Here is a 115,343-nt window from a genome sequence, read left to right on the forward strand (position 1 = left end):
GTGGAATCGGCTTCCCTCTCCGTTCGTTTCGAGCGAAGTCGAGAAACCGCCAAGCAGCCCTCCACCAATGTTTCTCGACTTCGCTCGAAACGAACGGGTCTAGCTAAAGTCATCCCGCTCTAGCCACCCGGGCGCATCGCGAGAATGTAGGGATCATGTCCGCTCACCTGAGCGCGGCGACGAAGGCCCGCGCGTTGATGCCGACCTGTTCGGCCGACATGCCGGGCTTGTAGAGCGCCGATCCCAGCCCGAAGCCGCCGGCGCCGGCCGCGATCCACGGCGCCATGGTGTCGGGGGCGATGCCGCCGACCGGAAGCACCCTCACCTCCTTCGGCAATACCGCGCGCATCGCCTTCAGGACCTGCGGGCTCGATCCCTCGGCGGGGAACAGCTTGAGCGCGGTGGCGCCGGCGTCGAGCGCGGCAAAGGCTTCGCTCGGCGTCGCGATGCCGGGCAGCGAGACCAGCCCTTTCGCCGCACTCGCGGCGATCACCTTGAGATTGGCGTTGGGCGAGATGATCATCGTGCCCCCAGCCGCCTCGACCGCGGCGACATCTTCCACCCGCAACACGGTGCCCGCGCCGATCACGGCGCGCCCGGCAAAGCGCCTGGCCAGTCGGGCGACGCTGTCGAGCGGATCGGGCGAGTTCAGCGGCACTTCGATCAGCGTGAAGCCCGCATCGACCAGCGCATCGCCGATGGCGTCGATCTCCTGCGGGGCGACACCGCGAAGGATCGCCACCAGCGGGCATTGGGCAAAAGCGGCGTCGAAGGTGTCGAGATGAGTCATGACGGGTTTCCGATGGCGATGATCCCGGCCGCGAAGGCCGTATGGCTGTCGACGAGCTGCGCCGCACGATCCAGGTGGCGGATCGCCGCGACATAAAGGCCGCCGAGCATTGGGTCGGCGAGGATATGGACCGTGTCGTGGTCCGACTGCGCCAGCCGTGCCGCCGCGTCGCCACCGATCAGCAAGCCGCTGGCGAAGGAGGCGGCGTCACGGTCGTCGCGCTGGCCGAGCAGCTTCGCGGCGCGGATGCCGAACAGCGACGCGGCAAGGTCGCGCTTGCGGCCTTCGTCGACGCCGGCGAGGAAAGCAGCGCCGGCGGTGACCTCGCCCCCCAGCTGCGCCGCCAGCAGGCCGTGCGTGCGCAACAGCGCGAACAGCTCGCCCGTCATCGCGGTGGTGAAGCCGGCGATCCGGCCATCCACCATCTCGACCCATTTGCAATGCGTGCCGGGCTGGACGAGCAGCGCGTCGCGCGGCACCAGCCCCGCCTCGACCGCGCCGAGCAGCTGGACTTCCTCGCCCCGCATAACATCGGCCGGGTCGCGCACTGATACGCCGGGGACGATCGCGGTGCGCGCATCGATGCGCAGCAGGCCCGCCGCGAGTTCGGCAATACCCGCCGGGGCCGGCACATAGGGCGCCGGCACCCATCCGATATTCGATCCGACCATTCCGGCGAGCAGCACCGGCAGGTCCCCGAAATCCGCGCGCAGCTCGGCGACGGCGCCGGGAAAGTCCTGCACTGAGGTCACGCCCCGGCCGTCGCGCTCGGTCCGCGTGACCTTGCCCTGCTCGATCAGGAAGACGCGGCGGTTGGTGGTCCCCCAATCGACCGCGATAAAGGCGCCGGCCCGTTCGATACTGGAGGGATTCACGGCTTCACTCCGGGCAGGCGGTCCCGCTCCGATCCCACCGCGGGTTCGGCCGACGCTCGACTTTCCTCTATCCTATTTGTCGGACTTGTCAGCAGCAGCCGTCCGCAGGCGAAGATCTGCCTCACCTGTAGTCCCTTTGCGACAGTCGTAACCATCGGCACATATTGCTGAAATCCGCGCTCCCTAGATCGCCAGCGACGAACCGGATGGTTCGCCACTGAAGCGCATAGAGGGACCTAATCATGAAAAAATTCTCAGCCTGCCTGCTCGCCACGACGCTGCTCCTGTGCGGAGCCCAGGCTCAGGCACAGGAAACCTCAGGCCCCGGCGCAGGCAGCGGCGACATCTATCTCAGCGTGTTCGTGGGCGACAATCTCGGCCGGGGACAGGTGTTCAGCGGCGCCACGGTCGGCGGCGCACCGCGCGACATCCGGACGCCGACCAAGGACGGTGTGATCGGCGGCGCGGCGATCGGCGTGATCGTTGCCGAAACCAGCTATGGCCGCTTCCGCGCCGAGGCCGAGCTTTCGGGCAGCAAGAACGACATCACCGATCTGGTGCTGAACGGGGTACCGCGCGATTTGGTGCGCGGCCGCAAGTCAGTGACGGCCGGCATGCTCAACGTCGCCTACGACACGCCACGCTTCTTCGATCGCCTGCGCTTCACGGCCGGCGTCGGCTTCGGCCTCGCGGCGATCGACTATGACGTCCAGTACAACGTCGCCGCCGCGGGCCCGGCCATCTCGATCTCGACCAACGAGTCCGGTCGTCTCGCCTATCAGGCGATCGGCGGCGCTTCCGTCCGCCTGACCGACCGTATCGAGCTGACCGGTGACGTGCGCTATTTCAAGGTCGGGTCGCATCAGGTGGAACGCTTCAACCTGACCACCGGCACGCTCGATTCCGTCCTGGGCACCACCTACCGCTCGACCCGCCTCACCGCCGGCGTGCGCTACATCTTCTAGCGGCGGGGGTTCCTGTCGGCCCTCGTTACGGGCCGACAGGCGCCCCCACCGACATCTCCCACCACCGAACACCGGCGCCGACATGCCGGTCCCTCCCGGGAGTCGACGATGCGTATGCGAGCCTTGTTGGCGACGATGGGTCTCCTTGGCGTGATCTGCGTTGCGATCCTGGCCCCCTCACTGGAACACCGGCACCTAGCCGGGCACGCCCGCCCCGCCCCCGATTGCGTCGATCCGCGGGCAGCGCCATGGGCACGCTGCGAAGTGCCGGTCCTGGAGTCGCGGGCCCCTTATCGCGGGACGTGCTTAGTCGCCTGGCGGAGACTGGTCGAGGCAAGCGTCTCGATCTCGGCTGGCCGCAATGCATGCAGGAGCTGATCGAACGTGCATTGCGCCGGCGCCTTGTCCGGACGCCAGCGCAGGAATCGCGTCCCGTGCCGGAAACGGTCGCCGGTCACCTGATCGTAGAGCACTTCGACGACGAGCTCTGGCTTTAGCGGGACCCATTCGGCCGACCGGGCATTGCTCCATCGGCTCGGGCCGCCCGGCGCCTTGCCGGTGAAACCGGATCCGCCCAGATACGGCGCGAGCTTCGCAGTGAGTTCGGCGCGTGCGGCCGCATCGAACCCCGAAATGAAGCCGACATGGTTGAGCTTGCCCACATCGTCATACAGCCCGAGCAGCAGCGATCCGATCGCGTCGCTGTCCGACGCGTGCCGAAAGCCCGCGACCACGCAATCGGCGGTACGCCGCTGCTTGACCTTGAGCATCGCCCGAACGCCTGGCTGATAGGGTTCGTCGCGCCGCTTGGCGATCACGCCGTCCAGCGCCCCGCCGCTATGGGCGAGCCAGTCCCGTGCGGCGCTCAACTCGAGGCTGATCGGCGACAGGCGCAGCGCAGCGCTCCCATGAAGCCCATGGAACCGCTCCAGCGCCGTGCGCCGCACCGCCAGTGATTCTCCGCCCAGATCTCGCCCGCCGATCCAGAGGCAATCGAACAGGATGATCTGCGCCGGCGTCTCCTGCGCCAGCCGCGCAATGCGGCTCGCGGCCGGATGAAGCCGCGCCTGCAGCGCATCGAACGACAGCACATCCCCCTGCGGCAACACGATCTCGCCATCGAGGATGAAGCTGGTGTCGGCGATCCCGGCGAGCAGCGCGACCAGCTCCGGGAAATACCGGTCGAGCGGCTTGCCGGATTTGGACTTGATCGTGACCCGATCGCCGTCCCGCAGCATCAGTCCGCGAAACCCGTCCCATTTGGGTTCGAACTGCCAGCCCGGCGCGTCGGGCAACGCGTCGACCAGCTTCGCCTCCATCGAGGCCAGCCCATCGAATATCGATGCGATCTCCGTCATGCCGTCTCGGGCACAGCCGTCTGAGCCAAATTGTTCGTCATCGCCATGGGCCTCCTGCGATCGGCTCACCGCTTGGATGCCGATCGCCACCGGACAGAACCGACGCAGCCATGAACCCGTTCCGGGGCCCCGCATTGGGCTGGCGGGAAATATCCACGCGCACATAACCCGTGTACGGCTCGGGGCGAATCTCCGAAAAACTGGAATTGTCAGATGGTGCTGCCGCTCTCCCGCCTTGGCTCCTTCTCGGCGACGCCTGATCTCATCGCCCCCGGTGGAGCGAGCGACACGCCTTCCGAACCAGCCCGCCAGAGCGATCCACTCACCGATCCGACCCATTGGCCGTCGGTCGCCAGCCATTATGTGATCATCGCCGCGAAAAGCACGGTCACGCTCGGCGTCACCCTTGCCGCTGAGGCGCTGATGCCCGGTCCGGACCAGCGCGGCGACGCACTGGTCGCGGCCGCCGAGCGCCAGCGCGATCGTTATGCCGCCATCTACGATCACTATGCCCAGCCCGGGCTGGCCGTCACGATCGAGACCTCGCTGCAGACCGGTCCGGCGCCGCACCCGCAGGGCGTCGAAGGCCTCCTAACTCTCGCGGGTGGCGGACACCTGGCCGGGGCAAGCGCCGCCCTGTTTACGGCGGTGGCCCCGGCATCGGCGGCGCTCGGCGCGATCGTCGCTGAATATGGCATCAGTCTCGAAGCGCTCGCCGCTGCCAACGCCGCAGTGCCGTTGTCGGCGATTTTCGGTGAAACGGTCGGGCTGACCGTCCCCGCTTATGTCGCAGCCACAAAAGGCGACAGCGCGGCAAGCATCGCCGGGGCGCCGCGTGCTGGCTCGCCAGCCCCTACGGCGGCAGAGATTCTGAACGCCCCCGAAAATGCCGCCCTGCCGCTACGACTCGGCGCAGTCCTCGCCTGCCCGCCACGCCCGGTGATCCTGCCCGAAGATGCGCTCACCCTGGCCACAGTGGCGACGGCCGCCGCGACGCATCCGGGCTGGCTTGCCGCCGACAGCAGCACGAATGCGATCCTGTCTGCCGGCTTCACCTTCACGATCGGCAATGCCACGGTCGTCGTTGGCGCGCGGCCGATGCCGCAAAGTTCCTATATCATCGAGACCTTTGCAGATGCAGTGCGCGGTTTCGCCGATCTCGGCGTTGCGATCACGGCCTATGAGCTCGGCCAGGTCAATGCCGACGCCCCCGGCCTGCTGATCGCCGGCGCCACCGCGCACAGCGCGCATTATGTCGTGACGGGAACGGCGACACTCGCCGACAATCCGGGCGGGGCAGCCAGCGCCGATCTGATCGCCGCCAACCTCGCCACGCCCGACCTCTTCGAGCCCGGCACGCTGCTCTGGCTCGGTGCGTTCGGCACCGGCATCGCGCCCGCGATTGTCCCGGCGACCGGAGAAACGCTCGCCGATTTCGCCAGGCGACACCTTTGCACCACCGCCGAGATCCTGGCCGCGAACGCCGCGCTCGAAGTGATCCCCGACACTGGTCTGGCCATCCCGGGCGCGGTCGCGCTGGCCGATTGGAACGCGGTTGCGGTGCCTTACACCTTGCGTGCCGACGACACCCTGTCAGGCGTGGCCGCCGGCTTCGATCTGTCTGACGCCCCGGACAAGACAACTGACCTCGCCGCGCGCAACGCCGATCTGCCCGGCACCGTGGCGCAGGACATCAGCTTCACCGTGAGCGTCGGCGGCACTCAGGTGCCGGTTCACACTGCCGGCCTGTTCAGCTTCGCGGCGGTGCTGTCCGCCGTTCGGCAAACCGCGCCTGACGCCGTCATGGCCGATGTCGCCGCCGCCTTCGACATGCCCGGCCGGCTCGCCCCGGGCGGCCTGCTCGTCGCACCGCCGGTCCTGTTCGCCGCCGCCACCGCACCGGCCGACATTCCGGCGCTATACGGCGTCCCGGCCGCCGCCTTTGCCGCGGCCAATGCCGGCATGACCGGCTTGCTGATCGCGGGAACGATGCTCGCCGCGCCCGAGCCCGGCGCGCCGGCCGTGACGGTGCTCGCCCGGGACTCGCTCAATGCCCTGGTCGGCCGCTTCAACGCGCTGTCCCGCGATGGCGGCGGCGAGCCCGTGACGATCGCGCACCTGATCGCCGCCAATGGCGACGTCCCGCTCTTCGCAGCCGGCGCCCGCGCGCTGCTTCCGCCGGCCGACATAATCCTGTCGCGCCCGATCGCCGCCAGCGGTCCATATCCGGGCCCGGCCTTCCCCCTCGCGGTCGAGCTCGTCGTAACGCGCGCTACCCCAACGGCCTGCGGCACGGTTCCCCCGCTCCTGCACGACGCGCTGACGCTCGACGCCTTCGGGCAGGCGCTGGTGACCGCGCTGCCCGATCTGCGCTTCGCCGTGGCGACCGCTGACGACCAGGCGAGCGAGCTCTGGGCCGTCGATTTCGGGGCCGCCGGCATCAAGTCGGTCGCTTTGTCCCCCGGCGCCAGCTTCGCCGCCAAGCCGATCCCACGCATGATCGGGCGGGCGCCGCTCTACCACGAACGGATCACGCGCGGAGTCCCGATCGCGCCGCTGGTCGACGGTCGCCTCGACCCCGGTCAGGCCGTCGGCCTTGCCTTTCACGCCGTCGATGTCGAGATTTGGGCGGTCCGCTTCCTCGGCGCCTTCGACCGGCTGCTGAGCCCGGCCATGGCGGCAGCAATCGACGCGGTGCCGGAACTGAAGCCGCAGGCCGAGGCCCTCACCCGCGCCGCAGCAGTTCTTCAGGCCGCCATCCCGGCTGATCTTGCCGCCATCTTCACGGTCCCCGACGCCGGGCAGACCGATCCCCGCGCCGTCACTGATCCCCGGCTCGCGGCCGGGCTCGCCGCGGCGCAGCGGACGATGGCCCAATCCGCCGACCTGTCGCCGGCCTCGGCCTGGGCGACCAGGGCAATCGTCCAGTTCGACGCCGCGGTCGACAGCGGCTGGACCCAAAATCCTCATCCCGACGAAACCGCGGCCTTGCTGGGCGACGCCGCTTTCACGCCATCACCGGCCGGGGAGCATGACCCCATGGCGGCTTGGCGGCTGGCGGCAGGTCCGCTTCCTCTGGCCGAAAAGGCGTCGTTCCTCACCCTGCTGCTCTCGGCGGACGATCCCGGCGAGCGGTCCCACCTCGCTTTCATCCCGGATTACGGGGTCTCCGGTCTTGAGCTTCAGCGCAGCGCCGGCGAGGCCGACCGACTGGCGATGATGCCCGTGCTGGCTGGCAGCACCCTCCCGTCCGCCCTCAGCGCGAAGGTCGCTGCGATCGACGTCCCGCTGCCGCTCACCACCGCCCCCGAAACACCCAACCTCGTCTCGCAGACCGCCCTGGCCGATCCGGCCAGCGCCGCGACGCTGGCGGGCGCCGCCCGCTGGCTGTTCGGCATCGTTTACGCGCACAGCCATGCCGCGCAGGACGAGGTCTTGGTCACAGCGGAATTCAATCTGGACTCGGCGGCACCGCGACGCACGGTCGGTGCAACGGCGAGCGGAGACCTGTTCACCGCCCTCGCCCAATATGTCCAGGTCGCCGACGAGCTCGACACGCTGCTTGCCGGCCTGGTCGCCCCGGGGCCAGCCCAGGACATCGGCAAGACGCAGGCCGCAGTCGCGACCTTTGCCGGGCTTGCGACCGATATCGCCAGCCTGTGGGGCGTTCGCAACGCCGGCGGCGGCGCCGGCCCGGGCGGCGACGACTGGCGTGCACGCTCGTCCTGTCCCCTCTCGGCCAGGATCAGTTACACGGCCGATGCGCCGCGTGACCTCGCCGCCTATACGCTCACCCGGCTCCCCGGTGCGACCGGCGGCGCGGTCGACTGGCCCGACGTCGCCGTAGAGGCCGCGGATGGGCAATGGAGCCCACTGCCCGGCGCAGCCCCGGACGGCCAGCGCCGCAGCTATTTCCCGCCAGACGGCGTTTCGGTGCCGGTCGCCGCCTCGCCCAACATCGCCCTGACTTGGCCCGTGCCCAACGTCAGCGCGCAGAACGCCCGCGCCACGCTCGCGGCGGTGCGCAACCGCGATCTGCTCGGCCCGGACGGCCCGGCCACGGCCGACGCGTTCGTCTTCCACACCGGCGTCGCCGCAGCCGCCGGAATCGTGGCCCCCGTAATCGTCCGTACCGATCCGCTGCTGCTGCAGGGTGAAACCGTCGCGGCAGCGCTCCAGACCGCGTTCGATACGCTGCTGCCGCCCGCTGGCCGGCCGGCGAACCTCAGCACGAGGATTTCCCTGTCCTACGCCTATGCCCTGGTGCCCGGACCCGATCCGCTGATGAGCGAGATGCCGGTAGCGCTGGTAAACGAGATGGTTCTCGACGGAAACACGGCCGGCACCATCGCGGCGACGCTGAACGACTGGCTGGCAAGCGCCGATCCCGATCGGACCCAAGCCGAATGGCGCCTGTCGCTTCGCTTTTCAGTGCCTGAGCCCGGGTCGGCCCTGCTGGAGATCGACCAGCTCATCTACCGGTTGTGAACCAAGGAGCGACGTTCGCCGTTCACCCCTGAGCAGTCGGGCGGATGACGATGCTGCCGACCTCCACTTCGGGCGGCTGCTCGATCGCGAAAAGGATGCCGCGCGCGATCGCCTCCGGCGCGATCCCGATCTCCCCAAGCTGCTCCTCGATCATCCGCTTCGTCGGCTGGTCGGTGATGCCGTCGCCGAAATTCGTCGTGATCATCCCGGGGGAGACCTCGGTCACGCGCAGGTTCGGCCCCGCCTCCTGCCGCAGCACCTCGGTCGCCGTGCGCACTGCATTCTTGGTGGCGGCATAGACCCCCATCGTCGGCACCATCTTGAGGCCAGCCGTCGAGATGACGTTGACCACATGCCCGCTGCCCTGTCGCGCGAACACCGGCAGGGCCGCGGCGATGCCGTACAGCGTGCCGCGCAAATTCACGTCGATCATCGCATCCCAGTCGTCGACCCGCAGCGCATCGAAGCGCGAGATCGGCCCGATCCCGGCATTGTTGACGATGACGTCGAGCCGCCCGCCCTGCTCGACCGCGAGCGCGACGAGCGCCTCGATATCGCTTCGGCGCCGGACGTCGGTCGCCCGGAACATGGCCTTGCCCCCACGGGCGATGATCTCGTCCGCCACCACCGCAAGCGCGCTTTCGGTGCGAGCACCGAGCACGACCAGCGCACCGCGCCCGGCCAGCAACTTCGCGGTCGCGCGGCCGATCCCGCTGCTCGCGCCCGTGATGGCGATCACCTTGCCTTCGATACCCATCGTCATCTCCTCTGCGATGGAAGTGGGCATCAATGGCGAGATGATCTATGCTCCTTCATCCATGGATTTGTCGCGATCGTCCAAAGCACCGCTCGACCCGCTGTCCGACATCCTCGCGGTGCTCGGCGCGCGGGTGACGCGGCGCACCCGTCTCGAGGCGGCGGGCCGGTGGGCCCTCGCCTTCCCCGCCATCGACCGTCTCAAGTTCGTGGCGCTTATGCGCGGCAGCCAGTGGATGTTGCTGCCGGGGCGGGCGCCGCAGCGCCTGGACGAAGGCGATGTGTGCCTGCTCGGGCCGACGGCCTACACTGTGGCCAGCCACCCCGAGGAAAGGCCGATCGACGGCCGGGCCTTTTATGCGGAGAACGCCGATGTCGCGCGCCTCGGCGGGGGCGACGATGTCATCGGGATCGGCGGGACGGTCACCTTCGCGGCCGACAGCGGCGATTTCCTGCTCGATATGCTGCCGGATTTCATGGTCGTTCCCCGGTCGTCGCCCGCATCCGGCGCGGTCGCGACGATCCTCGCGCTCATGAACGATGAGATCGGACGGGACAGGATCGGCAGCGCGATCGTGAGCGCCCGGCTCGCCGACGTCCTGCTGGTCGAGGCGATCCGCGCTTATACGGAGCAGGCCGGCCCGGCCGAAACGGGCTGGCTCGGCGCGCTCTCCGATCCCCGGCTCGGCCGGGCGCTACGGGCCATCCATCAGGATATCGCGCAGCCATGGACGGTCGCCCGGCTCGCTGCCGTGGCCGGCATGTCGCGCGCCGCCTTTTCCGCCGAATTCGCTCGCCGGGTCGGGCAACCACCCCTCGCCTATCTGCGGACATGGCGTCTCACGCGCGCCCGCGCGGCGCTGGCGCGCGGTGATTCAAGCGTCGCCGGCATCGCCCGCAGCATCGGTTACACGTCGCAGAGCGCCTTCGGCCACGCCTACCGACGCACCTTCGGAGCGCCACCGAAAGCCGATGCGCGATCGGTCGACCGGCAGCGGTCGGGCTGATGCGTTCCGGAAAGGTGCCGGCAACTTTTCCACGAGACCGCCGCGCCGCGTTCACTGATAGCGCAGCGTTTTCTCGAACCCCTCATTCGCTTTGGTCATCCTGGCCAGCTTCCTGAGCTGACCGCGAACATGCCGCTCGAACCGGATATCGTCATAGATCCCCGTCGCCGGATAGTCTTCCTGGCCGATCAGGTCCTTGAGCCGCCTGGCGAACACGGCCTGCTCGCCCGCGCAATCCGCGGCCTGAAGGGCCCGGCACACCCATTCCTCCGCGGCGGCCTTGTCATAATCGTCCTGCGCCTCATAGCCGCGCCTGTCCGCCGCCGCCTGATCCAGCTTCGCTGCGGCCAACCGGCGCTCCAGCCATTTACGCACCGCTTCCCCATCCCATGCCTTCGGATTGCTCATCACTCGCTCCCACCTCGCCACCCCTGTCCCATAGAGGCGATGAGGGCAGAAGCCATGCCCGGCGGAGAGCCGCGATATCAGCTCGATGCGGTCAGCGTCGCCGCTACATCGCCAATCAGAGACCTCAGCCAGCGATGGGCAGGATCGTGGCGGTAACGCACGTGCCAGGCCATCTCGACCGGAAAGGTCCCGAGGTCGATCGGGGCCGGCAATACCTTCAGCCGCGGATCATGGGTGAGCCGGCGGCAGATCAGGTTGGGCAGCGTCGCGATATGGTCCGTGACGGCGACCATCTCGGCAACCGCGAAGAAATTGGTGACGGACACCGCTACCTCGCGCCTGACGTGCTGCTGCGCCAGCGCCTGAAACAACCCGGCGCGCATGCGACCGGGTGGCACGACATTGACGTGCTTCAAGCGCTCGAACTGATCGCGACTGATAGTGTCGCCGATATCCGGGTGATCCGCCCGCACCACGCAGGCCAACCCTTCGTCCATCAGATGCTGCACGACCAGATTGTCGGGCGGATCGACGATGCGGCCCAGCACCAGGGCCGTGAGGCCGGAGATGACGCCGGTCTCCACCAGATCATTGCCATAGGGCGTAAGGCTGAGCTTGATGCCGGGTGCTACCTGCTGGAGCCGTGCGACGATCGCCGGCACCAGCACGAACTCGACATAACCGTTCGGCGCGATCGTCAACAGCCGCTCGGCTTTGGCCGGATCGAAGTCCTGCTGGCCAAGCACCGCATCGTCGAGCTTCGCCAGGGCTTCGGCGATCATCGGGGCAAGCTCCAGCGCGATCGGCGTCGGCTGGATGCCGTAGCGCTCGCGAACGAACAGCTGGTCCTGCAGCATGGTGCGCAGGCGCGCGAGCGCGTTGGACAGCGCCGGCTGAGTCATGCCGACCCGCTCTGCCGCGCGCGTGACGCTGCGCTCCTCCATCAGGGCGACGAAGATCGGCAACAGGTTCAGATCGTAGCGCATGACATATACTGTCTGAAGTATAACTGAAATCAAGGAAATAAAGTTCTCGAATAACTTCCCTGAGCCCATGTTGCATTCGTCCCCAGCGGACAGGCAAACGACGGAGGCTCGAATGACCAAGGCAAATGTGCTCGTGATCGGTTTCAACGCGACCCGGATCGACCTGCAGGGCGGCGGCTCCGCCAAAATCGGCCAGTATCTCAACGAAACCGTGGTGCCCGCGATGGCGCTGATCGACGCCGGCTACGCAGTCGTGCTCGCCACCCCCGACGGGACGAAGCCGCATATCGACGAGGCATCGGACAATGTTCGGCATTTCGACGGAGACGAAGGCGCCTATGCGCGCGCCCGGCGCTTCTACGCCGATCATCCTTCGATGAACCAGGTGCGCACCTTGCGCGCCGTGATCGACACCGGGCTGGATGCCTATGCCGGCCTGTTCGTGCCCGGCGGCCACGCGCCGGTCGTGGACCTGATGCAGGATGCCGAGACGGGCATCATCCTGCGCCACTTCCATGCGGCCGCGAAGCCGACCGCTCTGCTCTGCCATGGCCCGGTCGCCATCGTCGCAGCCCTGCCGGCTGCCCGCGAGTTCCGCGCCGCTCTGGTCTCGGGCGACGAGGCGAAGGCCGCGGACCTGGCACGGGGATGGGCCTATGCAGGCTATCGCATGACGGTTTTCTCGGCCAGCGAGGAGGCCGCGGCCGAGCAAAGCCTGCTCGGTGGCAAGCTCTACTTCGACATGCCCAGGGCATTGCGGCTGGCCGGCGGAGACGTGACGACCAACCCGGTCGACTTCGCCCCCAATCTGGTCGTCGATCGCGAGTTGATCACTGGTCAGAACCCCGGCTCGGACCACCTGCTCGCGGCGAGCCTGATCGAGGCGCTCGACCGCGACCACGCAATCCTGTGAGCACGCGCATGACCGGCGGTGCGCTTCGTCCGCGCCCCGCCGGCGCCATCAACCGAACAAGGAACAGCACCATGTCCAATCCCGTGAAAGTCCCCGTGAAAATCCCGGTGAAAATCATCGCCATCCTGGTCGCACGCCCGGGAAAAAGCGGAGAACTCCGCAGCCTGTTGGAAGACATGCTCGCCCCGAGCCGCGAGGAGCCGGGCAATCTGCGCTACGATCTCTGGCAGGACCAGGCCGATCCCGATCGGTTCGTCCTCGACGAGCTCTATGCGGACCAGGATGCGGTCGCCGCGCACCGCGCGACACCGCATTTCCAGACCTACGCTTCCGCCATCAACGATCTCGCGGACCGTACTGCCCTGGCGCTCGCTCCCGTGGCGGTCGCCTGAACCCAGCTACTATCTGGTCGCAACCGAGGACCATATGGTGCCGCCGACGGCCCAGCGCAGCATGGCAAGGCGCAGCGGCGCGACGATCGCGGAAATCCGGAGCAGCCACGCCGTGATGATGTCGCACCCCGACGAAGTCGCCCTGTTCATCGAAGCCGCCGACGGCTCGCGGTGCTAGATCGAGGCCGGGACGCGGGAACTCGGGCGCTTCGTGACGCCGCCTGTGGCAGTCTCGAAGTGGCCCGCCGTTCCTCCCGTCGCTAGCGCCCCACCCAGTAAGGAGCGTTGAAATGAAGGTCTTTATCATTGGCATTGCCGGCGGCGTCGGCCGCCGGGTGACGGAACGGCTTGCCGGAAGCGGCGACGAACCCCGCGCCCTTGTGCGGCCATGGGCCGCACCCGGTCCATTCCGCTCCCGACTCTTGTAATCCCGCCGGGGCCGAGGCACCCCCTGCGCCGATGCGCACCGGGACAGACTTGGAAACCAATTTGCTGGGGCCGGTCCTCGCCGATCGCGCCTGCGGCGATTGCGTGGCATGCTGCACCGTCCTCACCGTGGATACGCCCGATTTCAAAAAACCGGCGGGAACGCCCTGCACGCACCTCGGTCCGCATGGGTGCACTATCCACGCCGTGCGCCCGCATATCTGCCGGACCTGGTTCTGCGCCTGGCGAAGGGTATCGGCCATGCCCGACGGAGCCCGGCCCGACCGGTCAGGGGTGCTCGTATCGCTCAATTTCGAACAGGCGCCGCGCAACTGCTTCGAAGGCGTCTCGATCAACGTCCGTGTGCTCGCCGGCAGCGACGCGATAGACAATGGCATGGCCGCGACGATCCTCGACAGCCTGTGCGATCAGCTGATCCCCGTCTGGTTCAGCGACGGGTCGAAGAAGATGCTGATGCATCCCGATAACGACGTCGCCCAACTCGTCCTCTCGGGAGAAGCTGCCCCCGCGCATCTGCAGGACGAAGTGGCCGCATGGCGCGAGCATTACGGGGTTTTCGCGGCAGACGGCTAGTCTTCGGAGCGGGCGTGGAGGTCGCGCACGATCCGGAAGACCGCTTTTGGGACGGCGTTCGGAAAGTCGAGTGTCGCCGCCCCCCGGCCGATCATCGTCATCCCCACGGTCAACCGGCCGTCACGGCCCCGCCTTTTCCGGAGCAGCGATGGCCGCCCGCGCCATCTCCAGCGCCTTTGCGGCGCCAGCGGCGGACGGCGTCCCCGGGTCGAGCGACAGCGTCCGCTCCAGCAGCACGATAGCGCGGGCATCGTCGCGCTCGCGGCCATTCCCGGTCTGATACGCCCGGCCCAGCGAGAAGCAGCTCTCGGCCTCGCCAAGGCCACACGCCTTGTCGAACAGCTCCAGCGAGCGCTGGCGGTCCGGGGCCGTGCCCCGCCCGTCATCCACCATCAGGCCGAGATTCCCGCACGCGCTGCCATCCTGCGCGGCGCAGGATTGCTCGAACAAGGCAACGGCGCGCTTGTAGTCGCGCGAGACGCCCAGGCCGTCACGGTACAGCACGCCGAGATTGTAGCAGGCATGCTCATCGTCGCTGTCGCACGCCTGCCGGAACAGCCGCGCCGCCTGCCGCTGGTCGCGCCGCACGCCCCGGCCCAGCGAATAGGATGCCCCCAGATTGGCGCACCCCCCGCTCGCGCCCTTGTCGCACGCTTCCCTGAACAGCGCGGTGGCGCGGACCGGGTCCTCGGCAACGCCGCGCCCGTTCACATAGGCAAGCCCGAGATTGGAGCAGGCAGTCCCCTCCCCGCCATAACAGGCAAAGGCATAATAGGAGGCCGCGCGCTCGGGCGCTGCCGTCACGCCCTGCCCTTGGTCATAGGCATATCCGGCCATGGTGCACCCCCGCATGCTCCCGAAATGACAAGCCTGCGCGAAGATTCCGGCCGCCCGGGCCTCATCCTTCGGCACGCCATCGCCTTCGAGCAACCGGTACCCGAGCGCGGCGCAGGCCTCGGCGTCATCCGCTTCGCAGGGCGGGATGATCTCCGCCGCAACGCCTACAGGCTCGGCGAGCGCCTGGACCACGTCGCCGGGCGTGTCGGCCACGATTTCCTGCGCCACGGCTGGATTGCCGAAGGCGAGACAGCCCACCAGCGACAACCGCAGAACGATGGCCCACGCCGCGGCCTTGGCTGAAGCCGGCTTCTGGTGGTTAGAGAGTGTGGGGGCAAAAGACATCCAATAGCCCTAGGTCGCCCGTGGTGCGTTGCAAGGCCCGCCTCCCTTGAATTTGTCGACAGATGTATGCGGTGGCGGAAGGGGAACTCCGGCCCGATCGAGCACAACAGCGAGATACCTCGGACCTGGCGATGGATGGGATGGTAGTGGCCAGCGCTGTTCGGCGTCCTGGCCGGACGTGCGGAGCCGCGGGTAGCGTCGGCCCGCGTTACCCTGCTGCCGGGAGCGCGGACGGCGGAGCGTCGCGTCGGTCTTCCACGACCGGTGGCTTGATCTTGAACCAAAGCGCGTAAAGCGCGGGCAAGAACACCAGGGTCAGGATCGTGCCACCCAGCGTTCCGCCGATCAGCGTCACCGCCATCGAACCCCAGAACACCGAGCTGATCAGCGGCACGAACGCGAAGACCGCCGCAAGCGCGGTCAGGATTACGGGCCGCGAGCGCTGGACGGTTGCCTCGACCACGGCATGGTACGGGGCCATTCCCGCCTGTTCGTTGTCGCGGATCTGGCCGATCAGGATCAGCGTGTTGCGCATCAGGATCCCCGCGAGCGCGATCAGGCCGAGGATGGCGTTGAACCCGAATGGTTGGCCGCTGACCAACAGCGTCGGGACGACGCCGATCAGCCCCAGCGGCGCGGTCAGCAGCACGATCGCCATCGCCGAAAGGCTGCGCACCTGAAGGATGATCACGATCATCATCAGCACGATCATGATAGGGAATATCGGCGCGAGCGCCGAATTGGCTTTTTCGGCCTCCTCGATCGAACCCGCCATGGCGATATGATAACCGGCGGGCAGATCCCTGATGATCGGCTGGAGCTTCTTGAACATGGCGGTCGAGACGTCCGGCGGCTGCAGGCCGTCGGCGATGTCGCCACGGACGGTGATCGTCGGCAATCTGTCGCGGCGCTGGAGGATTGGGTCCTCCATCCGCACTTCGAGCTTGCCGATCTGGCTCACCGGCACGCGCTCTCCATTTGCTCCTGTCAGCATATAGTCGCCGATGCGCGCCGGATCGAGCCGATCGCTGCCGGCGGAACGCGCCACCACCTCGACAGTGCGGATATCCTCGCGCGCCTGGCTGACGGTCACGCCAGTCAGCAGAAACTGAAGCTGTTCGGCAACGTCGCTGGAGGTCAGGCCGAGTGCGCGCAACCGATCCTGTTCGAGGACAAAGTGCAGGGCCGGCGCGCGGTCGCCCCAGTCGGCGTTCACGGTCCGCATCATCGGATCGGCTTGCAGGATCTTCTCCGCGTTGGCGGCGATGCTACGCACCGTCGCGAGGTCGGGTCCGCTGACCCGGAAGGCGACTGGAAAAGGCGAGTAAGGACCAAAGACGAGCTGTGTCGCGCGGACCCGCGCCTGCGGCGCGAGGCCGTCGGCGGCAGCCTGGCGCAGTCGGGCCTTCAGGGTGTCGCGTGATGTCTCGTCAGCCGTGAGGACGATGATCTTCGCAAAAGAAGGATCGGGCAATTCAGGCGAGAGCGACATGAAAAAGCGCGGCGCTCCCTGGCCGACATAGGCAGTGACGATTTTCGCCTCGGGCTGCTTGCGCAGCCAGTTTTCGACCTCTTTCGCAGCGTCGCTGGTTCGCGCGATCGCCGTGCCTTTGGGCATCTGCACCTCGACCAGCACTTCGGGCCGGTCGGACGCCGGGAAGAACTGCTTCTTGACCAGCGCCATGCCGGCGCCTGCAATCAGAAACGCACCCAGAGTCGCCAGCGCGACCAGTTTCTTGCGCCGCACCGCCCAGCCGATGACGCTGCGGACCTTCTCATAGCGGGGCGTCCGGTAGATGGCGGCGTGCCCACCCTCGACCGGCTTGATGTCGGTGAGCATCTTCACCCCCATGTACGGCGTGAAGATTACTGCGACGAACCATGAGGCAATGAGGGCGAAACCGACGACCCAGAAGATGTTGCCGGCATATTCGCCCGCGGTCGATTGCGCGAAACCGACCGGCATCAGGCCGATCACAGTGACGAGCGTACCGGCCAGCATAGGCGATGCGGTATGGCTCCAGGCGTAGGCCGAGGCGCGGATGCGGTCGTAACCCTCCTCCATCTTCACCACCATCATCTCGATCGCGATGATCGCATCGTCGACCAGCAGGCCGAGCGCCAGGATCAGCGCGCCAAGCGTGATCCGGTCGAGCACGCGACCAGTGGCCCACATGATGACGAGCACGACGGCAAGCGTCAGCGGTACCGCCGCTGCGACGACGATGCCGACGCGCCAGCCGAGGCTCACAAGACTGACGATCATCACGATCGCCAGCGCCTCGAGGAAGGTGTGCATGAACTGGTTGACCGCCTCGGAGATGTTCACCGACTGATCGGTAACGGCGGTCAGGCTCATGCCGAGCGGCAGATCTTCGCTGATCTTCGCGATCTCTGCCTTTAGCGCCTTGCCAAGATCCAGGCCGTTCCACCCTTCACGCATGATGACGCCCAGCAACAGTGCAGGCTCGCCCTGACTGCGAATAAGAAAGGACGCCGGGTCTTCGTACCCGCGCGATACCTTGGCTATCTCGGACAAGCGCAGCGTGGCGCCGTTAGCGACGATCGGCAAATCGCGGATCTTCGACAGATCGTCGAACGCACCGTCAAGGCGCACAACCACCTGCTGCCCCTTGGTTTCAATCGCGCCCGCGGGCGTTATGAGGTTCTGCGCCGCCAGCGCAGCGAAGATGGTACGCGGAGATACGCCAAGGGTCGCGAGCCGATCTTGCTCGAACTCGACATAGATGCGCTCTGGGCGCTCGCCGACGATATTGATCTTGTTGACGCCGGGGACGTGGAGCAGGCGCTGCCGCAAGGACTCCGCCTCACGGGCAAGCAGCCGCTGCGGCTCGCCCCTGGCCTTCAGGGCATAGAGCGCGAAGGTGACGTCGCCATATTCGTCGTTGACGAAGGGGCCGACCGCCCCCCGCGGAAGATTGGGCGCTTCATCCGACATCTTCTTTCGTGCCTGGTAGAACTCACCCTGCACAGCGGCGGGCGGCGTCGTGTCGCGCAGAGTCAGCGTAGTGAACGCCAGGCCGGGGCGGGTAAATGTTTCGCTGCGGTCATACCAGCGCAGTTCCTGCAGGCGCTTTTCGAGTGGCTCTGCGACCTGGTCCTGCATCTCCTGTGCGGTCGCACCGGGCCAGGCGGTAACCACCGTCATGACCTTGATCGTGAAGCCCGGGTCTTCGGCACGCCCCAGCTTCAGGAACGCGACGGTGCCCGCCAAAATGATGGCGATTAGAAAGAACAGCGTGACGGAGCGTTCGCGGACGGCCAGCGCCGACAGGTTGAAGCGGCTCGGCTCCCTGATGTCGCCGCTCATCGCGAGGCGCCTGACGCGGCCGCGGCCACGCGGACCGCCTGGCCCTGGTGCACCATATGCGCGCCCATGGCGATAAAGCGTTCGCCGGACTTCAACCCGGCTGTCACGGTGGCGGTTTCCTCGCCAAGAGCGGACACGCGTACCGGACGCCAAGCGACGGTCGGTTGTGCGCCGCTGCTGACGACCCAGACCCCGGGGCCTCTTCCTGCGTCGTAGAGTGCGCCGAGCGGAACCTCGGTTGCAGTCGCATCGCCAGGCAATGCCAGCGTGACCGTGACCGTCGATCCGAGCGGCGCCCGGGCCACCGCTCCTGCAAGGACGTAGCGGGCCTCGAACGTACGCGAAGTCGGATTGGCCGAGTCCGAAAGTTGGCGCAGCGTCGCGTTGCCGGCCGCGCCATCATAAGTGCGTGCCTGCGCGAGCGAGCCCAGCGACGGACGCAGCGTCTCTGGCAATTGCACCAGCGCTTCGCGCGGTCCTGATCGCGCCACCCTTACGACGGTCTGTCCGGCCGCGACCACCTGTCCAGGCTCTGCGCGCGTCTCGACGACCGTGCCGTCGCCATCGGCAAGCAGTACGCCATAATTTGTTTCGTTGCGCGCCACGTTTGCCTGCGCCTGTGCCGCTGTAAGCTGGGCACGTGCCGAATCCGCCGCCGCCTTGGCTTGGTCGTAAGCAGAGGCGGATACGGCGCCGGCGCCGACGAGATCGCGGTAACGCTTCTCATCGGCTGCAGTCTGCTCGGCCCGCGCCCGCGCGGCCTCGACGGTTCCTTGAGAAGCGCGGGTCGCAAGCGCGAGATCGGTGAGGTCGATCCGCATCAGCGGCTGTCCGCGGCGAACCACCTGTCCGGCATCGACCAGACGTTCGATGACTTTCCCGCCGACCCGAAAGCCAAGATCGCTCTGCACCCGCGCCGCTACGATGCCGGTGAGCTCCCGTGTGGAAGCATTGGCCAGGGTCGGGGTCGTCACCCGCACCAGCGGCGGCATGGTCCTCGGATCGGAACCAGCGCGCTGACAGCCGGCCAACGCGACCGAAAGCAGGGCGGGCAGGAACAGGGCTATATGACAGTAGCGATGGGACACGTCTGATTCCTCCGAAGCAATGGGAATCGCGTAGTGTCTAGTGACCAATCTGGCAATAGGTCATAGCGGGCGCAGGATCACCCCTTAGGGAGCGAGGCTCCGCAAGACGAGGCTCATCACCTCGCTCTGCGCCTCGGGAAGCAGGTCCAGGTTCCGTTCCAGGTGCAGCGGATCGATGAAGGGTGTCATCGCATAGAAGATCGATCGGCAGATCTCGTCGATAGGCGTCTTCCGTTCGAACTCGCCGTTGTCGCGGCCCTCCCTGATGATCTCTTCGAGCATCGCCTTCAGCGCTTCGGAATAGGTCCGGGTAGATGCCCAGCGCTCCGCCGCCGACAAAGCGGCAATCTCGAAGATCTTTCGATCGTCGAAAAACAAGGCGACGCTCAACGCAGTGACGCTCTTGAACATGCGGCGCAGGCGATCGGTCGCACTACCGCCTTCGTCGATGGCGCCGCGCGCTTCGGCGAGAATGCGCTCGAGACGTCCGCTGCAGATCGCCTCGCCGATCGCCTGCTTCGATTCGAAAAAGCGATAGATATAGGCTTTGGAGAAGCCGATCTCACGCGCGAGGTCGGAAACGGTCGTCTTGCCATAGCCATAGCGGGCGAAACACTCGTTCGCGGCCTCGACGATCTGGTCGCGTACATTGTGGTCGGCCGGCCCGCGGGTCGGAGCCGATTGGGTTAGGGCCTTGGTCATGGACACTCCTTAGGCAATCAGGCCGGGATTGACAAATAGTGACCGATACGACCATTAGTCATAATCCAAACCCAATCTCTCGAAGGCCGAATATGCGATATGTCCGCACCGCAGTTTCGTTATTGGCCACGGCCGCCTTGTTGGGCGGCTGTGCCATCGGGCCTCGATATGTGGCACCCGCTTCGTCTGCGCCGCCGGCTTTCGTCGGCGGTCCCGCCGTCGATCTGAGACCGGCGGCACAGACGGCTGACCTGGTCAACTGGTGGCGCGGGTTTGACGATCCGTTGCTGACCAGCCTCGTCGAGCGCGCTCTCGCCCAGAATCTCGATCTGCAGCAGGCGGGCGCCCGGGTCGTCCAGGCACGCGCTGCGCTGAAGAACGCCAATGCCGCGCTCCTGCCGTCCGGGCAGATAAGCGGCCAGGCTGGCGAGATCTACCAGTCTCGGGAGACTCCGATCGGGCGGCTCGGCAGCGCGTTCCCGCAGTTCGAGCGTTCGACCGAAACCTATGAACTCGGTCTTGGCGCCAGTTGGGAACTGGACCTGTTCGGTGGCCGCGACGCCGCCCGCGATGCGGCGCGTGCGGACTGGCAGGCTTCGGCAGCGGGTGCGGTAGCCGCCCGCCTCGCGGTGGCGGCGCAGACCGCCGATACCTACATCGCGATCCGGACGTTGCAGGCGCGGCTCGACGTCGCGCGCGCGCAAACCGACACGCAGCAACGACTCGTCGATCTGATCGCCCTGCAGTATCGCAAGGGGATCGCCGCCGAACTTCAGCTACGGCAGGCGGAAGGCGCGCTGGCGCAGGTGCGGGCTTCAATCCCGGCGCTGCAGAACGATCTCGACATCGCGATGAACGCGCTCGACGTGCTGCTCGGCATGCAGCCCGGAGCGACGCGAGCCGAGTTGACCCTTTCCGCCTCGATACCGGTTCCCCCGACGATATCGACGGCGGGCGGGCCGGCGGCGCTGCTGCGACGCCGGCCCGACATCATCGCGGCCGAACGAACGCTTGCGGCATCGAATGCGCGGATCGGCGTCGCCGTTTCGGAATATTACCCCAAGATCTCGCTCAGCGGCCTGCTCGGCACCGCGACGACTTCAGCAGGTGGGCTTTTCACGGGGAATGCGACGCAGGCCAATGGCGTGTTCGGCTTGCGCTGGCGCCTGTTCGATTTCGGTCGGGTCGATGCCGAGATCAAGGCCGCCAAAGGCCGCAATGCCGAGGCGCTGGCTGCCTATCGCCTGACCGTTCTTCGTGCCTCACAGGATGTCGAAGATGCATTCTCGACATTGGTTCAGCAGGAGGCGCGCGCGGCCGTCCTGGCGCAAGGCGAAACGTCGCTGACGCGCGCGCGGTCCGCCTCATTTGCCGCTTACAAGGGCGGAGTCGCCAGTCTGATCGAAGTGCTCGATGCCGACCGCAGGCTGCTCGAAACGCGCGATGGAGCGATCCAGGCGCGCGCCGCCGCGACCCGCGGAGCGGTCGCCTCGTTCCGGGCGCTCGGCGGCGGTTGGAATCCAGCTCCCGCGACGCACTGAGCGGCTGGCACGCCGGTGACGCACTTCGGAGGACGGGCTTGGTGCGACACCTCCCAGGCACCGGCAGAACGCCACGTTCAGGGAAGCCGAGCATGAGTGACGATGCCTATCGCCGGCGACCCGCCCAAGCGCAATCGCAAGGTTCAACTCGACTGCGATCCGAAAATCTACAAGCAGCGCAACGTCATCGAGCGCATGGTAGCGATGTTCGCCCGTTACCTAATGGTGAGACGGTACGACTAATCCCATCGAGCCCTTCACGTCGCTGGTCACCTTGCGCACCAGATCGACGATGGAGGTGGCGGCGAAGCGCTGCAGGATGCGCGCGCGGTGGAACTCGACCGTGCGGGGGCTGATGCCGAGGCGCAGCGCAATTGCCTTGTTGCCCGCTCCTTCCTGCAGAGCCAGCATCACTTCGCGTTCGCGCGGAGTCAATTTGTCGGACCGGGCGATCAGCTGGCGCTCGGTCACGACGGCGAGTGCAAGCTGGGTGATCTGCTCGCGCGCCGTGATGAGCCATCCCGACGCCTGGTTCTGACCCCGAAAGGCTTCGACAGTCACGTGAACCTCGCCGCCGGCGATTTTACGGCCGGGCCCCAGCTCGCCGACGCCCCGCCAGCCGCCGCGCGACACGATCTCCGCCTGTGGCGGAACCTCGATGCCGAGCAGCCCGATCAGCGTCAGCCCGTGCAGTGCGCCCGTTCCATTGCCCGGGACCGGAGCGATCAGCCGCTCGATCGCCGGATTTCGGACATGCACGGCGAAGTCGGCATCGCACAGGGCTATGCCGACCGAGGACTGGCTGAATGCGGCATGGAGCAGGTCTGTCGAAAGGGCCTCAGTGGACGTGGCGGCGGTCCGTTGTGCGATGGCTGAAATAACACTCTCTCCGTTCGGGGGCCATTCTCGTTGGCCATTTCAGCCCGCAAATCATTCACTTGGCCTAGTAGTCCTACGCGTATCGCCCCCAGAAGGTTGCGCCTAAGCGCAAATTTACCCCCTCGGGGGCTCATTCCAGGAGACCGGTTTTAATGTTCGTTGCGCATGTGATGGCGTCCGCCACCCAGACTACCAAACGTCGCCTTGCCCTGCTGGGTAGTGTTTCCACCGCTGCGGCGATGTTCCTCGTTCCCAACGCGGCTGCAGCGCAGGCAACGACCTGCGCGCCCGCAGGCACCACCATCACGTGCGTCGTCGGCACCACCACCGTTCTGACCGCGACGACGACTGCCGGCAACGTCACGGTTCCGGGTGCCGGGCTCACGACCATCGACACGACCGGCCCCGCGACGACCACCTATACCGCGACCGGGCCGATCTCGACGACGGGCGTCACCGCGCTCAACATGACCTCGACCGGCGGCGCGCTCAGCTTCGCCCCGACCGGCACCACCGCTCCGGTGAACCTCACCACCACCGGCGGCATCGCTGCACATGGCGTGTTGCTCAACACTCCCGGCCAGGCTGCCACCGTCACGGTCGGCAACATCTCGACCACCGGCACCACGTCCTCCGGTGTCCTGTCGACGGCAGGCGGCGACCTGACGCTGCGGACCGGCAACATCGTCACCACCGGCGCGAACAGCACCGGGATCGACGCCGTCGCCCAGACCGGCAATGTCTCGATCAACGCGGGCAACATCACCACGACGGGTCTGGGCGCGCAGGGCGCGATCATCACCTCGACGGGCCCGGTCAACCTGATCGTCGGCACCGTTTCCACCACCGGCAACGGCCTGACCGTCAATGCCGGCACCAGCGCCGTCACGCTCGCCACCGGCGCCGTCACCGCGACTCAGGCCGGCGCGACCGGCACGGTCGTCAACACCACCGGCGCGGTGACCTTCACCGGCGGCAAGCAGACCGCCAATGGTGCCAACGCGCTGCGCATCACCGGCGGTGCCGGCGCGATCAACGCCACGGTCGCCGGCGCAGCGACCACGGGCACCGGCACGGCGGTCGCCATCACGGGCACCGGCCCGGTGACCTTCGTCAACAGCGGCGCGATCACCACGACGGGCGCCAATTCGGATGGCATCACCATCGTCACGCCCGGCACGATCGCCATCACTGGAGGCCAGGTCGCGACGACCGGGGCCAACAGCCGTGGAATCGTCGCCAATGGCGGCGGCGCCGTCACCGTTTCGGCGACGGGCGTCACCACCACCGGCGCAGCAGCGACGGGCATCGTCGCGAACAGCGCGACCGGTCCGGTCGGGGTGTCGCTCAGCGGCACCAACAGCTCGGCCAGCCTCGACGGCACGACCATCGCGGCGGCGACCACCGCCAATCTCGCGCTGAACTCAGGCTCGCTCTCGGGTGCCAACAATGGTGCTACGATCGTCTCGGGCACGGGCACCACCGTGACCAATGCCGGCACGATCAACGGCGGCAACTATGCGCTCGCGATCACGGGCGGCGCGGCGACGGTCAACAACAGCGGCACGATCAACGGCCGCGTCCTGCTGACCGCCAATGGCGATACGGTGAACAATAGCGGTACGTTCAACGCCAACAGCAGCAGCGACTTCGGCGCGGGTACCGACGTGTTCAACAACAGCGGCACGTTGCGCGTGCTGGGCCAGTCGACGACTGCCGGCACGGTCACGCTGACCGGCCTGGAGACGTTCAACAACAGCGGCCTGGTCGATCTGCGCAACGGCCATGTCGGCGACGTGCTGGCCCTGCCGGGCACCTATACGGGCAGCGGTGCTGCCCAGCTCGGCCTCGACGTCAATCTCGGCTCCTCGGTCTTCACCGGCGATCAGCTGCGGGTCGGCGGCGCGGCGACGGGCTCGACGGTCGTGTCGATCACGCCGCTCAACTCGACTCCCGCCGTGCTCAGCACCAGCGCCGGCACCATCGTGGCGCAGGCCGGCGCGGGTTCCTCGGCAACGGCCTTCACGCTTAACAGCGCGAATGTCGATCAGGGGCTGATCCAGTACGGCATCGTCTACAACCCGACGACCTTCGCCTACAGCCTGGTCGCCACCCCGGGTGCCGGCGTTTACCGCACCGCATTGTTCGCCCAGGGCGCCCGCAACCTGTGGCTGCAGTCGAGCGACAGCTGGTCGGGTCATATGCGCGAACTGCGCGACACCGTCGCGGCCAACGGCCCCGGCGATGCCGGTGGGCGTTTCTGGATGCAGGCGATCGGCCAAGTCGAAGAGCGCGGCGGCGACCGCACCTTCGCGTACAACGGCCTGAACACGCCAGTGTCGATGCGCTACAAGCAGGACTATTTCGGCGGCCAGATCGGCCTCGACATGGGTGCGCCTGCCGGCAATGGCGAGTTCGCCTTCGGCGTGACCGGCGGCTATATCAGTTCTGACCTGAACTTCGCGAACTCGGCGGACCGGATCAGTTTCGATGCGATCAACGGCGGCGTCTATGCCAGCTACAGCTCGGGGATGTTCTTCCTCAACGCGCTCGGCAAATACGACTATTACTGGAGCGACAATCTCAGCATCTCGGGTCGTTACAGGCAGAAGGCCAAGGGATCGGTCTATGGCGGCAAGGCCGAGGCGGGTTTCCGCATCGGCAACAGCCTGTGGATCGAGCCGGCGGCGAGCGTTTCCTACACCCACTCCGATTTCGATGATTTCAGTGTGGCCTCGGGCACCTTCGCCTTCAACGATCAGGACGGCGTTCGCGGCAAGGGCGGCGCGCGCGTGGGTTACACCACCGACATCGGCGGCTCGAAGGTGACCGTCTACGGCGGCGGCAACTATGTTCACGAGTTCAAGGGCCAGGATCAGGTTGCCTTCACCAGCGGCACCCAGACGGTGGTGTTCGGCGATCGCAAGCTGCGTGACTATGGCGAGGGCCTTGTGGGCCTCAACATCGGGTCGCAGCAGGGCGCGGTCAGCGGGTTCTTCGAGGGTCGCTATGCCGATGGCGGCGATTATCAGGGCTATGGCGGCCGCGCCGGCCTGCGCTTCCGCTTCTGATCTTCAGCAGAAGATAGTGCTTTGGATTGTGGGTCGTCTCGCGAGAGGCGGCCCACAAGCTTTTTCGGCGCTGCCAGCGTGGGCGCGCCTTCGAAAAACTCGCGTTACGGCGCATTCGACTGTTACAGCGGCCGCCCGTCACCCGAGGGTCCAAGATGTCCGATCGCTTCAGCGTCCTGTTGCAATATGCCTTGCCGAAACGGCGCCTGACCGTTCTGGCCGGCCGCATCGCCCGGGCGCGGGCGGGCACGATCACGACCCGGCTGATCCGCTGGTTCGTCGCGAGATACGGCGTCGACATGAGCGAAGCCGCGGACCCGGACATCACCAGCTACGCCAGCTTCAACGACTTTTTCACGCGCCCGCTAAAGGCCGGCGCGCGCCCGCTGGCGCCGGCCGATTTCGTCTGCCCGGTGGATGGCGCGATCAGCCAGCTCGGTGCGATCGACGATCATCATATCGTGCAGGCGAAGGGGCATCTTTTCACCACCACTGATCTGATAGGTGGAGACGCCACGCTGGCGGCAGAGTTTCGTCATGGCAGTTTCGCGAACCTCTATCTGTCGCCGCGGGATTATCACCGTCTCCATATGCCGTGCGCAGGCAGGCTGACCCGCATGATCTACATTCCCGGCAGCCTGTTCTCGGTAAACCCGGTCACCGCGCGCGGCGTGCCCAATCTGTTCGCGCGGAACGAGCGCGTCGTCTGCGTATTCGATAGCCCGGAGCACGGCCCGTTCGTGATGGTGCTGGTCGGCGCGACGATCGTCGGGAGCATGGCTACGGCATGGCACGGCGTCGTCAATTCACAGCGACCCGGCGCGTTGGCCGAATGGCGCTATGACGATCAGGCCATCGTTCTGGAACAGGGTGCGGAGATGGGCCGCTTTCTGCTTGGCTCGACGATCGTGATGCTCTTTCGGCGAGGAACGATCCTATTCGACGAAAGCTGGACTCCGGAGCGACCGGTGCGGCTCGGCGAACGCATGGGCGATAGCCCGGCCTGATCGCGCCGTGGCGAGCAGCATTTTGCGGACGACAATCGATGAGGCTGGAAATGACCGCGCGCCGCTGCCCAGTCAGCCGCATCTGACTGCCACGCGTGCTATTTCACCCCATCCGGAGCTGGATCGGCTTGCCCGGCCCCATGATTTTACGACATCGGTCCCGGCTCCGCGCGACTGTCTGGCGGCACCTGCGAGCGCTCGAACATGCCGTAGTCGCGGGCCACGTCGGCGACGCGCAGCCGATAGTCGGTGAACACGCCGGTCCGACCGCGCGCCTGGGAGGCGCGGTGGGCTGCCATGTTGCGCCAGCACGCGACGGCTTGTTCGTCCCGGAAGAACGAGAGCGAGAGCATCTTGTCCGGATCGCTCAGGCTCTGGAACCGCTCGACCGAGATGAAGCCATCGACAGCGCCAAGCTCCAGCTTGAGGGCAGCGGCGAGATCGAGATAGCGCTGCCTGCACCCCGGGGCGGGAACGACCTCGAAGATGACCGCGATCACGCTGCCACCAGCGGCGCATGCGGCGCCGATGCCAATCGCAGGAAGAGGCGATCCTCGCGCGTGATGAATCGCTCGCGCCTGGCGAAGTCGTAATTCTCGCGGCCGAGCGGGTCGTCGCGCAGGCGTGCGCGATAGGCCTCGTACGCTGCCAGGTCGGCGATCGAATAGACGCCATAGGCGGTGGTCGCCGAGCCTTCCTGTGGCGCGAAATATCCGATCAGGTCGGCGCCGCAGCGTGGGATAGCTTCCCCCCAGTTGCGGGCATAGTGCTCGAACGCGTCGACGCGGTAGGGGTCGATCTCGTATCGTATGAAGCATGTGATCATTGGCGTTTCTCCCGTCGCTCGCCGCGGTTTAGCTCGGGTGGCGGTCGGATGCTTCGGGCGCGATCGAAGCGTCCCGGCACGCCATGTGGTAGCGTGGGGCGATCATAAGGAGGGCTGCATGCTCACGACCAATGCCTTTGCCGGTATCGGCGCGCTCGTCGGCGACCCGGCGCGGGCGAGCATGCTCATCGCCCTGATGGATGGCAGAGCGCTGACCGCGACCGAACTCGCAGCCGTTGCGGGCGTGACGCCGCAAACCGCGAGCAGCCATCTCGCGCGGCTCGTTGCCGGGGATCTGCTCGCGGTGGAGCGGCAGGGCCGACACCGCTACCACCGCGTGGCGACGCCCGCGATCGCGCAGATGATCGAGGGCATGATGGCGGTCGCTGCGACCGGGTCCGCCGGTCGTCGCGCGGCGCCCCGGACCGGGCCGAAGGACCTGGCGATGCGGCACGCCCGGACGTGCTACGATCATCTGGCCGGGCGCGTGGCCGTGGGGATCGCCGACCGGATGGTCGCGCGCGGCGAGATCCGGTTCGGCATCGATGGCGGCGAACTGACCGCTCTCGGCGCGCGTCGGTTGAACGGCGTCGGGATCGACATTGCCCGGCTGGTTGGTCGCCGGGGCCGGCGGGCCTTTTGTCGGCCATGCCTCGACTGGAGCGAGCGCCGTCCGCACATCGCGGGCGCGGTCGGGAGAGCCTTGCTCGACCATTCGATCGACAAGCTATGGCTTCGCACCGTCGCCGGGTCGCGCGCGGTCATCGTCACCCCCCTCGGAAGACGGACGCTCACCAGTCTGTTCGAACTCGCGCCCGACATCTGGGAGGATGCGGCCTGACCGCCGCGACACCGCGCGACTGCGATACGCAGCTCAGCTGAACGAGCGTCCGGTTCCGGGGCTGGCGCCGCGCATCTGCTGGCAAATGCCGGCTGCGGGGTGGCGCGGACCATCTCCAACGCCACGACGCATCCCGGCAAGACCTTCTACGGCTGCAGCTACCGGTTTGAGATGCTCGACAGGACGGGGCGCCGCTTTGAGCGCGCGGGAGCGGTGAAACAGGCTGCGGCCGTCGTGGAGGCTGCACCGAGCGCTGCTTCCGATCGATAACGCCAGGGGTTTCTCGCCAGCGCCCGCCGGTCAGCCGGGCCCGCCGTCCAGATCACCGACGCATTGCAGGTCGGGGTCCGTTTTCGCCATGCGTTTCAATTCCCCGGTCCGCGAGACGATGCCCGGAAAGATCGCGTCCGGGGTGGCCGTGTACGTCCGGAGAAGCCGCAAGGCCCAGGCATAATGCCGTGCTCCGACGTCGCAGCTGTTGCCGCCGCCATCACCCTCTCCCCACACTTTGCGCCACCCAGCCTGGCCGTCGCGCTTCAGGATGGCCTGGAAGGTACCGACCGGCCCTTCGGCGCGAACATAGGCAATCGCCCCTGGTCCTGCCGAAAGAACGCGAAACGCGCGGAACGTGAAACGCGATTGCGGGCTATCGTCGCCCGCGTGAAGGGTCTTGACGATCGCCGCGCGCTCGGCGCTGCCGGGAGCAGGCGTATGGACGGCCGGCTGCGCGGTTACTGCGGCTGGCGCCAGGGCAAGCAGCGTCGCGACGACTGGTGAATAGCAACGTGTCATATCAACCAATGCGATAGATTGACCGAGCTAGCGGCTCAAGGCAAACACGCCTCAAGGCAGATCGACAAAGGTCCCGCCGCGCAGTAAATGGCCGCGTCGGCCAGAGGATTGCGGGGTCGATGCCGCATCTGGATACGTCGCAGGGATTGACCCGCGATCCTCGAACGAGAAGCCGTAGTAGCGCTCGAGCCGCCCGTCGGTCGCACTGTCGTTCGGATAAGGCGCCACGGCATGAACGAGGCGAAAGCCTGGCGTATCATCGGCCAGGATCGCAAGCACCAGTCGCCTCAGGTCGTTGGCGGTCACCCCCTGCCCCGGATGAGCCGTGCCGATTTCTTCGACGACGTGCCCAATGCGCACTACCGTGACGGTCATTCCATATTTCTCGGCGGCATATCGGCACGCCGCTTCACCGAACGCCTTCGTCACCGCGTAGCGCGTGTCCGGCGCGAGCTCGCAATTCTCGTCGATCGCCCGATCGCGCGGGTACATGCCAAGGACGTGCATCGTGCTTGCGAAGATGAAATGACGCACGCGAGCATTATGCGCCGCGTCCAGCAGACGAGTCAGGCCAACGACGTTGGCTGAAACCAGATCGTCCCAGCCTGCCTCGTTCGCGACAGCACCCAAATGCAATATGATGTCCATGCCCTTGCAGGCACGTCGCACGGCAAAACGGCTTTGGAGATTGCCGCGTTTGAATGTTTCGCCGGATCTTAACGGGGAAATGCGATGACGGTCGCTCAGCCGAAGGGCGTAGCCTCGATCCAGCAGCGGCTGGCGAAGCATCGAGCCCAGGCGGCCACCTGCGCCTGTCAGCAACACGGCAGGCTCAATCGTGACCGAGCTTCCGCTCATCTCACTGCCATCGCGATCGACCCGCATGCGTGTCGCTGCGGAGAGCCTGCCCCACCTTACCATTTCCGGACCAACGGTAGCGATCGCTTTGCCTTGCGTAGCCGCCGTCCCAATCGTGACCAGCGGTCTCCTGGTTCGAAAAGGGGAAAGTCTGCAAAGTTGGCGCGATCTTCAAGGTAACGCTGCCGCCAATCTTCGCTTAGTTGATCGCGTTGAATCGACAAGATCGCACGCTGCTCGTTCAATCTTTCAGTGACGCCGACGAATGCGGCTATTGCCGATAAAGCTCCATCAGGCCTCAGGCAGAAGTCCTCGTAGATCAGCCAGAGTACATTGGTACCGGCTTGAGCAAGCATCTGCCGCAGCGTCGCCTCCTGCAACAGAATATCATATAATGCCTGGTCGATCTTGCTTGCGTCATAAAATGGAGCGGCACGGGGTGGTGTGGTTGCATCCCATTGATCGGTTTGCCGGGCGCGGGCGAGCGAAATTGCTTGCCCCAGTTTGTCGTTGCGGCTGACAAACACGATATTGCTCGAGACGACGTGTCGCCACACATCGCTGTCGACAAGCTGTTCGTGGAACGTCTTGAGCGCCCAGACGCGGTTCGACGTAAGCGAGGTCAGGCAGATGCTCTCCCACAGATTTCCGGGTGCCGCTGCCATCTCGCCGGTCACCAGATGAAGCCGATCGGGATTGAGATATTCCCGCGGCCGACCCAGCACGCCCGTGCCTGCCAGCAAGCTGCACAGGTGGGACGTCCCGGAGCGCGGTGTACCCAGCACGACATAGCCGCGCCGTTCGGTCACTCGGGCAGCCCGCGCTTGCGGCGAAGCGCGTTGCGCGCCAGTTTCAGGGGAATGCGTTCGGCGGTTGTGCGGCCGAACGTCGTGTTATCCGCGTCACGCCGGACGTGGAGCGTCACTTCGGCAATATGGTCGACCACGATACCGCGGGTGGCTGCACGCGCGAACCAATCGGTATCTTCGGCCAGCCGCAGTTGAGAATCGAAAACGCCATTGCGATCGAAAGCGCGGCGCCGAAACAATGCGGCTCCGATAGAATAGCGAAATGTCTCGGCCGGGCTGCCGACGAAGAGAAACGGGCCGTCGGGCTCGGATCGGCAGAGCAGTTGTGACTGACCTATCGCCACGTCGCTGTCCGGATGGTCGTTCAGCCACGCAAGCGACATCGCCAGCGCGCCCGCTGGCCACAAATCATCGACATCAAGGAACGCGATCAGGTCGCCCGTGGCAGCGCGAATGCCGGTATTGCGTGCATCCGCCGCGCCGCCGTTCCGCTTGGGCAACAATCTTACGGGGACCGGTAAAGTGGCAACAACTGCGTCGACATCCCCGATTACGCCGTCGTCGACGACGATGATTTCGAGCTTGGGGTAGTCCTGCGCCAATATGCTGGCGACGGCCTCCGGAAGGTAGTGAAGGCCGTTGAAGACCGGTACGATCACGCTGATCAACGGTTGCGGATGGGAAGGAAGCAGGGCGGTGGCACTGGGCGGATCGGCGATCAGTGCTGCGACGGCCATGGGCACCTCGGACACCGCGCTGCCCAGGACAAGCGTAACGCATGGCAGGCGGCTGAGCACGTCTTCGATAAGGTCGACGGTGCGCTTGCCCGCATGCGGGAGCTGCGTCATCGTCGTATAGATGGCTGAGCCCAGCACCGCGGCTGGCATGGCTGGCTCGACCGACGTTGCAGCGCCAGCGCCGAAGCGCAGCGTAACGACAACGCGCAGCAATACCGTCGATGCCAGCTCCTCGGGACTTTCATCGCCGACGCGAAGTACCATCTTCTCGGCGCCTGGCGTCAACGCGCCGCGAAGCTCTGGAAAGTGGGCGGCAACCTCCGGAAACAGCTTCGCCGTGCGGTAGAGAGCGTGCGCGGCCGGTTGGGGACCGCCGGTCAACACCACATAGTCGTCGCCGCAATAGCGCATGCCTGCCCCCACGCAGGCGAGCGCGGTCGTCGACTTCCCCACCCCACCGCGCCCGACGATGAGCACGCCGCCGTCATCGGTGCCGACCGCCGCACCGTGAACCAGCTGCGCGCCGCGCGCCGTCAGCCACCAGGACAGTGGCGTACGGAGCGGCGCTGCTTTCGTCCAATAGGGCAGCGCGGCGGAATCGCGCACCCAGAACACGCCAACACCGCGCGCCATGTCGAGCAGAGCCAGCGAATATTCGCCGAAATGAAATGCGCTCCTCCAACGTTCGCTGCCAAAGGTCCACAGGTCGCCGCGGTCGCTGAAACAATGCTGCGGCACCGGCGGCGGTGCCATGTCGACGCCACTGGTGGCGCTGTCCCACAAGAACAGCGTCAGGTCGGGTTCCAGCCCGTCGTCGCAGGCAACGACACATGCGAAGGCCGGCGTCAGCAATCGATCGAGAGCGGCGCCGGCATAGTGCAGCCGAATGCGCTGCCCGACGACCATCAGGTCGCGTCGGATCGTTTCGCCACTGGCCATCGCCCGTTCGGTCCGGGCCAGAACGTCGGCGAAGAACGCCGCCTGGTCCGCCTCCGATCGTGGCGAAAGGTCGGCGGGCATTGCTACCGTATCGGCGATGGCCTTGCTCATCGGATGGTGGCCAGGCGCGTGGCAAAGACATTGACCGTTGCCGCCGGCAGGGCGGACGCGCGCCCGTCCGCAACTATGCGCAGCAGCATTGCCAGATGGAGCCGGTCGACCACGCGCCGCGGCCGCGCGGCAGGGCGCTGATGAAGGCGGTACTCGATGCGTTCGAACAGGCCCACGCGCTGTCGCAGCAGGTCTGTCAGCACGGACGCCGGCACGGAGAGCGCGAATTCCTCGGCGACGAATTCCAGCGCCAGGGCCAGCCTGTAGGCGACGCGTTCGCGGCGCGCGAAAGCGATCAGACGCGACCAGTCTATCTCCTCGCCCCTGCTCTGCAGGATCATCGCCGTGTCGGAGATCCAGCGCACGGACCCGTCCGAATCCTGGCCGATGCCATGCAGGACTGCGTGAAGCAGCAGATGCGCTGCGGAGGGCTGCAACAGCTCGACGCCCAACATGGCGAGCGGCTGCGCTTCACGCCAGGTTTGCGCGATCGCCGCCGCCGAGCCCAGCTCCTGCACCGGCCGCCAATGCAGGTCGATTTCATGGCCGGAAGCGTCCGCGAACGTCATCGCATGCTGGGTGGCGAGCTTGGTGGCCAACGTCGTGCCCGCCCGCCGCTCGCGCACCTCACGCCAGCCGACGGCGTTCAGCACCGCGCCCGCCTCCGCGACCCGGTCCGTCGGTACGAGGATGTCGATGTCTGCCATCGGCCTCAGCGCCGGACTGGCGTAGAACCCGGTGGCGAGGGCGAGACCTTTGCTCGCCATGACCGGAACCTCTGCCTGGCGTAACGCGCGCAGCGGTTCGGCCACGGCGGCAAACAATAGCTGGATCGATGCCCAGAAATGCCGATGGACCCCGTCCAGCCGGGCGAGCAGCGGATGCTCGGTCCCTGTCCGACGCATATTGGCGGCGGCCAGCGGCAGAAGACGAAAGCTGTTCACCTCGACATTCGCTGCGAGATCGACGCCTTCCGCCCACTGCGCGAACGCCGCGCCGGCGGCAGGACCATCGTCGAGTGCGGCATGAAGCAGGAGCAGCTGCTGCGGATCCGGGCGCAGCGTCACGCGGTCGCGCTCCGGCGACGGCGGGCAGTCTCCCGCAGGACCTGGAGCCGGTCCGCCACACGTCCGCCCTCAGCCAGCATCATGTTGCCGCCGTGCACGATGCGCCACAGGACGACGTGGTCGACCTCGGCCATTGCCACGTTCAGATCGACGGCGCGCGCGACCCAGCCGATCGTTTCCGCGCTTCGCCGGGCCGGATCGAAACCACCGACGCGGTCGAACGCGGTCCGCCGCACAAGCATGGATCCGGCCAGGCGACCCGGTGCCTGCAGGCCGGTCGCCGCCAGCCGGCCCTCCTGTTCGACGACGATGGCAACCCGGCCAAAAACCAGCTCGACCTCGGGATTCAGCGAAGCCAGCCGGCTTGCCAGACTGTTCTCGGGCCACCGATCGTCGGCGTCCAGAAACGCGATGACCGATCCCTTTGCCAGCCCGACCCCGACGTTCCGCGCCACGGATACACCGGCATTTGCCTGACGATGAAGCCGGATCGGCAGCTGCGTTTTACGGGCCAGGCTTGTGACGATCTCCGCGCTGGCATCGCTCGATCCATCATCGACGATAATGATTTCGCGCGGTTGGGACGTTTGGGTCAGCACGGATTCGATCGCTGCCCCAATATGCCGGGCGGCATTGAAACATGGAATGACGACACTGACGTCCGCGGCCAACACTCCTCAGCGTCCGGCGGCGATCGGCCAGCCGGCCTCGTCGACATCATGGATCGGGTCGAGCAGCAGCATGTCGGCAAGATCGGTGTGAACCCGCAATTCCGGGGCGGAATAGACGCCTGTCGGCACTGGCGCATTCCCTCCGGTCGTGCTGCCGCCCTCCACCACCAGATCGTGTCGCCTGAGCTCTGCCAGGAAAGCTTCTACCGCGTCCGTCGCGACATCCGGCGCCAGATTGTAGGCGTCCGCCAGCGCGGTGGACAATCCCGCCGCTGTGCTGCCGCTTTCGATGATTTCCCACAAATAGCCGCCACTGCCGTCAGTGTCGAAAAAAGTGCCGGTACCATGATGCATCATGATCGCCTCGCCGTCCCGAGTCTCGCTGGCGACGATCGGGCGGTTCACAACTATCGCGACAGGCTCGTCAATCACGCAATCATTCCCCTGCTGCTGGCGATTGCTCTGGCAAAATTCGGTTGGATGGGCAAACGTCTTCTCGTTACTGGCAAATTGGCTCAATTATGAACGGGACGGCCATGGAAGAGATGGACGTTTCGGTGGTGATGGCGGTTCGCAACGGTGCTGATCACCTTGCCGTGGCGCTGCACAGTATTGCCGGGGCAGGTCGCCGGCCTCGCGAAATATTGGTGCTGGATGGCGCATCGACTGATGGAAGCGACAGGATCGCCCGCGCCAACCCCCTTGTCCGGCTGGTGCGACAGCAGGGAATGGGCATAGCAGCCGCCTATAACCAGGCGATTGCCGCTTCCCGGGGCTCGATCATCGCGTTTTTGTCGTGCGACGATGTGTGGACGCCGGGGGGGCTCGACCAGCGCCTGGCTGTCCTGGCGTCGCAACCGGCCACCCAGATCGTGTTCGGCCATTTGCGCCACGAGCTGGCCGGCACGCCTGCGCCGAATTTCCGCCTCGATCTGATCGGGCGCGTCGTGCCTGGCCCGGTCATGGAAACGATGGTCGCGCGACGGACGGTGTTCGGGGAGGTCGGGCCGTTCGATGAACGGCTGTCGACCGCGGAGGATGTCGATTGGATCGCCCGCGCGCGCGATATGGGGATACGGATGGTGACCGTGCCTCAGCTGGTGCTGGTCAAGCGGGTGCATGCCGGCAACAGTTCGCTGATGGATCCGATGGGGAACCGCGCTCTGTTGCAGGCACTTCGCCACACCGCCCGGCGCCGTCGATACACCGCCGGATGATCGGGCCGGGTCCGCCTGCCGCCTCGCTGGTTCGCACGGTCCGCCCGTTGGCGGCGCTGGCCTGGCAGGGGCATCGCCGGCTGCTGCTCACGGCGGTAGCGCTGACGGTCACGCTCGCCATGGCCGAGCTGGCATTCCTGTACGCCCTGATGGTGCTGCTCCATCATATGACCTCGGCCGCCGGCACCGACGCCTGGCCTGCCTTGCTCTCCATTGCGTGTTTGGCGGCGGCGCTTTCTGCCCTTCGCATGGCGGCGCTCCGCGGCCAGGAATCGCTCGGCCTGTTGGTGGCGAACGACATTGCGGGTGCGATCTTCGGTGCGGCAATGCAGCGATCGCTTGGCGACCATCGCCGGCGACGCGCCGAGGAGATCGGCGTCGCGCTGGAAGAGGCGCGGATGATCGGCAACACGGCCGTGGTGCCGCTGCTGAACGCAGGTGGAGCGCTCGTGGTGATCGGCGCGATGGCCGCTGCGATCATGGCGATCGACTGGAGGATCTTTGCGGTGCTCGGGCCGATCATGCTGATCACCTACTGGGCAATGGTTGCGCGCAATCGGGAAGCTCTGCACCGGGTCGGGGCGGCACTGGCGTCGGCACGCCGGCACCGGGGACGGATCGTGGAGGAGGCGCAGGCGGATTATCGCCACTTGCTTCTAACCGGCACCGAAACGGTCGCGCGTCAGGCTTTCGCCGACAGCGCACGCACCGTCGCGCAGTTGCAGCTGCGTCACCGCCTGCTCGGCGCCGTCCCGCGTGCCGTTCTCGAACCGTTGCTGACGGTGGCTGGGCTCGCCACCATCGTGCTGCTGCTGCGCAGGCCGGGCGGAATCGATCAGGCGATACCGGCATTGGCGGCGCTGGCTGCGGCGCTGCTGCGGATATTGCAGGCCACCAACCTTCTGACCGCGTCGCTTGCCCTGTTGCAGGGCAGTATCCCGGTCCTTGCGCGATTGCTGCGGCTCGCGACGACAGCGATCCGGCACGACGATGCAGTGCCGGTCCCCGTGACGTTCGCCCAGGACATCCGGCTGCTTGAAGTCAGGGTGAGCTACGATCGCGGCCACAGGGCCCTGGACGACGTCGTCCTGACGATCGGGAAGGGAGAGAAGGTGGCGATCGTCGGCCCGAGCGGATCGGGCAAGAGTACGCTGCTCGACGTACTGCTGGGATTGATCCCGCCCGATGCTGGCGATCTGCTGATCGACGGGGTCTCGATTGCCGGTGACGCCGGGCGGGTCGCCGGGTGGCGGCAGCAGATAGCCGCGGTGGCACAGGACCTCTACGTACCCGACCTCAGCATCGCCCGGCTCATCGGCGGTGAGGGGCCAAGGGACGACGCACGGTTGCGGACGTGTCTTGCCGATGTCGACTTGGCCCTGTGGGTCGAGCAACTGCCCGAAGGTGTCGACACGCGGCTCGGGTCGGCGGGCATGCTGGTGTCCGGCGGCCAGCGCCAGCGGCTCGGGATTGCGCGCGCGCTATACCGCGACGCCGCTCTGATCGTGCTCGACGAAGCGACCGCGCACCTGGATCTCGCGACGGAGGCGGCGTTGCTGAAACGTCTGCTCGACCTGTGTCGCACACGCACGGTGATATTCGTGACTCACCGCGAACAGAGTCTGGTCGGCTTCGACCGCCTTATACGCCTTGAGAAAGGTCGGATCGGGCAGGATATCAGTCTGGTCGACAGCCCGCTACGACAGGGGCCTTTACAATGAAGGAGCGTCACCGGGGTCACTGTCACGGGATGGCGCCCGTTTCCCATCGGGGCCGTCGTCACGCCATCTGCCGGGGTGGCGCTACCGCCCCCGCGCCTCCGCCAGCACGCTCGTATCCACCAGCCCCGCAATCTCAGCCTTCGATCGCGGCGCCCGCTTGTCGCGCGCGGCAAGCCACGCTTCCTCGCGGACCATCGTATCGACCAGGTCGGCCGGGATCGCGCAGGGGAAGCGGTGATGCTTCCACGATGCGGCGATCAGCGCCGTCGGGTGGCGCGTCCGCGCCGAGAGCGCATCCTGCACCCATGAAGGCGCCTCGACCGATTCCCGGCAGCCCGCGATCACGCCCTTCACCAGCGCCACGATCTGCCGGCGCTTGCCCGGATCGGCGAGCGTCGATGTCCGGGCGCTGAGGCTGTAGAGCTCGCGGTAGCCGTCCGGCTTCGCCAGTTCGATCGCATCGTCGCCAAGCGCGGCCCGCGCGCGTTCGGCATCCGGCTCCCACATCGCCAGCGCGTCCACGCTCCCGTCGATCAGCGCCTGGGCGCTGCCGGCGGCGTTCAGCGATACGATCGTCACCTCGCTCTCGGCGATGCCCGCCTCGGCCAGCCGCTCGCGCAGGTAGAAAGCGGCCGACGTGTTGCCATAGGTCGCGATGCGCTTGCCCTTCAGGTCGGCGATCGCGGCGATGCCCGAGGAGCGGCGGCCCACGATCTCGTACAGCCCCTCCGTCACCGTCATGATGATGCGCACGTCGGGATGCGCGACGGACATGCGCAGCACCTGCGTCTCGGCATTGGCCGCCAGATCGGCAAGGCCCGCAAAGGTCGGCGGCGGGGCCGCCGGGTCGCGGCGCGTCGACGCCAGCAGCACCGGATCGGCCACGTTCCACAAATTCGGCACGCCGCCATTATGCACGGTCGCGGCCCCCTGCCCGCCGTCGCGCACCGCGATCAGGATCGGGGCGATCTCCAGCACGGTCTCGCTGCCATAGATGCGCAGCGGTTCGTCGGCGGCGAACGCGCCGGTCGCCAGCAGCAGGGCGGCCAGGGCTGGAAGCGCGGGAAGGAAATGCCGTTTCATCGATTGGCTCCTGTCAGAATTTCACGTCGAGCGCGACGCCGACCGAACGAAACGCCTCGTACGGGACGACCTGCACCAGGCCCGGATTGCTGGTGACGAGGCGGGTGATGAAGAACTGGTCGAACAAGTTGCGCGCGATGACGCTGAGCTTCCAGCGATTGTCCGGCGCGCGCACGCCGAGCGTCAGATCGACCGTATGATAGCCCGGCACCACCGTGAGCGGATTGCGCCCGACCGCCAGCTGGAGATCGCTTTGCGAGAAATAATGCGCCTGGACGAAACCGTTGATGGAGGACGTGACTGGCCGGTCATAGCCGGCGAACAGGTTGAGCTGCCATTTGGGCGATCCGACGGTGCGGAAGCCGTTGACCGATTGCAGCCGCGCCGTCGATCCGGCGACGAGCGGCGCGCACACGCCCGGCGTCGTCGTGGGCGTGTTGGTGGTCGGCTGCCCGACATAGCAGGGCGCATTGGTGAAATCGCTGTAATAGGCGTCGGTATAGGAGGCGTTGCCGTCGAAGGTCAGCCCGGTGAGCGCGCCGCGCGGGTGAATGCCGAACTCCGCCTCCAGGCCCTTGGTGGTGACCTGCCCGGCATTGATGACGGTGTAGTTCAGCCCGCCCGCCGTGCCCGGCAGCGCGGCAGTGATCTGGAAATCGTCGAACGTCGTGTAATAGGCGCTGAGGTTCAGCGTGATCAGCCGGTCGAACAGCCGCGAGCGCACCCCGGCCTCATAGGAATGCGCGATTTCCGGATCGACCTTGCCCTGGTTGATCGCGAAGATCGCCGGCGTCAGGTCGTTGGCGAAATTGAACCCCGGTCCCTTATAGGCGCGGCTCGCCGTCGCATAGGTCATCACCTCGTCCGCCACCTGGAACTGCGCGCCCGCGCGCCAGGAGAAATCGGTATAGGTCACGCGGGTCTTCAGGTTGAGCGGCGTATAGCCGTTCAGGGTCAGCGATCCCGGGATATAGAGCGACAGATCACCTTCCGTGGGCGAGCCGTCCATCGGCAGCGTGCGCACCAGCGTGCCCGTGCTGATCTCGCGGGAAAGGCGCGCGCCGGCGATCAGCTTGAGCTTGCCGATCCTGTAGCTGGTATCGGCAAAGGCGGCGTAATTTTTGGTGTTCATGTTCGACACCAGCCGCCGCCCGGCCGAATAATTGACCGCGGCGGTCAGCGTCGGGTTGCGCAGATAGGTCTGCTCGATCGTGCTGTCGATCACGTCCAGGTCGTAATAGAACAGCCCGGCGGTGTACTGGAACGGGCCCGATCCGGCATTGGCCAGCCGCACTTCGCTGGTCAGCTGGTGATATCCGGACTGGTATCGCTGATAGGTCTGGTAGCTGTTGGCGACGCTGTTGCTATAGTCGAACTCGGCCAGCTGCTTGGATGTGACGGTGCGATAGCCGGTCAGCGCGGTCAGCGTCGCGCCGCCCAGGTCCCAGTTCGCCTCGGCGGTGTAGAAGCGCGGGCGGACATAGCCGCCAAGCTCGGCCTCGGACGACACGGTCAGGTTGCGCGGGCCCGGGATGACGCCCTCGGCCGTGTTGAGCGACTCGATCGTCCGGCCGCCGGGGATCGCGATCCGGTCGCTCGAGAGATAGCTGCGCGTGGTGTAGAGCAGCCCGTCGTTGCTGTTGTCGCTGATCTCCGCGCCGAGGTCGAAGCGCAGGTCCGGCGTCGCCTGCCACGCCAGCTTGATGCGGCCGCCGCGGTTATGGAAATCGCCGATATTGCGGTCGGGCCGCTGGTTGGGCGCGTAGAGATAGCCGTCGCGGCTGAAATCCCAGGCGCTGACGCGGACCGCCAGCGTGTCGGTGATGAGCGGAACGTTGAGCGTGCCCTGGACGCGGAATTCCTTGGTCTCGCCGTAGAAGCCGCGGGCGCTGCCCGACAGCGCGTCGAGCTCTGGCTTGTTGGTGACGACGCTGATCAGCCCGGCCGTCGCGCTCTTGCCGAAGGTCGTGCCCTGCGGCCCGCGCAGCACTTCGACGCGCGCCACGTCGACGGCGTCGACCACGGCGCCGGCCAGCCGTCCGAGCGGCACCCCGTCGATCGCCACGCCGACCGACTGTTCCAGCGTATCGGCATTGGCATAGGTGCCGATGCCGCGCACCACGAACTGCACGACATGCGGGTTGGGCGCCGGCACGAACACGATGCTCGGCGCCACCGCCGACAGGTTGGACAGGCTCGTCAGGTTGAGCGACTGCAGCCGGGATTCGGAAACGGCGGTGACGGCGATCGGCACCAGCTGCAGATTCTGCGCCCGCTTGCTGGCGGTGACGATGATGTCCCCGGCCGTCTCGGCGGCCTCGTCCTGCACTTCCTGCGCCTGCGCCTGCGCCACACCGCTACCGGACGCGATCGCGCACAATCCCAATAACCATCTGTTTTTCATGGACTTTTTCCCAAGAATTTCCGGACAGATCAGCGGCTGATTCAGTGTTCCCGTGTACGGAAACTCAGTAGCGGAAGCGGATTCCGCCCCGATAAGCGCGCCCGACCAGGTCGTAATAAATGCCGTCGAACGAGGGGAATGGCGGGTCCTTGTCGAGCAGGTTGTCGACCGTCGCGAACAGCTCCACCTTGCGCTTGCTGTCCTGGTTCTCGATCAGCGTCCAATGCCCGGCCAGGTTGAAATAGGTGCGGCTGGGGATCGAATTGATGTTCAGGCTGGTCGCCGTGCCCGGCACCGCCGCATTGTTGATCTTGCCGCCATTGATGTACCGCGCCTGCAGGCTGAAGCCGAAATCATCGGTGTCGTAGGTCAGCGTGGTGTTCACCAGCAGATCGGCGACGCCGGTCGTGGTCCCGGTGACCGGCGTCGGGTTCTGGCCCGACCGGTCGATCGATCCGCTGCTGTCGCTCAGCGTGAAATCCCACACATAGGTCCCGAGCATCCGCAGCCCGACATTGCCCGGCAGCGAGCTGATGTCCGACAGCGGCAGGCGGTAGGACAGTTCGAAATCCATCCCGCTGGTCTTGAAGCGGTTGAGGTTGAGGAACGGCGTGTCGATCTGGACGATGTTCCCGGTCGGCGTCGGCCGCGAGATCAGGCCACACAGATCGGTGCGCCCGGCGAAGCAGGAGTCGAGCACGATCTGCGCGCCGGAGGTGCTGATCACGCCGCCGATATCGATCGAATAATAATCGACCGAAGCCTGCAGCCGCGGCGCCCAGCCAGGCTGGAACACCACGCCTGCCGTCAGCGTGTCGGCCGTTTCCACGTCCAGGCTGGTGTTGCCGGTCGAATAGGTCCGCACGGTGTAGGCCGTGTTGAGGAAGGGATCGATCACCCGCGCATTGGATGAGGTCGCCGGGGTGAACAATTCGGTCAGATTGGGCGCGCGCACGTCACGCGACCGGGTCGCCCGGAAGCGCAGTTCCCGGTTGACTTCCCACGTCGCGCCGACCTTCCACGTCGTGACGCGGCCGCTGGTGCTGTAGTCGGCAAGGCGCACCGCGGCGCTCAGGTCGACCGCCTTCAGCAGCGGCACGTCGCGGACGAGCGGGATCAGCGTTTCGAGATAGGCTTCCTTGACGTTGAAATTGCCGTCCACATTGGCCGTGTTCGCGCTCGAAAACGCCCGCGCCTGCTCGAGCGGGCTCGATCGGTTGCGCAACGCCTCGCGCCGATATTCGACACCGGTCGCGACGGAGACCGGCCCGGCCCAGATATCGAACGGGCTGGTCTGGACGTTGAAGGCGAACGCCGCCTGCGACGTCTTCTGCCGCTGCTCCGACAGGCCGGTGACGTAGGCCCTGGCGGCGGCGCTCGCCGCCTGGGTGCCGAAGATGTCATAGGGCGCGCAGCCGGCCGCGGCCGCGCGCACATCGGCGTTGGGGCTGATCAGGTCGCGGCAGATCGGCACCGCGACCCCGCCCTGCATCACCGTCGTCACATCGATCGCGCGGCGCCAGTTCGCCTCGACGCGCTGGCCGACCACCCCGCGCTGAAAGATGTTGTGGCCATATTGGGCATAGGTGTCCCATTTGAAATCACCGATCTTGCCCTCCGCACCAGTCACGCCGCGGACCGTTTCATTGTCCTTCGTCGTGATCTGCTGGAAATTCTCGGTGCCGAAGCGGCCTACCTGGAACGAGGCGATCGGCACCGGCAGCGCGTTCAGCGCCGCGCGGGTCGCGGCCGGAATGAACGGGTTGTCGGTCCGCATCACGATCGGGGCAAAGGCGCTGGTGCTGGGCGCCTGGGTGCCGAAGTTGCGCGTGCCGACGCTCGGCACCTTCCAGTGGATCTTGGCGTAATTGCCCTCGGCGAAGAGCGTGGTGTCGCCGATATCGTAGCTGACCCGCCCCAGCGCCACAAAGCGGTTGATCGGTTGGCGGATATTGACGCCGGTCCAGGAGCTGATGCCGTAGCCGTCCCCGCCGATCTGGTCGTCGCCATACACCTCGCCGAAGCCGAACTGGTACGGCGTGCCGTCCGCTGCATAAGCGGTGCCGCGCAGCGGGCCGGTGGCGATCAGGCCTCCCGGAGTCTGTGAAGAATAATGGACGTTCTTGGTCCAGATCGTGGCCGGCTTGCCGTTGGTGGCAAAGCCGGGGTTCTGCACGAACCACCATTCCTCACGGCCCCAGTCGCGCGTGTAATTGTCGCCGATGCCGTCGTCGGTGGTATATTCCACGCCGAGCATAGCGTGCCCGTTGCCGCCCGCGAAGCTGCTGCCGCCGGCCAGCGAGAGCTTGGTGTTGAAGCCGTCGCCAACTTCAGAAATACCGGCCTGCACCTCGCCGATCACCCCTTGCAGCTTCTTCTTCAGGATGACGTTGACGACACCCGCGACGGCGTCAGAACCCCAGGCCGCCGATGCGCCGCCGGTCACGATCTCGCTGCGATCGACCAACATCGTCGGCACCATGTTGAGATCGACCGTGCCGACCGACGATGTCGGCACGAACCGCCGGCCATCGACCAGCACCAGGGTGCGATTGGCCCCGAGGCCGCGCAGATCGGCATAATAGCCGCTGTTGGTGAAGGTCCGCGCCGCGGTCGGATTCTGGCTCGGCCGGAAGGACGGCGTTTCCTGCAGGACTGAACCGATGCTGGAGGCGGCGCGGCGCTCGATGTCGTCGCTGTTGATGACCGACAGCGGGGTCGGCGCCGAATAGCCGCTGCGCACGATACGCGATCCGGTGACCAGAATGTCCGCCTGCGGCTGCTCCACCTGATCCACGGGCTCGGGTGACGGTGCCGGCACTGGCGGCGTGACCTGGCCGGTCGGCGCGAGTGTCTCCGCCTCCCCCGGGACGTAGCCAAGCGTGATCGTCGATGGGCTGCGCGCCAGGACGCGAAGTCCCGTCCCGCGCAACATCGTCTCGAGCGCGCTCATCACCTCGAGCACGCCCTTGACCCGGCGCGTGCGGACGGCGCGGATCTTGCCGCCTGGCGCGACGATCTGGACATTGGCCTGGCGGGCGAATTCGAGCACGGCCTTGTTCGCCGGCAACGGCTGGATGTCGAAGACGCGCTGCTGCGCCGCTGCATCCACGGACCAGATGAGTGCCCCAACCGCGGCGGCACAGGCCAGTCTCTTGGCGATCTCGGTCACAATCAATCCTCCCTCGTTCACCGGTCATGCGGCGCGGGGCCTGCGGTGTTGATGGTAGGATGCGCGAGCCGCGGCCAATCAGCCGCCGCGCGGCGCCGAGGGTCGAAAAAAGATGCGATCTAACGGTGCAGCAGGACGCCGTCCGGCCGGGTTTCGACCTGCAGGCCAAGGCTCAGCGCCGCCCCGCGCGCGAACTCGCGCGGATTGTTGGCGGCATAGCGCCCCGTCACGGTTTCAGCCGCGACCTTGTCGTCAGCGAAATAGATATGCTGGTCGCTATAGCGCGCGAATTCGTCCGCAGCCTCGCGCAGCGTGACGTCGTCGAACGAGAGCATGCCCTCCTGCCAGGCAAGCTGCCGGGTCACTTCCTGCGGCGCGACCGCATGCATGGTGATCGCGCCGTCGGCAGGGATCGATGCATTCTCGTTGGCATCGACCCGCAGCAGCGGTGCCGCGGCGCCGGCCCGGCGGCTGACGGCGACAGAGCCGCGCCGGACGAGGATCTCGACCGGGCGCCGCGCGATGCAGCTGACGGTGAAGCTGGTACGGTCCGTCATCAGCCGCGCATTGCCGGCATCCACGACGAACGGCCGCGCCGAATCCCCGGCCACGTCGAACAATACCTCACCCCGCGTGACGGTGACGGCGCGGCGCACGGCCCCAAACAGGACCGAGATTTCGGAATCGGTATTGAGGGTCGCCGAAGATCCATCTTCCAGCGGGATCAGCCGCACCTCGCCGCGTTCGGTACGGAAAGTCTTCGCGGCCGCCTGCGTGCTGATCCCCAGCGCGGTCGCCACAGCCACAGCCACCCCGCCGGCGCCCGCCGCGACTACCTTGCGCCGGGTCCACATCAGCTTGGTCCCGTCATCCTCGAATTCCGGCGCCAGAAAATCCTCGGGCCGGTAGGACGGGCCTAAAGCGCGTGCCCGCGCGGCATGATCGAGCACGACCTGAGCGCGGGCAAAGGCACCGAGATGGCGGATGTCCGCTTCCAGCCACGCATCGAGACGGCGCTGCTGATCCGGGCCGAACGACGGATCCTCGGCGCGGATCGCCCACTCGGCTGCGGCTGCATCAATGTCGGCGGCCTTCTCGCGCATGGGCATCGTCGTTCTTTATATTCCGGACACTATGGGTACCAGATGCATCAGCCGGCAGGATTCCGCCTCGCCCCAACCGAATCGACAGCAACGCCAGGCTCTTCGCCAGGTTCTTCTGCACCGCATTTACCGACATGCCGAGCCGTTCGCCAATATCGCGGTGTCCCAGCCCCTCGATCGTCCTGAGCCTGAACGCCGTCCGGCTGGGCTCGGGCAGTTCGGCGATCGCGATCGCCAGCTGCCGCAACTGATCGCGGTCGGACGCCTGGGTCTCCGGACTCACCTCGTCAGCGGCGATACCCAGATCCTCGATCCGCTCGACCGCCTGGATCGATACGGCGCGCGATCGCCGAATGTGCATCAGGAGGATCGAGCGGGCGACCTGGAACAGATAGGCCCTTGGCTCGCGAATGCCCGAAACGTCCGGCAGCACAGCCAGCTTCGCGTAGCATTCCTGCACGACATCGTCGGCATCCAGCCCATCCGGCAAACGCCAGTGCGCAAGCCTGGAACGCAGCGCGGGCTCATGCACCAGCACGTTCCGCGCCAGCCACCGCGCGCGCCCTTCCGGCAAAGTGCGCATTCCCTCTCCTCCCAGGTCAGTGCCGGCTTGGATCGCCGACTTCCTGCGGCCGTAGCATAGCTTGCCGGGAGCAAGATAGATACCGGTACCAAAATATCCCTGAGCTTCAGTGGTTCTGGTGCGCGTTGCTAAAAGGGGAGAAATACTATCCCTCGGCCCCCTTCACCGCCGCTTCGAACGTGCGTCGCTTAGGCGGAATTTCGGTCAGATCGCTAATAATATCCGCCGGATCGAGGAGGTTAACGCTTCACCCATGCTACACAAAGATCGCTATTTCGAGATACCGGTATCACTAATTGTCGCGTATGTCGGCCAGCTTTTTGCGCCTTAGGTCGAGCAACGCCGCGGCGTCGCGCTGCCTCAGGAATTTTCCTCCCGGCCCCGCGCGGAACCTGCCTTTTCAAGTTCCAGGCGGGATTGGGCAAAGGCGTCGCCCGGGATGATTGCCCCTTCCATTGACGCCGTCTCGTCGAGCCGCGCCAACAGCGCATCCGCGGTTTCTCCATCGGTGCCGCCAATATGGATTCCCCGCGTCAGCGATACCTGTGCCTGCTCGAAACTGCCTCCGCCCGCGCACAGGATCGTTCGTGTCGGAGCGTCTTCCGCGACGAGCGCCAGGATCGCCGGACTTGCGAATTCCGGCGTGAGTACCGCGAGGATCTCGTCGGACAATATTCCCTCCAGCATGCGCGTGCCGGCCGTTGGCGCGAGGCAATTGACCCGGATGTTCGATCGCGCGCCCTCGATCGCCAGTGTCTGCATCAGGCCGACCATGGCCATCTTGGCGGCGCCATAGTTCGATTGGCCGAAGTTCCCGAACAGCCCGGACGAGGAGGTCGTGAAGACGATGCGCCCATAATCCCGCTGGCGCGTGTGATCCCACACCGCCTTGGTACAGATCACCGCGCCCATCAGGTGCACGTCAGGGCACGAATCTCCGCTGCGACGGCCTCGGCGGCTTCGGATGATCGTCCGACCCCGGCAACATTCCCGCCCAGATCGTTGACCACGACGCGCGCACCGCGGCTCGCCAGCAGCAGCGCATGGCAACGGCCGAGGCCGCCCCCTGCCCCCGTGACGACCGCCACCCTTCAATTCAGATCGATCCGCTGCGTCATCTGGTCCACCTTCAACGCATTTGTTGGCCGGCTCGTGATCGCGGACCACAAAAGATACGCGCTGCTCAGGCCCCGGCGTTCTTCGCGTGGCGTTGCTCCAGATCCGCGATGATCTGCGCATGCCTTTTCCGGGTCAGATGGTATCCAAACAGGAACAGCGGTGCGAGCGCGGCGAAGGCCGCGGGAAGCGGCCCCGCGATCAGCCCCAGCTTCGCCAGCACCTCGCCGGGGATGACCACCGCCGGTCCCTTTGAGGCGAGATCCGTCGGGAAGCGGATCGCGTCGAGCGCCACGCCGGCAATCAGGCCGCCCAAAGCAGCCGAAGCCTTGTAGGCAAGCGTCAGCCCGGAAAAGAACAGGCCCTCCCGCCGCACGCCGAACAGCCACTCATGTTCGTCGGCCGTGTCCGCGAGCATCGACTGGAAGCCGACGCCGCCCACCATGATCGCGGTGCCGACAAGTAGGCCGTTCACGAACAGCATCACCGCCGCGGTCGCAGGTGCCAGCGGGGCCGGGCCGTAGAGTTGCAACAGCGGCGGCCACATCTGCAGCAGCGCGATCGCCAGGAAGGCGCCGATCGAGAGCGTCCGCTTCTCGATATGGCGCAAGGCGATGGCGCTGATCGGCGCGCCGAGCAGCGGCCCGAAGGTCGCGCTCAGCACGACCCACTGGATCGCGAACGAATCGAGCTTCCAGAAATAGCGGGCGGCGTGCAGCGCGAGCGAGGTCCATGTCGTATAGGCGAGAAAATAGATCAGCACCGTTCCGAACAGGAGCAGGAACGAGCGGTTCCGCGCCAGCTCCACCAACTCGCGGCTAAAACCGGCAAGGAAAGAGCTATCGTCAGGCCGGGCGCCGTGCAGCCGCGGCAGCGCTCGCCGCACCGCGCCGATCGCGATCAGGCCGGTCACCATCATCACCGCCGCGCAGGACCAGGCGAAGGGCACATAATTGGCGCGCTCCAGCAGCCCCGACGCGCCGGACATGAAGACGCCCAGCCCCAGCACAACGCCGCACAGGATGCCGGCGCTCTGGAAGGAAAGGCGATACGACACGATGCTGGCGCGCTCGCGATAATCGTCGGTCACCTCGGCGCCGACCGCGGTGAACGGCAGCACGAAGAAGGAGAGCGAAAGCCGCAAGGCGATGAGGCAGACGGTGACATAGAGGAATTGTGCGCCGCCGCTCAGCGCGGGCATCGAAAACAGCATGCCGAAGGCTGCAGCGAACGGCACGAGACCGCCGACCATGAAAGGGAGCCGGCGCCCGAAGCGCGACCGTATCCGGTCGCTGGCCAGCCCGATTGCGGGATCCGCAAAGGCATCGACCAGCAACGCGATCATCTTCGCCGTTCCCGCCATCGTCCCGGACATGCCGCAAACGGCAGTGAGGTAGAACAGCAGGAAGAAGCCGAATCCAGCCGTGACGATACCGTCGGCCATCGAACCCGCGCCATAGGCCGCCTTGAAGCGCCGCGTCAGCGGCACGCTCCGGGCCGCCTGTGCAGCCTCTTCGTCAACAAGGCTGGCAGATTGTCCGGCCACGGCGCCCTCCTGGGAAATTCCCTTGTGCATCTATCGTCCAGGCCCGGCCGGTACAGGCGCGGGCCAGGGCGTCGTCCCCAACGCGTCATAGATGCCACGCTGATATACTGGCAAAGCGCGGCGGCCGGCTGCGCCGCGGCCCGTGGCGATGGTCGATCCCGAATGGGCCGAAACCGGCACCTGATGCTGGATCAGGTAGATCATGATCAGGTCGTTGGCCGGGTCTGCCTGCCACCAGGTGCCGAATATGCCCGGCCAGGTTATCGAGCCCGGGGCGCCGCACGCATAAGGATTGTCGATCAGGTCCTCGGCGATCGAGAGTCCCAGCCCAAATCCGGATTTCTGCCAAAGCGGCATGCCGGCAAAGGGTATCTGGCGCTGTGCATCGGTCAGCCGGTTCGTCCCCATCAGGCGCACGGTCTCGGGGCGCAACAGACGGACCCCATTAAGGGCGCCTTCGCCAAGGAGCATCTGCGCGAACCGGTGATAGTCGGATGCCGATGAAATCAGCCCGCCGCCGCCCGGCGTATAACCCGGCGGTTCGTCGTACATCTCCGGTTCGATCTTCGCGAGCCTGCCCGCCTCCTCATTAAATCCATACAGGCTGGCAAGGCGACTCCGCTTTTCGAAGGGGAGCCAGAAGTCGGTATCCCGCATGCCGAGCGGGGTGAATATCCGCTCCTGCAGGACCTGGCGAAACGGCTTGCCCGCAACCCGACCGATCAGGAAGCCAAGCACGTCGCTCGAATGGCCGTAGTGGAAACGCTCGCCGGGCTGATACGCCAGTGGCAGCGTCCCGAGCGCGGCCAGCCACTGGTCGGGCGTCAGCCGGTTCATCCCCGGATTGCCGAGCGCCGTCTCATAGGCCTGCTGGAGCGGACCTTCCGAGAAAGGCGCATAGGCGATGCCGGAGCGATGGGTGAGCAGATCCTCGACGGTGATCGCGCGCCGGGCGGGCACCATATCGTCGATCGGCCCGGCGGCATCGCGCAGCACCCGGCGGTCGGCGAGTTCCGGAACCCAGCGGGAGACCGGATCGTCGAGCGCGATCCTGCCCTCTTCCACCAGCATCAGGGCCGCGACCGATGTGATCGGCTTGGTCATCGAAGCGATGCGGAATAGCGTGTCGGGCCGCATCGGGATGCCGGTTTCGATATCGCTCCAGCCGATCGCGTCGGACTGGACGATCTCGCCGCCCTGCGAGGTGAGCGTCACGATCCCGGCGAGTTCGCCGCAATCGACGAACGCCTGCAGGGCGGGTCCGATGCCGGCGAGCTTCGCTGGATCGAAACCTTGGGGACGGCGCACAGCATCACTGGTCATGAAATGGGGCGCTCCGGCCGCACAGAGGTCAACATCGGGTGGCGTGGGAGAGGACCGACCGATGGTCGCCCTCCCCTCCGGCAAACATGGTTCGGACAGGATCAGAAGGCCTTTCGCAGGTTGAGTGCGACGAAGCGTCCGATCGGGTTGTAGGTGCCGCCGATGCCGTCCGTCGCCGGGAAGAAGGGCGGCTTCTTGTCGAACAGATCATTGACCTGCAGCGCCAGCGACGTCCCCTTGGCAAAGCCGACATCGGGGAGCGTCACCCCCAGGCGCAGATCCACCGTGGTATAGGGATCGGCCGTGAAGCTGCTCGTGCCGGTGGGCGTGGCGTAGAGGTTGGTGATGCCATCGCGGTAATTGATGAACGCGGCGGTATTCACCGGCCCTGCCGTCACGCCCAGCGAGGCGCGGAAAGTAGCGCGCGGCACGCCAAGCTTCAAACTGTTCGATACGGCCGCTGTCGGCGAAAGCTGCGTGTCGAACTTCAGGATATAATTGCCGGTCACGCCAACATAGAGAGCGCCGAAGCCCGTCGGCCGCCGATAGCCGATATCGAAGTCGATGCCGTTGGTCTTGCGCACGCCGAAATTGCCGCGACGCAGATCGAGCGCATTGCCGATGGCCGGCAGGGGCGTCGGCAGATTGACTGGGACTGCGATGCCCAACAGGCCGGCGAGCTGCGCTGTGGACGGATCGCGATAGACGACCGAGGCGAAGGTGGGATCAGTGAAGACCAGGCTCGTCGGCGGCGTTCCGATCACGTCAGTGAAGTTGATGTCGTAAAAGGTCGCGCTGGCATGGAAGCCCGGGAGGAACCGCGGCTGCAGGTCGATGCCGAACGAATAGGTGCGGGCCTTTTCGGGCTGGAGCGACTTGTTGCCGCCGAGCAGATAGACGGTGTTGACCTGTGCCGCACCCCGGCTCGGATCGCGCGCCGCGACGGCGGCGGTGGCGGCATCGAGATAATAGGCGCCGACGGTGGCACCGACATCGCGCAGGCCCGGCGCCCGGAACGAGCGCCCATAGGTGCCCCGCAGGGTGAGTCCCTCGAGCGGATCCCAGTTGACCCCGACCTTCGGATTGCTGGTCGATCCGAAATCGCTGTAGTGATCGTATCGACCGGACAGCGATACCGACAGGCGATGCAGCAGCGGCGCCTCGTTGCCCGCCCCGAAGATCGGCAGGAATATCTCGCCATAGACCGACTTGATGTCCCGACCGAGATTCTCGGGCACCGGCGTCGCGCCGACAAAGCCGCGCTGCTGGAACGTCTCGCGCCGATATTCCGCGCCGGCCGCGATCTTGAGTTGGCCACCGGGCAGATCGGCGAGCGGCCCGTCGATCTTGATCGCGCCCAGCTTGGTGCGCTGCTGGATGGTAACGCTGGTCGAATAATTGGTGATGGCATTGGCGACCGTCGGAGAGGTGCCCTGGCCGAACGGGTCGAGCGCCGTGGCCGGCGTGGTGCCTGCCGCCGCGACGGCGATCGCAACCGGGTTGATCATGGGCTGGAACGCGTCATGCCTCGCCCAGTCATACGTACCATATGCGCTCAGGTTGAAATCGCCGAGCTTCACATCGACGCCGGCGGACGAATTGCCCGTCTTTACCCGATAGGTCTGGTCGAAATGGTCCGACCCGACGATATTGTCGGGGCGGTAGAAGATCGTCTCGAAAAGGGCGCCCGTCCCGGGTGGTGCGCGGAAGAAGGGATTGGCGGCGGTGAGCACGACCGTCTGCGGCGGGATCGCCGCCTGCACGGTGTCCTTGCGGTCCGAATAGAGAATGTCGCCCCAGAGCGTGACGCTGTCGCCAATCTGCTGCCGGGCGGTCAGGAATGCGCTGTGCAGGCGAGTTTTCGGGAACAGATCGACCGGCCCGCCATTGTCGCAATAATTGACCGTGTTCGGGGCCAGCGCGGGTGCCGCAAAGACGGTCGCGCCGACCAGCACATTGGGCGACGGACAACTCGTCCCCCGCGTGTCGACTCCACCGAAGGGCCGGAAATCCGTGACGCGATAGCGGCGATCGGCGCCGGTGATGTTGCCGTTCTCGGCATATTGATATGCGGCCAGGATCGATCCGCTTCCCCAGTCCTTTCCGACGAGGCCGCTCGCGCTGAAGGAGTGGAAATCGTCCGACATGCCGTAGCGGACATTGGCCTCGACGCCCGAAGCGCGCTTGCGGGTAATGAAGTTCACGACGCCTGCGATCGCGTCAGAACCATAGACTGACGATGCGCCGTCTCCGACGATCTCAACGCGTTCGATCGCCAGATCGGGGATGAGCGGGAAATCGGGGTTGGTTTCGTTCGCCCCGCCGGCAACCAGACGGTGGCCGTTCATCAGCACCAGCGTCGTTGCGGCAGGCAGGCTGCGAAGGCCGGGCGCGAAGGAGCCGGCGCCGCCATTGGCGGCCCTTGGCGCCGTGTTGAAGCTGTTCAGCTGCGGCACGCTGGCGAGAAGATCGGGCGTGGTGGTGGCGCCGATGGTCTTGATGTCCTCACGCGTCACGCTGATCAGGTTCGATCCGGTCGGCGGCACGCCGCGGATGCTCGATCCGGTCACGATGATGTCGGGGGTCTGTTCGGATGCGTCAGCCGCCGCGTCCTCACCCTGCTGCCCCGCAATCGACGTCTGGGCCCAGGCCGGCGCCCCGGCGAAAAGCGCGGTGGCCGCCAACGCCGTGCCGGACAGCGCGATCCGCTTGCTGATATTCCAGGTCCTCGCCATGAAATCCTCCCTCTCTATTATCATTTCGAATTCTATTTTTGGCTTGAATACAGTGACTTCACGACATCGCCGTACAGCGGCCATTTGTTCGCCGGGAAATAATTGGTCATCACCGTGACCCGCAGCCCCTTCGCCGGATCGAGAAAGGCAATGGTGCCCGCCGCCCCGAACCAGCCATAGGTTCCGGCGCTCACCCCGTGCGGCACGTCGGCGAGATAGACCCACCCGCCGGCACCGAAGCCCTCGGCAAGCGCAGTGTCGGGCGTGCCGTTCGCGACGACGTGCACGCCCTCGGGCAGCAGGTTCGACAGAGCCAGCCTGACCGTCTCCGGCCGCAGCAGATGCACCTTGCCGAGACTGCCATGGCCGGCGAGCATCCGAAGCAGCCGATCATAATCCCGCGCTGACGAAACGAGGCCGGAGCCGCCATAAGGAAGCCTTGGCGGATGCAGCCAGTCCGTCGTCGCGCCTGCATCGATCGGCACCCGGCGCTCCCCAGCCCACGCATAGGCGGTCGACAGGCGCGCGGTTTCGGATTGCGGCACCGTCCAGTAGGTCGAGGTCATGCCGAGCGGCTTCAGAACGCGCGCCTGCACGAAGCGATCGAAAGGCTCGCCCGACGCCACTTCGATCACGCGCCCGAGCACATCCACGCCGACCGAATAATTCCATCTGGTCCCGGGCTCGGCGAGCAACGGCACGCTGGCGACCCGGTCCGCGAACTCGGCCAGGGTTGCCGGCTGCACCTTGCTCGCCACCGCGTCGGCACGCCCGCCGAGCAGGCCGAGCCGCTCATATTCCTTGCGCACCGGCCCGCTCACCAGGAACTGATAGGCAAGGCCGCCCGAATGGGTGAGCAAGTGCCGCACCGTGACGGGCCGGCCCGCCGGATGGCTCGCGAGCGACGTTTCCGGCGCATCCAGCACGCGCACCGACTTGAACGCCGGGATGAAATCGCTGACCGGCTGATCGAGCCCGATCTTGCCCTGCTCGACGAGCATCATCGCGGCGATCGCCGTGATCGGCTTGGTCATCGAATAGATGCGCCACAGGCTATCCGGGCCTGTATCGGGCGCCCCGGTATCGTCGGAGATCTTGCCGGCATGAATAAAAACCGGCGGCGCATCGCCCCAACCTATCGCCACCACGATGCCCGGTGCCTTGCCTGATGCGACATAGGAATCGAGCAGCGACTGCACTGCCTGCGGCGATGCTTCCCCCGCAACGGCCGCGGCGGGCGAAGGCGATGCACTACGGGCCTCCAGCGCGGCGCCGGGCAGCGCCGCGAGCAGGATCGCACCCGTCGCTATCAGCCTGCGTGACATGGTCGGCCTTATCCCCTCGCGATCGCACAGGCTTCCATTCGGCATCGCGCTGATGCCGGCGTGCAGCCCGTGATCCTTGTCTCGTTGGGCAACGCTAGACGGCCGTGTCTCCGACTGTCAAGTTCATTGATTTAGTGCTAAATGAAATTTGTGCGGAACGCCGCCGTCGCTTGACCCGATGAGGCCGCCGCCCCATCGTTCCCGGTGAATGAACCGGTGGATGGCGTCCTCCCCGGACACGTCCGATCAGGAAGGCCGGAGATTATGGCAGCAGCGCAAAAACCAGAAGGCCGCCGCACGCGCGCGGAGCAGCGGGCGGGCACCCTGAAGCTGATCCTCGACACGAGCGAGGACCTGTTCGCGCAGCTCGGCTATTTCGGCGTGACCATCAAGGATGTCGCCGACAAGATGGGCATCCATCCCGCGCTGATCCATTATTATTTCGACGGCAAGAAAGCGCTGTTCGATGCCGTCTTCGAGCGCCGCGTGGACTATGCGGTCGTCACGCGGACGGCCGGGCTGGACGCATATGAAGCCGAGGTCGGCGATCATCCGACCGTCGAGGGTGCGTTGCGGGCCTATTATGATGGGGCGTTCGACGTCTACATCAACGGGGATGAGGGCTGGCGCAACTTCGGCCGGATCTTCTCCCAGGTGAACAACGCGCCCGGCTATGGCGCGGAAAAGATGGACACCTATTTCGATCCCCTGGTGCTTCGCCTCATCGGCCTGCTGCAAAAGGCCCTGCCCGATGCCGAACCCCAGGATCTGTTCTGGAGTTTCCAGTTCACCTCCGGCGCCTATTCGCTGATCCTGTCGCGGACTGGCCGCATCGATCGCCTGTCGGACAATCTATGCGCCTCGGACGATTTCGAGGCAGTTCGCGATCGGTTCGTCACCTTCATGGCCGGCGGGCTGGACGCGGTTTACAGGAGCAGGAAGCCGGCTGCGGCCTGAGCCACGCCGTCCTGTCCTTCACGACAGGACGGCCGGCCTCACGGCGCCGTTCAACCGCGCGTCGCGCAGCGCGGCCCGGCGGACCTTTCCGGCTTCGTCACGCAATGGATCACTGGTGAACTCGATGCTCTTGGGCAGCTTGAACCGCGTGAGCCGCTCGGCCAGGAAGGTCAGGATCTCGGCCTGGTCCAGCACCGCGCCGTCGATCGGCTGGACGATGGCGTGGACCCGCGCGCCCCATTCTTCGTCCGGCAGCCCGATCACGGCACTGGTCCGCACATCGGGATGCGCATCGATCGCTGCCTCGACCTCGGCCGGATAGATGTTCGCGCCGCCGGAGATGATCAGGTCGTTGCGACGGTCGGAAAGATAGAGATAGCCTTCCGCATCCAGCGACCCCAGATCGCCGGTCGCTTCCCAATCGCCCAGGCGCTTCGAGGTGCTGCCGAGATAATGATAGGTCGATCCGGGACCTTTCTCCGGGCGACAATAGATTTCGCCGACCTGGCCGGTCGGGGATGGCCGCCCCGCCTCGTCCAGGATCGCGATCTCATATCCCGCGCGAGCGCGACCGACCGAACCGCGGTGCGCCACCCAGTCGGTGCCCGAAATCATCGTCGACCCCGTGCCCTCGGTCATGCCGTAATATTCCCAGACCCGCTCGCTCCCGAGCCAGCCGATCCATGCCTCCTTGAGCCACGCTGGGCACGGAGCGGCCATATGGAGCATCATGCGCAGGCTGGGCAGCGTGAAGCGTGACAGGATCTCGGGTCCCAGATGCCAGATGCGGTGCATCATCGTCGGAACCATCGTCACCCAGTTAACTTCGTGAGCCTCGATCAACTCGAGCGCGCGAAGCGCATCGAACTTGCCCATCTCGACGATCGTGGCGCCAACGAACAGGCCCATGTGAACGCAGTGGAACGGCGCATTGTGATGGAGCGGCCCCGGGTTGAGGATGACGTCGCCCGGATGCTGACCGAGAAAGCCCTCTTCGGGATTCCACCGCGCCGGCATGGCATCCACGATGACCTTGGGCCGCCCGGTCGAGCCGCCGCTCGTCATCGCCTTCCAATGTGGGGAAACCGCTTCCGGTAGCGGATCGGCCGAATAGGCGTCGAGCGCGGACCGATCTCCCGGAAGCGTGGGGATGCCAGGGCGGTGCGGCGAGCCAACGAATAACCTGGGCCTGACGATATCCAGGATCGCCTCCATTTCCGGACGCGCGAGCTTTGCGGAGACGATGTTCGGAATGGCGCCCAGCTTCCAGAGGGCGAAACTGGTCTCGTAGAATTCCAGGCCGTTCGGCAGCGCGACCGTCACGAAATCGCCGTGCCCGACGCCGTGCGCCGCCATCATCCGCGCGCGCCGGTTGGCGCGCGCGTCCAGCTCGTCGAAACCGACGGCGACGTCACCCATGATCAAGGCGGTTCGGGAAGGGGATCGGCGGGCATGGTGCGCCAGGATCGAGCCCAGCGCGATACCGTCATGTGACACTGTGGAAACGCCTTTCGGTAAGTCCTCTCCCGAACCCGGCGCTCATTATTGATGGCCCGGGCCGAGCTGAAGCCCGGATGATGGCGTTTCATTAATTTAGCACTAAATGAACCACAAGCTAAATATGCATGGCCTGCCGTCGTCACCGATCAGCGGATCGGTGACGACGTGATTGATACAGGGCGTGTCAGTTCCGCAGGCTGTCCGGCACCACACCGCCATTTTCGGCAAGCTTTGCCATCACGGCCTTGTGCAGCGCGATGTTCTGCTCGGCGCTGCCATCTGCGCCGGCGTGGACGCCCAGTTCCTGGCCCAGTTCCTTGCGGGCCGACAGGCTGGAATCGAGATCGAGCAGTTTCAGGAGATCGACGATCGACGTCTGGTAATTGCCCCCGCCGCCCTTGAGCGAAGCCATTTCGGACAACACCGCGCCGACATCGACACTGGCGGGAGCCGCTGCTGGGGCCGCCGCGGGCGCTGCCGGAGCCGCAGGCGTGGGTGCGGCAGAAGCCGGAGCAGCCTGCGGGGCGGGCTTGCTGCCATGGTGGAAAATCTTGTCCATGATGCTGCCGAAGATACCCATGTCACTCTCCCATGATCGTTGTCGGCCGGAAAACCGGGCTGGACCATGAACCGCGGAGCGGTCGAAAAGGTCCATGCAGGCGGGGCTCGGCACCTCTTGAGACCAACGAAGGTGATGTCGGCCGGAACGTTGCCACGCCCCGGCGGTTGTTCGGCCGACGCGACAAGCGTGACACAGGAGGAGGATATCATGCGCTACGGAACCCTGATCATTGCCTCGACGGCAGCGCTGGCTCTCGCCGGCTGCGGCAAGAAGACGGAAACGACCAGCATCGACAATACGACCATCGTCAGCAGCGATGCCACCAATGCCGCTGTGCCGGCCGCCCTGCCCGCCGCCAGCGCCGGACAGACCTTCGCGAACGCGGCGGCCAGCAGCGACGCGTTCGAGATCGCGACGTCGCAACTTGCCCAGGCCACCTCGACGTCCGCGGCGATCAAGGCGTTCGCCGCCAAGATGATAGAGGCGCACACCGGCTCGACCGCCAAGCTAAAGACGGCTGCGGCGACCGCGACCCCGGCCCTCACGCCCGATCCTACCCTCACCGCCGAGCAGCAGGCCACGCTTGACGCACTCAAGACGAAGACTGGGGCGGATTTCGACCAGGCCTACAAGACGGCGCAGGTCGACGGTCATCAGGCGACGCTCGATGCGCTAAAGGCCTATTCGGCTAGTGGCGACGTTCCGCAACTGAAGGCCTTTGCCGCCGAGTTGGTCCCGACCGTCACCGCCCATCTCAACATGGCGAAGGGCCTCAAGGCCTGACACTCGCGACTATTGGCGCTGTTCGCCGGGTACCCGAGCATAATTTTGCCCGGGTGCCCGGTTGCGCAGACCTATTCCCACAGACTTGGCGTGGCCTCGGGGAACTCGATTTTACCGTACTTGAATCTTTTTCGGCCGTCCCTCGTCGAGAACGGCACTGGAAGAGACGGTCGACACACCACCACCGTTTGCCCGGTCTAGGATCGCGTCGCGCAGGCTTGCATATAGAATATCGTTGCCGTGACCACTCAAATGATCGCCATCGAAGACTTGAGGGCGCCCTCGGTGATCGAGCGCACGACAGGGATCTGACGGGCACAGGACCGGGAAAGGATCCCAAACCGATAGCGCAGGTATTTCGGCCGCGAGATCGACCATCGCGGATCGAACCGGCAGCCGCAGCCGCTCCAGTTCCGGCTTCGCAATCGCGAAACCGGCGCTGCAATCGGGGTTGGTTCGGTTGAACCAGTCGGCGCATCGAAACGCCGGAACGCGAAAGATCGGCTTGGGCGCTTCGAAAATGAATCGCACACCGGTCCGCGACAAATTCGACAGCTTACCGCGAACGTCCGCGCGAACTTCCGGCCACACGGCATCACCTGGCCGTCCCCCGGGGAAATCGACCGCACCGAACTGGCCGACGAAGCGGGTGAGCCTCAGCCCCGGCATGAAGACGACATCGCCGGGACGAAGACGACTCTGCAGATCGTCGAGCACGGCAGCGTGAAACAACGTACACCGCTCACCGCTCACCGGGCCGCGACTATTGGGCGTCAGGAAGGGGCAGGCATTGAGGGAGTACGCGCGAACTGGTGCCCCAAGCTCCCCGGCCAGCTGACGATAGGCGGGAGCGTACGCCACATTGTGTGAATCGCCGAACGCATAGATGGCGAATCCCGCTCGGCGCGTACCGCAGACATCGGGCGTCCACGACCGCACCGTACCGCCCCCGATCCCGGTTTCCTGTTCTTTCAGAGTGCAATGGCTCGCCATCGCGTCGAGCGGCCGGTCATGCTCGGCGTACCAGAGCGCATGATCGCGCGTGACGCTCAGGGAGATGCGGTCATGGGCCGCGAAAAGCAGCAGCCCGACGGCGGAAGCCGCCAGGATGCTGCACACCGCGCTCCCGACGACGCGCCCGCGCGGCATTGCCGTCACCCGGCGATGTCGCCGGAACGGCTGCTCGATGAATCGATAAGAGGCCATTGCCGCCACTACCGCGATTGTGAGCGCGGCAAGCTGCTCCAGCAGCCCCGAAAGGCCGATCGTCCAGCGGAAAAACACAAAAACCGGCCAGTGCCAGAGATACAGCGAATAGGAGAGCCGGCCGATCCACACCGGCCCGCCGCGACTGAGCCATCGTGCGGGACGCGACATAGGCAGGGCGCAGACCGTTACGATGACACCCGCCGCACCGAGCACAGGCAGCAGGGCAAGCGGAAAGGGAAATCCGCGGGTCACCGGAAGGGCGAGGCCCGCCGCCATCAGAAGCATGCTTGCGAAGAGGAGAACCGCCTGGCCGGATTGGCCGAACGCCGCCACGCGCGGGCGCCATGCCGCGAGCGTCAGCGACAGCAACATCCCGACGCCCAGTTCCCAGAAGCGCGAAACGATAAGATAGAATGCGAGCTTCGGGCTGAACGCCGAAAGCATGGCAGCAAGGACGAGCGACACCGCTGTAAGCACCGCGACCGGAAGCAGTGCGCCCGGAAGGCGCCAGCTTGGCTGCGGCGTTCGCAATTGCAGGAACAGCAGGAATGGAAAGAGGAAATAGAACTGCTCCTCCACACCCAACGACCAGCTATGCGTGAAGAAATTGAATGACGCCTGCGTCGCAAAATACGTATCGCTGTCGAGCGCCAGGACGACATTGCTCAACCCGAAAAAGGCTGCCTCGGCGGTCAGCAGCGCGCTGTGATTGAGCCAGGTGGACGGGACAAACAACTGCATGGCGAAAATCGTCACGAGCAACATGACGATAAGCGCCGGCATGATCCGCAATAAGCGCCGCGCGTAAAAATACAGCAGCAGCTGCCCCAGGCTGTCAGCGTGCCGGTTCTTCAGGGATTCAGTTACGACGAACCCGGAAATTACGAAGAAGATATCCACCCCGGTAAACCCGCCGGGCAGTACACCGGGCCAAAGATGATAGAAGATCACTGAAACCACCGCGATCGCACGCAACCCGTCGATCGCGGCGACATAGCCAAGCTCGCTTCCCGATTGTCCTGCTTTCACCCGCGCTATCCCCCCGGCACGGGCGCTTAACATTGGGGGTGTTTCCGAACAATCGTGTTGAATCGTCGCTCCCCGGCGCCGCTTGCCAGCAACCGGAGGCTCTGCCTATTAGCGCGCGGCAGGAGTGCGCTGCACGCGACGAGGCGCACGCCGCTGCCGAGTTGACCAGATTCGCATGGAGGTTCGATGCACCGACACTGGCTTCCCAAGGGAGGCGATCTCGTCGCGGACATCCGCCAGGCACTTGCGCTCGAGCCAGGCCACCCGCAGCTTCGGGCGCTCCGGACACTTGGCAACCAGAATCACGACTTCGCAGGCATAACCCGCCTCGGCCGCACCATCGAAAAGGTCATCGCCTCCCTTGAAGGGCCCGTTCCGGACGGCTTCCAGCCGGTTCGGCTGGCGTTGCTCAGCACGTCCACCACCAGTCATCTCGCACCGGCGATTCGTGCGGCGGGCCTGGGGCGAAATTTGGCCATAAATCTGTACGAGCCGGCCTTCGGACAGGTGTTTCAGGAAATCGCCCGGCCGGATTCGCAGCTGCATGCCTTCGCCCCGACCACGATATTGTTCGCCAATGATCCCTATTCCCTGTTCGGCACGGATGCCGGGCCGGTCGACGACCCCAAGAAGGCAGCCGCTGACGTGGCCAATGCGATCGCGCTGTTGCGGGAGCAGTGGCAACGCGCCCGGGGCGCCTTCGACTCCCATATTATCCAGCAACTGCCGTTCAATCCGTTCGAGCGCCTGCTGGGTGAGAATGAACCTCGCCTCCCCGGCGCGCCGGCGTCGCTGATCGCGTCGTTCCAGCAGCAGGTGCGTCTGGCCGCCGCCGAGGACGGGGTGGATCTGATCGACCTGCCGCACTGGACTCAGCGCCACGGCCTGGCCGCCTGGCACTCCCCCGCCCTCTGGCATCGCAGCAAGCAGGAAATTCATCCTGCGATCACGCCTCTGTTCGGCGACATCGTCGCACGGGTGATCGCGGCGAGGCTTGGCCGCTCGGCCAAGTGCCTCGTGCTGGACCTCGACAACACCTTGTGGGGCGGCGTGATCGGCGATGACGGCCTGGAAGGCATCGCCATTGGCCAAGGGTCTGCCGCCGGCGAGGGTCATCTCTCGCTCCAACGCTATGCGAAGCTGCTGGCGCGGCGCGGTATCATTCTCGCGGTCTGCTCGAAGAACGATCATGCCGTCGCGCTGACGCCCTTCGAACAGCATCCGGACATGCTGCTGCGGGCTGACGATTTCTCCAGCTTCGTCGCGAACTGGGCTGACAAGGCGACCAACCTGCGCCGCATCGCCGATGAGCTCAACATCGGCCTGGATGCGCTGGTCTTCGTCGACGACAACCCGTTCGAGCGGGAACTCGTGCGTCGCGATCTGCCGCAGGTGCACGTGCCTGAGCTTTCCGAGGAGCCCGCCGAATTTGCCCAGGCCATCGCAGACAGCGGCTGGTTCGAAAGTGCGTCGCTGACCGGCGAAGACCTCGCCAAGACCGAACAATATCGCTCCAACCGCCAGCGCCAGTCGCTGCTGGCCGAGGAGACCGATCTCGACAGCTATCTGGCCGCGCTCGACATGCAGCTCGATCCCGGCCCGTTCACCGCGGCTGAACTCCCCCGCATCGTCCAGCTCATCAACAAGACCAACCAATTCAATCTAAGGACCCAGCGCTATCTCGAGCCGGCCGTTGCGAGGCTCATCGACGACCCGGCAGCGATAACCCGGCGTTTCAGGCTATCGGACCGTTTCGGCGACAATGGCCTGATTGCAGTCGTCATCGGGCTGCTCGACGACGCCCGCGAGACGCTGACGATCGATACCTGGCTGATGAGTTGCCGCGTCCTCGGCCGGCGCGTCGAACACGCCACTCTCAATGTGCTGGTCGAGGCCGCCAACCAGGCCGGCGCTTCCCGGATCGTGGGGGAATATATCCCAAGCGAACGGAACGGAATGGTAAAACAGCTCTATGCCGATCTCGGTTTCTCGCTTATCGGCGAATCCGGGGGTACGTCACGCTGGTCGCTCGACCTGGCCGACTACAATCCGTTGGAAACTAACATAGGGTTGAAGCGTGACTGACCATGAAATCCTGGAGCGCTTGACTGCGATATTCCGCGACATCCTCGATGATGACGACATCGAACTGACGCCCGAAACGACTGCCGCTGATATCAAGGATTGGGATTCCGCCAATCATATCAATATCGTTGTTTCGGTCGAGATGCGCTTCGGGATAAAGATCAGCAATGCTCAGGTCGAGCAACTGAAGAATGTCGGGGACTTCGTCGCATTGATCGCACAGAAGCTCGACGCAAAAAGCTGATCATGACGAGAGCTCGCCCGGCGTGGCTTCGCTTCCTGGGCCGAGGTCTGGGTGCTCGCGGCTTCACGATGGTGCTGCTCGCGGTTGCGCTCCTGCTCCTTGCGACGCCGTATCCGAGAAGCCTGGACGTTCGTCAGCTACGCAAGGTCCATTCGACCGATGCGAGCATCGCGGTGACCGGGCCGTCCACGATCGACGCCTATTCGAAATGCGACAATGACCGCCGCACCGTGGCGGAGATGCTGGCGACCGCAACCGGCGACAAAGTCGTCAATCTCTCGAGTGGCGGACAGGGGCTAAGCGACGGAATCAATCTGGCCGGCCTCAGCGGGCGGGCGCCGTCAGTAACGGACGTAGTCCTGCCGATCAGCTTCGTCAGTGCTGACGAGTCGCTGGTTCCGCCATACCGCAAGCTCCTGATGTATCGGGCCCTGGCGCCCTCGTTCAACGGCGCGGCGGCGGCCAACATCGGTGAACTGTGGCAGGGCCTCAGCAATCAGCTGCCGCGGCATTTTCAGGGGTTTCGCTTCGAAAACCGGGAATATGGCGATTATCAGACACTTACAGCCACCGAACTAGGTCGCGAACGCAGTCTGGAAACATGCCCTGAAGGTATCAGCCACAACATGGCGTTCACGCGCGCCTATTACTGGCAAAATTACGTCGCAACCGGGCATAACAGCGCGCTGGTACCGCTGGTCGCGCGCCTGGACGCCGACCTGAAGGCGCGCGGGAAGCGCCTGCACGTCGTGCTGCTGCCGGCAAATGTCGATTTGATCGGGCGCTTCGATGCCGGCTGGCGGGCGCGCGTCGAAGCCGGGGAACGGCGCCTGGCTGCCGACCTATCGGCGCAGCGCATAAACACGATCGACCTTTCGGCAAAATTCCGGCAGGCGGAATTCATTCAGCAATGGTGTGCCTGCCCTCACCTCAACGCAGCGGGCCGACAGCGTCTCGCGGCCTTCATCGCTGACCAAGTTCGCGCAGCGCGGCGACCCTAAATGGTCTTCAGCTCCTTCATCTTCATTTTCGGCTTCCTGCCCACGACATTGCTCGGCTTCTGGCTGCTGTCGCGCCTTGGCCATCACTGGGCGAAGCTGTGGCTCTGCCTCGCCTCGATTATCTTCTATGGGTGGTGGGAGCTGCGCTGGATTCCAGTGCTATTGATCTCGATTGGGTTCAACTATCTGGTCGGACAGGCGATTATCGCGCGTGCTCAACAGGAGAGGAGCAGCGGGGTGCTCCTGGCCCTCGGCGTCACCGTCAACCTCGCGGCCATCGTCTATTATAAATATCTGCTCGCGGTGCTGCTCTTCTTCGATGCCGGGGGGCTGATTCCGGCGTCCGACGCGCTGCCGATCGGCATATCGTTTTTTACCTTCACCCAGATCGCCTTCCTGGTCGATTCGAGCCAGGGCCTCAGGGGGAAATACACGCCAACCAACTATTTTCTGTTCGTCACCTTCTTCCCGCACCTGATCGCCGGCCCGATCGTGCATCACCGCGAACTGATGCCGCAGTTCGAAGAGGACAGAAACTACCATTTCCAGCCCTATGAGATGGCGATCGGGCTGACGATCTTTACGATCGGCCTGGCCAAGAAAACCATCATTGCAGATAATGTGTCGGGGATCGCCGAACGCATGTTCGATGGCTCGACCGGCTTCACCACGGCCTGGGTCGGTGCGCTGGCTTATTCGATGCAGCTTTATTTCGACTTCTCGGGATATTCCGACATGGCGATCGGGCTCGCCCGCATGTTCGGCATCAAGTTCCCGGTGAATTTCAATTCGCCCTACAAGGCAGTCAGCATCATCGATTTCTGGCAGCGTTGGCATATCACGCTCACGCGCTTCCTGACGACCTATGTCTATAATCCGGTAGCACTCGCGCTGGTCCGGCGCCGTGCCCGGCGGGGACTCAGCACGTCCAAGCGGGCGTCGCAGTCAGTCCTTGGCTTTCTCGAGCTGATCGCACTGCCGACCTGGATTACGATGATACTCGCCGGCATCTGGCATGGCGCGGGCCTGCAGTTCATTGTCTATGGGGCGCTGCACGGGATCTACATCACCGCGAACCACGCGTGGCGGACATTCGGACCCAAGAATTTGGCAGACGCCACCGGGCTCACCCGGATCGTACGCACATTCCTGTACGGCTTGTTGGTCTATCTCTGCGTTCTGGTCGCGCAGATCGTGTTTCGCGCGAGTTCCCTCGATCGCTCCGCGACCATCCTGTCCGAAATGATCGGGTTCAGCACGACGGGCATCACCCCGCCGGTATATTCGATCGACTTGCTGCTGGTCGCCGCCAGCATGGCCGTCGCGTGGCTCGCGCCCAATACCCAGCAGCTGATGGCCAATTTCGACCCCGCCATCGATCCGCATCCTCAGCCCAAAAAGCCGAGCATCCGTATCCGCTTCACGTTGGGCTGGGCCGTGGCCATGGGCTGTGTCCTGTTCCTGGGATTGTTCAACATCCAGAACGGCCAGCCCTTCATCTACTTCCAGTTCTAGCGGCACCTGAATCGCGAACGAATGCCCACAGATGCGGTCTACCGTTCGGCGGCGGCCGCCAATCCGTCGACGTAGAAAGCTGTAGCGGCAGAAGTTCTACAGGGGCTTGCGCCAGAAGACGCATTTAGAGTCCACTGCCGTCATCGGTGCATCGATGTTGTTCGCCGCGCGGTACTCGTCGACTGCCTGACGGCAATCGGTCCACAGATCCTCGCCATAATCGTCGATGATGACAAAGCCGCCTGGCGACAGTTTCGGATAGAGCGCGGTCAACCCGTCCATCGTGGATTCGTAATAATCGCCATCGAGCCGCATCACGGCGAGCTTCTCGATCGGCGCGGTCGGGAGCGTGTCCTTGAACCAGCCGACCAGAAACCGGACATTGTCCCCCATGGCGCCATAGCGTTCGAAATTGCCGACCACCTCCTCATAGCTGGCGGCCAATTTGGCATAATGCCCCTGCATCATCTTGCTGTGATGGAACTCGGATTCCTTTTGCCGGCTGGGATCTGGATCTGGCAGGCCTTCGAAGGAATCGGCAAGCCAGACCGTGCGATCCTGGGCACCCAACGCATCGAGGCACGCGCGCATGTAGATGCAGCCGCCCCCGCGCCAGACCCCGGTTTCGATTACGTCGCCCGGAATTCCTTCTTCTACCGCAGTGAAGATGCAGTCACGGATGTTATGGAGGCGAACCAGCGGCAGCATCGTCACCGCTTCGCCCCGGATATAATGGAGCACGAACTTCACTACGAAGGAGCTTACATCCGGGCTGTCATGATCCGGTTCCGCCTGCTCCAGTGCCCCAGTCAATGATTTCGCAAGTTGGTCGAGGTCGGCTTTGTCGATTTGCACTGCTTATGGCCCCGGCTGGTTCGAAGATACTCGAGATAGTTAGGCGGCATGCGTAAGCCCGGTCCAGCGAAATTCCGCGAGCGCGGCCATACGCGCGGGGTGGAACCCGGCTTGGGCTTACTGCCTTCTCGCCACCACGGCCTGGATCGGATCATCGGCCACCGCTCGGCATCCGTGGAAGCGCGCATAGTGCTCCACTACCAATAGCGCGCGCTCGCTATCTCCGCGCCCTGCGCCAGCGCCGTGAGCTTCGCCCAGACCACGTCCGGGTCGAGCCCGCCGCTGCCGACATGGATGCTGAACCCGCAATCGACGCCGCCGATCACGCGCTCTCGCCCGACCAGATCGGCATATTTGCCGATGCGCTGTGCGATCAGTTCGGGATGCTCGATATAAGTCGATTGCGGTTCGATCAGCCCCGGGCACAGGATCTTGCCCTCCGGGACACCGACCTGCTCGAACAGCGTGAATTCATGGGCGTGGCGCGGATTGGCGGCTTCGAACAGGATCGTCGCCGGCTTGGCATCCCACACCAGGTCGATGATGTCGGCCAGGGGCACGTCGCGATGATGCGGGCCGGGATAATTGCCCCAGCACAGATGCATGCGCAGCTGCTCCGCCGGGATATTCGACAGCGCATGATTGAGCGCGGCGATATGCATGCCGACCGCCCGGCGGAACGCCGGCAGGTCCAGATCGGTATATTGCACGTGCCGCCCCATGGCGAGATCGGGGCAATCGACCTGGAGTGTGATCCCGGCCGCGGCGATCGTCTCATATTCGTGGCGCAGCGCTTCGGCGATGGCGAAGAGATAGCTTTCGTGATCGGGATAATGATCGTTGGGAAAGAACAGCGCCGTGACGCCCGGCGAAGCCGCGCTCATGAAAGTGGCGCGGCCACCCGCCTTGGCGACGAGACGTTCCGCGTCGATGCGCGGCGCATCCATGTCCTTGACGTTGATCGGGCCGTTGCAGGCAAGCGCGCGGCGCCGGGCGCGGCCGGTGTCGCCGAACACCTTCGCCTTGGTGCCGGGATAATCGTCGAGGTCCTGGAAAGCGTAGGACGCCCCCTCCCCGCCAAAGCCGGTCAGCCGATCCTGGATATAGGTGGCGTAGCTCGGCTTCGACATCTCGCCATCGCCGATCACGTCTATCCCCGCTGCGGCCTGGCGCGCGACCATCTCCGCCACCGCGGCGTCGACCGCGTCCTCGAGCGCGGCCGCGTCAACGGGAACTCCCTCGCCGCGCGCGAACATCATCCGCTTCAGCCCTTCGGGCCTTGGCAGGCTGCCGGTATGAGTCGTCAGAAACCGGTCAGCCATCATGCCACCCCGACAGCGAGATCGGCGCGGACCAGCTTCGCGCCATCGACCATCGCCTTCATCTTGCCATAGGCGACCGCGCGCGGGAGATATTTCAGCCCGCAATCGGGCGCGATGATCAGCCGTTCGGCGGGCACATGCGGCAGCGCGCGGCGGATCCGCTCGGCGACGAGTTCGGGTGTCTCGATCTCGTAGGTCGACAGGTCGAGCACGCCCAGGATGATCGTCTTGCCAGGCAGCTTCTCCAGCACCGAGCAATCGAGGCTCGACTGCGCCGTCTCGATCGAAATCTCGCCGATATGGGTATGCGCCAGTTCGGGGAGGAAGTTATAGCCTTCGGGCCGTTCGTGGATCAGCGCGGCGTAGCCGAAGCAGATATGCAGCGCGGTGCGCCCATAGACGCCGGCGAGCGCCCGCTCCAGCGCCGCGACGCCATATTGGCGCGCCTTGTCCGGCCGGGCCTGCATATAGGGTTCGTCGATCTGGACGATATCGGCGCCGGCGGAAAACAGGTCCTTGATCTCGGCATTCACCGCGGCGGCGTAATCCAGCGCCATCTCGGCTTCGTCCTCGTAGAAATCATTCTGTGCCTGCTGCGCCATGGTGAAGGGACCCGGCACGGTGATCTTGATCAGCCGGTCGGTGTTCGCCCGCAGGAATTCCACGTCGCGCACCTCGACGGCATGACGTCGGCGGATCGGGCCGGTCACACGCGGCACCGGATTGGGCTCGCCAGAACGATCGAGCGCCATGCCCGGATTATCAAGATCGACGCCGTCGAGCGCGGTGGCGAAACGGTTCGAATAGCTTTCGCGTCGCATCTCCCCGTCCGTGATGATGTCGAGCCCCGCCCGCTCCTGATCGCGAATCGCCAGCAAGGTGGCGTCGTCCCACGCCTGTTCGAGCCAGTCGGGCGCCACGCGCCACAATTCCTTCGCCCTGACGCGTGGCGGGAAGCGCCCGGCGAGCTTGACCCGGTCGATCAGCCAGTCCGGCTGGGGATAGGAACCCACGAGTGAAGTCGGCAGCAGCATCGTCATCCTCCCTTGGCGTCAGGCCGGCGTCAGCGCGGATTGGAGGAACCCGATCAGCGCCTGATTGTAGAAGTCGGGCCGGCAGAGATTGCACAAATGCCCGGCCTCGGTGATGTCCAGGCGGGTCGCCTGGACCATGCGGGCAAGGCGGTCGGCGACCTTGTGCCGCCACACCGGCTCGTCGCTGCCGGTGATGGCGAGGATCGGCATGGTCAAGCGCGTGAGATCCGCGGTGGTCACGTCGAGCGGTAAGCCGGGCGCGAGCAGATCGCGCGCCGCATAGTCGCCGATGATCGCGTCGAGCGCGCGACTGGCCTGAGCGCCATTCACATCCAGCAGCGGGTGGGCGCGCCAGAGCCGCCGCATCGCCGCAAATTCACCTGCGGCAGCAAGGCGAGTCATCTCGGCGCCCGGTGCCGCCTCGTCCTCTCCGTCCCCGGAATCCACGTCGGACAGCGGCGCCCCCTGCACCGCAATCGCGCTGACTCGCTCGGGATGACGGCCGGCAAAGGCGAGCGCGACGCGCGCGCCCTGCGACATGCCGACCAGCGCGAAACGCTCCGCCCCAAAGGCATCGGCGACAGCCGCGAGGTCGTCCGGCTCGCGCAGCAGATCCGGCGGCGCCGTGGAGCGGCCGAAACCACGCCGATCCCAGGCGATCACGCGAAACCGCGCGGCCAGCGCCTCGACCTGGGGCCGCCATACGCGGCGGTCGAGCGTCCACCCATGGACGAGCAGCACCGGCGGCCCGTCGCCGAGCGCTTCGGCCTGAAGCGTGCCGCCATGGACCGGCACTTCGGCGACGATACCGCCGAAGCGTTCAGGAAGATCGCGTGTCACCTGGCCCTCCGCCGCCGGCGGAGGATCAGGCCGCTTCCTCGTGCGGGCGGAAATTGTTGTTGGTGCTGTGGTCGCCCGCCAGCCAGCGCTTGAGCTCGGCATGCGCCTTGGCCCGGTTGGCCGCATCCTGCGCGGCCGCAGCCGGTTCGTCGCAGGTGAACTCGACGATCATGCCATTGGGATCGGTGATGTAGACGGACCGGCAATAACCATGTTCGAGAATATAGGTCGTCGGCTCCTCATAGCCCGCCCCCACGATCCGAGCTTCAAGCTCGGCCTGAGTCTGCTTGTCGACGTTCAGCGCGATGTGATGAAACGGCGAAGATGGCATTTGCGGCCCGAATTCGGCCTGGTCCGCCGGATCGGCGAACTGGAAGAAAGCGAGCGCGCTGCCATCCGCAAGGCCGAAGAAGCAGTGCGCATAGGTCCGCTCTTTTCCGAACAGCACATCCTTCTCGCACCAGGTCGCGAGCAGCGGCAGGCCGATCACATCCTCGTAAAAGGCGCGGGTCTGTTCGAGATCCTTGGTGACATAGGCAGTGTGATGCAGCCGTTCCGGCAGTCTGGCAGTCATGCTATCCCGTCCTTTCCTGGCATGGTGCGGCTCTTGCCGACGTGCCGTTAACTCTGTCCAAATATATCAAAACGCCGCCCGCGGCACAATTCGTCTGTCGAAACTATCTTCGTTATTCGAAGCGCTATTTGTTCACTGCGCCAGCTTGGCCGCGATCTGCGCGACATGCCGCCCCTGGAAACGCGAGCCCTCCAGTTCGTTCGCGCTCGGCAGGCGCGATCCGTCGGGGCCGGCGATCGTCGAAATGCCATAGGGCGTGCCCCCCACTGATCTCGGCCATCTGGGCGTTTCCCGACCAGCTATAGGGCAGTCCCACGATCACCATCCCATGGTGCATCAGCGTCACCTGGCTCGAAAGGATCGTCGATTCCTGCCCGCCATGCTGGCTCGCGGTGGAGGTGAAGACGCTGCCCACCTTCCCCACCAGGGCGCCCTTCATCCACAGCCCGCCGGTCTGATCGAGAAAGTTGCGCATCTGCGCCGCCATGTTGCCGAAGCGGGTAGGCGTGCCGATGATCACCGCATCGTAATCGCCCAGCTCACTGGGATCGGCGAACGGCGCGTCCTGCTCGACCTTGATGCCCGACGCGCGGCACACATCCTCGGGCACCAGTTCGGGCACGCGCTTCACCACGGCTTCGGCGCCCGCCACTTCGGCCACCCCTTCGGCAATGGCGCGCGCCAGCGCCTCGATATGGCCGTAGCTCGAATAATAGAGCACCAGGACGCGGGTCATGCTTCTTCCCTCTAGAATTTGTAGCCGGCCTCGAGCCCGTAGATTCGCGGCCGCGCCTTGAACACGAAGCCGCCGGGCGAGAATTCGGCGTTGTATTTCTTGTTGAGCAGGTTCGTTGCGAACGCGGTCAGCGTCCAGCTGCCGGAGTCGAGGCCGGCGCGCACATCGACCAGCCCGACGGGGCGGCGCACGGTCGAATTCTGGACGTCGAACCAGGTCTTTCCGATCAGGCGATAGTCGATGCGCACGAGCGGCGAGATCCCGCTCGATCCGATTTCCTTCTTGTACTGCGCGCCCAGGTTGAGCGTGTAGCGCGAGATCAGCGGCGCCTCGTTGCCGATGATCGTCGGATCGGGGAATTTCTTGATGTCGCTATAGGTCACACCCAGCGCGGCGTTGAGATCGAGCCCGGGCAGCGGGTGCGCGGTGGCCTCCAGCTCGAAGCCCTGAAGGCGTACCTTGGGCACATTGCCCAGATTCTGCGTCGAGTTCGCTGCCAGGAACACGAAGAAATAACCGTTCTTGGAAGTCGTGGTGTAGGCGCTGGCGTTGAACGTCACGCGCCGATCGAGCAGTTGCGCCTTCAGCCCGACCTCGAACGTGTCGGCGGTTTCCGCCTCGAAGATATCGTTGACGCCGACGATGCCGTTGGCGAGCGCGACCCCGCCCACGCCGGTCTGGTTGAAACCGCCCGAGCGGAAACCGCGCGAATAACCGCCATAAATAGTGAGGTCGCGCGTCGGCTCCCAGGTGAGCGTCGCCTTGGGCTGCCAGGCGTCGAAGCTGCGCTTGCGCAATTCGCCCGTAGTGCCGTTGGGCTGGCCCGGCCCGTTCATGAAGCCCGCGGGCGTCAGCGTCGTGTTCTTGCGCGTATCCTTGTCGTAGCGGAGCGATGCGTCGACGCGGAACTGCTCGGAGAATTTGTAGGTGGCATTGGCGAACCCGGACCACGCGAAATTCTTCTGCGAATCCGACAGGAAACTGAACTGCGCATTGTCCGGCCGCGTGCTGGGCGTGCGATAGACGGGAAACACGCCCGCGCCCGTATCTATCATGTTGCCGGTGGAGATGAAGCGCTTGGTGCCGATCGCATAGGCGCCGACCATCCACTCGAACGGCTGGCCGCTCGGCGAGGCGAAGCGCAGTTCCTGGCTCCAGGATTTGGTGTTGAGATACTGGCTCTGGTTCAGATCGAAGCCGAAAATGCCGAAGAACAGCGATTCCGGGATCGGCAGGAAATTGAACGCGTCGCCGGTCAGCACCTCGGTCAGCGCATCATAGGAAGTGGTCGAGGTGAGCGTACCCGCGCCCGTATCGTAATCGATCTTGAGCGCACCGTTATACATGTCGCGATCGTTCTGGCCGGCATTGTTGACCCGCACCGGCAGATGCGTGTCGTTCACGTCGGAGACGATGTTGAAATAGAGCGCCTGAGTGCGCAGGAACGCCGCTGAACCGCGCAGATCGATCTTCAGGCCCGGTGCGGGGTCGAACAACAGGCTCCCGCGGATCGCGAAGTCGCGATACGGATCGGCGTCCTCCTTGAGATACGGGTTATAGATATAGCCGTCGGTGTCGACATAGGACGCCGCCACGCGGAACTTGATGCCCTCGGCCAGCGGCCCGCTGATACCGCCGCGGACTGAATAGCCGAAGCCATTGTCGATCCCGACCTTCACCTTGCCCTGGAACTCATCGGTCGGCTGCTTGGTGGTGATGATGATCGCGCCGCCGATCGCGTTGCGCCCGTACAGACCGCCCTGCGGCCCCTTGAGCACCTCGATCTGGTCGATGTCGAACAGTTCCTGGTTGAACTGCGCCGGGTTAACCTGCTGCACGCCATCGACCACGACGGCGACCGACGGCTCGGAATTGCGCGCCTGGGTGATGCCGCGAATGATGACGAAGGCGTTGCCGGCGTTCTGCGTCTCGACCAGGTTCACGTTCGAGGTCAGCGCCATGAAATCGGCCGGCTTCTCGATGCCGGCATTCTCGATCGACTGGCTGGTGAAGGCAGTGATCGCCGCCGGCGTATCCTGCAGCGCTTCGTCGCGGCGCAGGCCCCGGACGATGATGTCACCGCCCTGCGGCGCTTCCTCGGGAACGGTCTGGGGCTCGGCCGGAGCGGTGGTGGTGTCCTGCGCCAAGGCGGGCGCCGACAGGGCGACGGCCAGGGCGGTGGCGCCCAGCAAGGCAGCAAAGCGACGCGACTGCGGTGCACATTTCATGACCATCCCCTCCCGAATCTGGTCTGTCCGCGAGCGACTGCTTTGCCTCGTATGAGCACAGCCTTTCCCGCGCTGATCGGACTATAATCTTCGTTTATCGAAGTCAAGTTCGATATCCGGAGAAAAGCGCGCAAATCCCCGATGCGCGAGAGCCTTCAGACCGGGAGGGAGATCAGGCGCGCCGAAGCGAGTGCGCGAGCACCGGCCAGCGGCGCAGCGCCGCCTCGATCTCGCGCGCGGCGTCCTGCAGCAACGGCAGGCGGGTGCGGACCAGTTCGTCCTGCGAGATGCGCGTCGTCGAGGTCGAGCAGTTGATCGCCGCGATCGCCGTGCGGTCCTGCGCGAACACCGGCACCGCGATCGAGACGATGCCATAATCGAGCTCGTCCAGAGCCGAATCATACCCGCGCTCACGAATCAGCGCGATCCGCTCGCGCATCGCTTCGGCCGAGATGACCGTCCGCTCAGTGAAGCGGGCGAAGGGCGCATGCGAGAGCATGTCGTCGATCTGCTCGTCGGTCTCGAATGCCAGCATCACCTTGCCGAGCGACGTCGCGTGCAGCGGGAACCGCGTGCCGACATTGGCGCCGAGCCGAATGTGCCGGTTCGTCGAAACATGCGCGACATAGAGGATATGCTGGTCCGATCGCACCGCAAGCGACGAGCTGTCGCCGGTCTCGTCGCGCAGGATCTGGAGCTGGGGCAGCGCCACCTGCTCGATATTCATCGACGAGAGATAGGCCGATCCGAACACCAGCACTTCGGGCCGCAGCAGGAACCGCCGGCCATGCTGCGCAACATAGCCGAGCTTGACCAGCGTATTGAGGCAGCGGCGAGCGACCGCCGGGCTGAGGCCAGTCGCGACCGCGACCTCGCTCAGCGGCATTTCGGGATGATCCTGATCGAACGCCCGCAGGACGGAAAGGCCCCGCTCGAGCGTCGACAGATATTCGGGGTCCTTGGGTTCCTTGGCGGCCATCGGCGATGGGCTATCGCGCGCAGGCGTATCGCGCAACCAAAGGCTATTCAGCCGCGTCGAGCGTGCGTGCCGCGTCGGTATCTCTGCCCAGTATCTCGGCGTTGTGCTGGCCGAGGGTCGGTGGCGCCATCACGCTCTCGTCATGTACCCCGTCATAGCTGACCGGCGAGCGGATCGTGCGGAAGCGGCCATGCGGCCCGTCCGTCTCGACCATCAGCCCGAGATGCCTCGCTTGCTCGGTCTCCAGCACTTCCTGCGAATCGAGCACCGGCGAATGCGGCACCTCGAGCGAGGCGAGCCTCGCCGCCCAGTGATCGCGCGGTGCACCGCGGAAAATCGGCGCGAGGAATCCGATGAGATTTTCGTAATTGCCAATCCGCGCGTCGCGGCTGGCGAATTCCGGCCGGTCGAGCATCTCGGGATGCCCCACCGCCGCGGCGAGATTCTCCCAGAATTTCGGTGGCGAGGACATGTGCAGCGCGATCCAGCGATCATCGGCGCACTGGAAGACATAGGATTGCGATACGTGCGGCCGGCTATACGGCCCCATCACTTCGCCGGCGGAGAGCAAGTGCGTGAAATCGTCCAGGTTGAAATGCGCCATCGATTCGAACATCGACGTCTCGACCAGGCGCCCCTGCCCCGTCCGCTCGCGCTCGTAGAGCGCGCCGAGCACGCCATAGGCGGCGTAGAAGCCGGTCAGCGCATCGGCGATCGCCGGCCCGACGACCCGGGGGTGTTCTGGGTTGACCAGCAGGCGCAGGAAACCGCTCGCTGCCTGCGCCACCGTATCGAACGCAGGCCGGTCGCGCTCGGGGCCGTCGGCGCCGAAGCCGGAAATCGAGCAATAGATCAGCCGCGGATTGAGGGCGCGCAGCCGCTCGGCATCAACCCCCAGCCGCTTGGCGACGCCCGGCCGGAAATTCTGGATGAAGACATCGGCCGTCGCGACCAGCGCATCGAGCGCCGCCAGGTCGGCCGGCTGTTTGGGGTCGAGCGTGATGCTGCGCTTGTTGCGATTATAGGTCTGGAAATGCGGGCTATACAGGCCGCCCTTGAAGGCGCGAAACGGATCGCCGGCGCCCGGCTGCTCGACCTTGATCACATTGGCGCCAAGATCGGCGAGCAGCATCCCTGCCGCCGGCCCCGTGATGAAGGTTCCCATTTCCAGGACGGTGACGTCCTTCAGCGGATTGGGCATTTCGTCTCCCCCGGCCCCGATCTATGGGCGACTTGCGACAGCCCCGACGGGGACCGATACGATGCGCGGCGGCAGCCAGGCCGTCGGACGTCTTGACAGTCCCATATTGTTTTCGAATAACGAAGGCAACTTCGAAATGCGAAGTATTAGCCGTTCATGAGGCGCCGCGATTCCGGATCGCCCGCAGGAGAGATACAAAAATGCGCATTGGCAAACAGGATGCCCCATTCAGCGCGATCTGCACGTCCGACGCGGAAAGCATCACTGTCCGCGGCCATGATCTCTGCCGGGACCTGATCGGCCGGATCGACTTCACCAGCTATTTCTGGCTGCTCGTCACCGGCGCCCAGCCAAGCGAGCGCCAGCGGGTCATAGCCGACGCCGTGCTGGTCGCGATCGCCGAACATGGGCTGGTGCCGAGCGTCATCGCCGCCCGCATGACCTATGCCGCCGCGCCGGAAGCGTTCCAGGGCGCGGTTGCCGCCGGCCTGCTCGGCTGCGGCACCGTCGTGCTCGGCAGCGCCGAGGTGTGCGGTCGGTTTCTTGCCCAATGCGTTGCCGACGACCAGGCCGGCTCGGCCGCCGACGCCGGGCTGCGCGGCGTGCAGGCGCTGCGGGCCGAGCGCAAGGCGATCCCCGGCTTTGGCCATCCCCAGCATTCCGGCGGCGATCCGCGCGCGCTCCGGCTTATCGAGATCGCCCGCGAGCAAGGCATGGCCGGCAAGCATATCGAGATGCTCTACGCGATTCGTGACATACTGCCCGAGGCGATCGGGCGTCCGCTGCCGATCAACGTCAACGGCGCGATCCCGGCCGTGATGCTCGACGCGGGCTTCCCGCTGGCGGCACTCAAGGGCATCTCCCTGCTGGCGCGCACCGCCGGGCTGGTCGGACATCTCCAGGAGGAGTCGGAGCGGCCGATCGGGTTCATCCTCTCCGGTGAAGCCGCCAAGGCGATCTCCTATGATGGGGTCATATCGGGCGACTGAGGCTGGTAGCCGCGTGCCACGGCGCGTTCGATGTTGACGTCCTCCAGCCAAAGTGCAGTAGCGCCAGCATATGGGCCAGACGCAGCATATTCAGACGCCGACGGTTTCCGTCCTGATCCCGGTCTATAATCGCGCGACCCTGATCGGCGATGCCATCACCAGCATTCTCGGCCAGAGCTTCCGCGATTTCGAACTGGTCGTCGTCGACGACGGCTCCACCGACGATTCAATGAAGCGGGTCGAGGCGTTCGGCGATCCCCGGATCCGCATCGTCCGCCACGAACGGAACCGCGGCATCCCGCACGCGCGCAACACTGGTCTGGAGGCAGCGCGCGGCCGCTTCATCGCCTGGCTGGACAGCGACGATATCGCCCGCCCGCTCCGGCTCGAGCGCCAGCTCGCCTTTCTGGAATCTCATCCCTCGGTGGCGATGCTGGGCTGTGCCGCCGGCAAGATCCGCAAGGACGGGCGGCGCAAATCCGGCGTCCGCATTCCCCCGAGCCAGCCCACCGATATCGCGGCCTGGCTGCTGTTTCGCTCCGCCTTTCAGCAATCCTCGGTGATGGGCCGCGCCGAAGTGCTGAAACGCTTTCCCTATCGCCCCGAATTCGACGTGTGCGAAGACCTCGACGTCTTCCTCCGGCTCGCCGAAGATCATCAGCTGGCGAACCTGCCCGAGATACTAATCGATCGCCGCCTCCATCCGGACCAGACGGTGCGACAACGGCAGGCGCGCATCCGCGAAGTCAAGGCGGTTATCTATGCCGATCCGCTCGCACGGCTCGGCATGTCGGCCGACGCGGAGGATCTGCGCCGCCATACGATGCTGGGCAAGACCAGCCTCGAAGGGGCCAATCCGCCGCCGGATTTCCTCGCCTGGGCGCAGGACTGGCTGTCCACGATGCGCGCCCGCAATCTCGAGAGCCGCTATGTGGAGCCGGAAAGCCTGGCCTTCGCGACGAGCTGGTTCTGGCTGCTCGCCTGCCGGTCCGCCATTCCGGCGTCCGGGCGCGGGGCCGCGGTTCGGGCCTGGCTCGGATCGCCCCTCTCCCGGAACGTGCTCGGTCGCAACGCCCGCGCCTGGTTCCGGCAATCCGCCTCGGTGCTGTTCGGGGTCAGATGACCCCTTCGGCGACCAGCCGCTGCACCAGTTCCAGGTCGGCCGGCTTGTCGACATCGACTGCGGCAAGCCCGAACGGACTGGCCACCACCCTCGCCCGAACGCCGGCAACGGCGCCAAGCCGGGCGAGCGCATCGGCCAGCGTCAGGCGCCCAAGCGCATAGCGCAGCAACATGCCGGGGCCGAGCCGCCGCACGATGCGCCAGGGCCGCTTGCGATCGGCTTCCACCTCTTCCCACAGCGCGATCGCCGCGGCCGCTCGCGGCGTTGCGAGCCAGAACAGGTTGCAGCCCGACCACGCCCCATCGGCGAAGCGCAGATAGGTGCGCTGGGTGTCCGGCACCGCCGCCTCGATCGTGTCGCGCCGCGCGAGCAGCGCGCTGACATCGGCATCGGCAGGCGTGTCGGTCAGGAAGCGCGTGATCCATTCGGGCTGGAGCAGCGCATGATCGGCGGTGGTGACGAGCAACGGCGTGCCGAGCCGTTCCAGCGCCGCACGCGCGCTCCGGCTGGGCCCCGCCTCGGCCGGCAGCGTCTCGGCGCCAAGCGCTAACGCCTGCGCCACCACATCGGGATGCGATGCCGAGACGACGATCCGCGCCGCCCCCGCCGCCCGGACGGCGTTGATCACGCGCGCCAGCATCGTTTCGCCAGCGATCACGATCAGCGCCTTGGCGTCGACACCGGCAACCTCCGCCACCGGATCACGGCCTCCGCGCGATCCGGCCAGGATCAATGCGTTGAAACTCATCGCGCCCGCCAGACCTGCCAGAGCAAGGCGGGCGTGGCGAGAAGCGGATGCTGCTCGCGCCAGGGCGTGAGCTTGATCTGAGTGCCGGTATGCCGCTGGATCTTCCACGCGGCATAGCGCGCGGCGCCCTGGAGAAGGAAAGCCGCCTTTATCAGCCGCGCGACATTGAGCGCACGTCCCCATCGCTGGCGGACCAGCCAGGCCTGAGTAAGCTGACGACAGGTCCGTTCCGAAACCACCGGCCGCAATTCCGATCCATTCTCGCGATACGCGATCCCGCCGGCGTCCCAGGCGAGCCGCAGCAGCCTGTCATAACGGCCAGGATCGAAGTCGAGGATCTGTTCCTCGCGCCCGGGCTTCTCGACGCGAAGCTCGGTTTCATAGGTTTGCCGGAACAGCGCCTTCCAGTAGCTACGGGGCGACCCGGCCATCGGTCCGAGCACCGCCGCAAAGCGCGCCGCCGTCACGGCCGCGGAGGCGACGGCATTGACCACGGTTTGCGCCGCCGCGCCCTTGCTCCACACCAAAGCGCTGGGCTGGACGAAGCGAGTCCAGATCGTCGTATCGATGAACTCGCCCGCCGCCGCGCGACGAAATGTGTCGAGCGGCATCGTCGCCACCTTGGCGCGTACCCGAAGGTCGCCGAACGCAACTTCCTCGAAACTGATGTCCGGCCATAAAAGCCGCGATGCGAGCCCACGCAGCCCGCGATGCACTGGCCGGTCGGTCAGCACATAGAAATCGAGCAGCCCGTCGAGGTCGCCGGTACGCAGCACGGATCCGTAGAAGAGCACAGCCACGCCGCCGAGCCGCTCACCGATGACGCGCACGGCCGTCGCGATTTCCGGCCGCACGCTGGTGCCGAGTTCGTCCGCGGCGAAGGCACGGAGCGCCAGGCTCACGGCACGACAAAGCGGATCGGTTCCCCCCGCCGAACGGTCAACTCGCCGCCGGCGTAGAGCTCACCGTCCAGGATGAAGCCGCGCTTGAGCGAGAGGTCGAGGCTGTCGAATGCGCCGCGATGATACCCAGCCTCATCCAGCCAGGGAGCCTCTGATCCCGACAGCAACTGCGGCACGGCGCGAAGGATTTTCGTTGGCGGTGCGTCAATGGCCAATATCTTCAGCCCTTCCTTCAAGGCACCGAACGGCTTGAGGTCGAGCGGCAGCCGCTCCAGCGTCGAGCCGAAGAGCATGTAGAAGCGCCGCGTCGTCTCGCCCCGCCCGCAGACGCTGACATGGACTTCCTCGCCGGCGCGCCAGACATTGTCGCGCGGGCCGAACAGCGTCTGCGCAACACCCCAGCCAAGCGAGAGGCCAACGGCGAGCCCGTTGAACGCGCCAGCCTTGTGCGTGCGCTGCGCAAGGCCGGTCGCCAGCACGAAGGCGCCGGCCCCGAACAGGAAACCGCGCAGATCGGGAATGGTCGATCCGGGCCGCAATATTTCGATCGGTGCGCGTTCCCTGATCGTGCCGTTGCGTGCGGCTTCGAGGGCGTCGTGCATGGTCCAGTCGGCGGGAATGCCGAGGTCGAGCGCCAGCGCGTTCGTCTTGCCCGAAGGCACCACGGCCACGCGCGGAAGGCCGTTCGGGAAGATGCTGCTCGCGCAGGTAATCACGTCGCGCACGGTGCCGTCACCGCCATCGACGATCAGCAGGTCGACGCCCGCTTCGGCAAAATCGAGCAATGCCATCGAAAGATCGGGCAGCGTGCGCGGCGCGCGATAGAGGATATCCCAGGCCTTGCCCTTGGCGGCGCCCCATCCCAACGCACCGGTCCGGTTGCGATGGCTGTGCACGTTGCTGATGATTCCGACGCGACGCGGCTGCTCTTTGATCCGCGGCAGCGCGCGCAGCTGGATCGCGCGCCGCGTGTTGGCCGCGATCCCCACATCGCTGCGTGCGACAAGGCCGTGCTTGACCGGCCCGATCGGCCCGGTGGGGAGGGTCGAAGCTTTGTTCACGAGCGCACTTCCGTCTGTCAATCGGACGGAGTTAGGGATATTTTGGAAAGTTTCAATTCAATGATGATTTAGTTTAAGTTTTTTTACTGGTAGCCCTAGCGGTTATAACGGGTTTTAACCGTTATCGCGGCGCCTCCGGCCGGCACCGGGAATCGGACGGCGGCGAATGCCGGCAGCCCAAGCGTCGTCGGCGCGTCGTTGGAGAAGCCGAAGCCCTCCTTTACCGCAAGCAGCGTCCGATTGAAATTGTGATCGCCATTTTCGTCATGGTAGGTGGCGACGGCATAATGGCCGGGTCTCACCCAGAAACAGGCCCGAGTCACCGGTGCCGACGCAGGCGCGCGCACCCGCAGCAGCTTGCCGCCGCTCGCGAGGAAGCGGCTGCGGTCGTCGGGATAAAGGGTGAAAGCCACCTCTCCCGCGCCATTGCGAACATTGGTCGCGCTGACCTCGAGCTTGACGTTGCCCGCGCCCGGCGCCCCGGCGCATTCGGCCGCCCATGCCGGCGCGGCAGCGACAGCCGAAGACAAAGTGGCGAGGGCAAGGAGATGAAATTTGAACGACACGAACCGATTCCCGAGCAGTGAAGCCATTCCCCTAACGAACGACGCATGTACCGGAGATTGATCGCCACCACCGGCAAGACTCCAGGCACATGGCGTCAGCGCGGCTCCGGCTGTGGCTCGGGCGCCCGGCGCGATGTGTCGCCGTTCACCGTCCGCGCCAGCAGCAGGGCCAACAACAGCGCCATCACGACCGAATAGACCAGCACCGCGCTGGCAATGCCCACCGCCCCGAGTTCCGGCGCGAGCATGAGGGTAACGGCAACCAGCGCTGTGGTGGCGGCAAGGCGGATCAGGAACGCCCGGCCCGTGCGACCCGCCGCCATCAGCACCGGCTCGAAGCCAACGGTGATCAGATCCACACACCCGGCCGCCGACAGCCAAAGCAGGATCGGATAGGCCCCGACGTACGCAGGGCCCCCGACCAGCCCCAGCACTGGCCGTCCGATCAGCAGCACCAGCCCGAACACCAGCGCCGCGATGATGCTCGCCACGCCCACCGACCGGGCCAGCATGCGTCCGACCCGCCGCAGCCCGCCTGCGTCGATCGACCGGACGATTTCGGGGAAGGCCGCGCGCGTCAGCATTTGCGAGAGTTTGGTCATCGACTGGGCGAGCTGCGCGCCGAGGCGGAACTCGCCCGCCGCGGTGGTGCCGGCGAAAGCGCCGACCAGCAGCAGCGGAATCTGCTTGCCCGACAGGCTGAGCGTCGAATTCGCATTGGTGGTGATGGCGAAGCGGATGATCCCCGGATTGTCGGCGAACACCGCTTTGAGCCCCCGGCCAACGCTGCCGAACGGGCGAAACCGTCCGGTCCGCGCCACCATCAGCCAATAAGCGGCGGCCGTCAGCAGCTCGGCCGCCATCCATGCGACCAGGAAGCCCTGGAGCGTGGGGTGGAGCAGCGCGATCAACCCTGCCCCGACGAGCCGCACGATCGGCGTGGTGCTCTCGGCAATGGCGGCGAGCGAGAAGCGGTCGTGGAGCCGCAGGATACCAAGCGGAGTCGACCGGAGCGACAGCAGCTGGACGATGGTGAAGGCCAGGGTGGCGCGCCACAGCGTCGGCCCGATCCCGAGCATGTCGCCCCACATGAAGAGGATCACTGCCGACAAGGCCGCGCCGACCACCGCGCTTGCCGCATCGAGCGCCGCGCTGGCATGGAAAAGCCGCGCGAGCCGATCATTGTCGCCTGCCGCCAGATGCGCCGTGCCGTAGCGCACGATGATCTGCCAGGTCTGGAATCCGACCAGCACCGCCAGCACCTGCGAGGCGCCGGTGATGATCGCGAACCGACCGAAATTGGTGACGCCCAATGTGCGCGTGACGATCGCAAGATAGACGAGCGAGAGCAGCGCGGTCACGCCGCGGCTGGCGAGCATCCAGCCGAGATTGCGCGCGACGTTCGCCAGCCCCTTGCGGGGCCCGCGTGCCTCGGCCTCGCTCACGCGAGCCAGCTCGTGATGCTTTCACCGCGCGCCCGGGCGACCATCGCCTGTACCAGGCGAACCGCGTGGACGATCAGCGACACTCCCGTCCATATCGCCACGCCGATGATCCCCCAGTCTGGCAGCCCGACGAGCAGCAGGAAAAACAGGATCACCATATTGGGATTGCGCCGCGCCGTGACCAGCCTGAAACGGCTGTCGAAGCGTTGCCAGACATGGATATGCATACCGAAGCGCACGATGAACGCGCCCTCGATCAGGCGCTGCACGACATAGCCGAACAGCATCGTCCCGATCACCGCCCAGAACACACTCGCTTCGAGCGGCCGGCCATAGGCAGTGCACCCTTCGGCCCAGGCCCACCACCAGATCGGCGGATGGACCAGGTCGATGCCATGATCCCACGCATCGCCCAGCTTGGAAGACGTGATGGTGCACCGCGCGAGCTTGCCGTCGACGGTGTCGAACACCATGAACACGAGGCCGGTCGCGAGCCCCGTCCAGAACCAGCCATACCAGAAGGCGATGGTCGCGATGATGCACAGCACGGTCCCGGCCGCCGTAACCTGATTGGGTGTGATGCGCGCGCGCGCGGCGATGCGCGTCAGCACGAACGCCCATTCGGGCCAGAGATATTTGGTCAGCAGGTCAGTGACGCCCTTGTACGCGCCGACATAGCTTGCGCGCTCGATCGCCGGCACGGACGCTGGCACCAGCCGTTCGACGAAGGGCTGCTCGCGCTTGCGCAACGCTTCGTTGAAGATGCCCTGCTCGGATTCGGCGCGGATCTCCTCCAGGTCGCCGCCTGCCAGCGGCGTCCCCTCGGCCATCGCCAGCATCACCCGTTCCCGCTGATCCACGCTGGTCACGTGGGCCAGCGCCGGCACGCCATCGCGCGTGACCATGGTGCCCGGCCGGCTCATGAGATGGCCGATCCAGGCGGGGTCGAACGCAAAGGCGAGATTGGCGAGGATCGCCGGCCCGTCCGTCGCCGAGCCCGTCGCCAGGCCGCGCGCGACGGCGATCCGCCGCACGCGCTCGGCATTGGTCATGCCCCACAGCAATGTCGGATTGGCCCCGACCGACACCATCGCCGGCGTGGCATAATCTGAGTTCATTTCCACCATGATAGCTGTCCGCGTGGCGAAAGTGAGGCGTAGCCCATTCTATCCGCGCAAGGCACGAAGAACTTCACCTGCCGCCCGGGCAGGCGCATCGCCACTGGTGTCACCGAGCGAGTCCGCCACCAGCTCCGCCTGCACGGCGGCATAGCGGCCATGCCGCGCGGGCGCCTGATCGAGCGCCGGAAGCAGCGCGTCGAGCGTAGGGACCACGTCGCCGCACGCCCACATCGCGTAGGACGGGTCTCCCTCCCAGCTGACTCCATGCGCATCGAGGAACAGGCAGGGCCGCGGCGTCGTCAGGAATTCGAGCAGCTGGCTGGACGTATCGCCGAGATAGATATCCGCAGCCGCCGGGTAGCTGCCGTCGACCGCAGCGAAGCTCTCATAGTCGCACAGCACGTCGCCGCGCCCTGCCAGTTCGGCGCACAGCGCCTGAACCTCGGGCGCGCCCTCCACCAGTCGCTGGTGCGGCGCGAAGATCAGGTTCCAGCGCCCGTCGGCGAGCACGCGTCGCACCACCTCGGGCCCCCAACGCCACCAGGACGAACGATGCGCCTGCCAGTGCGGGTTGTAGAGGATCACCGGCCGCGGCTCGGCGAACACGGGCGCCGTGCCCGTGCGCTGGCGAAAGCCGCTTTTGACATAGCCGGTAGCGACGATGCGATCGGGCGCCATGCCGCGGTCGAGATAGGTCCGGCGTTCGCGCTCGCTGGGCACGAGCGTGCGCCATGCCGCGCGGCGCCGGCGATCGTCGCGCGCGCTCATCGACCCAACGCCGTGCGACGTCTTCACGAAGCGCGCGCGCAGCGGCAGCAGCGTCGGCAGCCAGAGGCTGGTCTGCTCGGCGCAGACCACCACGGGCACACGCACCAGCCGGGGCGCGAGCCGCAGCAGCATCGGCAGCTTGGGCGGCAACGCCGGATTGACGCCGTCGCGGGCGCTGACATGCCGGAATCCCGGTGCCCGTCGGACCCGGACCTGTGCCGGCAACGCCGCAGCCCAGCCGCCCAGCATCGTTTCGTGCAGCGACGTGCTGACCCACAGGTCGATCGCCACATTCGGGTCAAGCTCGGCGAGCGCTTCGACGATCGGGTAGAGATGCGGGATCAGCAGCGTCTCCCCAAGAAACAGGAAGGCGACGCGTTCCTGCTTCACGCTTGTCCCTGCCGATGCGTCTCGTTCCAGGCGTCGATATCCTCGGGCCGGTCGATCTCGCGCCAGTGGCCCGCGTCGCGCTCGATCGCGGCGACCCCGACGGTTTCGGCCAGTCGCGCCACCACCGCGTGATGATAGGAATTCGCCCCGCCTTCGCGCGCAATGACCTCCTCCAGCGCATGGCGATAGGCGTCGCCGGCGCCGTTGCTGACCACCACGCCCAGCGAGCGATGCGTCGTGCGCGCCGTTGGGAGGTCCTTGGCCACGGCCACCACCTGCCCCGCGGCCACCTCGACGCGCATGTCGTCGAGCTCCGGCCCGGTGTCCGGCTCGACCAGCAATCCCACGCCCCTGGGCGATCGGGCCAGGGCGCCGGCGAGCATTCCGGCCTCGAACACGGTATCGCCGTTAAGCAGGCAGAACGGGTCGAGCAGGTGCCCACGCGCCACCCAGATGCTGCCGATGCTGTTGGCGACTGCCCAGAAGGGATTGAACACCAGGTCGACCGACACCGGCAATGGCCGCATGGCGACGAATTCCTCGATCTGTCGATGGCGATAGCCGACGACGATCGTCGCCTCGCTCACCCCCGCCGCCGCCAGCGCATCGAGCTGATGCAGCAGGATCTCGCGTCCCTGCACCGGGACCAGGCATTTCGGGATTTCGAGAGTCAGGGGCAACAATCGCGAACCATAGCCCGCGCTCAGGATGACGGCTTTCATGCCGCTGCCTTAACGGCCCCCCATCGGCATTGAAAGAATCGGCATTGAAAGAAAGCGCAGGCGCAAATCGGGCGCGCCGCGTAACAGGTCGGTCGAACAGGGAATCGTCAGCGCATGCCAGCGAAGAACATCCATTATGACGGCCCGGTCTCCGACCATTATGACGGGGTCCGCTTTTTCAATCCCGGCGAACCCAGCTCGGACCGTAGCTTCCGGGACATTCTCCGCTGGCGCCGCGAGGCGCCCCGAACGGTCTGGCCCCGGCAGATCCCGATAACGCCGGCGGTGCCGGCCCCCGTCGTGCACGAGCTGCGGGTTACCATGGTGGGTCACGCGACGACGCTGATCCAGGTGGCCGGGCTCAACATCCTCACCGATCCGGTCTGGTCCGATCGCGCCAGCCCCCTCTCCTTCGCCGGGCCAAAGCGCGTGACCGCGCCCGGGATCGCACTGGCCGATCTGCCGCGGATCGACGCCGTGCTCCTGTCCCACAACCATTATGATCATCTCGATATCGCCACATTGCGCCGGCTGCACGCCGATCATGCGCCCCAGATCGTGACCCCGCTCGGCAATGATTCGATCGTCGGCCGGCACATCCCGGCCGCGCGGATCGATACCGGCGATTGGGGCGACACGATCGCCATCCGCCCGGATGCCGAGGTAACGATCGTTCCCGCCAATCACTGGTCCTCGCGCGGCGTGCGCGATCGGCGCATGGCCTTGTGGGGCGGATTCATGCTCCGGGCCGGCGGCAAGCTGATCTATTTCGCCGGCGATACGGGATATGGCACCGGGGACATCTTCCGGGCGATGCGCGCACGGTTCGGTCGACCCGATCTCGCCCTGCTGCCGATCGGCGCCTATGATCCGCGCTGGTTCATGTCCGCCCAGCACACCGATCCCGAAGAGGCGATCCAGATCATGCTCGACCTGGAAGCGAGCAGCGCGATCGCGCTCCACTGGGGAACCTTCAAGCTGACCGACGAGCCGCACGGCGAACCCGCCCAGGATCTGGCGGCAGGACTGGCCAGGCGCGGACTTGGAGCCGAGTCCTTCCGGGCATTGCTACCCGGAGAAGTGGCCGACTACGGCTGACGATCCGACGACATAGAGGCATGCCGGGCAACAGCGCGCCCTTATTTAGAAAGCCGCGTCGAAGCCGATCCGCAGGCTGCGCGGCTGGAGCGGGGTGATCTGGTTGCGGTCCCGGATCAGGAACGGCGATCCGAGCGCGAAGCGATTGCCCCGCGCGTCGAGCAGGTTGGTCAGCGACAGAGTCACGGCGCGTTGCGCGCTGCCGACCCTGAACTCCAGGCCGGTATCGAGATAATCGCCCTGAAGCTGCCCCAGGATCGGGCCGATGCCGAGCGTCGATTTGCCGACATAACGCCCAAAGCCGTTCACCTCGAAATCGAGCTTGGCCGACAGCGGCGTGACATAGGCGAAGCCGAACCTGCCGGTCGCGTCCGCCACATTGGGCAGCCGCTCGAAATCCCCCGCATCGAGGTCGGTGGGAAAACTGGCGAGAGTCCGCGCCGTGACCTTCGTATCGTTGAGATAGAGCGACGCATCGAACGAGAGGCCGTGAACCGGTTGCCAGCGCCCGGACACGCCGACCGAGAGGACCCGGCCGTCGCCGACATTGGCGGTGGTGGGAAAGCCGAACCCGTCGATCAGATCGGCCTGAATGTCCTTCCAGCGCGACAGGGAGGCATTCAGCGAGAGGCTGAAGGCACCATCGCCATAGCGCGCGCCCGCTTCGCTCGTCGCGACCCGATCGCCCTTGAAGCGCTGGACGAAATCGCGGCGAACGGCGATCCCGCCAGGGCGAAAGCCCTGCTGATAGCGCGCGAACAAGGTCAGCCGGTCGGTCGCGCGCCAGGCCAGCGCGGCGGAGGGCAGCAGCCGCGTTTCCGATCTGGCATTGTTGGCGCCTGGATCCACCCGGAAAGCTACGGTGCGGAGCACGTCCTCCGAATCGCCCGAGAGCCGGGAGTGCGTGAGCCGCCCGCCAAAGGTCAGCGTCAGCCGGTCGACCGGCTCGAACGAGGCCTCGCCGTACAGCGTCTGCTCGTCCACCTGGTTGCGCACCCCGGTCAGCGGGATGTCATACGGCCCGATGTCCATCAGGCGATTGGCCCGCGCGACATTGTGCAGCACGCTGAGGCCGATCACCCAGCCCGTTCCGTCGGGCCCGCGCCGGGCCAGCCGCGTCTCGGCGGTGATCATCGATATCCGGTCGGTCTGGACATAGGCCGCAGCGGCCGCATCGGCCATCGGCTTCACCGTCAGGTCGGCCACATCGCCCAGTTCGGCCCCTTCGAACTGCTCGAAGACATATTGATGGGCATAGCCGAGCGACGAGGTCAGCTCGAGCGCACCCAATTGCTTGCGCACGACGAGGTCGCCGAGCCAGTAATCGTTCTGATAAGGCTGGGCGATGTTGCTGGCGCGGGTCAGGCCGTCCCCGCCGCGTTCGGCATATTGGCTGTCGGCACCATCGATGCGCTGGCCGACCCCGCTGAGATCGATCGTCCAGTCGTTTCCCGGCGCGAAGCGCAGGGCGGCGCGGCCGCCGATGGTGTGGACGTCGTTGACGTTCTTCAGGCCACGACCGGTATCGTCGATATAGCCGCCGTCGATCGATCCGAAGGCAAGCGCGCGGAACGCCAGCCGGTCGTCGACGATCGGCACGTTGAAGATGACCCCGCCATCTACCCCCGGCTGGCCATGCTGCACGGCCTGCGCGCCGCTCCAGATCGTCCCGCCGGTGGTCGTCAGGTCGGGCGAGCGCGGCACGACGCGGACGACCCCGCCCAGCGATCCGGCGCCGTAGAGCGTGCCCTGCGGCCCTTCGAGCACTTCGATGCTGCGGATATCGTAGAGCCGCAGGCTGGGATCGGGCGCGCTGTAGGTGATCCGGCTATTGCCCCAATATTGGCCGACCGTCGCCTGGGTCGGCCCGACAAAGCTCGAATCGGCGATGCCGCGGATGAAGAGCTTGTTGCGGCCCGGGCCCAGATGAGTAGAGACGACGCTGGCCACGCGCGCGCCGATCGCGTCGGTGCCGCGCGCACCATCGGCCTTCGACACCGCGTCGCCGTCGATGATCTGGACGCCGCCGGGATAGACGTTGAGCGGCACGCCGCGCTTGCTGCCGGTCACGACGATGTCCGGCGTGATGGTCTCGTCCGGTGGCGTGGCGGGCTGGCGCGGCGCCGGCCGCACGACGCTGCGCTCGGACACCGGCACATATTCGATCAGATAGGTGCCCGGCGCGACTCGCCGGGCCACGAGCCGGGTCCCCAGGAACATCCGCTCGAGCGCCTGCGCCGCGGTGAATTTTCCGCGCACGGCCTTTACCTGCTGGGTCGCCAGGCGGGAATCGCGAAAGCCGATGCTCGCGCCGCTCTGGCGGCTGAGCAGCCGGATCGACCGGTCGAGGCGGCCGGCGGGAACGTCAACGTCCGCCGCCTGCTCCTGGGCGTGCGCAGGCGCGCCGATCAGCAGGGCTGCGGCGACTAATGATAGGGAGAGAGCGGTGTTAGCGCCGCCGGACATTGGCTGGGGTCATCGTCCAGCTGTCGCCCTGCTCGGCAAACGTCACCCCGAGCAGCGGTCCAGCGCGCGCGAGCACCTCGCGCGGCGGCCCACGCAGGACCAATGTGCCGGTGAAGCGCATGCGTGCTGCCCCGTTTGCGACCCGAATCGAGCGTCCGGTATTGCGGGAGAGATCGCGCGCGACCTGATCGAGCGTCGCATCGTCATATTGCAGCTGGCCCGATTGCCAGCTGCCGATTCCTTCCGGGCTGGCCTTGCGCAGCGCCGGCGCGGCATCGCGGTCGGCCCGGGACAAGGCATCGCCCTGGTTGAGCCGGATGCGCTGCTTGCCGGCCTCATAATCCACCGCACCCTCGGCGACGGCCACATCGATGGCGCCGTCCTGGTGGATGACGTTGAAGACGGTGCCGATGTCGACGAGCCGGGTGCCGTCGGCGACCACGACGAACGGGTCCTTCGCGTCATGCTTCACGTCGAACAGCGCCTCGCCCCGGGCCAGCGCGATCTGGCGCGGCGTGTCCGGATCGAACGTGATCTGCGTATCGCCGTTCAGCATGACGCGCGAACCATCGGCAAGATCGATCGTCCGGTGCTCGCCCCGCGCGGTCGCCACTTCGTGCACGGGCGCGTCGCGGAACAGCACCGTACCGCTGACCACCGCCACGAGCGCCGCCGCCATCGCGCCACCCATGGCAAACCAGCGCCCGCGCAGGGGGTATTGCGCGGGCGCTGTCTCCGCCGCGACGGGGGGACGCGCGGCGAATAGCTGAGCCGCCCAGGAATCGTCTTCCAGGGCAGCCTCATAAGCCGGCAGGTGCCGGGGATCGCGTTCGAGCCACTCGGTCAGCCCGTCCCAATCGGCGAAGGACGCCTCATGGGCGCGGATCGCCCAAAGCCGCGCCGCTTCTCCAATAATGCCGGACTCATGTTCCATCATGCCACCTCCCTGACATGACGTACCCGTTAAGGCTATTCCGCATCGAATTGCATTTTGAGCTCGGCAAGGGCCCGATAGGCCTTTTGGAGGTCCTTCTCGACTGAGCTGAGGCTGACCCCCAGATCGCGCGCGATCGCCGCCTGCCCCATGCCGTCGAGGCGATAGCGGCGGAACACCTGATCGACGCGCGGGCCCAGCCCCGCCAGCATCGCTTCGGCCTGGCGCACGCGCTGGCGGGCGATCAGCACACGCTCGCCCAGCGGCTCGTCCTCGGGTGAAGGCCCGGCCTCGTGCCAGTCCATCTGGCGGCGCTCGCGGCTAACCAGCGATCGCCGACGATCGCGCATCAGATTCTCGGCCGCGCGAAACAGATAGGCGACCGGATCGGCCACGGGCTGAGCGGGCGCGACGGAAACGCGCTGCCACAGATCGTGCAGCACATCCTCCGCCTCGTCTCCCGCGCCGCGCGCGGCCAGGAAACGGAGCAGTCGCGCGCGCTCGTTCAGGATGACGCGCTGCAGGCCATCGATGGAATCACCTTCCATGGCGCACCGCAAAGCATTGTCCGGCGGGTCTGCCAAGCCCGGCCGTCGCTCGGCAGGGACACCCTGCCGCTTGGACGGGACGAACCCCTCCACGACCATCAGAGACCTGCTCCAACCACCGACTCCGTCTCCGCGCGGACGCGGGCAAAAGCAGAGATATGGGGTTCGCCCCCACCCGGCGAAAGCCGTGACGAAACCGATGGCATCGCGGAGTCTTCGGTTAACCAGGCAAGTGGGCCGGTCGCCGCGCCGTTCAGGCGTACCTCGAAGTGGAGATGGCTGCCGGTCGAGCGGCCGGTCGATCCCATCATGGCGATCTCCTGGCCGCGTTCGACGCGCGCGCCGGACGCTACCAGGAACCGCGACAGATGCGCATAGCGCGTCACCAGGCCGCCGCCATGATCGACCTCGATCATGTTGCCATAGCCGCCGGCCTTGCCTGCAAAATGCACCACGCCGCCCGCTGCCGCCAACACCGGGGACCGGAGCGGCCCCGGTATGTCGATGCCGCTGTGCAGGGCGCGCGTGCCGAGGATCGGATCGCGGCGCCAGCCGAAACCCGAGGAAAGACGCAGCAGGCCTCTCGGGATGTGCGCTTTCGCCGCCGCCGGCGTAGCCGCTTCATGCGGAGCCTGAGCCGCTTCGCGCTGGGGTTGGGTCGCTTCACTCGGGGATTGAGCTACTTCGCTCGAGGGCTGGCGAAACACCGCGTCCTGTCCGCCCGGCAGCCTGTCGCCACCGGCCGCCACCGCGCCCAGGCCGCCCAACAACAGGATACCGCTCAGCGGAAGGACGGAAAACACTGGCATTATCTCTGAAGGACGGAGACCTCCCGCCGATCCCGTAAGCCCGATTCAATTATTTTTTCCGACCCCTTTTCGGCTGCGGGAATGCCCGGGGCGCTCCGTCCTTCAGTTCATCGACAACGCTTGCAACTCAGGAGGCGAAGGGTGAATTCGACGGAACGCCGCATGCTCGACATGCTCAAGAAAGGCCGGGACCGCTTCGGCGTCGTCGCGGTAAAGGCGGAATTCGAGGCCGAGGGCACGCGTCCTGACGAGCTGCTGCGCCTGCTCGAACTCGCTTACCGCGCCGATCTGAAGGTCGCGCTCAAGATCGGCGGCTGCGAGGCCGTTTCCGATCTCTATGCCTCGAAACTCTACGGCGCCAACTACATCATCGCCCCGATGGTCGAGACGCCCTACGCCTTGTCGAAGTTCGTCGAGGCCCGGGCCAAGGTCTATGGCGACGACACCGACACGCAGTTCCTGTTCAACCTCGAGACCGAAACGACGTTGTCCAATCTCGATGCGATGCTGCCGCTCGCCAAGGCGGCGCTTGACGGCATCGTGTTCGGCCGGGTCGATTTCACTTTGTCGCGCGGGCTGCCGCGCGGCGCGATCAACCAGCGCGAGATCACTGACGCAGTGCTCACCGTCGCACGGTCCTGCGCCACGCATGGCCTGGAACTGGTGGTCGGCGGATCGGTGGCGGTCGAATCCGGGCCGGCGCTGCGCGAGATGCGCCGCGTTCGCCTCGATCGGTTCGAGACGCGCAAGGTCATCTTCGACGGCGGCGCGGCCGACATGCCCGGCTTCGAGGCAGCGATCGGGAATGCCGTCGCCTTCGAACTCGCCTGGCTCGAGAACAAGCGCGATTATTATCGCACCATCGCCGACGAGGATCTGGCGCGCATCCGCATGATCCAGGAGCGTATGGCAGCCCCGCCGCGCGGACGTCTGGCCAGCGTCGCCGCCTGACCGGATGTCGCTCAGGGACGAAGTCACGGCATTGATGCAAGGCGTCGCCGCAACTGCGGTGACGCCGCGCTTCCGTATGCTCGCCGCCAGCGAGATCGCGGAGAAGAGCGCCGGTGAGGTCGTCACCAGCGTCGACCGGGCCGCGGAGCGCCTGTTGTACGAGGGGCTCGAACTGCTCGGCATTCCCGCGCGCATCGTCGGCGAGGAAGCCGCCGAGCACCGGCCAGAGCTGCTCGACGGCATCGGCGAGGGTCTGGTCTGGCTGGTCGATCCGCTCGACGGCACCGCCAATTTCGCCGCGGGCCGCGCGCCGTTCGGCATGATGGTGGCGCTGGTCGAGGACGGCGTTCCGCTCGCCGGCTGGATCCTCGATCCGCTCAGCGGGCGGCTGTGCCACGCGGAACGCGGCGCCGGCGCTACCTGTGACGGTACCCCCGTCCGTAGCCGGCCGACGGGCGGCGCCATGCCGGTCGCGGCGCTGGGCACGCATTTCATGACGCCCGAGCGGCGCGCGCACGTCCACGAAATTGCCGCGGAACGCTTCGAGCTGGTGCCCGTCCCGCGCTGCGCGGCCGAAAGCTATCCGCGGCTCGCGCTCGGCCAGAATGATCTGGTGCTGTTCCAGCGCACTTTGCCCTGGGATCATGCGGCTGGCGCCCTGTTCCTGACCGAGGCTGGCGGCGTCGTCACTGACTGGGCCGGCACGCCGTACCGCGTCGGCAGCGGGCGCGGCATCCTCGCCGCCGCTGACGAACGGCTCTGGGCGGCGGGCGCCGAGCTGCTGCTCGGGCCGACGGCCGGCCTGATCGAAAGAGAAGATTGCACGACATGATGATCCCCCGGAAGCGACTGCTGCTCGGCTGCGCGTTGGCGCTGCCGCTGATCTCGACACCGGCGGGGGCGCAACTGTCCCCGCCGGTGTCGTCGTCCGGCCAGCAGGACAGCGGCGCGGCCGCCATCTCGCGCGATGCTGCGGCCGGGCAGGTCGCGGTGCCGCAGGCGGAAATCCGCTCGTTCGAACCCACCCTGATCGACAACCGGTCCGCCGCGCCGCGGCAGGACACGAGCAGCGACGATCCGGTGACCAAAAAGCGCCCAGCGTCTCCGGTGGCGAACGAGTTCGAAACCTTCGTTTCCGAGGCGGCCGGCAAGCCGCTGCGTCGTTTCGGGGCGGAGCTGCTCGTGCCCGGCGCGCGCGACTTCACGGTTGCGCCCACCACCACCGTGCCGCCGGATTATCGCCTCAACCCAGGCGACGAACTGCTGCTCGGCCTGACCGGCTCGGTCCAGGCGGCCGATCTGCGCCTGACGATCGATCAGGAGGGACGGATCTTCGTGCCGCGCGTCGGCGCGATATCGGTCGGCGGCGTTCGCTACGGCGACGTGCGCGACGTCATCGCCCGCCAGGTCGCGCGCCAGTATCGCGGCTTCGATCTGCAGGTCTCGGTCGGGCGGCTGCACGGCATCACCGTCTATGTCACCGGCTTCGCGGCGACCCCCGGGTCCTACACCGTCAGCAGCCTGTCGACCCTGGTCAACGCCGTGCTGGCGGCTGGCGGCCCCGCTTCGGGCGGCAGCTTCCGCTCGATCCAGTTGCGCCGCGACGGGCGGCTCGTCTCCGATTTCGATCTCTATGACCTGCTGCTCAAAGGCGACAAGTCCGGCGATGCGGCCCTGCAGAATGGCGACGTCATCTATGTCGCTCCGGCCGGCGAGCAGGTCGCGGTGATCGGCAGCGTCAATCGCGAGGCGATCTTCGAGATCGCGCCGGGCGAGACCCTCACTGACGCCGTCCGCTACGCCGGCGGCGTCAACACCGTGGCCGATGACAGCCGGCTGATGGTGCTCGATTCGCTGGGCAAGTCGGAGACGGGCTGGGAGCAGGTCACCGCCGCCGAAGCGCGCAATCGCAAGGCGCGGCGCGGCGATATCGTGCGCGTGCTGTCCGATGTCGGCATTGCGCGCCCGCTCGAACGGCAAGCCGTGCTGGTGACAATCAGCGGCGAGGTGGCGCGGCCCGGTCGCTATTATTTCCGCCCCGGCACGAGTCTGGCGGACGTGGTGACCCAGGCCGGCGGCCTGACCACCCAGGCCTTCCCCTATGCCAGCGTGATCACGCGCGAGAGCGTCAAGGCGCAGCAGAAGCTGAGCTTCGACCGCGCCATCAAGGACATGGAGTTCCAGCTCACCGCCCAGCCGGTCGTCTCCGCCAATCGCGCGGTGCTCGCCCAGCCGGGCAATCTCGCGCTGGTACGGTCTATCGTCGATCAGCTGCGCTCGCGCGAGCCGAGCGGCCGGCTGGTGTTCGATCTGCCGGTCACGGCGGCCACCCTGCCCGGCGAGGTCATCGTCGAGAATAACGACACCATCTATGTGCCGCCCCGCCCGGTGACGGTCGGCGTGTTCGGCGCCGTGCCCAGCCCGGCTTCCTTCGCCTATCGCTCGGGCAGCTCGATCGGCGACTTCATCCGCTCGGCGGGCGGCGTGCAGAAAATGGGCGACAAGGGCGAGATCTTCGTCGTGCGAGCGAACGGCACCGTGCTGGCGACCGGCAAGAAGGTCCTGCGCGCGCCGGCCTTGCCCGGCGATCTGGTCTATGTCCCGATCGATTCGAATCGCGGGGAATTCTGGGCGCGGCTGCGCGACATCACCGGCAGCCTGTTCGGCGGCCTGGTCGGCGCGGCATCGATCGCGACGTTGGTGCAATGAGCATGATCGCGCGCGTCACCAATGCAGTGCGCGAGCCGCGCTCGCGCCGTCTCGCCTATGCCGTGCTCGCCCTGCTGCTGGCTATCCTGTGCATCGTCCCGCGGCCCTATGTCGCCCGGGCGAAGCTGGTCCCGCAGGACAGCAACAGCGTCGGCCTCGGGTCGATGATGAATGCGCTCGGCGGTCAGCTTCAGGGTTTCGCCGCGCTGCTCGGCGGCGCCAAGCAGCCGATCGACATGTATCTCGCCATCGCGCGCGGCACTGAGGTGACGGACGATGTCGTCGCTCGGCTGAAGCTCGTCGGGCCGCAGGGCTATGCCAGCGCCGATGCGGCGCGGCTTGCCCTCGCCCGCAAGGTGGACGTGCATTCGCTGACCGGCGGCATCGTCGAGGTCGAAGTGCGCATGCACGATCCCGCAAAGGCGCAGGCACTGACGGCTGCCTATGTCCAGGCGATCAGCGACCGCATCATCGCGCTGGGGCGCGACCGGGTCCGCCGCAAGCGAGACGTCGTGCAGGATCGCTTCAAGGAAGCCGCTACGCGCGTGACGACGGCCGAAGCCGCGCTCAATAGCTTCCGCCGGCGCAACAACCTGGCCGAGCCCGAGGCGCAGCTCGGTTCCGCCCTGTCGCTTCGCGCCGGGCTCGAGGCGCAGCTTCAGGCCAAGCTGGTCGAGCTCGATACGCTTCAGCGCTTCCAGGGTCCGGACAATCCACAGCTCCAGTCGGTCCAGTCGGAAGTCGCCTCGATCCGCGCGCAGATCGGGCGTACCGCCCAGCCCAGCGTCAGTGCCGCCGGGCCCAACGTCGCCGGCCTGTCCCAGGTCTCGGGCGAATATCTGAACCTTTATCGCGACTATCGCTTCGCCCAAGCCCTGTACGAAGTCTATGCCCGCTCGTCCGAGGAAGTGGCGGTGGAGACGCTCGCCTCGGAGACCGCGTCGGACGTTCAGGTGATCGAGGCGCCGCGCGTCGACGCCGATCGCAAATACAACGTCTCGGCGGTAGCGCTGCTGATCCTGATCGTCCTGGCGGCCTTGTTCACGGAGATCTACGCGCCGGCAACCGGCATCGACCTGGGCCTGAAGCGCCGCGAGGACGGTGCGCGATGACCTCCCCGGACGGGGCGATCGAGCTTTCGATCGTCATTCCCTGTTACAATGAGGAGGAGAATGTCCAGGCGATCTGCGCCGCCGTGGCCGCCGAGGCGGAGCGGCATGTCCAGTCCTACGAGATCATCCTGATCGACAATGAATCGACGGACCGCACCCGCCTGCTGATGCGCCATCTCTGTGCCGAACACCCCCATATCCGGGCGATCTTCAACAACCGCAATTACGGCCAGATGCGCTCCCCGACCTATGGCATCTACCAGGCCGAGGGCGCGGCCGTGATCGGCATGTGCGCCGATTTCCAGGATCCGCCGGAAATGATCGGCGCCTTCGTCAAGCAATGGCGCGCCGGCGCGCAGATCGTGCTGGCCCAGCGGCGTTCCGAGCGGACATCGCCGCTGCTCGGGCTGATCCGGCGGCTCGGTTACGGCCTGCTGGGCCGCTATGGCGATTATCCGGTGATCCCCGGCGCGACCGGCTTCGGCCTGTACGACCGCGAAGTGGTCGACACGCTCGCTGCCTGGAACGAGCCCGAACCCTTTTTCCGCGGCATGCTGGTGGAAAGCGGTTTCCGCATGGCGATCATGCCGTTCGACCGTCCCGAGCGGGCGGCGGGCGAGACCAAGAACAATGTCGCCGCGCTCTATTCCTTCGCCCTCTCCGGCCTCGCCGGATCGGGCAAGTCGCTGCTGCGCCTGCCGATCCCGCTCGCGCTCCTGGCGGCCGCGGCGGTCGTGCCGCTGGCGGTTGGGACGGTGGCGGCCGCGCTCATCGGTGGCGCCGTCTGGCCCCTGCTCGGCCTGACGGTCGCCACCGCGATGTTCGCCATCATCCTGCTGTTCCTCGGCCTGCTCGGCGAGCAGGTGCGCATGCTGGCCGAACGCAGCCGCAACGTACCGCTCGTCATCGAGCAGGAGCGGCTGAACTTCCCGGCCGGCCGCGCCCGTCCCGCCGACCGGACTTTGGTCCGCCGGCCATGACCGGCCGGGTGCGCCTCCTGCCCGAAATCGTGCTGATGCTCGCCGTGGTGGCCAGCGTCGGCTGGACGGCGCTGCGTTTCCACCAGACGGGTTTTCTGCCCCAGCCCTTCGTGTTCGACACCAACGACACCTTCATGGACTGGTTCAACACGGCCTATTGGGCGAACCATCCCGGCGCCTTCTCGGTGTGGCGGACGGTCTATCCGCCGCTCTCCTTCGTCTTCCTCGATGTGTTCAGCCTGCCGGGCTGCTACCTCGCCTCGCCCTTCCATGCGCGCGATTGCGACTGGTTCGCCCGCTCGACGATCCTTGCCTTCTACCTGCTGAATGTCGTGCTGGTCTGGTGGAGCTTCCACCGCACCGATCCGCGCACCGCGCCGATGCGCGCGATCGCTTTCGGGCTCGGCCTGCCGCTGCTGTTCACGCTGGAGCGCGGCAATCTGATCCTGGTCGCCCTGCCCTGCTTCATCGTCGCGCACGGCCCGCTCGTCCGGTCCGGCGCGTGGCGGGCGCTGGCCGCCGCCGCGACGATCAATTTCAAGCCCTATCTGCTGCTCCCGGTGCTGGCCCAGGCCGTCAAGCGCGACTGGCGCGGGCTCGAACTGGCCGGGCTCGCCACGATCGCGCTCTATCTCGTCACGCTCGCGCTCGTCGGCAGCGGCACGCCGGGCGAGATCGCATCGAACACCGCCAACTGGGTCGTCTATCAGGGCGGCCAAGTGTGGAACGAGATCCATTATTCCACCAGCTATGCGCCCCTGCTCCAGGTGCGGAACGCACAGATCCCGGTGCTCGATTTCGTGCCTTCGCGGACGGTGGAGACGATCGAGACGATCGTGCCGCTGCTGATCCGCATCAGCCAGGGCGTGGCGGTGCTCGCGCTGGCCGCTGCCTGGCTGCAGCCCCGCGCGCTGCCGCCGCACCGTATCGCGACGATCCTGCTCGGTGCCTTCCTCGTCACGCAGTCGCCGGGCGGCTATACTCAGACCTTCCTGCTGTTCCTCGTGCTGCTCGAGCCGTGGCGGGGCGTCGGGCCGATCACCGCCATCGTCTGCACCTATCTGCTGTGCCTGGTGGCTGACTGGCCGCTGTCGACGGTGCTCGATCTCTCGCTCGAAAGCTGGCTCGGCGGCCGGCCGGTCAGCCCGAGCTTCGGTCTCGCCATCGGCCATTTCGTCCGGCCGGGCCTGGTCATATTGATCCTCTGGTCGCTTGCGCTCGACAGCATCGTCCGGGTGGTCCGCGCGCACGCGGTCCACCGCCCGTCGCTCGGGCTGATGCCGGCATGATCCTCGATCAGGATCTGGCTGCGGTGCACGCCGCGCTCGCCCCGCTCTGGTGGCGGCTGGCTGGCGCGCGCATCTTCATGACCGGCGGCACCGGCTTCATCGGCCGCTGGATGCTCGAGGCACTGGCCCGCGCCGACACCGATATCGAAGTGACGGTGCTGAGCCGCGATCCCGCCGCCTTCGCCGCCCGGGTGCCGCATCTCGCCCGGCGCTTCCGGCTCGTTGCGGGCGACGTCACCGGCTTCGCCATGCCTGACGGCCGCTTCACCCATGTGATCCACGCCGCGACGGACGCCAGCGCCGCGCTCAACGCGACGGATCCGAGCCGCATGTTCGACACGATCGTCACCGGTACCCGCCACGCGCTCGATTTCGCCGTGGAGCGCGGCGCCGAACGCTTCTTCTTCCTCAGTTCCGGCGCGGTCTATGGCGCCCAGCCCTGGGAGGTCACGCATGTGGCGGAGGACTGGTTGGGCGGCCCAGACCAGCGCGATCCGCGCTCGGCCTATGGCGAGGGCAAGCGCGCCGCCGAAATGCTCTGCGCCATCTATGGCAAGCAGTTCGGGCTGGACGTGGTCAATGCCCGCATCTTCGCTTTGCTTGGCCCGCTGCTGTCGCTCGACATCCATTTCGCTGCCGGCAATTTCATCCGCGATGCGATCGCCGGCCGCACGATCCGGGTCGAAGGCGCCGGCACGGCCGTGCGCTCCTATCTCTACGCCGCCGATCTCACGGTCTGGCTGTGGACCCTGCTGATCTCCGGCGATCGCGGCGCCGTGTTCAACGTGGGATCGGAAGAAGCCGTCTCGGTCGCCGATCTGGCGCGGCGCACCGCGACTCTGCTCGGCGCGCCGGCCGTGGAGATCCTTGGCCGGCCCGATCCCGGCTGGAACCCCGGCCGCTACGTGCCGTCGACCGCGGCGATCCGCGGATCGCTCGGCCTCACCCCCACGACCAGCCTCGACGAGGCGATCCGGCGCACCGCGCTTTCGAACGGATGGACACCATGACCCTGATGAAACTCTCCGACTGGGTGGCCGAACAGCTCGTCAGCCATGGCATCGAGCATGTCTTCATGCTCACCGGCGGCGGTGCGATGCACCTCAACCATTCGCTCGGCACGCATGCCGGCCTCGCCACCACCTTCACGCATCACGAGCAGGCGCTGTCGATGGCGGCCGAGGCTTATTACCGCCTGACCAACAAGCTCGCCGTGGTGAACGTCACGTCCGGCCCGGGCGGCACCAATGCAATCACTGGCGTCTATGGCGCCTTTGTCGATTCGATCGGCATGCTGGTGCTGTCGGGCCAGGTGAAGCGCGAGACCACGGTCCGCGCGACCGGCCTGCCGCTTCGCCAATATGGCGACCAGGAACTCGACATCGAGGAACTGGTCCGCCCGATCACCAAATATGCGACGATGGTCAACGATCCGCAGTCGATCCGCTATCATCTCGAAAAGGCCATCTACCTCGCGACCAGCGGGCGGCCCGGGCCGGTCTGGCTCGACATCCCGCTCGACGTTCAGGCCTCGAAGATCGATCCCGACACCCTCCCCGGCTTCGATCCCGCCGAACTGGAGGAGCCCTGGACCCGTACTGACCTGTCGCACGTCGCCGGCACGATCCTCGATCTGATCCGCTTCGCCGAACGCCCCGTGGTGTTCGCCGGCGGCGGGGTGCGGCTGTCGGGCGCCTATGACGATTTCCTCAAGCTGATCGACAAGCTCGGCGTGCCTGTCGTGACCGGCTGGAACGCGCATGACGTGCTGTGGAACGATCATCCGCTCTACGCCGGCCGCCCGGGCACGGTGGGCGACCGCGCCGGCAACATGGTCACGCAAAGCGCCGACGTGCTGCTCGTGCTCGGCAGCCGGCTCAACATCCGGCAGGTCAGCTACAACTGGCAGAGCTTCGCACGCGAGGCGTTCAAAATCTGGGTCGACATCGATCCGATCGAGCTGCGCAAGCCCAACGTCGTGCCCGACATGCCCGTAGTGGCCGATCTCGCCGATCTCATCCCGGCATTGCTCGATCAGCCTTATGCCGGCCCCAATGAAGATCACCGCGAATGGATGGCCTGGGCGCGCGAGCGGGTCAGCCGCTTTCCGGTCGTGCTGCCGGAATATCACGATCACGGCCCGCTGCTGCATCCCTATGTCGCGATGGACACCCTGTTCCATCAGCTCGGCGAGGACGATCTGATCGTCACCGGCAATGGCAGCGCCTGCGTCGTCAGCTTCCAGGCGGCCGAGATCAAGCGCGGCCAGCGGCTGTGGACCAATTCCGGCTGCGCGACGATGGGATATGAGCTGCCCGCCGCGATCGGCGTCTGTGCCGCGACCGGCGGCAAGCAGCGCGTCATCGCCATCGCCGGCGACGGCAGCATCATGATGAACCTGCAGGAGCTGCAGACGATCGCCGGCTACGGCCTGCCGGTGAAGATTTTCCTCATCAACAACAGCGGTTACGTCTCGATCTTCCAGACTCACCGCAACTTCTTCAATGGCGTCGAAGTCGGCGGCGGGCCCAAGAGCAACGTCACCTTCCCCGATTTCTCCAAGGTCGCCGGCGCCTTTGGCTTCGCCTATTTCCGGGCGGAGACGCATAATGCGCTGCCCGGCGCCATCGCCGCCGCGCTCGCCGCGGAAGGCCCGGTGCTGTGCGAGCTGTTCGTCGATGAGCACGTCCCCTTCGCCCCCAAGCTCGGCGCAAAGGCGCATCCCGACGGCCGCATCACTTCGCCCGCGCTTGAGGATCTGTCGCCCTTCCTCCCGCGCGAAGTACTGCGCGAGAATATGCGGATCGCGCTGTGGGAGGAATCGTGACGGCCGGCATTGCCGCCCGTACGCGCCGCCCGCTCCGCTTCCTCGTGGCGGGCGCGGCGAACACCGCGTTCGGCCTCGCCATCTATCCGCTGCTGCTGTGGAGCTCGGACTCGCTCCACCGCCATTATCTGCTCGCGCTCGGCATCGCCCAGGCGGTCAGCCTGTGCTTCGCCTTCACCACCTACAAGCTCGGCGTGTTCCGCACCCGCGGCAACATCCTGCGCGAATTCGGCACCTTCGCCAGCTTCTATCTGTTCAACTATGCCGCCAACTGGGCCGCCCTGCCGCTGCTCGTCGAGCTCGCCGGCCTGCCCCCGGTGATCGCGCAGCTCGGCTTCACCGTGCTGCTGATTATCGGCAGCTGGTTCTGGCACAATCACGTCACTTTCCGCCATGCACAACCAGGCGGTGCTACAACAACAGCGCCATTGGAAGATCGGCCTCATAAGTCCCGTCAGACAGCCGGAAACGGCGTTCGAACCGACCTTCCTGACGGAACCCGACACGTTCGTAGAGGCGGATCGCATGAGCAAGGCCTTCCCTGACGACCAGTTCGACGCGCTCGATCCGCGGCGACAAGGTCGCGGCGTTCGCAAGCAGTTCCGCAAACAACCGGTGGCCGATGCCGCTGCCCTGGCGTTCGGGGTCGACCGCGATCGTCAAATCCCACAGCACATGGTGAAACTGCACGGAGGGCATGCGGCTCGCCTTGATGAGTCCCGCCAGGTGCGCGGCATCCCACGCACCGATGGCTAGGCCGCCCGCCAGCGCACCCGACAGCGCCTCTTCGACCCAGGGCAGGTCCATCTCGTCAGGCAAACGGCCAAGCCCGCCTTCGGCCCGGCGCATGAGCGCGAGCACCGCCGGCGCTTCGGCAAGGCTGAGGGGCCGAAGATCGACGCTCACGCCTTCTTCCCGCTGGTGATCGGCCTGGCGGCCAGCGCTTCCTTCTTGGAATAAAGTTCGTGGAACACCAGCATCTTGCCGCCCCTTCCTCGAATTTACTATTATCTGGACATCGTCGTCGGCCCGGACAATCTGCGAATCCGGATCACCTCGATATAGTTCGCTGAACGACGAATGGGAGTGCGACGCGTCCGTCGGCGCCCGCTCGGGCGGCGATCGATGATGATGACGAGTCGCGTTGCCGACAGGTGCGATGACTGTGCCTGGGTTCAGCCTTCGGCGGCAATCGCGTGGATCGGAAGCAATGCCGCACCCAGCGTCACTGGCGATCCTCGCAGCCCCGAAACGCGCACTGGCGGTCCGCGGCCATCGATGGAGGCGGCGTCGGGTCTTGCGCGCAACCGTGTGGCGAGCCCCTCCAGCACGGCACCCGGCACCGCTCCTGCAAGGACGATCGCTCCGGGATCGAACCAGGCAAAGGCGGTGTCGGCGATGACCCCGAGTTGGTGCGCTGCACGGTCCATCCACGCGTCGATCGTGGCCCGCTGAGCGGCGGAGGCTGGATCGATCTCGCCCACCGAGGACAGCTCGCAGCCACTGACGCGCAGGACGGAGAGCAGGTCGAGGGGGCTGGGCCGCGGCCGATCACCCGGGAACAGGCAACCGATTTCCCCTGCGACGCCGAACTGGCCGCGTACCAGCCGCCCGTCGACGATCACCCCCGCTCCGATTCCATAGCCCAGCAGAAGCACCACCACGGTCGAGAACGTGCGCAGCAGCCCTCCCATGTAGAATTCGGCGACGGCAGCGACGTTGGCGTCGTTCTCGATCCACAGCGGCCATCCCAGCTCAGCGCTAAGGATCTCGCGCAAGGGAGCGCCGCGCCAGCCGGGCATGTCGTCGACCACGCTCCAGCGCTCGCCATCGGGCGAGAGCGCCGGGCCCGGTACGGCCACCCCGATACCAAGCATGCGCTGGCCGAGCAGGCCGTGGCCGTCGACGAGATCGTGGGTTAGGCGGCGAACGCGGCGGGCGAACTGCTGTGGGTCGCGCGGCTCGGTGGTCTCGCGGTGGGTGGCGATGGTCGCGCCGGCGAAATCCACCAGTGCGATATCGAGCAGGCCCTTGTGGGCGGTCGCGCCCACCGCATAGCCGCCCGACGCGGCGAGCCGCAGCGGAATCGCCGGGCGGCCGCGACCATAGCCTCCGGCTTCGATCACTTCCTCGATGACACCCAGCGCCAGCAATTCGCGCGAGACGCGCGTCAGCGCCGTGTTGCTCATCTCCAGCCGTCCCGCCAGCGCGGAGCGCGAAAGCGCCCCGGCCTTGCGCAGCTGGTGCAGGATGCGGCGCTGGTCCTTGTTGAATGTCGGGGTAACCACGCTTCGGTCTATCGACCTTATTTATTTTCATAACAATAATTAAAAATGACACATAGCGTGTTCACAGGCCCCCGCATCGCCTCTCCCGGCGACACCAATTCATGGGGGCCTTATGCTCAAGATCGTTCTCGCCACCGGCGTGGCCTTTGCCGCGCTCGCCGCCGGTTTCACGCCTGCCAGTGCACAGGATGCCGCGCCCGCCGCGCCGGTTGCCGCTGAAGACAATGACGGCGACATCATCGTCACCGGCTCTACCCGCGCCGAGCGTCGCTTCGACGTGTCCTACGCGATCAATACGGTTTCGCAGGAAGATTTCGAGAAGATCGCCCCGGTCAACTTCGCTGACCTGATCGGCCAGCTTCCCGGTTTCCAGACCGAGATTACCGGCGGTGAGGTGCAGAATATCTACCGCATCCGCGGCCTGCCCAATGACGGCGGCTTCGTCAATTTCCAGCAGGACGGCCTGCCGCTGTTCCACGAGAATGACGGTGTCTTCTTTCGCGGCGACGCCATCCTGAAGCAGGATCTGATGACCGACCATGTCGAGGTCGTGCGCGGCGGGCCGGCTCCGGTCTATGCCAGCTATTCAGGCGCGATCATCAACGCGATCACCGTCACCGGGCGGGACGTTTCGCGCGGCAAGGCGCAGGTGACGCTGGGCGATACCGGCCTCTACCGTCTAGACGCCTATCAGGCGGGTGCACTCGGAACGGACACCTATTACGCCGTGGGCGGCTTCCTGCGCTATCATGACGGCTATCGCGACAACGGCTTCCCCAACGACAAGGGCGGCCAGATCCGCGCAAACATCAAGCGCGTGACGGAGAACGGGTTCATCAAGCTGAACCTCAACTACGTCAACGATCACAATACCTTCTACCTGCCGATCCCGACCGCCGATCCGCGCAATCCGAGCGTCAGCCTGGATCCCTACATCGACTATTTCACCGGCACGATGAACTCGCCGGCGTTCCGCCATGTCGATCTCAAATACCGTGACGGAAACGGGCAGATCCAGAGCCGCAACGGCGACCTGTCCGATGGCCGTCACATGCAGATGGTGAATTTCGGCGCGCAATATGAAGGCGATTTCGATGGCTGGCTGATCTCGGCCAAGGCCGGTTACACACAGGGCAAGCTGGATTTCTCGGCCTTCTACTCGACCACCAACCCGGCTGACGGCAACAGCTTCGCTGCCGGCTATCTCGCCCGCGCCAAGACGGCGTTCGGGGCAGTGGACCGTTTCGGCTACACCCTCGCGGGCACAAACACGCGCTACGATCCCTATTCGGCCTCGGGCCTCGTGATGCAGGGCCAGTACCGCGACATCCATTCGAAATTCTATTCGGGCCAGACCAACCTGTCGGTCGCGAAGAAGTTCGAGACGGGTATCGGCAGCCACGACCTGAAGCTGGGCGTCTATGCCAGCCTCTATGGCGAGGACAGCCGCACGCTCTACCAGAATTATCTGATCGAGGTTGCGGGCCAGCCGCGCACGCTCGACCTGGTCGCCTATAACGCTGCCGGGGTCGAACTGGGCCGCGTGACGGATAATGGCGTGCTCAATCACGCCGCCACGCTCAGCCAGGGCGATTCGGATGCGAAGATGATCGCGCTCTATGTCAACGACACCTGGGAAATCGTGCAGGGCCTCCGGATCGACGCCGGCATCCGCCACGAACGCTACAGCTACAAGGGCTGGACCGCGCTTACCGATCAGGCGAACCTGGGGGATGCCAGCACGATCGCCGACGATACCACCCGCGCCTTCACTGGCGTGATCCTCAACCAGAAGCGCAAGCCCAACGTCACCAACTGGACGCTCGGCGCGAATTACGACTTCAGCGGTCATGTGGGCGTGTACGGCCGCGCCTCGCATCTCGAGACCCCGCCCAACGTCCAGACTGTGATGAACATCACTCCGACGGTCATTACTACCGTCGCCGACCAGTTCGAGGCGGGCCTGAAGCTGGCCTGGGGCCGCTCCTATCTCTACGTCACCGGCTTCTACACCAATTTCGATCCGCTCAACGCGTCGTTCCTCGCCTACGATCCGGACACCGGCCGCAACGATGTGAACGTGCCCTTCATCGGCGAGGCGCAGGTCAAGGGCATCGAGTTCGACGGCGCCTGGAAGGTGACCCCATGGTTTTCGCTGAACGGTGCGCTGACGATCAGCGATCCGAAATACAAGAATTTCAAAAGCGCCTCCGGTGCCGATCCGGAGCAGGCCGAGGGCAATCAGATCGTTCGCCAACCCAAGATCTACGGCAATATCCGCCCCAGCTTCGATTTCACCGCCGCCGACAGCGACGTCTCGATCTATGGCCGCTACACCTACATGGGTAAGCGCTATGTCGATCTCTACAACAACACGGCGCTTCCGTCTTACGGCACCGTAGGCGCGGGCGTGACGCTGAAGCATGGGACGTGGCAGGTGCAGGTCGTCGGGGACAATCTGTTCAACGCGCACGGCCTGACCGAAGGCAACACCCGCACTGACTCCCTCGCGGGACAGGGCACTGCCGAGGCGATCTACGGGCGTCCGATCTTCGGTCGCAACTTCCGCCTCGTCGTCGGCAAGTCGTGGTGATCCGGAGCGGGCTGGGACTGGCGGCAATTGTCGCCGCGGCGATTTCCGTCGCGCCGGCTTCGGCTTCCGGGGTCCCGGCCCAGGCCGGGGCCGTCGTCAGGGACACGGTGGCGGATGCCCTCTCGCAGCGGCTGTTTCCGCTGCTGGGGGCAGTCGGTCGCGATCCGGCGGCGCTTGTCGCGCTGCGGAATCGCCCCGCGGTCTCCGCCATGCTGCGCGCCCGCGCCGAGCGACGCGGGACCTGCGACAGTGATCTCGTCTGCACGGCGCAGGCGATGCTGTGGACGGACGGCGAGGCGCAGATCCTCGCCGCCGCCGCGCCGGGGAAAGGCGCGGACGATGGCCCCGCGGCACAGGCCGCGCGCGAGATCGCCGGCGTCAACATGATCGTCCGGACCTATGGCCTGGGCCAGGTCCCGCCCTATCCGCAGATCGATGGCGCGGGCATGCTCGATCCGCAGGAAACCCGCGCGCGCCTGCAGGCCGCACTGTGGCTGTCGCAGACGCCGCGGGGCGGTTCGCTGCAGGCGCTCGACCCGAGCCTGGATTTCGCGCTTGCGCTGCTCGACGCCTCAGGCCGCACCGATGCCATCGGCTACGAGCCGCTGACCGGCGGCCTCAATGCCGCCGCCATGAAGCGCGCAAAGGGCCTTGACTGGAAGCGCTACCGCTACAGCGCGCTCATCGTCACCGGCGTCGGGCCGGAGGTGGAGGGCATGCCCCTCAGCCCGTATAGCAGATACCATGTGCGCCTCGCCGCTCAGCGCTTCGCCGCGGGCGATGTGCCGTTCCTGATCCTCACCGGCGGCCGCGTCCACCCGCGCGAGACTCGCTTTACCGAGGCGGAGGAAATGCGCCGCGCCCTTGTCGATCGCTACGGCGTTCCGGCCGAGGCGATCGTCATCGATCCCTATGCGCGGCACACGACGACGAACCTGCGCAATGCCACGCGCCTGCTAATGACGATGGGCGCGCCGCTCGATCGGGACTCGCTGATCGTCTGCAATCCGAACCAGAGCGCGATGATCGAAAATCCCGATTTCGCGCGCCGCAACGATCGCGAGCTGGGCTATCAGCCGGGCACGGTGGGCGCCCGTATTTCGCCTACGGAACTGGTGTTTCGTCCCTCGCCCCTTTCGGCGCGGGTCGATCCGCGCGATCCGCTCGATCCGTGAACTGGAGAAGCCCGATGCGTCCCGCACTCCTCGCAACTGTCTTCGCGCTGTCCTGCGCGCCCGCGCCTGCCATGGCCTGGGGCGGCACGGCGCATTCCGCCATCGACCGCGCCGCCATCCAGGCGATCCCGGAGGATGGTCCCGTCTTCCTGCGCAAATATGAGGATTATATCGCCGCTTCCTCGCTGCTCCCGGATACGTGGCGCGGCAATTCGGAGAATTTCTCCAAGATCGAGGAAGATCCCAATCACGGCTGGTTCCGGGAGCAGTTCGCCTTCCTGAAACCGGTTCCCCGGTCGCGCTACGAATTCGTGATCGCGATCTACAAACACTATGAGGCCATCAAGGATACCGACCCCGCCACCGCCGCGCGCACCAATGTCCGCTGGACCGGCACGCTCCCCTACGCCGCGATCGAAGCCTATGATCGCATCGTGGTGTGCATGCGTCAGGTGCGGAAAGCGCAGGCGGAGGGCGGCGACGTCGCCGTTCCCGGGCAGAATTGCGCCTTCGACGTGGTTCGGCTCGGCCATTATATCGGCGACGGCGCGAACCCGATGCATGATTCCATCAGCAGCGACGGCTGGCGCGGCCCGAACCCGCACGGCTATACCACCGACCGCACCGTCCATGGCCGCTTCGAAAGCATGTTCGTCGACGGGATGAAGCTGACTGTCGCCGACATCGCCCCCCGTATCGGCAAGCCCGGCCGCACCTCCGGCGACATGTTCGAGGCAGTGCTCGCCTATCTCGATATGTCGGGCGACAAGGTCGGCGCCGTCTATGAACTCGAAAAGCGCGACGGCTTTGCCAACTTCGCCGACAAGGACGTGCGCGAGATGGTCTATGAACGCACCGCCGCGGGCGCGACGATGCTGCGCGACATGCTTCAGCGCGCCTGGGTCGAAAGCGCTGCGCCGCCCGCCAGGATCGACCCGTCGCCGATCGACTTCGCCAATCCGAAGTTCAATCCCGAAACCGGTTCGGCGCCGGACTGAGCTTTCCGCTCCAGCGCGGCGCGCACCCGTGCGTGCCGCGCATGGCCCGTGTCGAAGCGCCGCAACAGGGCGATCGCGCAGAGCGAACCGGCCAGCGGAATGCCGATCCCCAGCGCCAGCATGCCCTGTTCGACGGCCACCGTCTGCGCTTGTCCGGGCACATAGCCCAGCCAGCCAAGCCCCCATCCGATCAGCGCCGTCGCCCCGGCGCCACTGGCCTTCACCGCGACGAGGTAGGAGGCGAAAAGCCCCGTCTCCAGCCGCCGCCCGTACCGCAGCGCCACGAAGTCGACCGTATTGGCCAGCAGGCCCCAGGGCAGCATGAACACTGAAGCAAGCCCGAAGCCGATCACTGCCGCGCAAGGCGCCAGTGCCTCGGGCCGGTTCAGGCACGTCGCGAACAGCACGAGCCCCAGCGCGCTCACGCCATGCCCCATCGCCAGCAGCCGCGCCTGATCGACGCGTCCGGTCATCGCGGTCCAGCACAGCACACCCGCGAACTGCCCGATCGTCATCGACAGCAGCAGGTCCCGCACCAGATCGGGCCGCTTGATCACATAGGTCGCGACATAGAGGATCATCCGGCCGAATGTCGGCATGGCGAAGCCGGTGATGAGCGCGAGCAGCCCCATGCCGAACACGAGCGGATCGCGCAGCGGCACGCGGACGCTGTCCGTCACGGCATCGGCGTCCGATCGAACCGCGTTGCCGGAGGCGATGACGCAGGCCAGCATCGTCAGCACGAACAATCCGCCCGCGACCGCACCGGTGATCGCCAGCGCATCGAAGGCGCGGCTGCGCGCGGCCTGCTGCACCAGCGGCGTGAGAACCGTCGCCACGCACAGCGAGCTCGCGGTGCTGAACAGCAGCCGATATCCCGAAATCCGCCCCCGCGCCCGGCTGTCGCCACTCATCTGCGCCATGAGCGCATTATGCGGCACGTCGATCACCGCATAGGCGCCGCGGAACACCAGCATCGCCCCCGCGAGCAGCCATCCGTGATGCAACCCGGCCGCAGGCATGGCGTACAGCATCGCGAACGCCATGCCGCACGGCACCGTTCCTGCCGTCACCAGCCAGCGATAGCCGCGCCCCCTCCGGCGCAGGCGGATCACCCATGCCGCCGCGAGAAGGTCGAAGACGAGATCTCCCGCCAGCGCCACCAGCATCAGCGATCCCGCCGCCGCGGGGGTCAGGCCCAGCAGGTCGGTCAGCAGGAACAGGATCGTCATGTCCGCCCCGGCGAACACCAGCGCCTTGCCGAAATTGCCTGAGGAATAAGCGAACAGGCGCCCCTCGCGCCGCGCGATGGCTTGCCCGCGGCCCGTGCGGTCGGGGCTGCGACATGTCGGGGCGATACTGGCCACAGGCGCGCCTAGCCCGCGACCATTGCACTTTAGCGACGAACCCGGCTCAGGCGGCCGATCGAAGCGCGCGCCCGGTCATGGCCTGATAATCGGCGATCTGCCCGCGCGTCACGGTCCGCGCATCCGCCCCACGACCGACGGCCTTGTGCCAGTCCACGATCCAGTCAAGCGCTTCCTCCAGCGTCAGCGCCGGCCGCCAGCCGAGCGCCGCGCGCGCCTTGGAGCAATCGAGCCGCAGCAATCCCGCCTCATGCGGCCGCGGCCCGCTGTCGGGCAGCGCATCCGCCGCCCCGCCGCCCCAGGCCGCGCGCATCCGCTCGACGATCCACGACACCGGCCGCGCATCCTCGTCCGACGGCCCGAAATTCCACGCATCGGCGAACGCCCGCTCGCCCGCCAGCAGTCGCTCGGCGATCATCAGATAGCCGCCCAGCGCCTCCAGCACATGCTGCCACGGCCGCACTGCGTCCGGCGCGCGGATCAGCGGCGCCGCGCCCGCCTCGAACGCACGGACCAGGTCGGGGATCAGCCGGTCCGCCGCCCAGTCGCCCCCGCCGATCACATTGCCCGCCCGCACCGAGGCGAGCAGCGGCCCGTCCGCCTCGAAGAAGGACCGGCGCCAGGCCGACACCACCAGCTCGGCCGCGCCCTTGCTGCTGCTATAGGGATCGTGACCGCCCATCGGATCGCTCTCGCGGTAAGGCCATATCCATTCGCGATTCTCGTAGCATTTGTCGCTGGTGACGCAGACGATCGCCTTCACGCCGCCCGCGCGCCGCGCCGCGTCGAGCACATGCACTGTGCCCATCACATTCGTCGCATAGGTCTCGACCGGCTCGGCATAGGACAGCCTTACCAGCGGCTGCGCGGCCAGGTGGAAGATCGCCTCGGGCCGGCTGTCGCGCACCACCGCGCGCACCGCGGCCACGTCCCGCACATCGCCCTCGACATGCCGCACCAGCCCGCCGATCCGCGCGCTCTCGAACAGGCTCGGCTCGGTCGGCGGCGCCAGCGCGAACCCGGTCACCTCGGCGCCCAAAGCGTTCAGCCACAGGCTCAGCCAGCTGCCCTTGAACCCGGTATGCCCGGTCACGAGCACCCGGCGTCCGGCCCAGACGCTCACCAGCGCTTCCACGGCGCATTGCCGGCGCGCCACAATTCGTCGAGCTGCACCTTGTCGCGCAGCGTATCCATCGGCTGCCAGAATCCGTCATGGCGATAGCTCATCAGCTCGCCGCGCCGCGCCAGCTGCTCCAGAGGCCCGGATTCCCACACCGTCTCCGGCCCGTCGACCAGATCGAGCACCGACGGATCGGCCACGAAGAAGCCGCCATTGATCCGCCCGCCGTCCCCGGCCGGCTTCTCGCGGAAATCGGTCACCTTGTCGCCGTCGAACTCCAGCGCGCCGAACCGCCCCGGCGGCGTCACCGACGTGATCGTCGCGCGGTGCCCATGCGCCTTGTGGAAGCGCACCAGCTCCGCCACGTCGATATCCGCCACGCCGTCGCCGTATGTAAGGCAGAACGGCTCGTCGGGATCGAGATAATGGCGGATCGCCGCCAGCCGCCCGCCGGTCATCGTATCCGCCCCGGTATCCACCAAAGTGATGCGCCACGGCTCGCTGCGCGCGAAATGCACTTCCATGCCGTTGCCCCCGCGCAGGTCGATGGTAACGTCGGAGGTGTGCAGGAAATAATTCGCGAAATATTCCTTGATCAGATAGCCCTTGTAGCCGAGGCATATGACGAAGTCATTGAATCCGGCCGAAGAATAGATCTTCATGATGTGCCAGAGGATCGGCATGCCGCCGATCTCGACCATCGGTTTGGGTCGGACGTTGGTTTCTTCGCCGAGCCGGGTGCCCAATCCGCCAGCCAGGATTACGGTTCGCATGGTCGCTCCACGTCATGTCTTCATTAGCATGACGCAATCGATCGCTCCGGCCCGTAACGGGCGGCTCCTCGGATGGGCCCAAAAACGGGCAGGTCGATGGGCCGGACGCGGCGCGTTGCTGCTGATCCTCGCCGTGGCGGCGGCGCTGCGCCTGTACGGCGTGGATTTCGGCCTGCCCGCGCTCAACGATCCGGACGAGCCGCTGTTCGTGATGACCGCGCTGGAGATGCTGCGCAACCACAGCCTCAATCCCGGCTGGTTCGGCCATCCCGGCACCACCACCCTGTATTGCCTCGCGCTGGTCAGCCTCGCGGTCGGCGGCCTCGGCATCGCCACCGGGCGCTTCGCCGACGGCAAGGCGCTGATGGCCGCCGCCTATGCCGATCCCGGCATCGTCTTCCTGCCCGGGCGGCTGTTCATCGTCGCCTGCGGCATCCTCTGCGTCTGGCTCACCTGGTCGCTCGGCAAAAGGCTGGGCGGCACCAGACTCGGGCTCATCGCCGCCGCCTTCCTCGCCGTGAACGCCGTCCATATCCATTATTCGCAGATCATCCGCACCGATGTGCAGGCGACCATCTTTATGTTGCTCTGCACCCGCTCGGCCGTCGCGATCGCCCGCGAGGGACGCGCCCGCGATTACCTCATGGCAGGCCTCTGGGCCGGCCTCGCCTGCGCGACCAAATGGCCCGCGGCGATCATTTTCCTCAACCCGCTCTGCGCCGGCCTCTGTCGCGTCACGCTCGATCGCCGAGAGCTGCGCCGCCTCGCGCTGCTGCCCGTCGCCACGCTCGCCGCGCTGCTTATCGCCTCGCCCTATCTGCTGCTCGATTACGCCACGGTGATGCGCAACCTCGCCGGCGAAGCGCGCACGACTCATCCCGGCGCGACCGGCGGCGGCTTCCTTGCCAATCTCGGCTGGTATGCCGGCCATCCGTTGCTCGGCTCGTTCGGCATCGCCGGCCTCGCGCTGGTCGTGGCCGGCACCCTCGGCACGCTGAGGCGCCCGCGCATCGCCGCGGCGGTCCTGCCCGGGGGCCTCGCCTTCCTGGTCGTCATCGGCAGCCAGGCGCTGCTGTGGGAGCGCTGGATCGTGCCCGTCCTCCCCTTCGCCGCCCTCGCCGCAGCGGCGGCCCTCTGCTGGCTCGCCGACTGGCTGCGCACCCGCCTCGATCGCCCCCTGCGCTGGCTGGAACTCGCGGCGACGGCGCTGCTGCTCATCCCGATGCTCCAGGCCGCCCGCACCGGCGCGATCGAGCGCGCGGTGGATACGCGCCAGGTCGCCAGCGCCTGGATTCGCGCCCATGTCCCGCCCGGCAGCAGCATCGTGGTGGAGCCAGCCGCCTTCGATCTCCTGCAAGGCCCATGGCGCATCCTCTTCCCGCTCGGCTCGGCCGGCTGCGTCGATGCCCGCGCGATCCTCACCGGCCAGATCCGCTATTCGAAGGTGGAGACGCTGCGATCCGGCCGCGCCGTGGTCGATCTCGCTCATGTCGACGCCGCGCAGATCCCCACCTGCCACGCCGATATCGCCATCCTCTCCCATTATGACGGCTACCGTGCCGATCCCGCGCATTTCCCCCAGGAGCTGGATAGCTACGCCCGGCTCCTGCGCGGCGGCCGGCAACTCGCCGCGTTCCACCCGGAGCCCGGCGTCCGCACCGGCCCGGTCGTCCGCATCATGAAACTACGACCCTGACCCCATTTCCCCAGATCGCTTTTGCGGAGATAAGGTCCCGAAAACGACGGGAGAGCATGGATGCCGATGAACCGCCTGGCATGGACTCTGGCCATCGCGACCGCCCCGATGCTCGCCGCCAGCGCCCCCGCCGCAGACGTCCAGCGCGTCGATCACGGCATCATCGTCACCCCCGATAGCGGCCCCGCCAGACGCGTCCGCATCCTCGTCTATGGCGAAGACAGCTTCCGCGTCACCGCCGTCCCCGGCACGTCGCTCGATCTGCCCGAAAGCCTGATGGTCACGGCAAAGCCGCACGGCGATCTCGCCATCACCCAGGCGAACGGCCTCGTCACCCTCAAGGCCGCCAAAGCCACCGCGGAAATCCGCCTCGCCGACGGCCACGTCGCCTTCCGCGATGCCACCGGCAAGCTCGTGCTCGACGAGGCAGCGCGCGGCGCCTTCAAGCCCGTCACGGTCGACGGCCAGCCCTGGCTCGCCACCCGCCAGCAGTTCAACCGCGGCACGGACGAGGGGTTCTACGGCCTCGGCCAGCACCAGAACCGCCAGATGAATTACAATGGCGAGGACGTCGAGCTCGCCCAGCACAATATGGCCATCGCCGTCCCCTTCCTCGTCTCCACCCGCAATTACGGCCTGCTGTGGGACAACAATTCGATCACCCGCTTCGGCAACCCCACCCCCTATGCGTTCGTCGGCACGAAGCTGAAGGTGACGAGCGGCAACAGCCCCGGCTGGAAGGCCGACTATTATCTAGGCAACCGCCTCGCGCTCACCCGCCAGGAACCGGTCATCAACTACGAATATATCCGCGATCAGGAAAAATGGCCCGCCGCGGCAAAGGCGCAGACCGTGGCGTCAGCCGACAGCGGCCAGAACACCGCGGGCCGCACGGTGCAGACCCAGCGCGTCGTGTGGACCGGCGCCGTCACCCCGGAGACAAGCGGCGAGCACAAGTTCCGCCTCTATTCCTCCAGCTATGTGAAGGTCTTCGCCGACGGCAAGCTGGTGCTGGAACGCTGGCGCCAGAACTGGAACCCCTGGTTCCATAATTTCACCTTGCCGATGACGGCCGGCAAGCCAGTGCAGATCCGCATCGAATGGGAGCCGGACGCAGGCTATATCGCCTTCTACCATAACGATCCCCTGCCCGCCCCCGATCGCCACTCGCTGTGGATGTCGTCCGATGTCGGCAAGGCCACCGATTATTATTATGTCGGCGGCACCGACATGGACGATGTCATCGCCGGCTACCGCGCTCTCACCGGCAAGGCGGCGATGCTGCCCAGATGGGCGTACGGCTTCTGGCAGAGCCGCCAGCGTTACGAGACTCAGGAGCAGTTGCTCGGCGTCGTCCGCGAATATCGCAAGCGCCGCATCCCGCTCGACAACATCGTGCAGGACTGGTTCTACTGGCCGGAGGATCAATGGGGCAGCCACGAATTCGACAAGGCCCGCTTCCCCGATCCCAAAGGCATGGTGGACGAAGTCCACGCCCTCGGCGCCAACATCATGATCTCGGTCTGGCCGAAATTCTACCCGAACACGGCGAACGCGAAAGAGCTCGACGCAAAGGGCTATCTCTACCGCGGCAATCTCGATGCAAAGCGCAAGGACTGGGTCGGCCCCGGCTATCTCAACACCGATTACGATCCCTATGCCCCCGAAGCGCGGGCAATCTATTTCCGCCAGGTCCGCGAACGGCTGGTGACGCTCGGTTTCGATGCGTGGTGGATGGACGCGACCGAGCCCGACATCCACTCCAACCTCTCGATCGAGGAACGCATCGACGCGATGGGCCCGACCGCAAAGGGCCCCGGCGCCGCTTTGTTCAACAGCTTCCCGCTGGTCCACGCCCAGGGCGTGGCGGATGGCCTGCGCGTCGCCCGGCCGGACGTCCGCCCCTTCATCCTCACCCGCTCAGGGTTCGGCGGACTGCAGCGCACCAGCTCGGCGGTGTGGTCGGGCGACATCGCCGCCCGGTGGGACGATCTGCGCGATCAGATCTCGGCCGGCGTCAACGTGTCGATGTCCGGCCTGCCCAACTGGACTCACGACATCGGCGGCTTCGCGGTGGAGGATCGCTATACGAAGCAGCTGCTCGAGGCCCGGGCCGAATGGCGCGAGCTCAATTTGCGCTGGTTCCAGTTCGGCGCGTTCAGCCCGCTGTTCCGCAGCCATGGCGAGACGCCGAAGCGCGAGATCTACGAGATCTCCGCCGACGATCCGGCGATGCAGCGCTCGATGCTGTGGTACGATCGGCTCCGCTACCGGCTGATGCCCTATATCTACACGCTCGGCGCCGACACGAACCTCAGGGACGGCTCGATCATGCGCGGCCTGGTGATGGATTTCGCCGCCGACAAAAAGACGTGGAACATCGACGACCAATATCTGTTCGGCCCCAGCCTGCTCGTCGCCCCCGTGACGGAATTCAGGGCCCGCACCCGCCAGGTCTATCTCCCCGCCGGCGCCGACTGGTATGATTTCAACACCGGCGCATATAACCGGGGCGGCCGCAATATCGTAGCCGCCGCCCCCTATGAGCGCATGCCCCTCTTCGTCCGCGCCGGCAGCATCCTGCCCACCGGCCCCGACGTGCAGAACACCCGCGAACAACCCGACGGCCCGCTCGTCCTCCACATCTTCACCGGCGCCGACGCCAGCTTCTCGCTCTACGAGGACGACGGGGTGAGCCCGGCCTATCTCCAGGGCCAGTACGCGCGCGTGCCGATCGCGTGGAACCAGGCGACGCGCACCCTGACGATCGGCGCGCGCGAGGGCGGCTATGCGGGCATGCCGGCAAAGCGCGCGATCTCGGTGCGCTTCTACGGGCCGGGCAAGGCAGTCGCGCCGGACTTTGCGGAGAATGCGACGACGCGGGTGGTGTATGAGGGGACGGCGGTCAGCGTGCGGGGGCGGTGATCTTTATCCCTTCCCCGGCGAAGGCCGGGGTCCAGTTGGGGAAGCCTCGCGATCCTGCGCGACATGGGTTCCGGCCGTCATGCCGGACCTGTTCCGGCATCCGTCGCTCTGCAAGCGCGCGCCTGCCGGTTGCCGGGCGCTGAACTTCGAACGCCTCGGCCGACTGAATCGACGCCCGAGACATCCGCACCAGGCAAACCGGTAGTTGCCGGAAGTACGTCGCCCCTCGGGCTTTGCCGCAAGGGCGACGAGGTGTTTTTCAAGCCGGCATACTCATTTCGGCAGCGTATCAATATTATAATATGTGTTACAAATATATTTCAACATAGTTTCAGAAAAATGAGATGACTTCTCAGATACTTTGTACTGGATTTATTAACGAATATAATGCAGCCTTACCTCGTCGGCTATTCATCATTGAAAAGCGGGGCCTGAAATGCGATTTACAGCAGCATGCC

At 66.2% G+C, this 115,343-nt stretch carries 93 protein-coding genes and 3 pseudogenes; 36 read left to right on the plus strand and 60 right to left on the minus strand.

Annotated elements, in window-relative coordinates; translation table 11 throughout:
- Positions 1–163: 163 nt before the first annotated feature.
- Together U1769_RS20645 and U1769_RS20650 are read right to left on the minus strand one after the other, a co-directional pair.
- Positions 164–790, minus strand: coding sequence for a 2-dehydro-3-deoxy-6-phosphogalactonate aldolase (locus U1769_RS20645; RefSeq protein ID WP_332719876.1), 627 nt, complete (start codon positions 788–790; stop codon positions 164–166).
- Positions 787–1,665 carry a 2-dehydro-3-deoxygalactonokinase gene (locus U1769_RS20650; protein ID WP_332719878.1) on the minus strand — a complete coding sequence of 293 codons (879 nt, stop codon included), beginning with the start codon at positions 1,663–1,665 and terminating at the stop codon, positions 787–789. The genes U1769_RS20645 and U1769_RS20650 overlap by 4 nt, the downstream gene beginning before the upstream one ends.
- A gap of 242 nt (positions 1,666–1,907) precedes the next feature.
- Between U1769_RS20650 and U1769_RS20655 the strand changes: the two genes are divergently transcribed.
- Positions 1,908–2,630 carry an outer membrane protein gene (locus tag U1769_RS20655; RefSeq protein WP_332719880.1) on the plus strand — a complete coding sequence of 241 codons (723 nt, stop codon included), beginning with the start codon at positions 1,908–1,910 and terminating at the stop codon, positions 2,628–2,630.
- A 290-nt stretch (positions 2,631–2,920) separates the two neighbouring features.
- Here the strand turns inward: U1769_RS20655 and U1769_RS20660 are convergent, their stop codons facing one another.
- Positions 2,921–3,988: an ATP-dependent DNA ligase gene (locus U1769_RS20660; protein ID WP_332719882.1), complete on the minus strand. Its 1,068-nt coding sequence runs from the start codon at positions 3,986–3,988 to the stop codon at positions 2,921–2,923.
- Positions 3,989–4,201: 213 nt separating this feature from the next.
- Here U1769_RS20660 and U1769_RS20665 point away from each other — a divergent pair, with 213 nt between their 5' ends.
- Positions 4,202–8,476, plus strand: a complete 4,275-nt coding sequence (locus U1769_RS20665; protein ID WP_332719884.1) for a hypothetical protein — start codon at positions 4,202–4,204, stop codon at positions 8,474–8,476.
- Between the two features lie 22 nt (positions 8,477–8,498).
- Here U1769_RS20665 and U1769_RS20670 read toward each other — a convergent pair whose 3' ends face one another.
- Positions 8,499–9,263: an SDR family oxidoreductase gene (locus tag U1769_RS20670; RefSeq protein WP_332719886.1), complete on the minus strand. Its 765-nt coding sequence runs from the start codon at positions 9,261–9,263 to the stop codon at positions 8,499–8,501.
- Here U1769_RS20670 and U1769_RS20675 point away from each other — a divergent pair.
- Complete coding sequence (locus tag U1769_RS20675) at positions 9,250–10,239, plus strand: AraC family transcriptional regulator (protein WP_332719888.1); 990 nt, start codon at positions 9,250–9,252, stop codon at positions 10,237–10,239. The genes U1769_RS20670 and U1769_RS20675 overlap by 14 nt on opposite strands.
- Positions 10,240–10,290: 51 nt before the next feature.
- Here the strand turns inward: U1769_RS20675 and U1769_RS20680 are convergent, their stop codons facing one another.
- Together U1769_RS20680 and U1769_RS20685 are read right to left on the minus strand one after the other, a co-directional pair.
- On the minus strand, positions 10,291–10,647 hold the full coding sequence (locus U1769_RS20680; RefSeq protein WP_332719890.1) for a hypothetical protein: 357 nt from the start codon (positions 10,645–10,647) through the stop codon (positions 10,291–10,293).
- Positions 10,648–10,724: 77 nt separating this feature from the next.
- Positions 10,725–11,633: a LysR family transcriptional regulator gene (locus U1769_RS20685; RefSeq protein ID WP_332719892.1), complete on the minus strand. Its 909-nt coding sequence runs from the start codon at positions 11,631–11,633 to the stop codon at positions 10,725–10,727.
- Between the two features lie 112 nt (positions 11,634–11,745).
- Here U1769_RS20685 and U1769_RS20690 point away from each other — a divergent pair, with 112 nt between their 5' ends.
- The 4 genes from U1769_RS20690 to U1769_RS20705 all read left to right on the plus strand — a co-directional run bounded on the left by U1769_RS20690 (position 11,746) and on the right by U1769_RS20705 (position 13,958).
- A complete protein-coding gene (locus U1769_RS20690; RefSeq protein WP_332719894.1) occupies positions 11,746–12,546 on the plus strand; it encodes a DJ-1/PfpI family protein in 801 nt (266 codons plus the stop codon).
- Positions 12,547–12,554: 8 nt separating this feature from the next.
- Positions 12,555–12,938, plus strand: coding sequence for a putative quinol monooxygenase (locus U1769_RS20695; protein ID WP_332719896.1), 384 nt, complete (start codon positions 12,555–12,557; stop codon positions 12,936–12,938).
- Entirely contained in the window at positions 12,829–13,116 is a 288-nt protein-coding gene (locus tag U1769_RS20700) for an alpha/beta hydrolase (RefSeq protein WP_332719898.1), read from the plus strand. Before U1769_RS20695 ends, U1769_RS20700 begins: the two co-directional genes overlap by 110 nt.
- Before the next feature lie 281 nt (positions 13,117–13,397).
- Positions 13,398–13,958, plus strand: a complete 561-nt coding sequence (locus U1769_RS20705; protein WP_332719900.1) for a YkgJ family cysteine cluster protein — start codon at positions 13,398–13,400, stop codon at positions 13,956–13,958.
- Positions 13,959–14,078: 120 nt separating this feature from the next.
- On the opposite strand, the gene U1769_RS20710 is transcribed toward U1769_RS20705, so the two are convergent.
- The 4 genes from U1769_RS20710 to U1769_RS20725 all read right to left on the minus strand — a co-directional run bounded on the left by U1769_RS20710 (position 14,079) and on the right by U1769_RS20725 (position 20,261).
- Positions 14,079–15,140: a tetratricopeptide repeat protein gene (locus U1769_RS20710; protein WP_332719902.1), complete on the minus strand. Its 1,062-nt coding sequence runs from the start codon at positions 15,138–15,140 to the stop codon at positions 14,079–14,081.
- Positions 15,141–15,348: 208 nt separating this feature from the next.
- Positions 15,349–18,471 (minus strand): efflux RND transporter permease subunit, encoded by a 3,123-nt coding sequence (locus tag U1769_RS20715; RefSeq protein WP_332719904.1) that lies wholly within the window; start codon positions 18,469–18,471, stop codon positions 15,349–15,351.
- The gene (locus tag U1769_RS20720) at positions 18,468–19,463 is read right to left on the minus strand and encodes an efflux RND transporter periplasmic adaptor subunit (RefSeq protein ID WP_332719906.1); all 996 of its coding nucleotides are present in this window, start codon (positions 19,461–19,463) and stop codon (positions 18,468–18,470) included. The genes U1769_RS20715 and U1769_RS20720 overlap by 4 nt, the downstream gene beginning before the upstream one ends.
- 180 nt (positions 19,464–19,643) lie before the next feature.
- Positions 19,644–20,261 carry a TetR/AcrR family transcriptional regulator gene (locus U1769_RS20725; protein WP_332719908.1) on the minus strand — a complete coding sequence of 206 codons (618 nt, stop codon included), beginning with the start codon at positions 20,259–20,261 and terminating at the stop codon, positions 19,644–19,646.
- Between the two features lie 92 nt (positions 20,262–20,353).
- Between U1769_RS20725 and U1769_RS20730 the strand changes: the two genes are divergently transcribed.
- Positions 20,354–21,802, plus strand: a complete 1,449-nt coding sequence (locus U1769_RS20730; RefSeq protein WP_332719911.1) for an efflux transporter outer membrane subunit — start codon at positions 20,354–20,356, stop codon at positions 21,800–21,802.
- Between the two features lie 219 nt (positions 21,803–22,021).
- Here the strand turns inward: U1769_RS20730 and U1769_RS20735 are convergent, their stop codons facing one another.
- The gene (locus U1769_RS20735; RefSeq protein ID WP_332719913.1) at positions 22,022–22,561 is read right to left on the minus strand and encodes a response regulator transcription factor; all 540 of its coding nucleotides are present in this window, start codon (positions 22,559–22,561) and stop codon (positions 22,022–22,024) included.
- Positions 22,562–22,833: 272 nt separating this feature from the next.
- Here U1769_RS20735 and U1769_RS20740 point away from each other — a divergent pair, with 272 nt between their 5' ends.
- The gene (locus tag U1769_RS20740) at positions 22,834–25,752 is read left to right on the plus strand and encodes an autotransporter outer membrane beta-barrel domain-containing protein (RefSeq protein ID WP_332719916.1); all 2,919 of its coding nucleotides are present in this window, start codon (positions 22,834–22,836) and stop codon (positions 25,750–25,752) included.
- Positions 25,753–25,907: 155 nt separating this feature from the next.
- The gene (asd, locus tag U1769_RS20745; protein WP_332719918.1) at positions 25,908–26,759 is read left to right on the plus strand and encodes an archaetidylserine decarboxylase; all 852 of its coding nucleotides are present in this window, start codon (positions 25,908–25,910) and stop codon (positions 26,757–26,759) included.
- 146 nt (positions 26,760–26,905) lie between these two features.
- Here asd and U1769_RS20750 read toward each other — a convergent pair whose 3' ends face one another.
- Positions 26,906–27,259 carry an antibiotic biosynthesis monooxygenase family protein gene (locus U1769_RS20750; RefSeq protein WP_332719919.1) on the minus strand — a complete coding sequence of 118 codons (354 nt, stop codon included), beginning with the start codon at positions 27,257–27,259 and terminating at the stop codon, positions 26,906–26,908.
- Positions 27,256–27,585, minus strand: a complete 330-nt coding sequence (locus U1769_RS20755) for an NIPSNAP family protein (RefSeq protein ID WP_332719921.1) — start codon at positions 27,583–27,585, stop codon at positions 27,256–27,258. The genes U1769_RS20750 and U1769_RS20755 overlap by 4 nt, the downstream gene beginning before the upstream one ends.
- 118 nt (positions 27,586–27,703) lie before the next feature.
- On the opposite strand from U1769_RS20755, the gene U1769_RS20760 reads away from it, so the two are divergent.
- Positions 27,704–28,426, plus strand: a complete 723-nt coding sequence (locus tag U1769_RS20760; protein WP_332719923.1) for an ArsR/SmtB family transcription factor — start codon at positions 27,704–27,706, stop codon at positions 28,424–28,426.
- A gap of 300 nt (positions 28,427–28,726) precedes the next feature.
- On the opposite strand, the gene U1769_RS20765 is transcribed toward U1769_RS20760, so the two are convergent.
- Genes U1769_RS20765 through U1769_RS20795 form a run of 7 tightly spaced genes read right to left on the minus strand, consistent with a single transcriptional unit; the run spans position 28,727 to position 34,842 of the window.
- Complete coding sequence (locus U1769_RS20765; protein ID WP_332719925.1) at positions 28,727–29,218, minus strand: hypothetical protein; 492 nt, start codon at positions 29,216–29,218, stop codon at positions 28,727–28,729.
- A 51-nt stretch (positions 29,219–29,269) separates the two neighbouring features.
- Positions 29,270–30,103 (minus strand): NAD-dependent epimerase/dehydratase family protein, encoded by an 834-nt coding sequence (locus U1769_RS20770; RefSeq protein ID WP_332719927.1) that lies wholly within the window; start codon positions 30,101–30,103, stop codon positions 29,270–29,272.
- Between the two features lie 29 nt (positions 30,104–30,132).
- The gene (locus U1769_RS20775; RefSeq protein ID WP_332719929.1) at positions 30,133–30,885 is read right to left on the minus strand and encodes a Stf0 family sulfotransferase; all 753 of its coding nucleotides are present in this window, start codon (positions 30,883–30,885) and stop codon (positions 30,133–30,135) included.
- Positions 30,882–32,672, minus strand: coding sequence for a glycosyltransferase (locus U1769_RS20780; protein WP_332719930.1), 1,791 nt, complete (start codon positions 32,670–32,672; stop codon positions 30,882–30,884). The genes U1769_RS20775 and U1769_RS20780 overlap by 4 nt, the downstream gene beginning before the upstream one ends.
- Entirely contained in the window at positions 32,669–33,739 is a 1,071-nt protein-coding gene (locus tag U1769_RS20785) for a nucleotidyltransferase domain-containing protein (protein WP_332719932.1), read from the minus strand. The genes U1769_RS20780 and U1769_RS20785 overlap by 4 nt, the downstream gene beginning before the upstream one ends.
- The gene (locus U1769_RS20790) at positions 33,736–34,410 is read right to left on the minus strand and encodes a glycosyltransferase family A protein (RefSeq protein WP_332719933.1); all 675 of its coding nucleotides are present in this window, start codon (positions 34,408–34,410) and stop codon (positions 33,736–33,738) included. Before U1769_RS20790 ends, U1769_RS20785 begins: the two co-directional genes overlap by 4 nt.
- Positions 34,411–34,416: 6 nt before the next feature.
- Positions 34,417–34,842 (minus strand): PqqD family protein, encoded by a 426-nt coding sequence (locus U1769_RS20795; protein ID WP_332719934.1) that lies wholly within the window; start codon positions 34,840–34,842, stop codon positions 34,417–34,419.
- Positions 34,843–34,886: 44 nt separating this feature from the next.
- Between U1769_RS20795 and U1769_RS20800 the strand changes: the two genes are divergently transcribed.
- Positions 34,887–35,627, plus strand: a complete 741-nt coding sequence (locus U1769_RS20800; protein WP_332719935.1) for a glycosyltransferase — start codon at positions 34,887–34,889, stop codon at positions 35,625–35,627.
- 47 nt (positions 35,628–35,674) lie between these two features.
- Positions 35,675–37,348: an ATP-binding cassette domain-containing protein gene (locus tag U1769_RS20805; RefSeq protein ID WP_332719936.1), complete on the plus strand. Its 1,674-nt coding sequence runs from the start codon at positions 35,675–35,677 to the stop codon at positions 37,346–37,348.
- Positions 37,349–37,429: 81 nt separating this feature from the next.
- On the opposite strand, the gene U1769_RS20810 is transcribed toward U1769_RS20805, so the two are convergent.
- The 10 genes and pseudogenes from U1769_RS20810 to U1769_RS20860 all read right to left on the minus strand — a co-directional run bounded on the left by U1769_RS20810 (position 37,430) and on the right by U1769_RS20860 (position 53,738).
- Positions 37,430–38,431, minus strand: a complete 1,002-nt coding sequence (locus U1769_RS20810; protein ID WP_332719937.1) for an ABC transporter substrate-binding protein — start codon at positions 38,429–38,431, stop codon at positions 37,430–37,432.
- A gap of 13 nt (positions 38,432–38,444) precedes the next feature.
- Positions 38,445–40,835 carry a TonB-dependent receptor gene (locus U1769_RS20815; protein ID WP_332719938.1) on the minus strand — a complete coding sequence of 797 codons (2,391 nt, stop codon included), beginning with the start codon at positions 40,833–40,835 and terminating at the stop codon, positions 38,445–38,447.
- 64 nt (positions 40,836–40,899) lie between these two features.
- Positions 40,900–44,007 carry a TonB-dependent receptor domain-containing protein gene (locus tag U1769_RS20820; protein WP_332719939.1) on the minus strand — a complete coding sequence of 1,036 codons (3,108 nt, stop codon included), beginning with the start codon at positions 44,005–44,007 and terminating at the stop codon, positions 40,900–40,902.
- Positions 44,008–44,126: 119 nt separating this feature from the next.
- The gene (locus U1769_RS20825; protein ID WP_332719940.1) at positions 44,127–45,116 is read right to left on the minus strand and encodes a FecR family protein; all 990 of its coding nucleotides are present in this window, start codon (positions 45,114–45,116) and stop codon (positions 44,127–44,129) included.
- Positions 45,085–45,693 carry an RNA polymerase sigma factor gene (locus tag U1769_RS20830; RefSeq protein WP_332719941.1) on the minus strand — a complete coding sequence of 203 codons (609 nt, stop codon included), beginning with the start codon at positions 45,691–45,693 and terminating at the stop codon, positions 45,085–45,087. Before U1769_RS20830 ends, U1769_RS20825 begins: the two co-directional genes overlap by 32 nt.
- 360 nt (positions 45,694–46,053) lie before the next feature.
- Positions 46,054–46,781, minus strand: a pseudogene (locus U1769_RS20835) (SDR family NAD(P)-dependent oxidoreductase).
- 95 nt (positions 46,782–46,876) lie between these two features.
- Positions 46,877–48,355, minus strand: a complete 1,479-nt coding sequence (locus tag U1769_RS20845; RefSeq protein WP_332719944.1) for an MFS transporter — start codon at positions 48,353–48,355, stop codon at positions 46,877–46,879.
- Between the two features lie 30 nt (positions 48,356–48,385).
- Positions 48,386–49,678, minus strand: a complete 1,293-nt coding sequence (locus U1769_RS20850; RefSeq protein WP_332719946.1) for a serine hydrolase domain-containing protein — start codon at positions 49,676–49,678, stop codon at positions 48,386–48,388.
- Between the two features lie 101 nt (positions 49,679–49,779).
- Positions 49,780–52,413, minus strand: coding sequence for a TonB-dependent receptor plug domain-containing protein (locus U1769_RS20855; RefSeq protein WP_332719947.1), 2,634 nt, complete (start codon positions 52,411–52,413; stop codon positions 49,780–49,782).
- Between the two features lie 32 nt (positions 52,414–52,445).
- Positions 52,446–53,738, minus strand: a complete 1,293-nt coding sequence (locus U1769_RS20860; protein ID WP_332719948.1) for a serine hydrolase domain-containing protein — start codon at positions 53,736–53,738, stop codon at positions 52,446–52,448.
- Positions 53,739–54,002: 264 nt separating this feature from the next.
- Here U1769_RS20860 and U1769_RS20865 point away from each other — a divergent pair, with 264 nt between their 5' ends.
- A complete protein-coding gene (locus tag U1769_RS20865; RefSeq protein ID WP_332719949.1) occupies positions 54,003–54,695 on the plus strand; it encodes a TetR/AcrR family transcriptional regulator in 693 nt (230 codons plus the stop codon).
- Positions 54,696–54,713: 18 nt separating this feature from the next.
- Here U1769_RS20865 and U1769_RS20870 read toward each other — a convergent pair whose 3' ends face one another.
- Together U1769_RS20870 and U1769_RS20875 are read right to left on the minus strand one after the other, a co-directional pair.
- Positions 54,714–56,192 carry an AMP-binding protein gene (locus U1769_RS20870; RefSeq protein WP_332719951.1) on the minus strand — a complete coding sequence of 493 codons (1,479 nt, stop codon included), beginning with the start codon at positions 56,190–56,192 and terminating at the stop codon, positions 54,714–54,716.
- Positions 56,193–56,379: 187 nt separating this feature from the next.
- Positions 56,380–56,775, minus strand: a complete 396-nt coding sequence (locus U1769_RS20875) for a DUF3597 domain-containing protein (protein WP_332719952.1) — start codon at positions 56,773–56,775, stop codon at positions 56,380–56,382.
- A gap of 189 nt (positions 56,776–56,964) precedes the next feature.
- Between U1769_RS20875 and U1769_RS20880 the strand changes: the two genes are divergently transcribed.
- Positions 56,965–57,540, plus strand: coding sequence for a DUF4142 domain-containing protein (locus tag U1769_RS20880; protein ID WP_332719953.1), 576 nt, complete (start codon positions 56,965–56,967; stop codon positions 57,538–57,540).
- Between the two features lie 111 nt (positions 57,541–57,651).
- On the opposite strand, the gene U1769_RS20885 is transcribed toward U1769_RS20880, so the two are convergent.
- Both U1769_RS20885 and U1769_RS20890 read right to left on the minus strand, forming a co-directional pair.
- Positions 57,652–59,778 (minus strand): acyltransferase family protein, encoded by a 2,127-nt coding sequence (locus U1769_RS20885; RefSeq protein ID WP_332719954.1) that lies wholly within the window; start codon positions 59,776–59,778, stop codon positions 57,652–57,654.
- Between the two features lie 108 nt (positions 59,779–59,886).
- The gene (locus tag U1769_RS20890) at positions 59,887–60,324 is read right to left on the minus strand and encodes a hypothetical protein (RefSeq protein ID WP_332719955.1); all 438 of its coding nucleotides are present in this window, start codon (positions 60,322–60,324) and stop codon (positions 59,887–59,889) included.
- 99 nt (positions 60,325–60,423) lie between these two features.
- Here U1769_RS20890 and U1769_RS20895 point away from each other — a divergent pair, with 99 nt between their 5' ends.
- From U1769_RS20895 to U1769_RS20910, 4 genes are all read left to right on the plus strand, one after another.
- Positions 60,424–61,863: an HAD-IIIC family phosphatase gene (locus U1769_RS20895; protein WP_332719956.1), complete on the plus strand. Its 1,440-nt coding sequence runs from the start codon at positions 60,424–60,426 to the stop codon at positions 61,861–61,863.
- Positions 61,856–62,107, plus strand: a complete 252-nt coding sequence (locus tag U1769_RS20900; RefSeq protein ID WP_332719957.1) for an acyl carrier protein — start codon at positions 61,856–61,858, stop codon at positions 62,105–62,107. Before U1769_RS20895 ends, U1769_RS20900 begins: the two co-directional genes overlap by 8 nt.
- Before the next feature lie 68 nt (positions 62,108–62,175).
- Positions 62,176–63,108: an alginate O-acetyltransferase AlgX-related protein gene (locus tag U1769_RS20905; RefSeq protein WP_332719958.1), complete on the plus strand. Its 933-nt coding sequence runs from the start codon at positions 62,176–62,178 to the stop codon at positions 63,106–63,108.
- The gene (locus tag U1769_RS20910; protein WP_332719959.1) at positions 63,109–64,623 is read left to right on the plus strand and encodes an MBOAT family O-acyltransferase; all 1,515 of its coding nucleotides are present in this window, start codon (positions 63,109–63,111) and stop codon (positions 64,621–64,623) included.
- Between the two features lie 96 nt (positions 64,624–64,719).
- Here the strand turns inward: U1769_RS20910 and U1769_RS20915 are convergent, their stop codons facing one another.
- The 9 genes and pseudogenes from U1769_RS20915 to U1769_RS20955 all read right to left on the minus strand — a co-directional run bounded on the left by U1769_RS20915 (position 64,720) and on the right by U1769_RS20955 (position 74,392).
- Positions 64,720–65,436 carry a TylF/MycF/NovP-related O-methyltransferase gene (locus U1769_RS20915; RefSeq protein WP_332719960.1) on the minus strand — a complete coding sequence of 239 codons (717 nt, stop codon included), beginning with the start codon at positions 65,434–65,436 and terminating at the stop codon, positions 64,720–64,722.
- A 239-nt stretch (positions 65,437–65,675) separates the two neighbouring features.
- Positions 65,676–66,800, minus strand: coding sequence for a cobalamin-independent methionine synthase II family protein (locus U1769_RS20920; RefSeq protein WP_332719961.1), 1,125 nt, complete (start codon positions 66,798–66,800; stop codon positions 65,676–65,678).
- Positions 66,800–67,834, minus strand: coding sequence for a uroporphyrinogen decarboxylase family protein (locus U1769_RS20925; RefSeq protein ID WP_332719962.1), 1,035 nt, complete (start codon positions 67,832–67,834; stop codon positions 66,800–66,802). The genes U1769_RS20920 and U1769_RS20925 overlap by 1 nt, the downstream gene beginning before the upstream one ends.
- An 18-nt stretch (positions 67,835–67,852) precedes the next feature.
- Entirely contained in the window at positions 67,853–68,674 is an 822-nt protein-coding gene (locus tag U1769_RS20930; RefSeq protein WP_332719963.1) for an alpha/beta fold hydrolase, read from the minus strand.
- Between the two features lie 25 nt (positions 68,675–68,699).
- The gene (locus U1769_RS20935; protein ID WP_332719964.1) at positions 68,700–69,248 is read right to left on the minus strand and encodes a VOC family protein; all 549 of its coding nucleotides are present in this window, start codon (positions 69,246–69,248) and stop codon (positions 68,700–68,702) included.
- Positions 69,249–69,380: 132 nt separating this feature from the next.
- Positions 69,381–69,984: pseudogene (gene wrbA, locus U1769_RS20940) on the minus strand (NAD(P)H:quinone oxidoreductase).
- Positions 69,985–69,995: 11 nt separating this feature from the next.
- Positions 69,996–72,212, minus strand: a complete 2,217-nt coding sequence (locus U1769_RS20945) for a TonB-dependent receptor (protein WP_332719965.1) — start codon at positions 72,210–72,212, stop codon at positions 69,996–69,998.
- Between the two features lie 172 nt (positions 72,213–72,384).
- Positions 72,385–73,191, minus strand: coding sequence for an IclR family transcriptional regulator (locus U1769_RS20950; RefSeq protein ID WP_332719966.1), 807 nt, complete (start codon positions 73,189–73,191; stop codon positions 72,385–72,387).
- Positions 73,192–73,234: 43 nt separating this feature from the next.
- Complete coding sequence (locus U1769_RS20955; RefSeq protein WP_332719967.1) at positions 73,235–74,392, minus strand: CaiB/BaiF CoA transferase family protein; 1,158 nt, start codon at positions 74,390–74,392, stop codon at positions 73,235–73,237.
- Between the two features lie 200 nt (positions 74,393–74,592).
- On the opposite strand from U1769_RS20955, the gene U1769_RS20960 reads away from it, so the two are divergent.
- Both U1769_RS20960 and U1769_RS20965 read left to right on the plus strand, forming a co-directional pair.
- Complete coding sequence (locus U1769_RS20960; RefSeq protein WP_332719968.1) at positions 74,593–75,381, plus strand: citryl-CoA lyase; 789 nt, start codon at positions 74,593–74,595, stop codon at positions 75,379–75,381.
- Between the two features lie 70 nt (positions 75,382–75,451).
- Positions 75,452–76,504, plus strand: coding sequence for a glycosyltransferase family 2 protein (locus tag U1769_RS20965; RefSeq protein WP_332719969.1), 1,053 nt, complete (start codon positions 75,452–75,454; stop codon positions 76,502–76,504).
- Here the strand turns inward: U1769_RS20965 and U1769_RS20970 are convergent.
- The 8 genes from U1769_RS20970 to U1769_RS21005 all read right to left on the minus strand — a co-directional run bounded on the left by U1769_RS20970 (position 76,497) and on the right by U1769_RS21005 (position 84,227).
- Positions 76,497–77,252, minus strand: coding sequence for a nucleotidyltransferase family protein (locus tag U1769_RS20970; protein ID WP_332719970.1), 756 nt, complete (start codon positions 77,250–77,252; stop codon positions 76,497–76,499). The two genes, U1769_RS20965 and U1769_RS20970, sit on opposite strands and share 8 nt — an antisense overlap.
- The gene (locus U1769_RS20975; protein ID WP_332719971.1) at positions 77,249–78,154 is read right to left on the minus strand and encodes a hypothetical protein; all 906 of its coding nucleotides are present in this window, start codon (positions 78,152–78,154) and stop codon (positions 77,249–77,251) included. The genes U1769_RS20970 and U1769_RS20975 overlap by 4 nt, the downstream gene beginning before the upstream one ends.
- Complete coding sequence (locus U1769_RS20980; RefSeq protein ID WP_332719972.1) at positions 78,151–79,215, minus strand: diacylglycerol/lipid kinase family protein; 1,065 nt, start codon at positions 79,213–79,215, stop codon at positions 78,151–78,153. Before U1769_RS20980 ends, U1769_RS20975 begins: the two co-directional genes overlap by 4 nt.
- A gap of 95 nt (positions 79,216–79,310) precedes the next feature.
- Positions 79,311–79,781 carry a DUF2141 domain-containing protein gene (locus tag U1769_RS20985; protein ID WP_332719973.1) on the minus strand — a complete coding sequence of 157 codons (471 nt, stop codon included), beginning with the start codon at positions 79,779–79,781 and terminating at the stop codon, positions 79,311–79,313.
- Between the two features lie 95 nt (positions 79,782–79,876).
- Positions 79,877–81,226: a lipopolysaccharide biosynthesis protein gene (locus U1769_RS20990; protein WP_332719974.1), complete on the minus strand. Its 1,350-nt coding sequence runs from the start codon at positions 81,224–81,226 to the stop codon at positions 79,877–79,879.
- On the minus strand, positions 81,223–82,344 hold the full coding sequence (locus tag U1769_RS20995; protein WP_443030439.1) for a CDP-alcohol phosphatidyltransferase family protein: 1,122 nt from the start codon (positions 82,342–82,344) through the stop codon (positions 81,223–81,225). The genes U1769_RS20990 and U1769_RS20995 overlap by 4 nt, the downstream gene beginning before the upstream one ends.
- A 48-nt stretch (positions 82,345–82,392) precedes the next feature.
- Positions 82,393–83,505 carry a CDP-glycerol glycerophosphotransferase family protein gene (locus U1769_RS21000; protein ID WP_332719976.1) on the minus strand — a complete coding sequence of 371 codons (1,113 nt, stop codon included), beginning with the start codon at positions 83,503–83,505 and terminating at the stop codon, positions 82,393–82,395.
- A complete protein-coding gene (locus U1769_RS21005; protein WP_332719977.1) occupies positions 83,502–84,227 on the minus strand; it encodes a phosphocholine cytidylyltransferase family protein in 726 nt (241 codons plus the stop codon). The genes U1769_RS21000 and U1769_RS21005 overlap by 4 nt, the downstream gene beginning before the upstream one ends.
- 114 nt (positions 84,228–84,341) lie before the next feature.
- Between U1769_RS21005 and U1769_RS21010 the strand changes: the two genes are divergently transcribed.
- Positions 84,342–85,325, plus strand: coding sequence for an MBL fold metallo-hydrolase (locus tag U1769_RS21010; protein WP_332719978.1), 984 nt, complete (start codon positions 84,342–84,344; stop codon positions 85,323–85,325).
- Positions 85,326–85,370: 45 nt separating this feature from the next.
- Here U1769_RS21010 and U1769_RS21015 read toward each other — a convergent pair whose 3' ends face one another.
- The 4 genes from U1769_RS21015 to U1769_RS21030 form a co-directional block, all read right to left on the minus strand.
- Positions 85,371–87,791 (minus strand): TonB-dependent receptor, encoded by a 2,421-nt coding sequence (locus tag U1769_RS21015; protein ID WP_332719979.1) that lies wholly within the window; start codon positions 87,789–87,791, stop codon positions 85,371–85,373.
- Complete coding sequence (locus tag U1769_RS21020; protein WP_332719980.1) at positions 87,775–88,728, minus strand: FecR family protein; 954 nt, start codon at positions 88,726–88,728, stop codon at positions 87,775–87,777. Before U1769_RS21020 ends, U1769_RS21015 begins: the two co-directional genes overlap by 17 nt.
- Before the next feature lie 32 nt (positions 88,729–88,760).
- On the minus strand, positions 88,761–89,273 hold the full coding sequence (locus U1769_RS21025; protein WP_332719981.1) for an RNA polymerase sigma factor: 513 nt from the start codon (positions 89,271–89,273) through the stop codon (positions 88,761–88,763).
- A 98-nt stretch (positions 89,274–89,371) separates the two neighbouring features.
- Positions 89,372–90,076 carry a M23 family metallopeptidase gene (locus U1769_RS21030; RefSeq protein ID WP_332719982.1) on the minus strand — a complete coding sequence of 235 codons (705 nt, stop codon included), beginning with the start codon at positions 90,074–90,076 and terminating at the stop codon, positions 89,372–89,374.
- 147 nt (positions 90,077–90,223) lie between these two features.
- On the opposite strand from U1769_RS21030, the gene U1769_RS21035 reads away from it, so the two are divergent.
- The 9 genes and pseudogenes from U1769_RS21035 to U1769_RS21075 form a co-directional block, all read left to right on the plus strand.
- Complete coding sequence (locus U1769_RS21035; RefSeq protein WP_332719983.1) at positions 90,224–91,033, plus strand: aldolase/citrate lyase family protein; 810 nt, start codon at positions 90,224–90,226, stop codon at positions 91,031–91,033.
- A 34-nt stretch (positions 91,034–91,067) separates the two neighbouring features.
- Positions 91,068–91,865, plus strand: a complete 798-nt coding sequence (locus tag U1769_RS21040; RefSeq protein ID WP_332720141.1) for an inositol monophosphatase family protein — start codon at positions 91,068–91,070, stop codon at positions 91,863–91,865.
- Positions 91,862–93,742: an SLBB domain-containing protein gene (locus U1769_RS21045; RefSeq protein ID WP_332719984.1), complete on the plus strand. Its 1,881-nt coding sequence runs from the start codon at positions 91,862–91,864 to the stop codon at positions 93,740–93,742. Before U1769_RS21040 ends, U1769_RS21045 begins: the two co-directional genes overlap by 4 nt.
- The gene (locus tag U1769_RS21050; protein WP_332719985.1) at positions 93,739–94,854 is read left to right on the plus strand and encodes a capsule biosynthesis protein; all 1,116 of its coding nucleotides are present in this window, start codon (positions 93,739–93,741) and stop codon (positions 94,852–94,854) included. Before U1769_RS21045 ends, U1769_RS21050 begins: the two co-directional genes overlap by 4 nt.
- Positions 94,851–95,834, plus strand: coding sequence for a glycosyltransferase family 2 protein (locus U1769_RS21055; RefSeq protein WP_332719986.1), 984 nt, complete (start codon positions 94,851–94,853; stop codon positions 95,832–95,834). Before U1769_RS21050 ends, U1769_RS21055 begins: the two co-directional genes overlap by 4 nt.
- Entirely contained in the window at positions 95,831–97,123 is a 1,293-nt protein-coding gene (locus U1769_RS21060; RefSeq protein ID WP_332719987.1) for a hypothetical protein, read from the plus strand. Before U1769_RS21055 ends, U1769_RS21060 begins: the two co-directional genes overlap by 4 nt.
- Complete coding sequence (locus U1769_RS21065; protein WP_332719988.1) at positions 97,120–98,133, plus strand: NAD-dependent epimerase/dehydratase family protein; 1,014 nt, start codon at positions 97,120–97,122, stop codon at positions 98,131–98,133. Before U1769_RS21060 ends, U1769_RS21065 begins: the two co-directional genes overlap by 4 nt.
- Complete coding sequence (locus U1769_RS21070) at positions 98,130–99,950, plus strand: thiamine pyrophosphate-binding protein (protein ID WP_332719990.1); 1,821 nt, start codon at positions 98,130–98,132, stop codon at positions 99,948–99,950. The genes U1769_RS21065 and U1769_RS21070 overlap by 4 nt, the downstream gene beginning before the upstream one ends.
- A 44-nt stretch (positions 99,951–99,994) precedes the next feature.
- Positions 99,995–100,327 (plus strand): annotated as a pseudogene (locus tag U1769_RS21075) (GtrA family protein); the annotation flags it as partial.
- 34 nt (positions 100,328–100,361) lie between these two features.
- On the opposite strand, the gene U1769_RS21080 reads toward U1769_RS21075, so the two are convergent.
- Together U1769_RS21080 and U1769_RS21085 are read right to left on the minus strand one after the other, a co-directional pair.
- Positions 100,362–100,856: a GNAT family N-acetyltransferase gene (locus tag U1769_RS21080; RefSeq protein ID WP_332719992.1), complete on the minus strand. Its 495-nt coding sequence runs from the start codon at positions 100,854–100,856 to the stop codon at positions 100,362–100,364.
- A gap of 269 nt (positions 100,857–101,125) precedes the next feature.
- Entirely contained in the window at positions 101,126–102,238 is a 1,113-nt protein-coding gene (locus tag U1769_RS21085) for an ROK family transcriptional regulator (protein WP_332719993.1), read from the minus strand.
- 112 nt (positions 102,239–102,350) lie between these two features.
- Here U1769_RS21085 and U1769_RS21090 point away from each other — a divergent pair, with 112 nt between their 5' ends.
- The 3 genes from U1769_RS21090 to U1769_RS21100 are packed head-to-tail and all read left to right on the plus strand — an operon-like array spanning position 102,351 to position 107,004.
- Entirely contained in the window at positions 102,351–104,831 is a 2,481-nt protein-coding gene (locus U1769_RS21090; RefSeq protein WP_332719994.1) for a TonB-dependent receptor, read from the plus strand.
- Between the two features lie 41 nt (positions 104,832–104,872).
- Entirely contained in the window at positions 104,873–106,006 is a 1,134-nt protein-coding gene (locus U1769_RS21095; RefSeq protein WP_443030440.1) for a YdcF family protein, read from the plus strand.
- A gap of 14 nt (positions 106,007–106,020) precedes the next feature.
- Positions 106,021–107,004 (plus strand): phospholipase C/P1 nuclease family protein, encoded by a 984-nt coding sequence (locus tag U1769_RS21100; protein ID WP_332719996.1) that lies wholly within the window; start codon positions 106,021–106,023, stop codon positions 107,002–107,004.
- Here U1769_RS21100 and U1769_RS21105 read toward each other — a convergent pair.
- Genes U1769_RS21105 through rfbF form a run of 3 tightly spaced genes read right to left on the minus strand, consistent with a single transcriptional unit; the run spans position 106,896 to position 110,264 of the window.
- Positions 106,896–108,371, minus strand: a complete 1,476-nt coding sequence (locus U1769_RS21105; RefSeq protein WP_332719998.1) for an MFS transporter — start codon at positions 108,369–108,371, stop codon at positions 106,896–106,898. The two genes, U1769_RS21100 and U1769_RS21105, sit on opposite strands and share 109 nt — an antisense overlap.
- Positions 108,372–108,417: 46 nt before the next feature.
- Positions 108,418–109,494 (minus strand): CDP-glucose 4,6-dehydratase, encoded by a 1,077-nt coding sequence (rfbG, locus tag U1769_RS21110; protein WP_332719999.1) that lies wholly within the window; start codon positions 109,492–109,494, stop codon positions 108,418–108,420.
- Positions 109,491–110,264, minus strand: a complete 774-nt coding sequence (gene rfbF / locus U1769_RS21115) for a glucose-1-phosphate cytidylyltransferase (protein ID WP_332720000.1) — start codon at positions 110,262–110,264, stop codon at positions 109,491–109,493. The genes rfbG and rfbF overlap by 4 nt, the downstream gene beginning before the upstream one ends.
- A gap of 115 nt (positions 110,265–110,379) precedes the next feature.
- Between rfbF and U1769_RS21120 the strand changes: the two genes are divergently transcribed.
- Both U1769_RS21120 and U1769_RS21125 read left to right on the plus strand, forming a co-directional pair.
- Positions 110,380–111,960, plus strand: coding sequence for an ArnT family glycosyltransferase (locus tag U1769_RS21120; protein WP_332720002.1), 1,581 nt, complete (start codon positions 110,380–110,382; stop codon positions 111,958–111,960).
- 60 nt (positions 111,961–112,020) lie between these two features.
- A complete protein-coding gene (locus U1769_RS21125; protein ID WP_332720003.1) occupies positions 112,021–114,885 on the plus strand; it encodes a TIM-barrel domain-containing protein in 2,865 nt (954 codons plus the stop codon).
- Positions 114,886–115,343 lie beyond the last annotated feature (458 nt).

The organism is Parasphingomonas zepuensis (assembly GCF_036663735.1).
Taxonomy (GTDB): Bacteria; Pseudomonadota; Alphaproteobacteria; order Sphingomonadales; family Sphingomonadaceae; genus Sphingomonas.

What these genes read in the sequence shown, in the direction of transcription:
- U1769_RS20830 (WP_332719941.1), bottom strand. Translation starts at nt 45,693, where the DNA reads ATGCGCACTTTGCCGGAAGGGCGCGCGCGGTGGCTGGCGCGGAACGTG.
- U1769_RS20935 (WP_332719964.1), bottom strand. Translation starts at nt 69,248, where the DNA reads ATGACTGCCAGACTGCCGGAACGGCTGCATCACACTGCCTATGTCACC.
- U1769_RS20675 (WP_332719888.1), top strand. Translation starts at nt 9,250, where the DNA reads ATGGAAGTGGGCATCAATGGCGAGATGATCTATGCTCCTTCATCCATG.
- U1769_RS20765 (WP_332719925.1), bottom strand. Translation starts at nt 29,218, where the DNA reads ATGACACGTTGCTATTCACCAGTCGTCGCGACGCTGCTTGCCCTGGCG.
- U1769_RS20865 (WP_332719949.1), top strand. Translation starts at nt 54,003, where the DNA reads ATGGCAGCAGCGCAAAAACCAGAAGGCCGCCGCACGCGCGCGGAGCAG.
- U1769_RS21040 (WP_332720141.1), top strand. Translation starts at nt 91,068, where the DNA reads ATGCAAGGCGTCGCCGCAACTGCGGTGACGCCGCGCTTCCGTATGCTC.
- U1769_RS20770 (WP_332719927.1), bottom strand. Translation starts at nt 30,103, where the DNA reads ATGCGGGTCGATCGCGATGGCAGTGAGATGAGCGGAAGCTCGGTCACG.
- U1769_RS20780 (WP_332719930.1), bottom strand. Translation starts at nt 32,672, where the DNA reads ATGAGCAAGGCCATCGCCGATACGGTAGCAATGCCCGCCGACCTTTCG.
- U1769_RS20665 (WP_332719884.1), top strand. Translation starts at nt 4,202, where the DNA reads ATGGTGCTGCCGCTCTCCCGCCTTGGCTCCTTCTCGGCGACGCCTGAT.
- asd (WP_332719918.1), top strand. Translation starts at nt 25,908, where the DNA reads ATGTCCGATCGCTTCAGCGTCCTGTTGCAATATGCCTTGCCGAAACGG.
- U1769_RS20685 (WP_332719892.1), bottom strand. Translation starts at nt 11,633, where the DNA reads ATGCGCTACGATCTGAACCTGTTGCCGATCTTCGTCGCCCTGATGGAG.
- U1769_RS20740 (WP_332719916.1), top strand. Translation starts at nt 22,834, where the DNA reads ATGTTCGTTGCGCATGTGATGGCGTCCGCCACCCAGACTACCAAACGT.
- U1769_RS21005 (WP_332719977.1), bottom strand. Translation starts at nt 84,227, where the DNA reads ATGAAAGCCGTCATCCTGAGCGCGGGCTATGGTTCGCGATTGTTGCCC.
- U1769_RS21050 (WP_332719985.1), top strand. Translation starts at nt 93,739, where the DNA reads ATGAGCATGATCGCGCGCGTCACCAATGCAGTGCGCGAGCCGCGCTCG.
- U1769_RS20920 (WP_332719961.1), bottom strand. Translation starts at nt 66,800, where the DNA reads ATGGCTGACCGGTTTCTGACGACTCATACCGGCAGCCTGCCAAGGCCC.
- U1769_RS20925 (WP_332719962.1), bottom strand. Translation starts at nt 67,834, where the DNA reads ATGCTGCTGCCGACTTCACTCGTGGGTTCCTATCCCCAGCCGGACTGG.
- U1769_RS20855 (WP_332719947.1), bottom strand. Translation starts at nt 52,413, where the DNA reads ATGGCGAGGACCTGGAATATCAGCAAGCGGATCGCGCTGTCCGGCACG.
- U1769_RS20670 (WP_332719886.1), bottom strand. Translation starts at nt 9,263, where the DNA reads ATGCCCACTTCCATCGCAGAGGAGATGACGATGGGTATCGAAGGCAAG.
- U1769_RS20825 (WP_332719940.1), bottom strand. Translation starts at nt 45,116, where the DNA reads ATGCCCATGCGCGAGAAGGCCGCCGACATTGATGCAGCCGCAGCCGAG.
- U1769_RS20950 (WP_332719966.1), bottom strand. Translation starts at nt 73,191, where the DNA reads ATGGCCGCCAAGGAACCCAAGGACCCCGAATATCTGTCGACGCTCGAG.
- U1769_RS20715 (WP_332719904.1), bottom strand. Translation starts at nt 18,471, where the DNA reads ATGAGCGGCGACATCAGGGAGCCGAGCCGCTTCAACCTGTCGGCGCTG.
- U1769_RS20705 (WP_332719900.1), top strand. Translation starts at nt 13,398, where the DNA reads ATGCGCACCGGGACAGACTTGGAAACCAATTTGCTGGGGCCGGTCCTC.
- U1769_RS21125 (WP_332720003.1), top strand. Translation starts at nt 112,021, where the DNA reads ATGCCGATGAACCGCCTGGCATGGACTCTGGCCATCGCGACCGCCCCG.
- U1769_RS20995 (WP_443030439.1), bottom strand. Translation starts at nt 82,344, where the DNA reads ATGAACTCAGATTATGCCACGCCGGCGATGGTGTCGGTCGGGGCCAAT.
- U1769_RS20860 (WP_332719948.1), bottom strand. Translation starts at nt 53,738, where the DNA reads ATGTCACGCAGGCTGATAGCGACGGGTGCGATCCTGCTCGCGGCGCTG.
- U1769_RS20890 (WP_332719955.1), bottom strand. Translation starts at nt 60,324, where the DNA reads ATGCAGCTGCGAATCCGGCCGGGCGATTTCCTGAAACACCTGTCCGAA.
- U1769_RS20755 (WP_332719921.1), bottom strand. Translation starts at nt 27,585, where the DNA reads ATGATCACATGCTTCATACGATACGAGATCGACCCCTACCGCGTCGAC.
- U1769_RS20700 (WP_332719898.1), top strand. Translation starts at nt 12,829, where the DNA reads ATGCGGTCGCCGCGCACCGCGCGACACCGCATTTCCAGACCTACGCTT.
- U1769_RS20945 (WP_332719965.1), bottom strand. Translation starts at nt 72,212, where the DNA reads ATGAAATGTGCACCGCAGTCGCGTCGCTTTGCTGCCTTGCTGGGCGCC.
- U1769_RS20760 (WP_332719923.1), top strand. Translation starts at nt 27,704, where the DNA reads ATGCTCACGACCAATGCCTTTGCCGGTATCGGCGCGCTCGTCGGCGAC.
- U1769_RS20695 (WP_332719896.1), top strand. Translation starts at nt 12,555, where the DNA reads ATGACCGGCGGTGCGCTTCGTCCGCGCCCCGCCGGCGCCATCAACCGA.
- U1769_RS21015 (WP_332719979.1), bottom strand. Translation starts at nt 87,791, where the DNA reads ATGTCCGGCGGCGCTAACACCGCTCTCTCCCTATCATTAGTCGCCGCA.
- U1769_RS20905 (WP_332719958.1), top strand. Translation starts at nt 62,176, where the DNA reads ATGGTGCTGCTCGCGGTTGCGCTCCTGCTCCTTGCGACGCCGTATCCG.
- U1769_RS21090 (WP_332719994.1), top strand. Translation starts at nt 102,351, where the DNA reads ATGCTCAAGATCGTTCTCGCCACCGGCGTGGCCTTTGCCGCGCTCGCC.
- U1769_RS21025 (WP_332719981.1), bottom strand. Translation starts at nt 89,273, where the DNA reads ATGGAAGGTGATTCCATCGATGGCCTGCAGCGCGTCATCCTGAACGAG.
- U1769_RS20955 (WP_332719967.1), bottom strand. Translation starts at nt 74,392, where the DNA reads ATGCCCAATCCGCTGAAGGACGTCACCGTCCTGGAAATGGGAACCTTC.
- U1769_RS20850 (WP_332719946.1), bottom strand. Translation starts at nt 49,678, where the DNA reads ATGACCAGTGATGCTGTGCGCCGTCCCCAAGGTTTCGATCCAGCGAAG.
- U1769_RS20690 (WP_332719894.1), top strand. Translation starts at nt 11,746, where the DNA reads ATGACCAAGGCAAATGTGCTCGTGATCGGTTTCAACGCGACCCGGATC.
- U1769_RS20875 (WP_332719952.1), bottom strand. Translation starts at nt 56,775, where the DNA reads ATGGGTATCTTCGGCAGCATCATGGACAAGATTTTCCACCATGGCAGC.
- U1769_RS21070 (WP_332719990.1), top strand. Translation starts at nt 98,130, where the DNA reads ATGACCCTGATGAAACTCTCCGACTGGGTGGCCGAACAGCTCGTCAGC.
- U1769_RS20815 (WP_332719938.1), bottom strand. Translation starts at nt 40,835, where the DNA reads ATGAAAAACAGATGGTTATTGGGATTGTGCGCGATCGCGTCCGGTAGC.
- U1769_RS21045 (WP_332719984.1), top strand. Translation starts at nt 91,862, where the DNA reads ATGATGATCCCCCGGAAGCGACTGCTGCTCGGCTGCGCGTTGGCGCTG.
- U1769_RS20910 (WP_332719959.1), top strand. Translation starts at nt 63,109, where the DNA reads ATGGTCTTCAGCTCCTTCATCTTCATTTTCGGCTTCCTGCCCACGACA.
- U1769_RS20730 (WP_332719911.1), top strand. Translation starts at nt 20,354, where the DNA reads ATGCGATATGTCCGCACCGCAGTTTCGTTATTGGCCACGGCCGCCTTG.
- U1769_RS21055 (WP_332719986.1), top strand. Translation starts at nt 94,851, where the DNA reads ATGACCTCCCCGGACGGGGCGATCGAGCTTTCGATCGTCATTCCCTGT.
- U1769_RS20655 (WP_332719880.1), top strand. Translation starts at nt 1,908, where the DNA reads ATGAAAAAATTCTCAGCCTGCCTGCTCGCCACGACGCTGCTCCTGTGC.
- U1769_RS20725 (WP_332719908.1), bottom strand. Translation starts at nt 20,261, where the DNA reads ATGACCAAGGCCCTAACCCAATCGGCTCCGACCCGCGGGCCGGCCGAC.
- U1769_RS20810 (WP_332719937.1), bottom strand. Translation starts at nt 38,431, where the DNA reads ATGAAACGGCATTTCCTTCCCGCGCTTCCAGCCCTGGCCGCCCTGCTG.
- U1769_RS21010 (WP_332719978.1), top strand. Translation starts at nt 84,342, where the DNA reads ATGCCAGCGAAGAACATCCATTATGACGGCCCGGTCTCCGACCATTAT.
- U1769_RS20660 (WP_332719882.1), bottom strand. Translation starts at nt 3,988, where the DNA reads ATGACGGAGATCGCATCGATATTCGATGGGCTGGCCTCGATGGAGGCG.
- U1769_RS20880 (WP_332719953.1), top strand. Translation starts at nt 56,965, where the DNA reads ATGCGCTACGGAACCCTGATCATTGCCTCGACGGCAGCGCTGGCTCTC.
- rfbF (WP_332720000.1), bottom strand. Translation starts at nt 110,264, where the DNA reads ATGCGAACCGTAATCCTGGCTGGCGGATTGGGCACCCGGCTCGGCGAA.
- U1769_RS20680 (WP_332719890.1), bottom strand. Translation starts at nt 10,647, where the DNA reads ATGAGCAATCCGAAGGCATGGGATGGGGAAGCGGTGCGTAAATGGCTG.
- U1769_RS21060 (WP_332719987.1), top strand. Translation starts at nt 95,831, where the DNA reads ATGACCGGCCGGGTGCGCCTCCTGCCCGAAATCGTGCTGATGCTCGCC.
- U1769_RS20970 (WP_332719970.1), bottom strand. Translation starts at nt 77,252, where the DNA reads ATGAGTTTCAACGCATTGATCCTGGCCGGATCGCGCGGAGGCCGTGAT.
- U1769_RS21020 (WP_332719980.1), bottom strand. Translation starts at nt 88,728, where the DNA reads ATGATGGAACATGAGTCCGGCATTATTGGAGAAGCGGCGCGGCTTTGG.
- U1769_RS21065 (WP_332719988.1), top strand. Translation starts at nt 97,120, where the DNA reads ATGATCCTCGATCAGGATCTGGCTGCGGTGCACGCCGCGCTCGCCCCG.
- U1769_RS20965 (WP_332719969.1), top strand. Translation starts at nt 75,452, where the DNA reads ATGGGCCAGACGCAGCATATTCAGACGCCGACGGTTTCCGTCCTGATC.
- U1769_RS21100 (WP_332719996.1), top strand. Translation starts at nt 106,021, where the DNA reads ATGCGTCCCGCACTCCTCGCAACTGTCTTCGCGCTGTCCTGCGCGCCC.
- U1769_RS20645 (WP_332719876.1), bottom strand. Translation starts at nt 790, where the DNA reads ATGACTCATCTCGACACCTTCGACGCCGCTTTTGCCCAATGCCCGCTG.
- U1769_RS20720 (WP_332719906.1), bottom strand. Translation starts at nt 19,463, where the DNA reads ATGCCGCCGCTGGTGCGGGTGACGACCCCGACCCTGGCCAATGCTTCC.
- U1769_RS20960 (WP_332719968.1), top strand. Translation starts at nt 74,593, where the DNA reads ATGCGCATTGGCAAACAGGATGCCCCATTCAGCGCGATCTGCACGTCC.
- U1769_RS20710 (WP_332719902.1), bottom strand. Translation starts at nt 15,140, where the DNA reads ATGTCTTTTGCCCCCACACTCTCTAACCACCAGAAGCCGGCTTCAGCC.